The 115,343-nt window shown below is 53.2% G+C and carries 103 protein-coding genes, 5 tRNA genes and 2 pseudogenes (2 of these 110 running past the window's edge); 53 read left to right on the top strand and 57 right to left on the bottom strand.

Annotated elements, in window-relative coordinates; genetic code table 11:
- A protein-coding gene (srlA, locus tag V1566_RS21195; protein WP_395304539.1) for a PTS glucitol/sorbitol transporter subunit IIC crosses the window boundary here: on the bottom strand, window positions 1-452 show its 5' portion. The gene continues 112 nt to the left of window position 1, outside the view; the window shows 452 of its 564 coding nt (coding positions 1-452); it begins with the start codon at window positions 450-452; its stop codon lies beyond the left edge, outside the window.
- A 252-nt stretch (window positions 453-704) separates the two neighbouring features.
- Here srlA and mltB point away from each other — a divergent pair, with 252 nt between their 5' ends.
- The 19 genes from mltB to V1566_RS21100 all read left to right on the top strand — a co-directional run bounded on the left by mltB (window position 705) and on the right by V1566_RS21100 (window position 15,162).
- Window positions 705-1,805, top strand: coding sequence for a lytic murein transglycosylase B (gene mltB, locus V1566_RS21190; RefSeq protein WP_395304538.1), 1,101 nt, complete (start codon window positions 705-707; stop codon window positions 1,803-1,805).
- 313 nt (window positions 1,806-2,118) lie between these two features.
- A complete protein-coding gene (locus tag V1566_RS21185; protein WP_395304537.1) occupies window positions 2,119-2,772 on the top strand; it encodes a metal ABC transporter ATP-binding protein in 654 nt (217 codons plus the stop codon).
- Window positions 2,769-3,629 carry a metal ABC transporter permease gene (locus V1566_RS21180; RefSeq protein WP_039263400.1) on the top strand — a complete coding sequence of 287 codons (861 nt, stop codon included), beginning with the start codon at window positions 2,769-2,771 and terminating at the stop codon, window positions 3,627-3,629. The genes V1566_RS21185 and V1566_RS21180 overlap by 4 nt, the downstream gene beginning before the upstream one ends.
- Window positions 3,630-3,643: 14 nt before the next feature.
- Entirely contained in the window at window positions 3,644-4,522 is an 879-nt protein-coding gene (locus V1566_RS21175; RefSeq protein WP_395304536.1) for a metal ABC transporter substrate-binding protein, read from the top strand.
- Between the two features lie 129 nt (window positions 4,523-4,651).
- Window positions 4,652-5,149: a nicotinamide-nucleotide amidase gene (gene pncC, locus V1566_RS21170; RefSeq protein WP_023308944.1), complete on the top strand. Its 498-nt coding sequence runs from the start codon at window positions 4,652-4,654 to the stop codon at window positions 5,147-5,149.
- Window positions 5,150-5,238: 89 nt separating this feature from the next.
- Complete coding sequence (gene recA / locus V1566_RS21165; protein WP_023308943.1) at window positions 5,239-6,297, top strand: recombinase RecA; 1,059 nt, start codon at window positions 5,239-5,241, stop codon at window positions 6,295-6,297.
- Window positions 6,298-6,365: 68 nt separating this feature from the next.
- Complete coding sequence (recX, locus tag V1566_RS21160; protein ID WP_032660377.1) at window positions 6,366-6,866, top strand: recombination regulator RecX; 501 nt, start codon at window positions 6,366-6,368, stop codon at window positions 6,864-6,866.
- Window positions 6,867-6,997: 131 nt separating this feature from the next.
- Window positions 6,998-9,625, top strand: a complete 2,628-nt coding sequence (gene alaS, locus V1566_RS21155) for an alanine--tRNA ligase (RefSeq protein WP_395304535.1) — start codon at window positions 6,998-7,000, stop codon at window positions 9,623-9,625.
- A gap of 241 nt (window positions 9,626-9,866) precedes the next feature.
- Window positions 9,867-10,052, top strand: coding sequence for a carbon storage regulator CsrA (csrA, locus tag V1566_RS21150; protein ID WP_000906486.1), 186 nt, complete (start codon window positions 9,867-9,869; stop codon window positions 10,050-10,052).
- A 342-nt stretch (window positions 10,053-10,394) separates the two neighbouring features.
- Window positions 10,395-10,487: transfer RNA gene (locus V1566_RS21145), tRNA-Ser, on the top strand.
- Window positions 10,488-10,491: 4 nt separating this feature from the next.
- Window positions 10,492-10,568 (top strand) — tRNA-Arg (locus V1566_RS21140).
- A 64-nt stretch (window positions 10,569-10,632) separates the two neighbouring features.
- Window positions 10,633-10,709: transfer RNA gene (locus V1566_RS21135), tRNA-Arg, on the top strand.
- A 29-nt stretch (window positions 10,710-10,738) separates the two neighbouring features.
- Window positions 10,739-10,815: transfer RNA gene (locus tag V1566_RS21130), tRNA-Arg, on the top strand.
- A 28-nt stretch (window positions 10,816-10,843) separates the two neighbouring features.
- Window positions 10,844-10,920 (top strand) — tRNA-Arg (locus V1566_RS21125).
- Window positions 10,921-11,045: 125 nt separating this feature from the next.
- Window positions 11,046-11,612, top strand: coding sequence for a fructose-1-phosphate/6-phosphogluconate phosphatase (gene yqaB / locus V1566_RS21120; protein ID WP_023308940.1), 567 nt, complete (start codon window positions 11,046-11,048; stop codon window positions 11,610-11,612).
- Window positions 11,609-12,037, top strand: coding sequence for a YqaA family protein (locus V1566_RS21115; RefSeq protein WP_326431017.1), 429 nt, complete (start codon window positions 11,609-11,611; stop codon window positions 12,035-12,037). The genes yqaB and V1566_RS21115 overlap by 4 nt, the downstream gene beginning before the upstream one ends.
- An 83-nt stretch (window positions 12,038-12,120) precedes the next feature.
- A complete protein-coding gene (gene gshA, locus V1566_RS21110; RefSeq protein ID WP_395304534.1) occupies window positions 12,121-13,665 on the top strand; it encodes a glutamate--cysteine ligase in 1,545 nt (514 codons plus the stop codon).
- A gap of 152 nt (window positions 13,666-13,817) precedes the next feature.
- Window positions 13,818-14,333, top strand: a complete 516-nt coding sequence (gene luxS, locus V1566_RS21105; protein ID WP_008499539.1) for an S-ribosylhomocysteine lyase — start codon at window positions 13,818-13,820, stop codon at window positions 14,331-14,333.
- A 64-nt stretch (window positions 14,334-14,397) separates the two neighbouring features.
- The gene (locus tag V1566_RS21100; protein WP_395304533.1) at window positions 14,398-15,162 is read left to right on the top strand and encodes an AraC family transcriptional regulator; all 765 of its coding nucleotides are present in this window, start codon (window positions 14,398-14,400) and stop codon (window positions 15,160-15,162) included.
- Here the strand turns inward: V1566_RS21100 and leuA are convergent.
- The 13 genes from leuA to V1566_RS21035 form a co-directional block, all read right to left on the bottom strand.
- A complete protein-coding gene (gene leuA / locus V1566_RS21095; protein ID WP_395304532.1) occupies window positions 15,149-16,804 on the bottom strand; it encodes a 2-isopropylmalate synthase in 1,656 nt (551 codons plus the stop codon). The two genes, V1566_RS21100 and leuA, sit on opposite strands and share 14 nt — an antisense overlap.
- A 166-nt stretch (window positions 16,805-16,970) precedes the next feature.
- Window positions 16,971-18,518 (bottom strand): multidrug efflux MFS transporter permease subunit EmrB, encoded by a 1,548-nt coding sequence (emrB, locus tag V1566_RS21090; RefSeq protein ID WP_045357562.1) that lies wholly within the window; start codon window positions 18,516-18,518, stop codon window positions 16,971-16,973.
- A 16-nt stretch (window positions 18,519-18,534) separates the two neighbouring features.
- Window positions 18,535-19,707, bottom strand: a complete 1,173-nt coding sequence (gene emrA / locus V1566_RS21085) for a multidrug efflux MFS transporter periplasmic adaptor subunit EmrA (RefSeq protein WP_048979803.1) — start codon at window positions 19,705-19,707, stop codon at window positions 18,535-18,537.
- A gap of 126 nt (window positions 19,708-19,833) precedes the next feature.
- Window positions 19,834-20,364, bottom strand: a complete 531-nt coding sequence (mprA, locus tag V1566_RS21080; protein WP_023308933.1) for a transcriptional repressor MprA — start codon at window positions 20,362-20,364, stop codon at window positions 19,834-19,836.
- Window positions 20,365-20,677: 313 nt separating this feature from the next.
- Window positions 20,678-21,862 (bottom strand): MFS transporter, encoded by a 1,185-nt coding sequence (locus V1566_RS21075; RefSeq protein ID WP_395304531.1) that lies wholly within the window; start codon window positions 21,860-21,862, stop codon window positions 20,678-20,680.
- Window positions 21,863-22,037: 175 nt separating this feature from the next.
- A complete protein-coding gene (gene proX, locus V1566_RS21070) occupies window positions 22,038-23,033 on the bottom strand; it encodes a glycine betaine/L-proline ABC transporter substrate-binding protein ProX (protein ID WP_193805760.1) in 996 nt (331 codons plus the stop codon).
- Window positions 23,034-23,042: 9 nt separating this feature from the next.
- Window positions 23,043-24,113: a glycine betaine/L-proline ABC transporter permease ProW gene (gene proW, locus V1566_RS21065; RefSeq protein WP_395304530.1), complete on the bottom strand. Its 1,071-nt coding sequence runs from the start codon at window positions 24,111-24,113 to the stop codon at window positions 23,043-23,045.
- Entirely contained in the window at window positions 24,097-25,308 is a 1,212-nt protein-coding gene (gene proV, locus V1566_RS21060; RefSeq protein WP_395304529.1) for a glycine betaine/L-proline ABC transporter ATP-binding protein ProV, read from the bottom strand. Before proV ends, proW begins: the two co-directional genes overlap by 17 nt.
- Window positions 25,309-25,639: 331 nt before the next feature.
- The gene (gene nrdF / locus V1566_RS21055) at window positions 25,640-26,599 is read right to left on the bottom strand and encodes a class 1b ribonucleoside-diphosphate reductase subunit beta (protein WP_213328617.1); all 960 of its coding nucleotides are present in this window, start codon (window positions 26,597-26,599) and stop codon (window positions 25,640-25,642) included.
- A gap of 9 nt (window positions 26,600-26,608) precedes the next feature.
- Window positions 26,609-28,753, bottom strand: a complete 2,145-nt coding sequence (gene nrdE / locus V1566_RS21050) for a class 1b ribonucleoside-diphosphate reductase subunit alpha (RefSeq protein ID WP_395304528.1) — start codon at window positions 28,751-28,753, stop codon at window positions 26,609-26,611.
- Entirely contained in the window at window positions 28,726-29,136 is a 411-nt protein-coding gene (nrdI, locus tag V1566_RS21045) for a class Ib ribonucleoside-diphosphate reductase assembly flavoprotein NrdI (protein WP_021241965.1), read from the bottom strand. Before nrdI ends, nrdE begins: the two co-directional genes overlap by 28 nt.
- Window positions 29,133-29,372: a glutaredoxin-like protein NrdH gene (gene nrdH / locus V1566_RS21040; protein WP_159514764.1), complete on the bottom strand. Its 240-nt coding sequence runs from the start codon at window positions 29,370-29,372 to the stop codon at window positions 29,133-29,135. Before nrdH ends, nrdI begins: the two co-directional genes overlap by 4 nt.
- Window positions 29,373-29,623: 251 nt before the next feature.
- Window positions 29,624-29,950: a DUF883 domain-containing protein gene (locus V1566_RS21035; protein WP_023333166.1), complete on the bottom strand. Its 327-nt coding sequence runs from the start codon at window positions 29,948-29,950 to the stop codon at window positions 29,624-29,626.
- Between the two features lie 160 nt (window positions 29,951-30,110).
- On the opposite strand from V1566_RS21035, the gene V1566_RS21030 reads away from it, so the two are divergent.
- On the top strand, window positions 30,111-30,455 hold the full coding sequence (locus tag V1566_RS21030) for a DUF2002 family protein (RefSeq protein ID WP_023333165.1): 345 nt from the start codon (window positions 30,111-30,113) through the stop codon (window positions 30,453-30,455).
- A gap of 32 nt (window positions 30,456-30,487) precedes the next feature.
- Here the strand turns inward: V1566_RS21030 and alaE are convergent, their stop codons facing one another.
- Window positions 30,488-30,937 carry an L-alanine exporter AlaE gene (gene alaE, locus V1566_RS21025; protein WP_008502567.1) on the bottom strand — a complete coding sequence of 150 codons (450 nt, stop codon included), beginning with the start codon at window positions 30,935-30,937 and terminating at the stop codon, window positions 30,488-30,490.
- Window positions 30,938-31,431: 494 nt separating this feature from the next.
- On the opposite strand from alaE, the gene stpA reads away from it, so the two are divergent.
- A complete protein-coding gene (gene stpA, locus V1566_RS21020; RefSeq protein ID WP_395304527.1) occupies window positions 31,432-31,836 on the top strand; it encodes a DNA-binding protein StpA in 405 nt (134 codons plus the stop codon).
- Window positions 31,837-31,874: 38 nt separating this feature from the next.
- On the opposite strand, the gene V1566_RS21015 is transcribed toward stpA, so the two are convergent.
- The 4 genes from V1566_RS21015 to V1566_RS21000 all read right to left on the bottom strand — a co-directional run bounded on the left by V1566_RS21015 (window position 31,875) and on the right by V1566_RS21000 (window position 33,940).
- Window positions 31,875-32,054: a hypothetical protein gene (locus tag V1566_RS21015; RefSeq protein ID WP_063144169.1), complete on the bottom strand. Its 180-nt coding sequence runs from the start codon at window positions 32,052-32,054 to the stop codon at window positions 31,875-31,877.
- A 79-nt stretch (window positions 32,055-32,133) separates the two neighbouring features.
- Window positions 32,134-32,655, bottom strand: a complete 522-nt coding sequence (locus V1566_RS21010; protein ID WP_395304526.1) for a rhodanese family protein — start codon at window positions 32,653-32,655, stop codon at window positions 32,134-32,136.
- Between the two features lie 9 nt (window positions 32,656-32,664).
- A complete protein-coding gene (locus V1566_RS21005) occupies window positions 32,665-32,964 on the bottom strand; it encodes a helix-turn-helix transcriptional regulator (protein ID WP_063144167.1) in 300 nt (99 codons plus the stop codon).
- 37 nt (window positions 32,965-33,001) lie between these two features.
- On the bottom strand, window positions 33,002-33,940 hold the full coding sequence (locus tag V1566_RS21000; RefSeq protein WP_395304525.1) for a LysR substrate-binding domain-containing protein: 939 nt from the start codon (window positions 33,938-33,940) through the stop codon (window positions 33,002-33,004).
- Window positions 33,941-34,260: 320 nt separating this feature from the next.
- Between V1566_RS21000 and V1566_RS20995 the strand changes: the two genes are divergently transcribed.
- The 7 genes from V1566_RS20995 (at window position 34,261) to V1566_RS20965 (ending at window position 42,690) form a co-directional block, all read left to right on the top strand.
- Window positions 34,261-34,866: an ankyrin repeat domain-containing protein gene (locus V1566_RS20995; RefSeq protein ID WP_121424483.1), complete on the top strand. Its 606-nt coding sequence runs from the start codon at window positions 34,261-34,263 to the stop codon at window positions 34,864-34,866.
- A 107-nt stretch (window positions 34,867-34,973) separates the two neighbouring features.
- A complete protein-coding gene (gene fdrA / locus V1566_RS20990; RefSeq protein WP_395304524.1) occupies window positions 34,974-36,515 on the top strand; it encodes an acyl-CoA synthetase FdrA in 1,542 nt (513 codons plus the stop codon).
- Window positions 36,515-37,930 carry a DUF1116 domain-containing protein gene (locus V1566_RS20985; protein ID WP_395304523.1) on the top strand — a complete coding sequence of 472 codons (1,416 nt, stop codon included), beginning with the start codon at window positions 36,515-36,517 and terminating at the stop codon, window positions 37,928-37,930. Before fdrA ends, V1566_RS20985 begins: the two co-directional genes overlap by 1 nt.
- 11 nt (window positions 37,931-37,941) lie before the next feature.
- Window positions 37,942-39,495 (top strand): xanthine permease, encoded by a 1,554-nt coding sequence (locus tag V1566_RS20980; RefSeq protein WP_395304522.1) that lies wholly within the window; start codon window positions 37,942-37,944, stop codon window positions 39,493-39,495.
- On the top strand, window positions 39,492-40,448 hold the full coding sequence (locus tag V1566_RS20975) for a carbamate kinase family protein (protein WP_395304521.1): 957 nt from the start codon (window positions 39,492-39,494) through the stop codon (window positions 40,446-40,448). Before V1566_RS20980 ends, V1566_RS20975 begins: the two co-directional genes overlap by 4 nt.
- A 1-nt stretch (window position 40,449) precedes the next feature.
- Window positions 40,450-41,829 carry an amidohydrolase family protein gene (locus V1566_RS20970; protein WP_395304520.1) on the top strand — a complete coding sequence of 460 codons (1,380 nt, stop codon included), beginning with the start codon at window positions 40,450-40,452 and terminating at the stop codon, window positions 41,827-41,829.
- A 126-nt stretch (window positions 41,830-41,955) separates the two neighbouring features.
- A complete protein-coding gene (locus V1566_RS20965; protein ID WP_395304519.1) occupies window positions 41,956-42,690 on the top strand; it encodes a class I SAM-dependent methyltransferase in 735 nt (244 codons plus the stop codon).
- Here V1566_RS20965 and V1566_RS20960 read toward each other — a convergent pair.
- A complete protein-coding gene (locus tag V1566_RS20960; protein ID WP_252034167.1) occupies window positions 42,684-43,286 on the bottom strand; it encodes a short chain dehydrogenase in 603 nt (200 codons plus the stop codon). The two genes, V1566_RS20965 and V1566_RS20960, sit on opposite strands and share 7 nt — an antisense overlap.
- Window positions 43,287-43,383: 97 nt before the next feature.
- Between V1566_RS20960 and V1566_RS20955 the strand changes: the two genes are divergently transcribed.
- From V1566_RS20955 to V1566_RS20945, 3 genes are all read left to right on the top strand, one after another.
- The gene (locus tag V1566_RS20955; RefSeq protein WP_395304518.1) at window positions 43,384-44,271 is read left to right on the top strand and encodes a LysR substrate-binding domain-containing protein; all 888 of its coding nucleotides are present in this window, start codon (window positions 43,384-43,386) and stop codon (window positions 44,269-44,271) included.
- Window positions 44,272-44,291: 20 nt separating this feature from the next.
- A complete protein-coding gene (locus tag V1566_RS20950; RefSeq protein WP_395304517.1) occupies window positions 44,292-45,473 on the top strand; it encodes a PLP-dependent aminotransferase family protein in 1,182 nt (393 codons plus the stop codon).
- An 85-nt stretch (window positions 45,474-45,558) separates the two neighbouring features.
- Window positions 45,559-46,077, top strand: a complete 519-nt coding sequence (locus V1566_RS20945) for a DUF6622 family protein (RefSeq protein WP_395304516.1) — start codon at window positions 45,559-45,561, stop codon at window positions 46,075-46,077.
- Between the two features lie 20 nt (window positions 46,078-46,097).
- Here the strand turns inward: V1566_RS20945 and V1566_RS20940 are convergent, their stop codons facing one another.
- The 6 genes from V1566_RS20940 to V1566_RS20915 form a co-directional block, all read right to left on the bottom strand.
- On the bottom strand, window positions 46,098-46,445 hold the full coding sequence (locus V1566_RS20940; protein WP_290098848.1) for a HigA family addiction module antitoxin: 348 nt from the start codon (window positions 46,443-46,445) through the stop codon (window positions 46,098-46,100).
- A gap of 10 nt (window positions 46,446-46,455) precedes the next feature.
- Window positions 46,456-46,755 carry a type II toxin-antitoxin system RelE/ParE family toxin gene (locus V1566_RS20935; RefSeq protein WP_395304515.1) on the bottom strand — a complete coding sequence of 100 codons (300 nt, stop codon included), beginning with the start codon at window positions 46,753-46,755 and terminating at the stop codon, window positions 46,456-46,458.
- 251 nt (window positions 46,756-47,006) lie between these two features.
- Window positions 47,007-48,176, bottom strand: coding sequence for an HlyD family efflux transporter periplasmic adaptor subunit (locus V1566_RS20930; protein ID WP_395306024.1), 1,170 nt, complete (start codon window positions 48,174-48,176; stop codon window positions 47,007-47,009).
- A gap of 10 nt (window positions 48,177-48,186) precedes the next feature.
- A complete protein-coding gene (locus tag V1566_RS20925) occupies window positions 48,187-50,382 on the bottom strand; it encodes a type I secretion system permease/ATPase (RefSeq protein ID WP_395304514.1) in 2,196 nt (731 codons plus the stop codon).
- Window positions 50,379-51,782 carry a TolC family outer membrane protein gene (locus V1566_RS20920; protein ID WP_395304513.1) on the bottom strand — a complete coding sequence of 468 codons (1,404 nt, stop codon included), beginning with the start codon at window positions 51,780-51,782 and terminating at the stop codon, window positions 50,379-50,381. The genes V1566_RS20925 and V1566_RS20920 overlap by 4 nt, the downstream gene beginning before the upstream one ends.
- Before the next feature lie 80 nt (window positions 51,783-51,862).
- Window positions 51,863-61,969: a BapA/Bap/LapF family large adhesin gene (locus V1566_RS20915; RefSeq protein ID WP_395304512.1), complete on the bottom strand. Its 10,107-nt coding sequence runs from the start codon at window positions 61,967-61,969 to the stop codon at window positions 51,863-51,865.
- A 763-nt stretch (window positions 61,970-62,732) separates the two neighbouring features.
- Here V1566_RS20915 and V1566_RS20910 point away from each other — a divergent pair.
- The 3 genes from V1566_RS20910 to V1566_RS20900 are packed head-to-tail and all read left to right on the top strand — an operon-like array spanning window position 62,733 to window position 64,586.
- On the top strand, window positions 62,733-63,260 hold the full coding sequence (locus V1566_RS20910) for a tetratricopeptide repeat protein (protein WP_395304511.1): 528 nt from the start codon (window positions 62,733-62,735) through the stop codon (window positions 63,258-63,260).
- Window positions 63,261-63,267: 7 nt separating this feature from the next.
- A complete protein-coding gene (locus V1566_RS20905) occupies window positions 63,268-63,798 on the top strand; it encodes a sigma-70 family RNA polymerase sigma factor (protein WP_395304510.1) in 531 nt (176 codons plus the stop codon).
- Window positions 63,795-64,586: an anti-sigma factor family protein gene (locus V1566_RS20900; RefSeq protein WP_395304509.1), complete on the top strand. Its 792-nt coding sequence runs from the start codon at window positions 63,795-63,797 to the stop codon at window positions 64,584-64,586. The genes V1566_RS20905 and V1566_RS20900 overlap by 4 nt, the downstream gene beginning before the upstream one ends.
- Here V1566_RS20900 and V1566_RS20895 read toward each other — a convergent pair.
- Complete coding sequence (locus V1566_RS20895; protein WP_395304508.1) at window positions 64,578-65,135, bottom strand: YceI family protein; 558 nt, start codon at window positions 65,133-65,135, stop codon at window positions 64,578-64,580. The two genes, V1566_RS20900 and V1566_RS20895, sit on opposite strands and share 9 nt — an antisense overlap.
- A 174-nt stretch (window positions 65,136-65,309) precedes the next feature.
- A complete protein-coding gene (locus tag V1566_RS20890) occupies window positions 65,310-65,666 on the bottom strand; it encodes a hypothetical protein (RefSeq protein WP_029740047.1) in 357 nt (118 codons plus the stop codon).
- Window positions 65,667-66,449: 783 nt separating this feature from the next.
- Here V1566_RS20890 and V1566_RS20885 point away from each other — a divergent pair.
- Window positions 66,450-66,590, top strand: a complete 141-nt coding sequence (locus V1566_RS20885) for a tail fiber assembly protein (RefSeq protein ID WP_395304507.1) — start codon at window positions 66,450-66,452, stop codon at window positions 66,588-66,590.
- A 44-nt stretch (window positions 66,591-66,634) separates the two neighbouring features.
- Here V1566_RS20885 and V1566_RS20880 read toward each other — a convergent pair whose 3' ends face one another.
- A complete protein-coding gene (locus V1566_RS20880) occupies window positions 66,635-67,741 on the bottom strand; it encodes an acyltransferase family protein (RefSeq protein WP_395304506.1) in 1,107 nt (368 codons plus the stop codon).
- 726 nt (window positions 67,742-68,467) lie between these two features.
- Here V1566_RS20880 and V1566_RS20875 point away from each other — a divergent pair.
- The 4 genes from V1566_RS20875 to V1566_RS20860 all read left to right on the top strand — a co-directional run bounded on the left by V1566_RS20875 (window position 68,468) and on the right by V1566_RS20860 (window position 71,692).
- Window positions 68,468-68,695 carry a DUF1272 domain-containing protein gene (locus V1566_RS20875; RefSeq protein WP_095123811.1) on the top strand — a complete coding sequence of 76 codons (228 nt, stop codon included), beginning with the start codon at window positions 68,468-68,470 and terminating at the stop codon, window positions 68,693-68,695.
- Window positions 68,696-68,906: 211 nt separating this feature from the next.
- On the top strand, window positions 68,907-69,650 hold the full coding sequence (locus V1566_RS20870; protein WP_039274301.1) for a hypothetical protein: 744 nt from the start codon (window positions 68,907-68,909) through the stop codon (window positions 69,648-69,650).
- A 487-nt stretch (window positions 69,651-70,137) separates the two neighbouring features.
- Window positions 70,138-71,160 carry a hypothetical protein gene (locus V1566_RS20865; protein WP_063135096.1) on the top strand — a complete coding sequence of 341 codons (1,023 nt, stop codon included), beginning with the start codon at window positions 70,138-70,140 and terminating at the stop codon, window positions 71,158-71,160.
- A gap of 307 nt (window positions 71,161-71,467) precedes the next feature.
- Window positions 71,468-71,692 carry a hypothetical protein gene (locus V1566_RS20860; protein WP_074133796.1) on the top strand — a complete coding sequence of 75 codons (225 nt, stop codon included), beginning with the start codon at window positions 71,468-71,470 and terminating at the stop codon, window positions 71,690-71,692.
- Window positions 71,693-71,895: 203 nt separating this feature from the next.
- Here V1566_RS20860 and V1566_RS20855 read toward each other — a convergent pair whose 3' ends face one another.
- The 4 genes from V1566_RS20855 to V1566_RS20840 all read right to left on the bottom strand — a co-directional run bounded on the left by V1566_RS20855 (window position 71,896) and on the right by V1566_RS20840 (window position 78,596).
- A complete protein-coding gene (locus V1566_RS20855) occupies window positions 71,896-72,465 on the bottom strand; it encodes a hypothetical protein (protein WP_063135094.1) in 570 nt (189 codons plus the stop codon).
- 411 nt (window positions 72,466-72,876) lie between these two features.
- The gene (locus V1566_RS20850) at window positions 72,877-74,184 is read right to left on the bottom strand and encodes an McrC family protein (RefSeq protein WP_095123812.1); all 1,308 of its coding nucleotides are present in this window, start codon (window positions 74,182-74,184) and stop codon (window positions 72,877-72,879) included.
- Window positions 74,181-76,337 (bottom strand): AAA family ATPase, encoded by a 2,157-nt coding sequence (locus V1566_RS20845; RefSeq protein WP_095123813.1) that lies wholly within the window; start codon window positions 76,335-76,337, stop codon window positions 74,181-74,183. Before V1566_RS20845 ends, V1566_RS20850 begins: the two co-directional genes overlap by 4 nt.
- A 579-nt stretch (window positions 76,338-76,916) precedes the next feature.
- The gene (locus V1566_RS20840) at window positions 76,917-78,596 is read right to left on the bottom strand and encodes an SgrR family transcriptional regulator (RefSeq protein ID WP_395304505.1); all 1,680 of its coding nucleotides are present in this window, start codon (window positions 78,594-78,596) and stop codon (window positions 76,917-76,919) included.
- 222 nt (window positions 78,597-78,818) lie between these two features.
- On the opposite strand from V1566_RS20840, the gene ptsG reads away from it, so the two are divergent.
- The 7 genes from ptsG (at window position 78,819) to V1566_RS20805 (ending at window position 85,316) form a co-directional block, all read left to right on the top strand.
- The gene (gene ptsG / locus V1566_RS20835) at window positions 78,819-80,345 is read left to right on the top strand and encodes a glucose-specific PTS transporter subunit IIBC (protein ID WP_395304504.1); all 1,527 of its coding nucleotides are present in this window, start codon (window positions 78,819-78,821) and stop codon (window positions 80,343-80,345) included.
- Window positions 80,342-81,184, top strand: a complete 843-nt coding sequence (locus V1566_RS20830) for a glucose-6-phosphate isomerase family protein (protein ID WP_395304503.1) — start codon at window positions 80,342-80,344, stop codon at window positions 81,182-81,184. The genes ptsG and V1566_RS20830 overlap by 4 nt, the downstream gene beginning before the upstream one ends.
- Window positions 81,184-81,747, top strand: a complete 564-nt coding sequence (hxlB, locus tag V1566_RS20825; RefSeq protein WP_395306023.1) for a 6-phospho-3-hexuloisomerase — start codon at window positions 81,184-81,186, stop codon at window positions 81,745-81,747. Before V1566_RS20830 ends, hxlB begins: the two co-directional genes overlap by 1 nt.
- A 23-nt stretch (window positions 81,748-81,770) precedes the next feature.
- Window positions 81,771-82,406, top strand: coding sequence for a 3-hexulose-6-phosphate synthase (hxlA, locus tag V1566_RS20820; RefSeq protein ID WP_395304502.1), 636 nt, complete (start codon window positions 81,771-81,773; stop codon window positions 82,404-82,406).
- A 179-nt stretch (window positions 82,407-82,585) separates the two neighbouring features.
- The gene (locus V1566_RS20815) at window positions 82,586-83,383 is read left to right on the top strand and encodes a nucleotidyltransferase domain-containing protein (RefSeq protein WP_395304501.1); all 798 of its coding nucleotides are present in this window, start codon (window positions 82,586-82,588) and stop codon (window positions 83,381-83,383) included.
- Window positions 83,384-83,509: 126 nt separating this feature from the next.
- The gene (locus V1566_RS20810) at window positions 83,510-84,286 is read left to right on the top strand and encodes an isocitrate lyase/phosphoenolpyruvate mutase family protein (protein ID WP_395304500.1); all 777 of its coding nucleotides are present in this window, start codon (window positions 83,510-83,512) and stop codon (window positions 84,284-84,286) included.
- Window positions 84,270-85,316 carry a bifunctional transcriptional activator/DNA repair enzyme AdaA gene (locus V1566_RS20805; protein ID WP_395306022.1) on the top strand — a complete coding sequence of 349 codons (1,047 nt, stop codon included), beginning with the start codon at window positions 84,270-84,272 and terminating at the stop codon, window positions 85,314-85,316. Before V1566_RS20810 ends, V1566_RS20805 begins: the two co-directional genes overlap by 17 nt.
- Window positions 85,317-85,463: 147 nt before the next feature.
- On the opposite strand, the gene V1566_RS20800 is transcribed toward V1566_RS20805, so the two are convergent.
- The 16 genes and pseudogenes from V1566_RS20800 to V1566_RS20725 form a co-directional block, all read right to left on the bottom strand.
- Window positions 85,464-85,931, bottom strand: a complete 468-nt coding sequence (locus tag V1566_RS20800; protein WP_395304499.1) for a hypothetical protein — start codon at window positions 85,929-85,931, stop codon at window positions 85,464-85,466.
- Between the two features lie 2 nt (window positions 85,932-85,933).
- A complete protein-coding gene (locus V1566_RS20795) occupies window positions 85,934-86,170 on the bottom strand; it encodes a hypothetical protein (protein ID WP_395304498.1) in 237 nt (78 codons plus the stop codon).
- 11 nt (window positions 86,171-86,181) lie between these two features.
- Window positions 86,182-86,805 (bottom strand): hypothetical protein, encoded by a 624-nt coding sequence (locus V1566_RS20790; RefSeq protein WP_395304497.1) that lies wholly within the window; start codon window positions 86,803-86,805, stop codon window positions 86,182-86,184.
- Between the two features lie 52 nt (window positions 86,806-86,857).
- Window positions 86,858-87,119 (bottom strand): annotated as a pseudogene (locus tag V1566_RS20785) (integrase arm-type DNA-binding domain-containing protein); the annotation flags it as partial.
- A gap of 412 nt (window positions 87,120-87,531) precedes the next feature.
- On the bottom strand, window positions 87,532-87,861 hold the full coding sequence (locus tag V1566_RS20780) for a TA system toxin CbtA family protein (protein ID WP_116548309.1): 330 nt from the start codon (window positions 87,859-87,861) through the stop codon (window positions 87,532-87,534).
- Window positions 87,862-87,898: 37 nt separating this feature from the next.
- On the bottom strand, window positions 87,899-88,264 hold the full coding sequence (locus tag V1566_RS20775) for a type IV toxin-antitoxin system YeeU family antitoxin (RefSeq protein WP_045413287.1): 366 nt from the start codon (window positions 88,262-88,264) through the stop codon (window positions 87,899-87,901).
- Between the two features lie 25 nt (window positions 88,265-88,289).
- Window positions 88,290-88,511: a DUF987 family protein gene (locus V1566_RS20770; protein WP_395304496.1), complete on the bottom strand. Its 222-nt coding sequence runs from the start codon at window positions 88,509-88,511 to the stop codon at window positions 88,290-88,292.
- 11 nt (window positions 88,512-88,522) lie between these two features.
- A complete protein-coding gene (radC, locus tag V1566_RS20765; RefSeq protein WP_395304495.1) occupies window positions 88,523-89,002 on the bottom strand; it encodes a DNA repair protein RadC in 480 nt (159 codons plus the stop codon).
- 10 nt (window positions 89,003-89,012) lie between these two features.
- The gene (locus V1566_RS20760; RefSeq protein WP_395304494.1) at window positions 89,013-89,495 is read right to left on the bottom strand and encodes an antirestriction protein; all 483 of its coding nucleotides are present in this window, start codon (window positions 89,493-89,495) and stop codon (window positions 89,013-89,015) included.
- 259 nt (window positions 89,496-89,754) lie between these two features.
- A complete protein-coding gene (locus V1566_RS20755) occupies window positions 89,755-90,573 on the bottom strand; it encodes a DUF932 domain-containing protein (protein ID WP_395304493.1) in 819 nt (272 codons plus the stop codon).
- A 97-nt stretch (window positions 90,574-90,670) separates the two neighbouring features.
- Window positions 90,671-90,904: a DUF905 domain-containing protein gene (locus V1566_RS20750; RefSeq protein WP_395304492.1), complete on the bottom strand. Its 234-nt coding sequence runs from the start codon at window positions 90,902-90,904 to the stop codon at window positions 90,671-90,673.
- Between the two features lie 93 nt (window positions 90,905-90,997).
- Window positions 90,998-91,834, bottom strand: a complete 837-nt coding sequence (locus V1566_RS20745; protein ID WP_395304491.1) for a hypothetical protein — start codon at window positions 91,832-91,834, stop codon at window positions 90,998-91,000.
- A 57-nt stretch (window positions 91,835-91,891) separates the two neighbouring features.
- Entirely contained in the window at window positions 91,892-92,137 is a 246-nt protein-coding gene (locus V1566_RS20740; RefSeq protein ID WP_395304490.1) for a hypothetical protein, read from the bottom strand.
- The gene (locus V1566_RS20735; protein ID WP_059356349.1) at window positions 92,137-92,364 is read right to left on the bottom strand and encodes a hypothetical protein; all 228 of its coding nucleotides are present in this window, start codon (window positions 92,362-92,364) and stop codon (window positions 92,137-92,139) included. The genes V1566_RS20740 and V1566_RS20735 overlap by 1 nt, the downstream gene beginning before the upstream one ends.
- A 71-nt stretch (window positions 92,365-92,435) precedes the next feature.
- On the bottom strand, window positions 92,436-92,843 hold the full coding sequence (locus V1566_RS20730) for a hypothetical protein (RefSeq protein WP_032233521.1): 408 nt from the start codon (window positions 92,841-92,843) through the stop codon (window positions 92,436-92,438).
- A 212-nt stretch (window positions 92,844-93,055) separates the two neighbouring features.
- Complete coding sequence (locus tag V1566_RS20725) at window positions 93,056-93,943, bottom strand: GTPase family protein (protein ID WP_395304489.1); 888 nt, start codon at window positions 93,941-93,943, stop codon at window positions 93,056-93,058.
- A 335-nt stretch (window positions 93,944-94,278) separates the two neighbouring features.
- On the opposite strand from V1566_RS20725, the gene V1566_RS20720 reads away from it, so the two are divergent.
- Window positions 94,279-95,736: a YfjI family protein gene (locus V1566_RS20720; RefSeq protein WP_116548315.1), complete on the top strand. Its 1,458-nt coding sequence runs from the start codon at window positions 94,279-94,281 to the stop codon at window positions 95,734-95,736.
- A 437-nt stretch (window positions 95,737-96,173) separates the two neighbouring features.
- Window positions 96,174-96,758, top strand: coding sequence for an inovirus Gp2 family protein (locus tag V1566_RS20715; RefSeq protein ID WP_072050101.1), 585 nt, complete (start codon window positions 96,174-96,176; stop codon window positions 96,756-96,758).
- Window positions 96,759-96,828: 70 nt separating this feature from the next.
- Here the strand turns inward: V1566_RS20715 and V1566_RS20710 are convergent, their stop codons facing one another.
- The gene (locus tag V1566_RS20710) at window positions 96,829-97,554 is read right to left on the bottom strand and encodes a hypothetical protein (RefSeq protein ID WP_395304488.1); all 726 of its coding nucleotides are present in this window, start codon (window positions 97,552-97,554) and stop codon (window positions 96,829-96,831) included.
- Window positions 97,555-97,668: 114 nt separating this feature from the next.
- On the opposite strand from V1566_RS20710, the gene V1566_RS20705 reads away from it, so the two are divergent.
- Window positions 97,669-97,890 (top strand): AlpA family transcriptional regulator, encoded by a 222-nt coding sequence (locus V1566_RS20705; protein ID WP_072050102.1) that lies wholly within the window; start codon window positions 97,669-97,671, stop codon window positions 97,888-97,890.
- Between the two features lie 403 nt (window positions 97,891-98,293).
- Here V1566_RS20705 and V1566_RS20700 read toward each other — a convergent pair.
- Window positions 98,294-98,539: pseudogene (locus tag V1566_RS20700) on the bottom strand (tyrosine-type recombinase/integrase); the annotation flags it as partial.
- A gap of 317 nt (window positions 98,540-98,856) precedes the next feature.
- Here V1566_RS20700 and V1566_RS20695 point away from each other — a divergent pair.
- From V1566_RS20695 to V1566_RS20680, 4 genes are all read left to right on the top strand, one after another.
- Entirely contained in the window at window positions 98,857-102,639 is a 3,783-nt protein-coding gene (locus tag V1566_RS20695; RefSeq protein WP_274350593.1) for a hypothetical protein, read from the top strand.
- 4 nt (window positions 102,640-102,643) lie between these two features.
- Window positions 102,644-107,071 carry an NACHT domain-containing protein gene (locus V1566_RS20690; RefSeq protein ID WP_395304487.1) on the top strand — a complete coding sequence of 1,476 codons (4,428 nt, stop codon included), beginning with the start codon at window positions 102,644-102,646 and terminating at the stop codon, window positions 107,069-107,071.
- Window positions 107,068-108,516, top strand: a complete 1,449-nt coding sequence (locus tag V1566_RS20685; RefSeq protein WP_395304486.1) for a multidrug DMT transporter permease — start codon at window positions 107,068-107,070, stop codon at window positions 108,514-108,516. Before V1566_RS20690 ends, V1566_RS20685 begins: the two co-directional genes overlap by 4 nt.
- Before the next feature lie 112 nt (window positions 108,517-108,628).
- On the top strand, window positions 108,629-110,326 hold the full coding sequence (locus V1566_RS20680) for a hypothetical protein (protein ID WP_395304485.1): 1,698 nt from the start codon (window positions 108,629-108,631) through the stop codon (window positions 110,324-110,326).
- Window positions 110,327-110,479: 153 nt separating this feature from the next.
- Here V1566_RS20680 and V1566_RS20675 read toward each other — a convergent pair whose 3' ends face one another.
- The 6 genes from V1566_RS20675 to V1566_RS20650 form a co-directional block, all read right to left on the bottom strand.
- On the bottom strand, window positions 110,480-111,556 hold the full coding sequence (locus V1566_RS20675) for a hypothetical protein (RefSeq protein WP_228157409.1): 1,077 nt from the start codon (window positions 111,554-111,556) through the stop codon (window positions 110,480-110,482).
- 269 nt (window positions 111,557-111,825) lie between these two features.
- Window positions 111,826-113,067, bottom strand: a complete 1,242-nt coding sequence (locus V1566_RS20670) for an integrase (RefSeq protein ID WP_395304484.1) — start codon at window positions 113,065-113,067, stop codon at window positions 111,826-111,828.
- A gap of 362 nt (window positions 113,068-113,429) precedes the next feature.
- Window positions 113,430-114,602, bottom strand: coding sequence for an Arm DNA-binding domain-containing protein (locus V1566_RS20665; RefSeq protein WP_395304483.1), 1,173 nt, complete (start codon window positions 114,600-114,602; stop codon window positions 113,430-113,432).
- A complete protein-coding gene (locus V1566_RS20660; RefSeq protein ID WP_000050710.1) occupies window positions 114,557-114,766 on the bottom strand; it encodes a hypothetical protein in 210 nt (69 codons plus the stop codon). The genes V1566_RS20665 and V1566_RS20660 overlap by 46 nt, the downstream gene beginning before the upstream one ends.
- Window positions 114,756-115,064 carry a hypothetical protein gene (locus tag V1566_RS20655; protein ID WP_370967652.1) on the bottom strand — a complete coding sequence of 103 codons (309 nt, stop codon included), beginning with the start codon at window positions 115,062-115,064 and terminating at the stop codon, window positions 114,756-114,758. The genes V1566_RS20660 and V1566_RS20655 overlap by 11 nt, the downstream gene beginning before the upstream one ends.
- Window positions 115,061-115,343, bottom strand: partial view of a hypothetical protein gene (locus V1566_RS20650; protein WP_395304482.1) — the 3' portion only. It continues 140 nt past the right edge of the window; the window shows 283 of its 423 coding nt (coding positions 141-423); the start codon falls outside the window, past its right edge; the stop codon is at window positions 115,061-115,063. The genes V1566_RS20655 and V1566_RS20650 overlap by 4 nt, the downstream gene beginning before the upstream one ends.

Here is a 115,343-nt window from a genome sequence, read left to right as displayed (position 1 = left end):
AGGCCGACCAGCATGTAGCTCACCGCCAGCGGGCCGAGCGGCAGGCCAAGGGTGGTGAGGCCGCTGGCGATCCCGAGATAGACAAACAGCTCGCCGGGGTTGATGTGCGGAAACAGGCCGTTCATGGAATGGCAGCTGTAGGAGGCGGCGGCGTAGTAGCTCGGCTTGTACTTTTCCGGCATGAAGCGACCGAGGCTTAAGGTCATCGGGTTACAGAACACGAAGGTACCGATGAACGGCAGTACCAGGTAGCGGGACAGCGGATTCCCGGCACAGCGCTGGGCGAAGCGTTCAATTCGCTGCTGGCCGATAAAGTTGATCAGCGCGTTCATGATCACCAGCAGGCTGATCAGCAGGGGCAGGATCCCGGTCACCATGCCGGTGAACACTTCTCCGCCTTTTTGAAACAGCCCGATGAACCACTCGGCGCCGTGGGTGATGGTTTCTATCATTCTTCTCTCCTGTGGGGCTTTTTTGTTTTTGTCTGACTGGGCTAATAATAATCACTTTGAAAGGTTTTAAAGTGTTAGTTAGATCTCACAATGAAAGAAAAATGGATTATTTTGAAAGTTTATTGATGTGGTGAATGATTTTTGGTGGAAAAAAGCGCGGATTTGCGTGGGGGAGGTGCGTACCGCTTCCTTGAGGTGTTGCGGATGCTTTACCATACTGGGTTCTTATCGAACCCGTTAAATGGATGTCTCATGTTCAAGCGTCGTTATGCAGCGCTGTTGCCTGCGCTTATTCTGCTGTCTGCCTGTAGTAGCAAACCTAAGACCGAAGCCGTTCAGCAAACGGCAGGCGCGCCTTCCGGAGGATTCCTGCTGGAGCCGCAGCACAATATGATGCAGATGGGCGGCGACTTCGCGAATAACCCGGCGGCCGAGCAGTTCATCGATAAAATGGTGAGCAAACACGGCTTTGACAGACAGCAGCTGCACGAAATTTTGTCTCAGGCCAAGCGTCTGGACTACGTGCTTCGCCTGATGGACCGTCAGGCGCCGACGGCCCAGGTGCCGAGCGGGCCGAACGGCGCGTGGCTGCGCTATCGCAAACAGTTTATTACCCCGGACAACGTGCAAAACGGCGTGGTGTTCTGGAATCAGTATGAAGATGCGCTCAACCGAGCGTGGCAGACCTACGGCGTACCGCCTGAAATCATCGTTGGGATCATCGGCGTGGAAACCCGCTGGGGCCGCGTGATGGGTAAAACCCGCATCCTGGATGCGCTGGCGACGCTCTCCTTTAACTACCCGCGCCGCGCGGAGTATTTCTCTTCCGAGCTGGAAACCTTCCTGCTGATGGCGCGCAGCGAGCAGGACGATCCGCTCGATCTGAAAGGGTCGTTTGCCGGCGCGATGGGCTACGGCCAGTTTATGCCGTCCTCCTATAAAGAATATGCCGTCGACTTTAACGGGGATGGTCACATCAACCTGTGGGATCCGGTGGATGCCATCGGCAGCGTGGCGAACTACTTCAAAGCGCACGGCTGGGTGCCGGGCGGCCAGGTGGCGGTGCAGGCTAACGGCGAAGCGTTTGGTCTGGAAAACGGATTCAAAACCAAATACAGCGTTGCGCAGCTGACGGCGGCAGGCTTAACGCCAACCCAGCCGCTGGGCAATGTCGATCAGGTGAGCCTGCTGCGTTTGGATGTGGGAACCGGTTATCAGTACTGGTACGGCATGCCGAACTTCTACGCCATCACCCGCTATAACCACAGCACTCACTATGCAATGGCGGTATGGCAACTGGGGCTGGCGGTTTCGCAGGCGCGCGTTCCGGCGGCGTCACCGTTTAGTCAGTAAGCCGCTCCAACGGGTAGGCCGGGTAAGGCAACGCCGCCACCCGGCATGGCTGCGCGCACGGTGCGGCCTGATGCCCTCACCCTGACCCTCTCCCACGGGAGAGGGAAGTTTTGCAGAAACATTTCGCCACACTCCCTTTTCAAACCCGCCATTTACATCTTATCCGTATTTTATTATTGTTATGTTATAACATTTAATGCGGTGTCGACATGTCAACGTCCCTTTTTTCTCTGTCTGCGCTGGTTCGGCTTTTGCTGGCGCTGGTGCTGGTTGTCTTTATCGGGCTGGCCGTGCGCTGGGCTGTGGCATTGCCATGATTGTGATGAATGAACTGGTTGCGGGTTATGAACGCCAGCCCGTTACGCGGCCCCTCTCGGGCACCATTGAACGCGGAAGCATGACCGCCATTATCGGCGCTAACGGCTGCGGGAAATCCACGCTGCTAAAAACGCTGGCGGGGTTTATTCCTCCCGTCAGCGGCGGCTTCCGCTGGCAGGGTAAGCGTCCGGTCATCGGCTGGCTGGCACAGCGTCACGCGCTGGAGGCGCAGTTTCCGCTGACCGTACAGGATGTGGTAAGCATGGGCTGCTGGCCGGGCATTTCGCTTTTTTCCGGGTTTCGTCGAGAAACGCGGCTGCGCATTGCCAGCGCGCTTGAGCGCGTTGGGCTTGAGTTCATGGCGTTATCCACTATCGATGAACTCTCCGGCGGCCAGTTTCAGCGCATGCTCTTTGCCCGCGTCCTGGTGCAGCAGGCGCCGCTGGTGATGCTGGATGAACCCTTTACCGGGGTCGATGAAGCCACCTGCAGCGTGCTGATGGATGTGATGCTGGAGATGTATATGCAGGGGCAAACGCTGCTCGCGGTACTGCACGACAGCGAGCGTGTGTCGCGCCATTTCCCACAGACGCTGCGGCTGGACGCTGACGTTCCCCAGTGGAAAACCGAGCGGGTGAGGGTGGCATGATCTGGCATCTCTTTTTTCAGCCGTTTATTGAGTACGGCTTTATGCGTCGCGCGCTGGTGGTTTGCCTGGCGCTTTCCGTCAGCACGACCGCGCTCGGCGTGTTTCTTCAGCTGCGTCGGATGAGCCTGATGGGCGACGCCCTTTCTCACGCCATTTTGCCGGGTGTCGCCGTGGGGTATTTGCTCAGCGGGATGTCGCTGCTGGCGATGAGTATTGGCGGTTTTATCGCGGGAATTACCGTGGCGCTGCTGGCCGGTCTGGTCAGTCGACGCACGCCGCTGAAAGAAGATGCGAGCTTTGCCGGGTTTTATCTTGGCTCGCTGGCGCTGGGGGTCACGCTGGTGTCGCTGCGCGGGTCAAATGTCGATCTGCTGCATCTGCTGTTTGGCTCCATCCTCGCCGTGGACAACGACGCCGCGCTGTTTGTCACGGGCGTTTGTATGTTCACCCTTATTACGCTGGCGCTGTTTTATCGCGGGCTGGTTACAGAAGCGTTTGATACCGCCTGGCTACAGGTGAACGCCCGCTGGCTGCCCGGCCTGCTGCACGGACTGTTTCTGGCGCTGCTGGTGCTTAACCTGGTGGCCGGTTTTCAGGTGCTCGGCACGCTGATGGCCGTCGGGCTGATGATGCTTCCGGCCGTGGCGGCACGCTGCTGGGTGCGCACGTTACCTGCCTTACTCCTGATGGCGGGTATCAGCGGTATTTTCTGCGCATGGCTGGGGTTGAGCCTCTCCTGGGCGATGAGTCTACCGGCCGGGCCATCCATCGTGCTCACCGCCAGCGCGCTGTTCTTTATTTCCATTTTATTGGGTACGCGAAGCAGGCTCGCTGGCAGTCTGCGGGCGTATTTTTAACGCAAGGGGAAACGATGAAACGTACAGGATTGGTAGTGGCGCTCGCGCTGGGGATGATGTCGCACGGCGTGATGGCGAAAACGCTGAATGTGGTCACCAGCTTTTCGATACTGGGGGATATCACGCAGGAGGTAGGCGGTGACCATGTGAAGGTGACGACGCTGGTCGGGCCGGACGGCGATCCGCATACCTTCGAACCGTCGCCGAAAGACAGCGCGGCCCTGAGCAGGGCTGATGTGGTGGTGGTGAACGGCCTGGGGCTGGAAGGCTGGCTTGACCGTCTGGTAAAAGCCTCCGGATTTAAGGGGCAGCTGGTGGTGGCTTCAGCGGGGGTGAAAACCCACACCCTGGAAGAGGACGGCAAAACCGTCGCCGATCCGCACGCGTGGAACAGCGCGGCGAACGGGGCGCTCTATGCACAAAATATCCTGAACGGGCTGGTGAAAGCCGATCCGGATGACAAAGCCGCGCTGGAAGCCTCCGGTAAACCGTATATCGCGCAGCTTAGCCAGCTGGATAACTGGGCCAAAACGCGCTTTAGCCAGATCCCGTCGGCGAAGCGTAAAGTGCTGACCAGCCATGACGCGTTCGGCTATTTCAGCCGCGCCTACGGCGTGACGTTTATGGCGCCGCAGGGGCTCTCATCTGAGAGCGAAGCCAGCGCGGCGCAGGTCGCTGAGATTATCAATCAGATTAAAGCCGACGGCGTGAAAACCTGGTTTATGGAAAATCAGCTCGATCCGCGTCTGGTTAAGCAGATTGCGTCGGCGACGGGCGCGCAGCCTGGGGGCGAGCTTTACCCCGAAGCTTTGTCGGCAAAAGGTGGGGTGGCAGACACCTACGTTAAGGCGTTTCGCCACAATGTGAACACCCTCGCTGAGAGCATGAAATAACCTTTCCACCGCCGGTGCGTCCGTACCGGCTTTTTTCTGAAGCCCCCTCGTAAAACCTGAAGTGCATCCCCACATCTGACGAGAAAGTGCTATCTTGTGCAGCACGTTTTTCTGATGCCTGGAGCGAGAATGACTGACCATGAATTGATGCAGCTTAGCGAGATCGTTGGCCTTGCGCTGAAGCAGCGTGGCGCGACAATCACCACTGCGGAATCCTGCACCGGCGGCTGGGTGGCGAAAGCGATTACCGATATTGCCGGCAGTTCCGCCTGGTTTGAACGCGGCTTTGTGACCTACAGTAACGAAGCTAAAGCACAGATGATTGGCGTGCGTGAATCCACGCTTGAACAGCATGGTGCGGTCAGCGAACCGGTGGTGATCGAGATGGCCATTGGTGCGCTCAAAGAGGCGCGGGCAGATTACGCGATTTCCATTAGCGGCATTGCGGGCCCGGACGGCGGCAGCGACGTGAAGCCTGTCGGCACCGTCTGGTTTGGGTTCGCCACCTCCAAAGGGGAAGGGATCACCCGCCGGGAGTGCTTCAGCGGCGATCGCGAAAGCGTGCGTCGTCAGGCAACCGTTTATGCGTTAAAAACGCTCTGGCAACAATTTCTACAAAACACTTGATACTGTATGACCATACAGTATAATTGCACCAACAGAACAGAAATCCACGGTGAAGCACAGTCGCTTCTCCCGGCATGACAGGAGTAATAATGGCTATCGACGAAAACAAACAGAAAGCGTTGGCGGCAGCACTGGGCCAGATCGAAAAGCAATTCGGTAAAGGCTCCATCATGCGCCTGGGTGAAGACCGTTCCATGGATGTGGAAACCATCTCCACCGGTTCGCTTTCTCTGGATATCGCGCTTGGCGCTGGCGGTCTGCCTATGGGCCGTATCGTAGAAATCTACGGGCCAGAGTCCTCCGGTAAAACCACCCTGACGCTGCAGGTGATTGCCGCGGCACAGCGCGAAGGTAAAACCTGTGCGTTTATCGATGCCGAGCACGCGCTGGACCCTGTTTATGCCCGCAAGCTGGGCGTGGATATCGACAACCTGCTGTGTTCTCAGCCGGACACCGGTGAGCAGGCGCTGGAAATTTGTGACGCGCTGGCGCGTTCTGGTGCCGTTGACGTTATCGTGGTCGACTCCGTTGCCGCACTGACGCCAAAAGCCGAAATCGAAGGTGAAATCGGCGACTCTCACATGGGCCTCGCGGCACGTATGATGAGCCAGGCGATGCGTAAGCTGGCGGGTAACCTGAAGCAGTCCAACACGCTGCTGATCTTCATCAACCAGATCCGTATGAAAATTGGTGTGATGTTCGGTAACCCGGAAACCACTACCGGCGGTAACGCATTGAAATTCTACGCCTCTGTCCGTCTGGATATCCGCCGTATCGGCGCGGTGAAAGAGGGCGAGAACGTGGTGGGTAGCGAGACCCGCGTGAAGGTTGTGAAGAACAAAATCGCCGCGCCGTTCAAACAGGCTGAGTTCCAGATCCTCTACGGCGAAGGGATCAACTTCCTCGGCGAGCTGGTTGATCTGGGCGTGAAAGAGAAGCTGATTGAAAAAGCGGGCGCCTGGTACAGCTACAACGGTGACAAGATTGGTCAGGGTAAAGCGAACGCGATCTCCTGGCTGAAAGAGAACCCGGCTGCGGCGAAAGAGATTGAGAAGAAGGTACGTGAGCTTCTGCTGAACAACCAGGACTCCAAACCTGATTTCGTGGTGGATGCCGCGGATGCTGAAGAAACTAACGAAGACTTTTAATTCTTTCGTTTAAAAATGAAGGGCTGCTGATGCGGCCCTTTTTGCATTTCTGAATCAGCAGGTTTTTTATGAGTGAACCGACAACACGTCGACCCGCGTATGCACGCTTACTGGACCGCGCGGTGCGCATCCTGGCCGTTCGTGACCACAGTGAACAGGAGCTGCGGCGAAAACTGTCGGCTCCGGTGATGAGTAAAAACGGGCCGGAAGAGATTGATGCCACGGCGGAAGATTATGATCGCGTGATTGCCTGGTGCTATGAGCATCGTTATCTTGATGACGAGCGTTTTGCCTCACGATTTCTCGCCAGCCGCGGCCGCAAAGGATATGGGCCCGCACGCATCCGGCAGGAGCTGAATCAGAAAGGGGTGGCCCGGGAATCCATCGAAAAAGCGATGCGCGAATGCGATATTGACTGGTGCGAGCTGGCCAGAGAACAGGCGATTCGAAAATACGGCGAACCGCTGCCGCGTGAGTTTTCAGAAAAAGTCAAAATCCAGCGCTTTTTGCTCTACCGCGGCTTTCTGATGGAAGATATTCAGGATATCTGGCGTAATTTTGCCGATTGAACGCATGCGGGATTTTACTTCCCACCCAAGAAAACTTATCTTATTCCCACTTTTTCCAGTAGCTGGTCTGTCCAACGGTTTACCGATACCGGCTGGCTACGACATTTCGTTAGCTTGATTTCAGGATAATTATGAGCAAGAGCACCGCTGAGATCCGTCAGGCGTTTCTCGATTTTTTCCATAGTAAGGGACACCAGGTTGTTGCCAGCAGCTCCCTGGTACCGAACAACGATCCGACTCTGCTGTTTACCAACGCCGGGATGAACCAGTTCAAGGATGTGTTCCTTGGTCTCGACAAGCGTAATTATTCCCGCGCCACAACCTCACAGCGTTGCGTGCGTGCGGGCGGTAAACACAACGACCTGGAAAACGTCGGTTACACCGCGCGTCACCATACGTTCTTCGAAATGCTGGGTAACTTCAGCTTCGGCGACTACTTCAAACACGATGCCATTCAATATGCGTGGGAACTGCTGACCGGTGAAAACTGGTTCAACCTGCCGAAAGAGCGTCTGTGGGTTACCGTCTATGAAACCGATGACGAAGCCTACGAAATCTGGGAAAAAGAAGTCGGGATCCCGCGCGAGCGTATTATTCGCATCGGTGATAACAAAGGCGCGCCATACGCGTCTGATAACTTCTGGCAGATGGGTGATACCGGCCCTTGCGGTCCGTGCACCGAGATCTTCTACGATCACGGCGACCACATCTGGGGAGGCCCTCCAGGCAGCCCGGAAGAAGACGGCGATCGCTACATTGAGATCTGGAACATTGTGTTCATGCAGTTCAACCGTCAGGCTGACGGTACGATGGAGCCGCTGCCGAAGCCTTCCGTTGATACCGGTATGGGCCTGGAGCGTATTGCCGCGGTTCTGCAGCACGTTAACTCCAACTACGAGATTGACCTGTTCAGCACCCTCATCAAAGCCGTTGCGAACGTTACCGGCGCGACCGACCTGAACAACAAATCGCTGCGCGTTATCGCGGACCACATTCGTTCCTGTGCGTTCCTGATTGCCGACGGCGTTATCCCGTCAAATGAAAACCGTGGCTACGTGTTGCGTCGTATCATTCGTCGTGCCATTCGTCACGGCAACATGCTGGGCGCGAAGGACACTTTCTTCTATAAACTCGTTGGGCCACTGATTGGCGTGATGGGTGCTGCCGGTGACGAGCTGAAACGCCAGCAGGCGCAGGTAGAGCAGGTTCTGAAAACCGAAGAAGAGCAGTTTGCGCGTACGCTGGAGCGTGGTCTGGCGCTGCTGGACGAAGAGCTGGCGAAACTTAAGGGCGACACGCTGGATGGCGAAACCGCTTTCCGCCTGTACGACACCTACGGCTTCCCGGTTGACCTGACTGCGGACGTTTGCCGCGAGCGCAACATCAAAGTTGACGAAGCGGGCTTCGAAGCCGCGATGGAAGAGCAGCGTCGTCGCGCGCGTGAATCCAGCGGTTTCGGTGCCGACTACAACGCGATGATCCGCGTTGATAGCGCGTCAGAATTCAAAGGTTATGACGCGCTGGAACTGACCGGCAAAGTGACCGCCCTGTTTGTTGACGGTAAAGCCGTGGACAGCATTAGCGCGGGTCAGGATGCGGTTGTCATTCTGGACAAAACGCCGTTCTATGCGGAATCCGGCGGCCAGGTTGGCGATAAGGGCGAACTGAAAGGCAACGGTTTCAGCTTCAGCGTCAGGGATACCCAGAAATACGGTCAGGCGATTGGTCACCAGGGCAAACTGGTTTCCGGTTCTCTGAAAGTGGGCGAGGGCGTACAGGCTAACGTGGATGAAGCTCGCCGCGCGCGCATTCGTCTGAACCACTCTGCAACCCACCTGATGCACGCTGCCCTGCGCGACGTACTCGGTACCCACGTTGCACAGAAAGGTTCTCTGGTTAACGACAAAGTGCTGCGCTTCGACTTCTCGCATTTTGAAGCGATGAAACCGTCTGAAATCCGCGCGGTGGAAGATCTGGTGAACGCGCAGATCCGTCGTAACCTGCCAATCGAGACTCACATCATGGAGCTCGAGGACGCGAAGAAAAAAGGTGCGATGGCGCTGTTTGGTGAGAAATATGACGACCGCGTTCGCGTGCTGAGCATGGGCGACTTCTCTACCGAGCTGTGCGGCGGTACGCACGCATCGCGCACCGGTGACATCGGCCTGTTCCGCATTGTTTCCGAATCAGGTACGGCGGCAGGCGTGCGTCGTATTGAAGCGGTGACCGGTGAAGGCGCAATCGCCAGCCTGCATGCGCAGAGCGATCAGCTGCACGACATCGCGCAGCTGCTGAAAGGCGATAGCCAGAACCTGGGCGAGAAAGTGCGCGTTGCGCTGGATCGCACGCGTCAGCTGGAAAAAGAGCTGCAGCAGCTGAAAGAGCAGGCTGCGGCGCAGGAGAGTGCAAACCTCTCCAGCAAGGCTGTAGACATTAAGGGCGTCAAACTGCTTGTCAGCGATCTGGCGGGCGTTGAGCCTAAGATGCTGCGTACTATGGTCGACGATCTCAAGAACCAGCTTGGTTCTACCGTTATCGTGCTGGCGACAGTGGCAGAAGGTAAGGTTTCTCTGATTGCGGGCGTCTCTAAGGATGTGACCGACCGCGTAAAAGCAGGGGAACTGATTGGTATGGTCGCTCAGCAGGTGGGCGGCAAGGGTGGCGGTCGTCCGGACATGGCGCAAGCCGGTGGTACGGATGCGGCGGCACTTCCGCAAGCTTTGGCCAGCGTTGAAAGCTGGGTAAGCGCGAAACTGTAATAACTACAAAGCACAAGCAGACGCCATAGCGGTAACGTTATGGCGTCTTGTTCACTGTGCTATCGATAACGATAAAGTCAGGTTGAGTTTGTGTATATCGGCTAAACTTACGTTTAACAGAATGTGATGCCGTGACTGCTTACACTTTACGTGTTTGTCATCGCTTACTTTTTGGCGTTATATGATGGATAATGCCGGGATACAAGAGACCCGACTCTTTTAATCTTTCAAGGAGCAAAGAATGCTGATTCTGACTCGTCGAGTTGGTGAGACCCTCATGATTGGGGATGAGGTCACCGTGACAGTTTTAGGGGTAAAGGGTAACCAGGTACGTATTGGTGTTAACGCTCCTAAAGAAGTATCTGTCCACCGTGAAGAGATCTACCAGCGTATCCAGGCTGAAAAATCCCAGCAGTCCAGTTACTGATATTGTCGCGTCTCGCTGTCGGGCGAGACGCAACCCTCCTGTCATTTTTCCTGCTCAACGTTACCGTTTAATTTCAAACGCTCTCTTTTTAACCACTCTGTTACCCTAAACTCGCCCTTACGCCGCCATTTCTGCAAAGGTTTTCTGTGAAGATGCCTGCAAAATCCGCTTATAAAACACCCTCTTTGCGGCTTTTACATGCGAATTGCGTGTGATTTGTGCAAACGATAAAAGCTTTTGGAAAATTGTTTGACTTATAAGTCCCAGAAAGTAATATATGCGCCACGCAGCGACGAGAAGCTCTTAACGAGTCACTCGAAGCACTCGAAAGAGGCGTTGTGTGGTGAGGTGGCCGAGAGGCTGAAGGCGCTCCCCTGCTAAGGGAGTATGCGGTAAAAAGCTGCATCCGGGGTTCGAATCCCCGCCTCACCGCCATTTTGCATCCGTAGCTCAGCTGGATAGAGTACTCGGCTACGAACCGAGCGGTCGGAGGTTCGAATCCTCCCGGATGCACCATCTATTACTTCATATTGCTTTAGAAGTGATATGAATATCGAGCAGTACAGTAGTAAATCCCGATGCATCCGTAGCTCAGCTGGATAGAGTACTCGGCTACGAACCGAGCGGTCGGAGGTTCGAATCCTCCCGGATGCACCATTTACTATTTCTGAAAGCAGTACCCTGATGCATCCGTAGCTCAGCTGGATAGAGTACTCGGCTACGAACCGAGCGGTCGGAGGTTCGAATCCTCCCGGATGCACCATTATTATTTCTGAAAGTAGTTCCCTGATGCATCCGTAGCTCAGCTGGATAGAGTACTCGGCTACGAACCGAGCGGTCGGAGGTTCGAATCCTCCCGGATGCACCATCTCTTCTATTATTCCCTTCGATGTTTAGTTCTTAATCACTCTCATAGTTATCACTTCGCAATCAGCGACAAAAATCACCATTTACGATAAAGTAATGCTTTGTTAATCGTTTAGCGAGAGCACGATGTACGCACAGTATGACGGTTTGATCTTCGATATGGACGGCACTCTCCTGGATACCGAACCCACGCATCGTCAAGCCTGGACTGACGTCCTGGGCCGCTACGGTATGCGTTTCGATCTTCAGGCGATGATTGCCCTCAACGGATCCCCCACCTGGCGTATTGCACAGGCCGTGATTGAACTGAATCAGGCCGATCTCGACCCGCACCTGCTCGCGCGCGAAAAAACCGATGCGGTAAAAGCCATGCTTTTAGATACCGTTCGCCCTCTGCCGCTGATTGATGTGGTAAAAGAGTGGCACGGGCGCCGCCCGATGTCGGTCGGAACGGGCAGTGAAAGCTCGATTGCAGAAGCTTTGCTCAATCATCTTGGCCTGCGCCACTATTTTTCTGCCGTGGTCGCCGCCGATCATGTTAAACATCACAAGCCCGCACCGGACACCTTCCTGCTTTGCGCAGAGTTAATGGGCGTCCCGGCGGCAAAATGTGTCGTGTTTGAAGATGCCGATTTTGGTATCCAGGCCGCGCGTGATGCCGGAATGGATGCGGTGGATGTGCGCTTACTGTGAGTGACGCGCTGTCACTCGCCTCATTATTCGCCAGCAGTTTTTTAAGCGCCACGCTGTTACCGGGAAATTCGGAAGTGGTGCTAGTGGCGATGCTGTTGTCCGGCGTGAGTCAGCCCTGGCTGCTTGTATTAATAGCAACAATGGGTAATAGCCTTGGAGGGCTGACTAACGTTATTCTTGGGCGTTTCTTTCCGTTGCGCGAAAATTCGCGCTGGCAGGAAAAGGCAGTCGGCTGGCTAAAACGCTATGGCGCTGCCACGCTGTTATTAAGCTGGATGCCTGTTATAGGCGATTTACTGTGTCTGCTGGCGGGATGGATGCGCATCTCCTGGGGACCGGTGCTCTTTTTTTTGTGCCTTGGCAAAGCGTTGCGCTATGTTCTCGTGGCGTGGGCAACACTACAGGGTATGACGTGGTGGCACTAATTGGTGGAATGAATACGCGACCTTCAATCGTCAACCATTACAATTATGCTGAGTAACATTACTTTGACAGGCGGGAGGTCAATTTGATCCCGGACGTATCTCAGGCGCTGGCCTGGCTGGAAAACCACCCTCAGGCATTGAAGGGTATTCAGCGTGGTCTTGAGCGTGAAACGCTGCGCGTTAACGCGGACGGTAGCTTAGCGACGACGGGTCACCCGAAGGCGTTAGGCTCGGCGCTGACACATAAATGGATCACAACCGATTTCGCTGAAGCACTGCTGGAGTTCATCACGCCAGTAGAGGGTGATATTGATCATATGCTGACGATTATGCGCGATATCCATCGCTACACCGCGCGCAACATGGGCGACGAACGTATGTGGCCCCTCAGCATGCCGTGCTATATCGAGCAGGGCCAGGAGATTGAGCTGGCGCAGTACGGCACGTCAAATATCGGACGGCTAAAAACGCTCTATCGCGAAGGGCTGAAAAACCGCTACGGCGCGTTGATGCAGACGATCTCGGGCGTGCATTACAACTTCTCGCTGCCAATGGCGTTCTGGCAGGCGAAATGCGGTGAAACGGATAAAGACGCGATCTCTGAAGGCTATTTCCGCCTGATCCGCAACTATTACCGTTTCGGCTGGGTGATCCCGTATCTGTTTGGTGCCTCCCCGGCGATTTGTTCTTCGTTCCTGCAGGGGAAACCGACCACGCTGCCGTTCGAGAAGACCGAGTGCGGAATGTACTATCTTCCGTACGCCACCTCTCTGCGCCTGAGCGATCTCGGTTATACCAATAAATCGCAAAGCAATCTCGGTATTACGTTTAACGAATTGCACGAATATGTGGCAGGATTGAAGCGGGCGATCAAAACCCCGTCGGAAGAGTACGAGAAAATCGGCCTCGAAAAAGACGGTAAGCGCCTGCAAATCAACAGCAATGTGCTGCAGATTGAAAACGAGCTGTATGCGCCTATTCGTCCTAAGCGCGTAACGCGTAGCGGTGAAACCCCGTCGGATGCGCTTCAGCGCGGCGGGATTGAATACATTGAAGTACGCTCGCTGGATATCAACCCGTTCTCACCGATTGGCGTTGATGAACAGCAGATTCGCTTCCTGGATCTGTTTATGGTCTGGTGCGTGCTGGCGGATGCGCCGGAAATGAGTTCAGACGAACTGCTCTGCACCCGCACAAACTGGAACCGCGTGATTCTGGAAGGGCGTAAACCGGGTCTGACGCTGGGTATCGGCTGTGAAACGGCACAGTTCCCGCTGACCAAAGTCGGCAAAGATCTATTCCGTGACCTGAAGCGTGTTGCCCGGACAATGGACAGCATCGACGGCGGCGACGCGTATCAACAGATCTGCGATCAGCTGGTGGAAAGTTTTGATAATCCGGAACTGACGTTCTCAGCACGCATTCTGCGTTCTATGATCGATCAGGGCATTGGCGGCACCGGGCGTTCACTCTCAGCGGAGTACCGTGAGATGCTGATGCAGGAGCCGTTAGAAGTGCTGAGCGAAGCGGATTTTGTAGCGGAACGTGACGCGTCCGTTATGCGTCAGAAAGAGGTTGAAGCGGCGGATACCGAGTCGTTTGAGGCGTTTCTGGCGAAGCAGGCTTAAGCAGAAAAGAAAAAGGCCACATCGCTGTGGCCAAAATATACATCTCTGAATTCAGGGATGATGATAACAAATGCGCGTCTTTCATATACTCAGACGCGCATTCTGTAGAAGAGTTCAGTTTATTTTAAAAAAATCACTATCGGAGGTGACGTATGCCGTTATTAGATAGCTTTACTGTCGACCATACCCGTATGGAAGCACCTGCAGTTCGCGTGGCGAAGACCATGCACACCCCGCACGGCGACACGATCACCGTCTTCGATCTGCGTTTCTGCGTGCCAAATAAAGAAGTGATGCCGGAGAAAGGCATTCATACCCTGGAGCACCTGTTCGCCGGTTTCATGCGTGACCATCTGAACGGCAATGGCGTTGAGATTATCGATATCTCCCCGATGGGCTGCCGTACCGGTTTCTACATGAGCCTGATTGGCCAGCCAGAAGAGAAACGCGTCGCAGATGCGTGGAAAGCGGCGATGGAAGACGTGCTGAAGGTGAAAGAACAAAACCAGATCCCTGAGCTGAACGTTTACCAGTGCGGCACTTACCAGATGCACTCTCTGGAAGAAGCGCAGGAAATCGCGCGTCACATCATCGAGCGTGATGTTCGCGTGAACAGCAACGAAGAGCTGGCCCTGCCAAAAGAAAAACTGCAGGAACTGCACATCTAGTATTGTGCCTGTGGATGCCCGGTGGCGCTTCGCTTACCGGGCCTACATTGTGTTGGTGCCTCCTTTGACCACAACCTCAACCTTCTCCTTTACCCATCGTCCCCTCGTTCCGTTTGCCCATGATTACGTTCATGGCGACAGCGAGCCGTGGCATGAGCACGACTGTGCGCAGCTGTTGCACACCCTGAGCGGCGTGGTACGGGTAGATACCGCATCGGGCTGCTGGGTAGTTCCTCCCGGTCGCGGCGTCTGGCTGCCGGCGGGGACACAGCACTCGCTTCGCATCACCGGCAATGTGGCGGCGCGAACGCTGTTTATCGATCCGCTGGCGCGGGCCGATCTGCCCGCCACCTGCCAGATCGTGCAGATCGCGCCGCTGTTGCGCGAGCTGATCCTCGTCTCCCTTGCTTTACCTGAATCGTACTCACCCGGAAGCCGGGATGAGCGCGTCTATGAGCTCATTCTCGATGAAATCCGCACTATGCCTGTGCTGCCGTTTCATCTGCCGGAGCCGGAAAGTGAGGCGTTACGTCACCTGTGTCTGCAAATTCGGCAAAACGCGGGGGAAAGCTGGAGCAGCGGGCAGGCCGCGAGCATGATGAACATGAGCGAGCGCACCCTGAATCGCCATTTTCAGCAGCAGACGGGATTAAGCTACGGCGAGTGGTTGAGAAGGGCGCGCCTGCTGGAAGCCTTAGTCCGGCTGGCACAGGGCCAGCCGGTATTGCGCGTGGCGCTGGAGCTGGGTTACGGCAGCCACAGCGCCTTTACGGCGATGTTTCGCCGGGTGATGGGCGTCTCCCCCAGCGATTACTTTAAGAACGACTGACGGCGTTAAGCAGCGCCTGAAGCGACGCGCGCGCCACGTCGCTGTCAATGCCCACGCCCCAGCGGCTGCTGCCGTCCTGAAACAGGCAGCGGATGTAGGCCACCGAGCGGCTGTCGCTGCGTTCGCCTAACGTATGCTCGTGATAATCCTTAATCACGAACGGGGCGTTGACCCAGCGGCTTAAGCCCTGAGCGGCGGCGGAGAGCAGACCGTTACCCTGGCCTTCCAACTGACGCGTTCCCCCCTGCGTATAGATGCTTGCCGTCAAACGCAGCTGGCCGTCCTGCTGGCTGTCACTGCGGTAGGATTGCAGCGCAAACTGCGGGGTGGCTACCAGGCCGTAGCGGGTGCGGAACAGCTGCCACAGCGCATTCTGCGTCATCTCTTTTCCGTGGCGATCGGTTTCCTGCTGCACGTGCTGGCTGAAATCCTGCTGCAGGGCGCGGGGTAATTTCAGACCATGATTCTGTTCGATGAGCCACGCGCTGCCGCTTTTCCCTGACTGGCTGTTTACGCGGATCACCGCTTCGTAGGTGCAGCCGATATCCTGCGGATCGACGGGCAGATAGGGCATCTCCCAGCGCTCGCCCGGCCTGCGGGCATCAAAGCCTTTTTTGATCGCGTCCTGGTGCGAGCCGGAGAAGGCGGTATAGGCCAGCCGACCCGCCCACGGATGGCGCGGATGCACCGGCAGCTGGTTGCAGGCCTCCACCACTTCCACCACCCGGTTCATATCGCTAAAGTCCAGATTCGGGCTGACGCCCTGGCTGTAGAGATTCATTGCCAGCGTCACCAGGCAGACGTTGCCCGTGCGCTCCCCGTTGCCAAACAGGCAGCCCTCCACGCGGTCTGCGCCCGCCATCACGGCCAGCTCGGCGCTGGCGACGCCGGTACCGCGGTCGTTATGCGGGTGGACGCTAATGCAGACGTCGCGGCGGCGGCTGAAGTGGCGGCAGAAATACTCGATCTGATCGGCATAGACGTTTGGTGTGCTCACTTCGACGGTGGCCGGTAAGTTGATCACCATCGGCCGTTCGTCGCACGGCTGCCAGATCTCCGCCACGGCTTCACAAATCTCCAGCGCAAATTCCGGTTCGGTAAAGCAGAAGGTTTCCGGGGAATACTCATACTGCCAGCGGGTGTCCGGGTTCTCTTCACACAGCTGACGAATAAGCCGCGTGGAGCGCGTCGCCAGCTCGACGACCTGCGCTTTCTCCATGCCGAATACCAGGCGGCGGAAAAGCGGGGCGGTGGCGTTGTAGAGATGGACGGTGGCCTGTTTCGCACCGCGCAGGGATTCGAAAGTGCGATGAATGAGATCTTCCCGCGCCTGGGTTAACACCTGAATCGTGACGTCATCCGGGATGCGGTTTTCTTCAATCAGCTGGCGAACAAAGTTGAAATCCGTCTGCGAGGCGGAAGGAAAAGCGACCTCGATCTCTTTGAATCCGCAGCCCAGCAGCAGGTCCCAGAACTGCAGCTTTCGCGTGCTGTCCATCGGCTCGGCAAGGGCCTGGTTGCCGTCGCGCAGGTCGGTTGAGAGCCAGCGCGGCGCGCGGGTGATGCGTTGCTCCGGCCAGCGGCGGTCGGGCAGGGAAAGGGTCGGATAGGGTTGGTACTTGTCGGCGGGTGTGTTCAGCATGATGCGCTCCTGTTGTCTTTTCACTATCGTGAATTGATTTCAGGCGCGCTGCTTTATCGGAACTGACAATGGCTATCGCGTTCTGGACAACCGGGCCTACGGATGGTGGCCCGGTAAGCGTAGGCCGGGTAAGGCGTAGCCGCCACCCGGCAACCCGTGCACAGAACTAGTGCGCGCCACCGCCGCCGCTACCGGCGCCAAACGGCGGTTTAGCAAACCACACCAGCCCCAGCAGGACGATAAAGATCCCTGCCGATATCCAGAAAATCTCGTTGGCCGAGATAATCAACCCCTGGTTGGTGATCTGCTGGGCAATCCACCCTGACGCCTGCTGCTCCGTCATACCCATTCCCTGAAGCTGGTTGTACATCTCCCGGGAGTTAGGGTTGAACGGATTCACCGCTTCGGTCAGCTGCGCATGGTGCATCGATTCACGGTTCGTCCACAGGGTGGTGGTGATCGACGTACCAATCGAGCCCGCCAGCGTTCGCGTAAAGTTCGACAGGCTCGATGCCGCCGCCATGCGCTCAGGCGGTAAACCGGAAAGCGTGATGGTGGTCAGTGGCATAAAGAAACACGCCACGGCAAAGCCCTGAATAAACTGCGGCCACGCGGACGCGCCAAAGTCCATTCCCGGTTCGAACGTATACGCGCGCCAGTAGAAGCACACGGCGTACATGATAAAGCTGAACGTCACCAGCCTGCGCATGTCGAGCTTGTGGGCGAAGCGGCCAATAATCGGCGACAGCAGAACCGGAATCAATCCAACCGGCGCCGAGGCTAAACCTGCCCAGGTTGCGGTGTAACCGTATACCTCCTGCAACAGCTGCGGCAGCAGTACAATCGCGCCGAAGTAGAGCATGTAGGCGAGGCTGATACACAGACAGCCTATGGTGAAGTTTCGCGACTTAAACAGCGACAGGTCGACTATCGGGTTATCGTCCGTCAACTCCCAGACAATCAGGAAGCTCAGCGACACCACCGCGACAATCGTCAGGATGATGATCTCCCGGGAGTTGAACCAGTCCAGCTCTTTGCCCTGGTCGAGCATGACCTGCAGGCTACCGATGCCGACAACCAGCAGTGCCAGGCCAATGGCGTCGATACGCCGCTGTTCCGTCCGGGTTTCTCTGCCGCGCAGCGACTGGAGCGTCAGCATTACCACGATGGCGCCAATCGGTACGTTGATGAAGAAGATCCAGCCCCAGTGATAGTTGTCGCTGATATAGCCGCCTAAGATAGGCCCGCAAATCGGCGCGACAATCACGGTCATCGACCACAGCGCCAGCGCGATGGAGCGCTTGGCGGGCGGGTAGTTGTTCAGCAGTAAACTCTGCGACAGCGGAATCAGCGGCCCGGCGACAATCCCCTGAATAACGCGGAAGAAGATCAGCATTGTCAGGCTGCTGGACATGCCGCACGCCCAGGAGGCAAGAACGAACAATACCGTCGACCAGAGGAATAGCTTCACTTCACCGACGCGCTTTGCCAGCCAGCCGGTAATCGGAATGGAGATGGCGTTTGCCACCCCAAACGAGGTAATGACCCAGGTCCCCTGGCTCAGCGACGAGCCAAGGTTACCGGCGATGGTCGGGATCGCCACGTTTGCGATGGTGGAGTCCAGCACCTGCATGAATGTCGCCAGAGACAGCGCGATGGTCATAATGACCAGCTGCGCGCCTTCCAGCGGTTTTTGCGGCTTTTGCTGTTGCATAACGCTCACCTTCGGATTAACCGGCGTTTGCCTTCACGATGTCATCGATCAGCTTGTTGACCGGATCGAGGCTAATTTCACGGGCGTTACTTTCATAAGCCGGGCTGCTGCGAACCTGGCTTGCCAGGATCTGACCGTCGCGGTTGGCGGTGTCGACCGTCACCAGCGTAGAGAGGCCGATACGCAGCGGGTGATCCGCCAGCTGTTTGGCATCCAGCTCAATACGCACAGGCAGACGCTGAACCACTTTGATCCAGTTACCGGTGGCGTTTTGCGCAGGCAACAGGGAGAAGGCGCTGCCGGTCCCCATATCCAGGCCGACGACTTTACCGGTGTACTTCACGTCGTCGCCGTAGATGTCGCTGACAACCGTCGCGGTCTGGCCGATACGCATATGGGCAAGCTGCGTCTCTTTAAAGTTGGCGTCTACCCACAGATTGTCTGCCGGCACGACCGCCATCAGCGGCGTGGTTGGGCTAATCTGCGCTCCTGGCTGGACGGAACGACGGGAGACGTAGCCGGTCATCGGGCTGACGATTTTGGTACGCTGCAGGGCAAGCCACGCGTTGCGCACTTCGGTTGCCGACTGCTGTACGGCGGGCTGGTTTTCCAGGCTGGTGCCCAGCACCATCGCCTGGTTGGCGTTGTACTGTTGAATAGCCACGTCCAGCTGTGCCTGAGCGCTGGCAACGGCATCGCGGGCGTGCTGCAGCTCTTCACGGCCAATCAGGTTAGCCGTGCCGAGCGGAACGCGGCGGTTCAGGTCGCTCTGCGCCTGCGCCAGCGCCGTTTTCTGCACGTCGATGTTGGCCTGCAGCTGTTTGCTGTTGATCATCAGCTGGCGGGTCTGACGGACGCTGGAGGCCAGCGCGGTCTGTGCTTTTTCAAACGCCTGCTGGGCGTCGGTTGGATCGAGGGTCACCAACACATCGCCTTTTTGCACAAAGTCGGTATTGTCAGCCCAGACTTTCGTCACGCTGCCCGACACCTGCGCCATAATTTGTACCTGGTTCCCTGCCACATACGCGTCGTCAGTTTCTTCAGCATGACGCAGTACTAAAAACCAATAGATCCCATATGCCACGGCAATAATGATAAAGAGCAAGGTCAACAGAAGAAGGGCGCTCTTACGTTTGCCTTTCTTGTTGGCCGGTTGCTGCGGGGTAGTGCTCTCCGCATTTGCGCTCATTGTAGTTCTCCACGATCTTCTTATTTTCACATCGGCTGAGCCGACCTGTTGTCAGAAAGGCCAGCAGTGTGACGTGCTGGCCTGTCGGTTTTCTTATGAATCTGGAATGGTGAGCGTGTCGTCGCGTTAGCGCAGCGCCTCAAGAACGGCGCCGTCTTCATCCATCTGGTCCAGACGGGTGAGCAGCTTGCGAGTAATGTGCTCAAGCTGGTCGCGCTCGGCGGTGCTGAGGGCAGACCAGAGTTTGTGCAGGCAATTGTGCTGAGGTGGCAGCACCTCGCGCAGGAACTGGTGACCTTTATCGGTCAGTTGCAGATGCAGGCAGCGGCGATCGTTATCGCTTTCACGGCGCTCAATCCAGCCACGCTTCTCGAGTTCATCGGCAATACGGGTCGCATTGGTACGGGAGGAGCCCAGCGCGCAGCTCAGTTCGGAAGGCTGAATGCTGTGATTTTCCTGAGACTCCAGCGTAATCAACGCCATAAACAACGTCTCGTTAATCCCTTGAGCTTTCAGCATTTTATTACGGTTTTCCAGCAGCTTACCCTGCATGTGCATGCACAAGCGGGTCAGCAGGATTTCCTGATACGGGAAGTCCTCATGGCGACTGGCGCGGAATTTAAGCATTTGTTCAATGGGCGTAAACGAACTATCCATTTGGGCATAACCTCATTAATTACAGCCGATATAGTAACGATAGTGACAAATAATGTAAATGAATTATTTGTGCGGTTATATCCGCCAAACTTATGTCACCATCAGAAAGCGCCGGGTAAGTCCGTGACCCGGTGAGCACAGAAAGCGTAGGGTGTGAACCCGCTGAAGAGAGGATGTGAGGACGGGGGTCTGAACTATTCATGCCGATTGTAAATATGTCACCCACATTAAAATTTCTGGGATAAATGATTGCGTTTACATTAACAGAGTGAAGGGCCTCTTAACACCCTAAGAGGCCAACGCAATGTAAAACTTAGTGAATTGCATCATGACGATGGTAGCCGCGCCACCATACTAGCAGGTTAAGGGTGGCGACGATGGCTCCAATCACACATACCCCCGACCAGCCTGCATGCTGCCACGCCGACGCTGAAATTAGCGAACCCGCAGCGCCGCCAATGAAGTAGCTGGTCATGTATCCGGCTGTCAGGCGGTTACGCGCCTCTGGCTTCACGCGATAGATGACAGTCTGATTGGTAATGTGAACGCCCTGTACGGTGAGATCGAGCACCAGGATACCGACGATCAGCGCCAGCACCGAGATGTGTCCGTACCAGATCGCTGCCCAGGAGAGCAAAAGTAAAACCAGCCCTGCGGAGGTGGTCAGGTGGGATTTGCCCTTGTCGGCCAGCCCGCCTGCGGGACGCGCGCCCAGTGCGCCAGCGGCGCCAGCCAGACCGAACAGGCCAATCACCCCTTCGGAATAATTGAACGGCGGGGCGGCAAGGAGAAACGCCATCGATGTCCACAGGATGCTGAAGTTAGCGAAGGTGAAACAACCCAGCAGCGCGCGGGTGCGCAGAAGCTTATCCTGCGTGAACAGGCTGAACACGGAGGCCAGAAGCTGCGGATAGTTCAGGTGGTTTTCCTGCTTCACCTTCGGCAGGCCGCGCCACAGCGCCAGGGCCATAACAACCATCAATACACTTGCCACCCAGTAAACGGTGCGCCAGCCACCGAGGCTTGCCAGAAGCCCCGCAACGGTACGCGCCAGCAAAATCCCCAGCAGCAGGCCGCTCATGATGGTGCCCACCACCTTGCCGCGTTTTTCCGGGGAGGCGAGGGTCGCGGCGAGCGGAACCAGAATTTGCGCCACCACGGAGAACAGCCCCGTTAGCGCGGTACCGACGATCATCATCGTCAGCGACTGGCTGCTGGCGGTGATCAGCATCCCACCGGCGGCCAGCAGGGTCATGGAGACGATCAGCATTCGGCGTTCAAACATATCGCCGAGCGGCACCAGGAACAGCAGCCCGGCGGCATAGCCAAGCTGAGCGGCGGTAACGATAAAGCCTGCGGAGCTGGCGGAGAGATTGAACGCGCGGGCGATGGTGTCGAGAAGAGGTTGCGCGTAATAGTTGCTGGCGACTGCCAGACCCGTTGCCACGGACATTAAAAGGATAAGTGCGGGGCTAAGCCCTTGAGTTGCTTTTGTCATTAGTTTCAGGAATCGTTAGTTAAGTGATTATTTTTCCGGAAACCATAATAGCTAATGATTGTGAATGTTGGGGGATTGTTGGGTGATGTATTGTGCGGTTTAGGTTGGGTGCGGTCTGGTGCCCCCTCACCCCGGCCCTCTCCCAGGGGAGAGGGTTAGGGGGAGGGAAAATGTTTTACTTCTGCGCCGCAAGCGCCTCTTTCACCCAGCCGTCAAACTGCTGCTGGTGGGCTTTGATCCAGCCGTCTACGTGGCCTTTCACATCCGCTTCAGACGATTTGCCCGCATGCATCATTGCGTTCTGGGCATTGATGTCCGCCAGCGGCAGCTTCATCACCGAGAACAGCTTCGCCGCCGCCGGGTTTTTCTCCGCCCAGGCTTTGTTGGCCACGATATGCATGGTATTCACCGGGAAGCCGTAGTTCATGCCGTTCGGCAGTTTGGTGTCGATATCTTTCTGCTCGCCCGGCAGAGAAGAGAACGGCACCTGCAGCCACACCACGTCTTTACCCGGCTTCAGCACGTCGCTCACCCAGTACGGCGTCCAGGTGTAGTAGATCACCGGTTTCCCCTCTTTGAAGCGGGCAATGGTGTCGGCCATCATCGCTGAATAGTTGCCGTGGCTCACGTCGACCGTTTTCGCCAGATCGAACGCTTTGTTCTGGTGGTTAATCACCGCTTCACAGCCCCAGCCCGGCGAGCAGCCCATCATGTCGGCCTTGCCGTCGCCGTTGGTGTCGAACAGTTTGGCGATCTTCGGATCTTTCAGCTGTTCAATGTTGGTGATGTGGTACTTATCGGCGGTTTTCTTGTCGATCAGATAACCCTGCGCCGCACCCGTCACGAAGGTGCCTTCTCGGTAGAATTTCTTGTCGCCACCGGCGGCGGCATACATATCGTCGTGCAGCGGCTGCCAGTTCACCGCGGTAAAGGTGGCGTCACCGGAGGCAATCGACGTGTAGCCCACGTTGTAATCCACTTCGCTCGGCGTGTTGACCGTATAGCCCAGCTTCTCCAGCGCGCGGCTGACGATCAGAGTCTGGAAGCTCTCTTCCGATATGGTGCTCTGCACCGGCTGCACGGTAATGCCTTTGCCCGGCAGGTCTGCCGCAAACGCGCTGGTGGAGACAAGGGTGGCAAACGCGGTAGCAAAAAGTACGTTATGTCGCATCGTTGTTCCTTATTTTGATTTTGTGAAAGGGCGGGTGAGTAACCCGACAGGGCCGGTGGTATACCAGCGACGGTTGCCGCGACTGCGTGAATCACGACCGACGGCCTGGGTCAGGCGGTCAAGAATAATGGCGAGGATCACAATGCCGACGCCCCCGACGGTAGCCAGCCCCATATCGAGACGGCCAATGCCGCGCAGCACCATCTGACCCAGACCGCCAACGGCAATCATCGAGGCGATCACCACCATCGACAGGGCCAGCATCAGCGTCTGGTTAACGCCCGCCATGATGGTCGGCATCGCCAGCGGGAGCTGAACTTTAAACAGCATCTGACGCGGGCTGGCGCCGAACGAGCGTGACGCTTCGATCAGGTCAGCAGGCACCTGGTTGATCCCCAGAATGGTCAGACGAATAATCGGCGGCAGGGCGAAGATAATGGTCACCACCACGCCCGGCACGTTACCGATGCCGAACAGCATCACGATAGGCACCAGATAGACGAACGCCGGGGTGGTCTGCATCGCATCCAGCAACGGACGAATAATCTTCGCCGCCCGCGGGCTGCGAGCCAGCCAGATCCCCATCGGTAAGCCGATGACAACGCAGAAGAGCAGGGCGGTCAGCACCAGCGCCAGGGTGATCATCGCCTGCGACCACGCGCCAATCGCTCCAATGGCAATCAGCGAAATCAGCGTAGCGATCCCCATCCCTGCGCTACCGAACTGCCAGGCGATCAGGGAGAACAGGATAATCGCTACCGGTGCCGGCATGCCCAGCATCAGCTGCTGGAAGCCGTTCAGGATGTAATCCACCGGGACGCGGATCCCCTGGAAGACCGGACGGAAGTGCGTGACCACCCAGTCGATCCCCTCTGTAACCCAGCTGTCCAGCGGGATCAGCGTTTTATGGAACGGATCCATGATGTTGAAGTGTTCTGGCGCAGGCGCGGGTGCGCTGTTCAACCAGTCTGCCGCGCCGCCGCCATCGGCAGGAGCGGGCGTGGAACCCCACGCATCGGCAGATTGCGCAGCGCTGTCCGCTGCCTCAGTGGTGCCCCACGGGTTAGATTGATCGGTCATTGTTTGCCCCCTCGCGATCTAAAGCCTGCAGCAGCATCCGTTTTGAGATGATGCCGACGTACTGTTGTTCCTCACCGACGACCGGTACGGCGCACGGCGCCTGGCCCACGTGGGAGAGCAGCTCGCTGAGCGGCGTTTCGGCGTCCACGGCAAGCGGAGCGTCAATTAACGCCGCATCGATCCCCTGGTTCTCAGTGAGAGCCGTTTTCAGGGAGTCGATGGAGACAATGCCAACAAATTTATTGCCGCGTTCAACCAGATAACCGTATTCACGGTCTTCGTCCTGCAGCAGCTTCAGCGCCGAGCGCGGGCCGAAACCTGGTGTTTTACGGATAATGCCGTTTGGCGTTCGACGGGCAATATCTTTGGCGCTAAAGACCTGGCTAATATCCACGCCGCGGAAGAAGGTGCGGACATAATCGTTCGCCGGATTATTGAGAATTTCATCCGGCGTGCCGACCTGCACCACTTCACCGTTTTGCATAATGGCAATACGGTCGCCAATGCGCATGGCTTCATCCAGATCGTGGGAAATAAAGACAATAGTTCGCTGATGTTGAGCCTGTAATTTTACCAGCTCATCCTGCATCTCGGTGCGAATTAACGGATCGAGGGCGGAGAAGGCTTCGTCCATTAATAATATGTCTGGATTAATGGCTAATGCGCGGGCTAATCCCACGCGCTGACGCATACCGCCGGAAAGCTCATCCGGGTACGCATGGGCATAATTCTCCAGCCCAACCTGACGCAGTGCATCAAGGGCCTTTTCCTGACGTTCCTGAGCCGGCGTGCCGGCTAATTCCATGCCGAAAGCGGTATTATCCAGCACCGTCATGTGCGGCATTAGCGCGAATGACTGGAACACCATTGCGATCTTCTTTCTGCGCACCTCGCGAAGCTCTGCGTCTGATATTCTGGCGATATCGACGCCGTCAATCAGTACCTGCCCGCGGGTGGGTTCAATCAGGCGATTGAGAAGGCGAACCATAGTGGATTTACCCGAACCGGATAATCCCATGATGACAAAAATCTCGCCTTCTTCAATGGCCAGACTGGCGTCTTTAACGCCAAGCGATAGCCCGGTTTTTTCCAGAATTTGCTCTTTCGTAAGGCCTTTCTCAATATATTTGAATGCGCGCTGCGGATGCTCGCCAAATACTTTATAAAGATTTTTCACTTCTAATTTAATTGCCATGCAATAGAGAGTGTCCTGTTATTTGTTTATGCCGATATGATTACCATGGTAAATTGTTAACGGGCATAACCCTAACATACTGAGAATCTGAGACAACCCTGAGTCGAGCTGAGGGAGGAATTTTGACGCAAGCGAAACGGCTGAATTTCCCATGAATAAAGGGCTGAGGGCGGTTTGAATTTTTCTCAATTTTTTGCTGCTGCATGGGGGAATTTCGCCTGAATTGGAATGATTCAGGCGAATATGACGGGGAAATTACAGTGTAGTTGTTTTGTAAATATTAGAGAGGGAATTGTTGGGTTTATATTAAATTAACGAACGTTAGCGTTCATTAAAAATCCCAGTCTTCATCCTCGGTTTCCACCGCTTTGCCCATCACATACGATGAGCCGGATCCCGAGAAGAAATCGTGGTTTTCGTCGGCATTGGGCGACAGCGCGGCCAGAATAGCCGGGTTCACCTCCGCCATCTCCGGCGGGAACAGCGCGTCGTAACCCAGGTTCATCAGCGCCTTGTTGGCGTTGTAGCAAAGGAAGGCCTTCACGTCGTCCTCCCAGCCGGTGCCGGCGTAGAGTTCTTCGGTATAGCTCAGCTCGTTGTCGTACAGATCCATCAGCAAATCGAGCGCAAAGCCTTTAAGCTCCTCGCGCTTTGCCTCGCTGACTTTCTCCAGCCCTTTCTGATACTTATAGCCGATGTAATACCCGTGCACCGCTTCATCACGAATGATGAGCCGAATCAAATCGGCGGTGTTGGTGAGCTTGCCCCGGCTCGACCAGTACATGGGCAGCCAGAAGCCGGAATAGAAGAGGAAGGATTCCAGGAACACGCTGGCGATCTTCTTCTTCAGCGGCTCATCTGCCCGGTAATACGCCAGCACCAGCTCCGCCTTACGCTGTAATGACTCGCTCTCTTCACTCCAGGTGTAGGCCGCGTCCACGTCTTTGGTCTGGCACAGGGTGGAGAAAATCGAGCTGTAGGAGCGGGCATGCACCGCCTCCATAAAGCTGATGTTCGACATCACCGCCTCTTCGTGCGGCGTTAGCGCGTCGCTCATCAGCGCGGGGGCGCCGACGGTATTTTGAATGGTGTCCAGCAGCGTCAGGCCGGTAAAGACGCGGATCGTCAGCTGCTGTTCGGCGTGGCCGAGCGTTTGCCAGGCCGGAATATCGTTGGAGAGCGGGACTTTTTCCGGCAGCCAGAAGTTGCTGGTCAGGCGGTTCCACACCTCCAGGTCTTTGTCGTCCTGGATTTTGTTCCAGTTAACGGCACTCACGCGTGACAGTTTCATCCTTTCTCCTTACAGCGCGCAGGACACGCAGCCTTCGATTTCGGTGCCTTCCAGCGCAAGCTGGCGCAGGCGAATGTAGTAGAGCGTTTTGATGCCTTTCTTCCAGGCGTAGATCTGCGCTCTGTTGATATCCCGCGTGGTGGCGGTGTCCGGGAAGAACAGCGTCAGCGACAGCCCCTGATCCACGTGTTTTGTCGCCTCCGCGTAGGTATCGATGATTTTTTCCGGGCCGATCTCATACGCATCCTGATAGAGCGCCAGGTTCTCATTGGTCATAAACGGGGCAGGGTAGTAAACGCGCCCGGTTTTGCCTTCCTTACGAATTTCAATTTTCGACACGATCGGGTGAATGCTCGACGTGGCGTGGTTGATGTAGGAAATCGATCCGGTCGGCGGTACGGCCTGCAGGTTCTGGTTATAAATGCCGTAGCGCATCACGTCGTCACGCAGCTGCTGCCACATCTCGCGCGTCGGCAGGGTAATCCCCGCGCGGGCAAACAGTTCGCGCACTTTTTCGGTTTGCGGCTGCCAGTCGGCTTCCAGATACTGGCTGAAATATTCCCCGCTGGCGTAGCGGGACTGCTCAAAGCCCGCGAACCGCTGGTTGCGCTCGCGCGCCAGCATCATCGAGGTGTGCAGCGCGTGCCAGGTAATGGTGTAGAAATAGAGGTTGGTGAAATCCAGCCCTTCCGGACTGCCGTAGGCGATGCCTTCCCGCGCCAGATAGCCGTGCAGGTTCATCTGCCCCAGCCCGATGGCGTGCGACGCGGCGTTACCCGCTTCAATAGACGGCACGCTGCGGATATGGCTCATGTCCGATACCGCCGTTAGCCCGCGAATGGCGGTCTCCACCGTGCGGCCAAAGTCGGGGGAATCCATGGTGTGGGCAATATTCAGCGACCCGAGGTTGCAGGAGATATCCTTGCCGATGTCCGCGTAGTCCAGGTTCTCGTCGTAGGCTGACGCGCTGTTGACCTGCAAAATCTCCGAGCACAGGTTGCTCATATTGATGCGCCCGGCAATCGGATTCGCGCGGTTCACCGTATCTTCATACATGATGTACGGATAGCCGGACTCAAACTGGATCTCCGCAAGCCGCTGGAAGAAATCGCGGGCGTTGATGGTTTTTTTGCGAATGCGATCGTCGACCAACAGCTCGTCGTATAGCTCGCTGATGGCCACATCGCCAAACGCTTTGCCATAAATACGCTCAATATCGTACGGCGAGAAGAGCGCCATGTCGGCATTGTCCCTGGCCAGCTTAAAGGTGATATCCGGGATCACCACGCCGAGCGACAGGGTTTTGATGCGGATTTTTTCGTCGGCGTTTTCGCGCTTGGTATCCAGAAAGCGCAGAATATCCGGGTGGTGCGCGTGCAGGTAAACCGCCCCCGCGCCCTGGCGTGCGCCAAGCTGGTTAGCATACGAAAACGCATCCTCCAGCATCTTCATCACCGGGATCACGCCGGAGGACTGGTTTTCGATGCGCTTGATCGGCGCGCCCGCTTCACGCAGGTTAGAGAGCAGAAACGCCACGCCGCCGCCGCGCTTGGAAAGCTGTAGCGCCGAGTTCACCGCGCGGCCAATCGACTCCATATTGTCTTCGATACGCAGCAGGAAGCAGGAAACCAGCTCGCCGCGCTGGGCTTTGCCGCAGTTGAGAAAGGTCGGCGTGGCGGGCTGGAAGCGTCCGGAGAGGATCTCGTCGGTTAGCTGCTCCGCCAACGCTTCATCACCCTGCGCCAGCGTCAGGGCCACCATCACGGTGCGATCTTCAAAGCTCTCTAAGTAGCGTTTGCCGTCAAAGGTCTTGAGGGTGTAGCTGGTGTAGTACTTCCACGCGCCGAGAAACGTCTGAAAGCGAAAGCCGCTGGCATGAGCGCGTTCAAACAGCGTCACCACAAAGGCGCGGTCGTAGCGGGTCAGCACGCGTTCTTCGTAGTAGCCTTCTTTAATCAGATAGTCGAGACGTTCATTCTGGCTTGCAAACGTCACGCTGTTAGGCCGCACGTGGGCAGCAAAAAAGGCGTCCACCGCCTCACGGTCTTTATCAAACTGAATGCGTCCCTCGCGGTCATAGAGGTTAAGCATGGCGTTTAATGCGTGGTAATCCGGTGACGCCTGAATCACCCGTTCTGCGGTTGTCGTTGCCAAAATTCGTTCACTCCTTTACGCACGTTTTCGACGTCCTGCTGTGTCCCCATCAGCTCAAAACGATAGAGATACGGCACGCCGCATTTTTGAGAGATGACATCCCCGGCGCGGCCAAAGGCATCGCCGAAATTGCGATTCCCCGCCGCGATAACGCCGCGGATTAGCCCGCGGTTATGAGGGTCATTGAGAAAGCGGATCACCTGACGAGGCACTGCTCCCGCCGTGCCGCCGCCGCCATAGCTGGGCACCACCAGAATGTACGGTTCCTCTACCCGGATCCGCTCCCGCTCGTTCAGCGGAATGCGCACCGCAGGCAGCCCGACGCGCTCAATAAAGCGGAGCGTGTTTTCCGAGCTGCTGGAGAAGAAAACCAGCCCACTCATGCCCGGGCAGCCTGCGCGCTCAGGCGGTTAATCATGTCCGGGCGGAAGCCGGACCAGCTTGTCTCCCCGGCGATTACCACCGGAAGCTGACGAAAACCCTGCTTGCGCAGGGTATCTGCGGCCTCGGGGACCTGGTCAATATTCACCATCTCAAACGCTACGCCACGGCTTTCCATCGCGCGTTTTGTGGCGTGGCACTGAACACAATCGTTACGAGTGTAAATAATAATGCTCATGATTCGTATTTCCATTTAAAATAAGGGCGCGGCGCGAATCGTCGCGTCGGGTTGTGTATGTCTTGCTAAAAGGAATACTAGATGTAGTTGTCTTTAGTTTCAACCATACAAGATATGGGAAATTTAGATTGATGTTGCCCCTATGATGAGCACAGCGGGGCAGGGCAGGCTATGCGGGTTTTTCAGGCGAGAAGGCAAAGAAAAGCCCCGGCAACCATTGGCTACCGGGGCTGGGAAACGAGCGCGAGGGGTTATTTACGCAGGCTAAGCAGGGCACCCACGAAGATACCGACGGCCGCGACCGTGCCCAGCGTGCAGAGCGGTTTTTCGCGCACGAAGGTCGTTGCGCAGCTGACCGCATCGCAGGCAGCCTGAGTCGTTCGCGTACGCCCGTTCAAGCGCGCGCGGGTTTCACGGAGCAGAGACTGAGCCTTACGTTTTGCGGCATCCGCTTCGTCCTTCGCGTCAGTTCCCCAGGACTTCAGCACCTCTTCCAGCGTGTCCGCTAATTGGCTGACATCATTACGAATATCCTGAGCGTCGTCATTAATATCGTTTCGGTTCGGTCTGTTAAACATACGATCCTCCGTAATTTTGTGTTCCCGTTCAGTTTAGTTCAGAAATTTAATATCTGAAGCGCGTCACGCGTTATCCGGCAGTTTATGGATTATTCTGAAAGCCCTGCTAATGCTGAATACTGTAAGGTTGCCGGGCAGGAAAAGATAACGAGGAAGAGATATGTATTTACGACCTGATGAGGTGGCGCGCGTTCTTGAAAAAGAGGGATTCACCATGGATGAGGTGACATCAAAAGCGTATGGATATCGCCGTGGCGAGAATTATGTTTATGTTAATCGCGAAGCAAGAATGGGGCGTACCGCTCTCATTATTCACCCGACGCTGAAAGACAGAAGTCTGTCATTTGCTGAGCCTGCCTCGGATATTAAAACCTGCGATCATTATCAGCAATTCCCGCTCTATTTAGGCGGCGAACGGCATGAGCATTATGGTATTCCGCATGGCTTCAGCTCACGCATGGCGCTGGAGCGGTTTTTGAAGGGACTGTTTGGCGACGTACAGTAAATTCGCGACTGGCGTGCGCCAGTCGCTTCACATCACGCTTTTGCCTGGCTGTACTGGCTGACCTTAAACAGGCGGCGGCAGTAGTCGAGGAAATAGCCGTATACCGCACCCATCAGCATTGAAATCACAATATTCGAACTGACGGCCGCTGCGATCTGGTGCCAGTCTGCACCCACTGTCAGCAGAATAGCCACGTAAACCGGCGACTGGAACGTCACATACGCCAGAACGTCCGCCAGGTTTTTCACCCAGCCTGCGGGGCTGATACGACGCGCGAAACGCATTACCGCATCGCGGTATAATCCGTAAGGCCATGCAATAATAATATTGACCGGGATCGCCACCAGACGGGAAGAAAGTGACTGCTCGAAGGACATTCCGGAGAGGAATATTTCGATCAGCATGTTCACAACGGAACAGTAGACAACCATCGCGAAAGTATCCGCCACGGCATGGCGAAGGCGTGATTGCGGTGAGAACATGTCTGAACTCCTTGAGAAGAACACAAAAGAAACGATTTTCCCGAAGCGATTAGTGCTTTAGGTTGGTTTGTTTGACGTGTATAGCGTATATCTCTGGGTTTGAACTAACAACTAGTGATTAATTTTTATTTAATCGCCTTTTGTCCACAAAATTCTCTAAAGTTGGTTGTTTTTTGTTCGGTTCGTTATAATCTGTCTCGATTGATAATTTTTTCATGTAAATCATATTGTTGATGTTTATGGTGTCGAGATGGGATTTGCTCCTGTTGCGCGTAGCGTAGGATGCTGAAATTTGGATTAAAGTTGACCATTTATATTGATGTGATGATTGAATCTGTGCGTATCCCCTCTGCGTCATAAGATAATATTAACGGTGATATTTAAACATATTTACGCGACTGGCCGGACGACCTCGCGGGTAGATATTTCTATAAAAATGAATTATTCTGTTGATGATTTATCTATTTACCCTAAAGAGAAGGTTTTCAAATAATATGTCTTTGACGTTACAGAATCTTAATAATATCCGAACTCTGCGCGCTATGGCGCGTGAATTAACCCTGGACGTTCTTGAGGAAACGCTGGAAAAGGTCAGGGTCGTTACTGAAGAGAAACGGAGTGAGCTGGCGGAATTAGAGCAGCAGCGCGCTGAGCAGCAGGAAAAAATTAATGCCCTGCTGGAGCTGATGAAAGCCGATGGTATTTCCCCGTCTGACCTGCTGGGCTCTGAACTGGCGCAGGCGGGTAAGCCAGCGAAAAAGCGCAAGCCGCGTGAAGCAAAATATCGTTTTATTGACCAGAACGGTGAAGAGAAAACGTGGACCGGCCAGGGCCGCACGCCGAAGCCTATTGCCAGCGCGCTGGCAAACGGTAAATCACTGGATGATTTTCTGATCTGACAGGTGAGCCGGGCGGAAAAAGCCGCCCGGCTGGTTGTTCAGCAGACGCCGAAATCGCCTTCTTCGGTATACGGCGCCAGATCGGCGGCTTTCAGAGTATATTTCTCGCCTTGCTCATTGCTGGCCTGAACCGCCACAATGCTGTCACCGTTCACTTCGAGCACTTTCAGTTTCGGGCCGCCTTTACGCGGTTGCACATAATCACCGACAGAAAACATATTACCTCCTCATCGTTTTAGCGATCTTCACCTTAGCCCACGCGTGACGCCGGGTACAGCGTATTTCACCGATTACTGCTTATGAGGTACGCCGGTTCCAGGGCATCACCTTGAGCAGTCTCGCCATGCCGCAAAAGCCCGTCACACCGGCGAACAGCAGCCCGGCTCCGACAAAACCGCTGAGCAGGAAAAAGCCGCTGGAGACGCTATAGCCCAGGACTACGCCGCAGAGTATCAACAGCCCGGCGGCAATTTGCACCTGACGCATCAGCGGCAGCGGCTGGGATTTGTCTTCGACGGTCGGCAGCCCGGCCTGCTTCCAGCCCTGAATGCCCCCCTCGACCACAAAGGCCTGCGCGGGCGCGGCGGCCTGAGCAAGGCGGTCGGCATTCCCCGACGTCCGGGCACCGGACTGGCAGTGGAAAATCACCGTATCCCCCGCCTGCGCGTTAAGACCGCCGGGTAAGGTATCCAGCGGCACGGACCGCGCGGCGGGAATATGCTCGCGGGCATACTCATCGGCATCACGAATATCAATCAGTTTTGCGCCTTCAGCGACACGGGCACTGGCCTGGTGCGGGGAAAGAAGAGGAAGGGACATGGCAACTCCTTACGGGCAATAAAGGGTTTTCAGGGTGCTGATCAGCTGATGTACCGCATCGTTTTTAATGAAATAGAGAATGCGCTGCGCGTCGCGGGTGCTGTCGATAAGCCCTTCCTCACGCATGCGCGCCAGATGCTGCGACGTGGCGGAAGGACTTAACCCCGTGGCACGCGCCAGTTCTCCCGCGCTGGTGCCGGGCGCTCCGCACAGGGTGCAGAGGATCAGCAGGCGACGCGGGTTGCTCATCGCTTTTAAGAGTGTGGCGGCCTGCCCGGCGCTGGCCTGAAGCTGTTCAAGTTCGGTCATAATAGTTTAGCATTTCCTTAATTAAGTAAATGCTAAACTATTTTATGGCCTCGCGCCAGAGGAGATCGCTATAGATGTGGGTCAGCACCCCCGCAGGGCCAAACTGCTGTTTGATCCACCGCGTGACCTGGCCGGTTGCGGCATGTTGCGTGGCGAGCAGCATACGCGAGTCCTGACGCGGGTTATTAATACGTCGGGTAACCAGCAGCCCCGCGTCTACCGCCTCGCGGGTCATATATTCCGGTAAAAAGCCTATCCCTTCGCCCAGGATCTGACACTGACATTTGGTGTTAAAGTCCGGCACCAGAATGGCCTCCTGCCCGTGCAGCAGCCAGCCGACCTTTTTGTTAATGGTGTGCGCGGTATCTTCCACCATGATGTTGGGATACAGGCGCAGCTGGCTTTCCGCTATCGGCTCCGGGGTGAACGCCAGCGGGTGTTCCGGCGCGATGGCAAAGACCCAGCGGATGGCGCCGATCTCGGTGTAATCAATCCCGCCGCCGTCGAGCAGCGTGTCCGGCGCGCCAATCGCGATATTGGCCTGGTTGTTGATGATGGAGTCCCAGACGCCGTTGTAGACCTCGGTAGTGACGGTAATTTGACAGGTCGGAAACTGTTTTTTCAGCACCTGCAGCAGCCTGGCGGTGTGGCGCGGCGTGTATAAAAGCTGATTAATACAGATGCGCACCCGCGCCTCGATGCCCTGCGAAATGGTATCTATCCCGCGCTTGATGGCGTGGAAGTCGTTTAGCAGGTCGGTGGCCTTACGGTAAAAGTAAAACCCGGGCTCGGTCAGCTCAATGCTGCGCGTGCTGCGGACAAACAGCACCACGTCCAGCCCTGTCTCCATACGCTTAATGGTGTAACTGATGGCGGAGGTCGTCACGCCCAGCTCGGCGGCGGCTTTGCTGAAGCTGCCGAAGCGTGCGGCGGTAGTAAAGGCCAGCAGGTTCTCTTCGGTAAAGATGGAATTCATATCTCACTCCCTTCAGCCATCAGTTTTGAACATATTTTAACAGCGCTGTTACAACACATTTGAAGCCGATCACAGTTCTGACTATTTGCCAAAAGCCGCACGCAGTAAGGCTTCGTCAGACATAAGCATAATGCAGTCTCGAGCGCTAAAACGTGGGGAAACATAAGAAAAAGGTTGCACAGACGCACGTTTTGACCGGTTTGTTGAATTTACCTCAACAATGAATTGACTGTCGATGAATCATTTTTAAGCGGATTCTTTTATGACCAGGCTGTTGCTATTCTCAGGTCAACAGAAATAAAAACATCGGGAGTCTGAATATGTCTGCGAACGAACTCGTTACTGAATTTCTGCTGGCGGCAGAAGAGGGCAATAGCGATGCGCTAAAAGCCTGCCTGGAGAAAGGCGTGGATATTAACGCCACCAATCGACAGAAAAGAACCGCCGTTATTATTGCCAGCCTGAAAAAACATTATGCCTGCGTGGAGTTATTAATTGCCGCCGGGGCGGATATTGATAAACAGGATCAGACCTGCTTTAACCCCTTCCTGATTAGCTGCCTGACCAACGATATTACCCTGCTGCGCATTGTTCTTCCGGCAAATCCGGATCTCGACCGCCTGACGCGTTTTGGCGGCGTGGGCATTACGCCAGCCAGTGAAAAAGGGCACGTGGAGATCGTGCGCGAGCTGCTGGAAAAAACCGATATCAACGTCAACCACACCAACTTTGTCGGCTGGACGCCGCTGCTGGAAGCGATCGTGCTCAACGACGGCGGCGCGAAGCAGCAGGAGATCGTCAAGCTCTTGCTGGATCACGGCGCGAACCCGCACATGACCGATAAATATGGCAAAACCCCGCTCGAACTGGCGCGGGAAAAAGGTTTCGATGCAATAGCCGACCTGCTGCTGGCGGCGGGTGCATAACGCATTCGGCCAGCCTTTCCCGGCTGGCCGTTAATTCAAAAGTATTTTTAACCGACGTGCATTTTGCACGACGGCGGCCCCCTTTTATCCGCTTTCAGGAGAAAATAATGCCAACGAAAATCGTCATAAAAAAGAACACCTATTTTGACTCCGTATCATTAATGTCCGTTTCCACCAAAGCCAATAAATTGCCGGGCGTCGATCAGGCGTTTGTGGCCATGGCAACGGAAATGAACAAAGGCGTATTAAAAAACCTCGGGCTATTAACGCCTGAATTAGCCGAAGCCAAAAACGGCGACCTGATGATCGTTATTAAAGGCGACGCGGCGAATGATGAAACGCTGGCGGCTATTGAAGCGCTGTTCACCCGTAAAGAGAGTGCAGGCTCCCATGAAGCGCGCTACGCCACGATTGCCAGCGCCAAAACCCATCGCCCGGACAGCAACCTCGCGGTCATTTCCGTCAACGGTACCTTCGCCGCCCGCGAAGCGCGCCAGGCGCTGGAAAACGATCTTAACGTGATGCTCTTCTCCGATAACGTATCGCTCGACGACGAGCTGGCGCTGAAGCAGCTCGCGCACCGGAAAGGGCTGCTGATGATGGGGCCGGACTGCGGCACCGCCATCATCAACGGCGCGGGACTGTGCTTTGCCAACGCGGTGCGCCGCGGCTCGATTGGCATCGTCGGCGCATCCGGTACCGGCAGCCAGGAGCTGAGCGTGCGCATTCATGAATTCGGCGGCGGCGTGTCGCAGCTGATTGGCACCGGCGGGCGCGATCTCAGCGAGAAGATCGGTGGCCTGATGATGCTTGACGCCATCGACATGCTCGAAGCCGACGAGGGCACCCAGGTTATCGCACTGATCTCCAAACCAGCGGCTCCTGCCGTGGCAGAAAAGGTGCTGGCCCGCGCGCGCGCCTGCCGCAAGCCGGTGGTTGTTTGCTTCCTCGGCCGCAGCGAACCACCTGCCGATGAAGACGGCCTGCAGTTTGCGCGAGGCACCAAAGAGGCGGCTCTGAAGGCAGTCCTGCTTACCGGCATCAAAAAAGAGTCCCTGGACCTGCATCCGCTCAACTGGCCTTTGATTGAAGAGGTGCGCACCCGCCTGACCCCGCAGCAGAAGTACATTCGCGGCCTGTTCTGCGGCGGCACCCTGTGTGACGAAGCGATGTTTGCGGCGCTTGCGAAATTCGACGACGTCTACAGTAACATCCAGCCGGATCCGTCTAAGCGCCTGAGCGACATCAGCGTCAGTAAAGCCCACACCTTCCTCGACTTTGGCGACGACGACTTCACCAACGGCAAGCCGCACCCGATGATCGACCCGACCAACCGCATCAGCCGCCTGCTGCAGGAGGCGCGCGATCCGGAGGTGGGCGTCATCGTGATGGACTTCGTGCTGGGCTTCGGCGCGCATGAGGATCCGGTCGGCGTGATGATCGACGCCATCAAAGAGGCACAGGCCATCGCGAAGGCCGATCGCCGTCCGCTTGAGATCCTCGGCTACGTGCTCGGCACCGACCAGGATCCGCAGTCGCTGGCGCAGCAGTGTCAGCTGCTGACCGACGCAGGCGTCATCTGGGCCAGCAGCAGTACCAACACCGGATTACTGGCACGCGAATTTGTTTGCAAAGGGGAGAAAGCATAATGACGACCTTATTCAACCAGCCGCTGAACGTCATTAACGTCGGTATTGCGATGTTCAGCGACGATCTCAAAAAACAGCACGTTCCCGTCACCCAGCTCGACTGGACGCCGCCGGGACAGGGCAATATGCAGGTCGTGGAGGCGCTTGACCAGCTGGCGGAAAAACCGCTGGCGGAGAAAATCGCCGCCGCTAACCACATCGCCCTTGAGCGCATTATTCAGTCCCATCCGGTGCTGGTGGGCTATGACCAGGCCATTAACGTGGTGCCGGGCATGACCCGCACCACCATTCTGCACGCCGGTCCGCCCGTCTCCTGGGAAAACATGTGCGGGGCGATGAAGGGCGCGGTCACCGGGGCGCTGGTGTTTGAAGGGCTGGCGAAAGATCTGGACGACGCGGCAAGGCTTGCCGCCTCCGGGGAGATTGCCTTCTCGCCCTGCCACGAGCACGACTGCGTGGGCTCCATGGCGGGCGTCACCTCCGCGTCGATGTTTATGCACATCGTTGAAAACAAAACCTACGGCAACCGCGCGTTCACCAACCTCAGCGAGCAGATGGCGAAGATCCTGCGCATGGGGGCCAACGACCAGAGCGTGATCGACCGCCTGAACTGGATGCGCGACGTGCTCGGCCCAATGCTGCGCGACGCCATGAAGATTATCGGCGAAATCGACCTGCGCCTGATGCTGGCCCAGGCGCTGCACATGGGCGACGAGTGCCACAACCGCAACAACGCGGGCACCACGCTGCTTATTCAGGCGCTGACGCCGGGGCTGATCCAGGCGGGCTATCCGGTGGAGCAGCAGCGCGAGGTGTTCGAGTTCGTCGCCAGCAGCGACTACTTCTCCGGCCCGACGTGGATGGCGATGTGTAAAGCCGCTCTGGACGCCGCGCACGGCATTGAGTACAGCACCGTCGTCACCACCATGGCGCGCAACGGCTACGAGTTTGGCCTGCGTATTTCCGGCCTGCCGGGGCAGTGGTTCACCGGCCCGGCGCAGCAGGTGATTGGCCCGATGTTCGCAGGCTATAAGCCGGAAGACTCCGGGCTGGATATCGGCGACAGCGCCATCACCGAAACCTACGGCATCGGCGGCTTTGCGATGGCGACGGCCCCGGCGATTGTTGCGCTGGTGGGCGGGACGGTGGATGAAGCCATCGACTTCTCCCGTCAGATGCGCGAAATCACCCTCGGCGAAAACCCGAACGTCACCATTCCGCTGCTCTCGTTTATGGGCATCCCAACCGCCATCGACATTACCAAAGTCGCGGGCAGCGGCATTCTGCCGGTGATTAACACCGCCATTGCCCATAAAGATGCGGGCATCGGCATGATTGGGGCGGGCATCGTTCACCCGCCGTTTAGCTGTTTTGAAAAGGCGCTGTTGACCTTCCGCGAGCGCTACTTTTTATAAGGCAAGCATCCATGAAAAACATGAAACTGGAGTGGAAAAGAGGTGACTGGGCGGCCTATTTCGGGTTGATGACCAACAACCTGACCAATTTGCTGACCATGATGGGGCTGCTCATTTTTGTCGTCGGCATCCCGAAGGAGATTGTTTATGGACGCATCGCGCCGGCCTTCGGGCTGGCGGTGCTGGTGGCGAGTATTTGCTACGCGTGGTTCGGCATGCAGATGGCGCGCCAGACCGGGCGAGCGGACGTCACCGCGCTGCCGTCCGGCCCCAGCGCGCCGTCAATTTTTACCGTGACCTTCCTGGTGCTGATGCCGGTGTATCAGCAAACGGGCGATGCGGAGTTCGCCATTCAGATTGGCCTGGTGTGGTGCTTTGTTGAGGCGATGATCCTGGCGGGCGGTTCGTTCCTGGGTGAGACCATCCGCAAGATGATCCCGCGTACCGTGCTGCTGTCGTGCCTCTCCGGTTTGGGCCTGCTGCTGCTGGCGATGAACCCGATGCTGCAGGCGTTCGAAGCGCCGACCGTGTCGTTTATCGTATTGCTGCTGATCTTCATTAACTGGTTTGGCAAAAAGCCGATTTTCGCCCGTATTCCGACCGGCCTGCTGCTGCTGATAGCCGGTACCGCACTGGCGTGGATCTCCGGCCTGCAAAGCCCGGAAGCGATTAAAGCGTCCATGTCATCCTTCGGCTTTAACCCGCCGCAGGTGCACGTAGAAGGCTTCCTGCAGGGCCTGCCGCACGCGCTGCCGTATCTTGCCTCTGCCGTGCCGCTGGGGCTGGCAAACTACATCTTTGACCTGGAGAACATTGAAAGCGCCCACGCGGCGGGGGATGCGTATCCGACGCGCAAGGTGATGCTGGCGAACGGTCTGGCCTCCATGCTCGGCTGCCTGATGGGCAACCCGTTCCCGGTGACGGTCTACGTCGGCCATCCCGGCTGGAAAGCGATGGGGGCCAGCATCGGCTACACGCTGGCCTCGGGCGTGACCATGTTCATCGTGCCGCTGTTCGGGCTGGGGGCGTTTATGCTCGCCATCATTCCGATGACCGCCATCGTGCCGATTCTGGTGTTTATCGGCGTCGTGACGGCCAACCAGGTGGTAAGGGAAACGCCCAAAGTGGAGGTGCCCGTTATCTTCATCTGCCTGTTCCCGTGGATCGCCAACTGGGCGTTGACCATGATGAACAGCGTGATGGGGGCGGCAGGCACCAGCGCGGCCAAAATCGGCACCGACGTGCTGCACAGCAAGGGGATCTACTACGAGGGATTAGTCCATCTGGGGAACGGCGCACCGCTCGCCAGCATGCTGTGGGGCTGTATCGCCATCTTCGCCATCATCAACAAGCCGCTGCGCGGGGCCGTTGCGGCTGCGGGTGGGGCGCTGCTGGCGCTGTTTGGGGTGATCCATGCACCGGTGGTGGGATTTGCCGAAGGCAGTTCGCTGATGTTCGTCACCGCGTATCTGATGATGGGCGGCATGTTTGTGGTGAAGCATGTGCTGGATAGCCGCGAAGCGGCGAGCGCAGCCCCTGGTACCGTTGCGAAGGAAAATGTATGAAAGAGCTTATGGTCGTCGCCATCGGCGGCAACAGCATTATCAAAGACAACGCCAGCCAGTCGGTTGAACATCAGGCGCAGGCGGTGAAAGCGGTGGCAGAGTCGGTGCTGGAAATGCTGGCCTCCGACTATGACATCGTGCTCACCCACGGCAACGGCCCCCAGGTGGGGCTGGATCTGCGCCGCGCCGAAATCGCCCACGAGCGGGAAGGACTGCCGCTGACCCCGCTGGCAAACTGCGTGGCGGATACCCAGGGCGGCATCGGCTACCTGATCCAGCAGGCGCTCAACAATTGCCTGGCCGCACGCGGGGAGCAAAAAGCGGTCACGGTCGTCACGCAAGTGGAGGTGGATAAAAACGATCCCGGCTTTACGCGCCCGACGAAACCTATTGGTGCCTTCTTCAGCGAGGCGCAGCGCGACGAGCTGCAGCGCACGCACCCGGACTGGCGTTTTGTTGAGGACTCCGGCCGTGGCTATCGCCGCGTGGTGGCATCACCCCAGCCGCTGCGGATTGTCGAGGCGGATGCCATTAAGACGCTCACCCAAAAAGGATACGTGGTGATCGGCGCGGGCGGCGGCGGGATCCCGGTCGTGCGCAGCGAACAAGGGGATTACCAGAGCGTCGATGCGGTAATTGATAAAGATCTCTCCACCGCGCTGCTGGCGCGGGAGATCGGCGCCGACGTGCTGGTGATTACCACCGGCGTGGAAAAGGTGTGCGTCAACTTTGGCAAGCCAAACCAGCAGGCGCTGGACACCGTTAACGTGGTGCAGATGATGCGTTATATGGAAGAAGGCCACTTTCCGGCAGGCAGCATGCTGCCCAAAATCGTCGCCTCGCTGGAATTCTTAAACCACGGCGGCAAGCGGGTGATCGTCACCTCGCCGGACTGCCTGCCCGCCGCGCTGCGCGGAGAAACTGGTACCCATATTGTTAATGAAGGAAGATAAGATGAGTGAAAATAAAAGCCGCCGCGAGTTTATCAGCCAGAGCGGCAAAATGGTCACCGCCTGTGCGCTGTTTGGCGCGACCGGATCCGTCGCGTATGCTGCTGACTCCGCAAAGCCAAACTGCGAGACGGGTAAACCGATGAACATTACCGCGAAGTATTACTATCTGGACAACGTGCTGCTCGAAGCCGGGTTTAACGTTGATGGCAGCGTGGCGACAGGCACCCGCACCGAGCTGAAAACACTGGAGATTAAAGACGGGAAGATCGTCGCCCTGCGCGATAACAAGAGCCACGCCGACGCAACCCGGCCGCACTATGACGCGGGCGGCAAGCTGATGCTCCCGGCGATGCGCGACATGCACATTCACCTGGATAAAACCTTCTACGGTGGCCCGTGGCGCTCGCTGAACCGTCCGGCGGGCACCACAATTCAGGACATGATCCGCCTTGAGCAGAAGCTGCTGCCGGAGCTGCAGCCCTACACCCAGGAACGCGCGGAAAAGCTGATCGATCTGATCCAGTCGAAAGGCTCCACCATCGCCCGCAGCCACTGCAACATTGAGCCGGTTTCCGGCCTGAAAAACCTGGAAAATTTGCAGGCGGTGCTGGCGCGCCGCAAAGCGGGTTTTGACTGCGAAATCGTCGCCTTCCCGCAGCACGGCCTGCTGCTGTCGAATTCTGAAAAGCTGATGCGCGAGGCGATGCAGGCCGGGGCGCACTACGTGGGCGGGCTGGACCCAACCAACGTCGACGGCGCGATGGAGAAATCCCTCGATCTGATGTTCCAGATTGCGCTGGACTACGACAAAGGGGTGGACATTCACCTGCACGAAACCAGCCCGGCGGGCGTGGCGGCGGTGAACTACATGGTCGAAACCGTGGAGAAAACGCCGGAGCTGAAGGGCAGGCTGACCATCAGCCACGCCTTCGCGCTGGCGACGCTCAACGAGCAGCAGGTGGATGAGATCGCCACCCGCATGGCGGCGCAGCAGGTGACCATCGCCTCCACGGTGCCGATTGGCACCCTGCATATGCCGCTGAAGCAGCTGCGTGAGAAGGGCGTGTTCGTGATGACGGGGACCGACAGCGTGATCGACCACTGGTCGCCGTACGGTCTGGGGGACATGCTGGAAAAAGCGAATCTTTATGCGCAGCTCTACATCCGCCCCAATGAGCAGACGCTCTCCCGCGCGCTCGGTATCGCCACCGGCGACGTGCTGCCGCTGAACGACAAAGGCGAACGCGTGTGGCCAAAAGCGCAGGACGACGCCAGCTTTGTGCTGGTGGATGCTTCCTGCTCCGCCGAGGCCGTGGCGCGCATTTCACCCCGTACCGCGACGTTCCATAAGGGCAACCTTGTCTGGGGTGTCGTAGGCTAAAAGCGAGCCGGGTGGCGGCTTCGCCTTACCCGGCCTACTGAAACCCTCAAATCGTAGGCCGGGTAAGCGCAGCGTCACCCGGCAATGTTTTATACTGGGAGTCACATTCTTAAAGAGGGATCTGCCATGGCACAAAACATCTACGACAACCCGGCGTTTTTCGAAGGCTACGCCCAGCTTCCGCGCTCGGTTCAGGGGCTGGAAGGCGCGCCGGAGTGGCCCGCGCTTAAGGCCATGCTGCCGGATTTAACCGGCAAATCGGTTGTCGATCTCGGGTGCGGCTACGGCTGGTTCTGCCGCGCAGCGCGTGAGCTGGGCGCAGCTGACGTCACGGGGGTTGATATCTCAGAAAAGATGCTCGCCCGCGCAGCGGAGCTTACCGCTGATCCACAGGTCCACTATCAGCGTAGCGATCTGGAATCTCTCACGCTCAACGAGAACAGCCTCGATCTGGTCTACAGCTCGCTGGCGCTGCACTACCTGCCGGAGCTGGACACGCTGTTCGCCAGGGTTCAGCGCGCGCTCAAGCCCGGCGGCAGCCTGGTCTTTTCGATGGAGCACCCGATTTACACCTGCGCCTCCCGTCAGGGCTGGCTGACCGACGATAGCGGCGAGCGGTTCTGGGGCGTGAACCATTATCAGGAAGAAGGCAAGCGCGTCAGCAACTGGCTGGCGGACGGTGTTATCAAGTATCACCGCACGCTGGGCACCACGCTTAACGCGCTGATCGGGGCCGGGTTAACGATAAGCGAGGTCAACGAGTGGGGGCCAACGCAGGCGCAGATTGACGCCTGGCCCGCGCTGGCCGAAGAGGCGGAGCGCCCGATGCTGGTGCTGATCGCCGCCCGTAAGGCTCAGTAACCCACCTTATACACCCGCCCGCTCTGCACGCCTTCCACGCTGCGGCGGTAGGCCTGCGCCACGGTCGCGGCGGGAACGCTTTCAAAGCCCGGGAAGAATCCGTCGTACGCTTCGGCGGATTCGGTGAGTACCGTCGGGCTAATCAGGTTGATGCGGATCCCGCGCGGCAGCTCGCAGGCGGCAGCGCGGACAAACCCTTCCAGCGCCGCATTTACCGTGGTGGCATTTACGCCCTGCGCAATCGGCTCGTGCGCCACAATTCCGCTTATCAGCGTAATCGAGCCGCCTTCGTTCAGATAGTGCTGGCCGGTCAGCGCCAGTCGCACCTGCCCGAGCAGTTTATCCTGCAGGCCCTGGTTGAAGTCACTGTCCTTCATGGTCGCGAGCGGGCCAAAGTAAAGGCCACCGCTGGCGGACACAATCGCATCCACCGGGCCGATTTTCTCAAACAGCGCCTGGACGCTCGCCTGCGAGGTGATATCCACCTGCTCGTCGCCCTGCGTGCGGCCCACGCGGATGACTTCGTGACGACGACTCAGCTCTTCCGTTACCGCACGACCGACCGTACCGCTGGCACCAATAATGACGATTTTCATAGCTGACTCCTTATGTTGTGAGCCTTCATTCTTTAATAAATAAAAATGCAGATAAACTGGGCTAGAGTTAGAGGATTGCTAACCAGGAGTTTGGAATATGGATAAGCTTCGCGGTATGGAGACGTTTATTGCGGTGGTGGAAAGCGGCAGCTTTACCGGCGCGGCGTCACGTCTGGAGATGTCGGCGGTGATGGTGGGGAAGTATATTGCCCTGCTGGAGTCCCAGCTCGGCACCCGCCTGCTGGAGCGTAACACGCGCCGTCAGAGCCTGACGGATGCCGGACGAGTCTATTTCGACGAGGCGAAGCGGGTGCTGGAGCAGGTCGTGATTGCCGAAAGCGCGGTGGAACGCCTGCGTGCCGCGCCGTCTGGCACCCTGCGCGTCACGGCGCCCACGTCGTTTGGCGGCTGCGTGATTGCCCCGTTGACGGCAACCTTTTTACAGCGCTACCCGGAGGTACGCATCGAGCTGGATCTCACCAACCGGATGGTCGATCTGGTGGAGGAGGGCGTCGATCTGGCCATTCGCATTGGTGACGTTCGTAATGACGATCTGGTGGCGAAATACCTGTGCCCCTACAACATGGTGATCTGCGCAGCGCCGGATTATTTAGCGCGACACGGCACGCCGCAAACGCCAGACGATCTGGTGGATCATCTGTGTCTTTCGCACACGGTGTGGACGGCACGTAACGAGTGGCGGCTGCCGGGCGTGGAAGGGGAGGTACGCTGGAAGCGGGATGCGATCTTAAGATGTAACGACGGCTACGGCTTGCGCATGGCGGCGCGAGCCGGGGCGGGGTTATTGCTGCAACCGGAGGTGCTGGTGGCGGAAGAGCTGGCAAGCGGCAGGCTGGTGCGTGTGCTGGAGCCGTTCACACCCGCGCCGAGGCCGGTGCATTTATTGTGGCGTCAGGATTTACGTCAACTGCCTAAGCTTACGGAATTTATCGCCCATATTCTGCTAAGATTGGGCACAATATAAAAAAAGAAGGTAATCAAAGAATGTCTGCAAATAAACTCGCCAGCAGCGCGCAGGGCCTGCAATCCTCTGCCATCCGTGAATTATTAAAACATAGCAAAATGGCCGGAGTGATTTCGCTGGGCGGGGGTATTCCTAATCCCGATCTGTTCGATCACGAAGGGCTTAAAATTGCCGCTGATGCCGTCTTATCACAGCATTTTGGCGAGGCGTTCCAGTACGGCCTGACGGAAGGCGTCCCGGGGCTGCGCGAAGAAATTAAACGCATCTGCGAGGGGCGCGGTATCGCCTGTAAGTCCGATGATGTGGTCGTGACCTCCGGTTCACAGCAATCGCTTGACGTGCTGGCGCGTGCGTTAATCAACCCGGGTGACACCGTTGTGGTTGAGCGTCCAACCTATCTTGCCGCGTTGCAGGTCTTCGGTCTGGCGCAGGCGAATTTTGAATCCGTTGGCACCGACGGCGACGGCATGAAGGTGGATGAGCTTGAAGCGCTGGCGGCGAAGAAAACCATCAAAGCGGTCTATATTGTTCCGACGTTTGGCAACCCTGGCGGGGTAACCCTTTCTGAAGCGCGTCGCAAACAGCTGGTGGAATTATCAAAGCGTTATGATTTCGTGATTATCGAAGACGACCCGTACAGCGAAATTAATTACACCGATGAAGTCTTCCGCCCGTTGATTGCTCATGCCAAAGATATCGGCAATGAAGAGAACGTGGTGTATACCTCAACCTTCTCTAAAATCCTCGCGCCGGGGACTCGCGTAGGCTGGGTGCTGGTGCCGGAATGGCTGAAGCGCGCGGTAGTGAACCTTAAGCAAACCACCGATCTGCACACCAGCACGCTGTCGCAGCTGATGACGTATGAGTACCTGAAAACCGGTCGTCTAGCGGGGCAGATTAAAACGATCCGTGAAGCCTATCGCCAGAAATACCAGACGTTCGCCACCGAGCTGGAGTCCGAGCTGGGCGATGTGATGTCGTTCCACAAGCCGAAGGGCGGTATGTTCCTGTGGGCGAAGATGAATAATGGTAGTAACACCACCCGCTGGCTTGAAAAAACGTTAAGCAACGGCGTAGTATTTGTGCCCGGCGAGTTTTTCTACTGCAATGAGCCAGACCCAACGACGCTGCGCATGTCATTTGTGACGCCAACGGATGAAGATCTGAAAGAGGCGGTTCAACGCCTGAAAAAATCGCTCTAAAAGAGCTGCGCATAATGGCTTTCCTGCCGTTATGCGCAATACGCGTTCAGGGCGGCACGGGCCGCTATCGTTCATGGTGAGTTCCATGTTTGAATTTCTGATCGGTGTCGTTACCCACACGCCCGTCTGGGTGTGGGTGCTGTTTATCTTCCTCATCTCTCGCGGCATTAAAGCCCGCAGGCCTGCCACCGTTACGCTGGAAAGGCTTGCCATCATTCCGGCGATTTTTCTTATCTGGGATATTTACGATCTGGTGGTCTACCGCACGTTAACCCCCGGGACTGTCGCATTGTGGACGGCGGGGATCCTCGCCGGGGCCGCGCTGGGGTATTTCCTGATTAAGCAGGCTGGTATTACCCGTGCAGAGGCGCCGCGCACCCTTTTCCGCCAGGCAGACTACACCGCGCTGCCGTTTATGATGCTGGCGTTTGGGGTCAAGTATGTGCTGGGCGTGATGAGCGCGGTCTCTCCCCAGACGATGCAGCAGCCCAGCATGAGCGCGCTGGCGATCGTCTCCGGCGGCGTATTTGCCGGCGTGTTTCTCGGGAAATTTGCGCGTTATATTGGGGTGTATAACAGCGCCGCACCGCGCCCGGCGGAGTGATATCTCCGCGCCTGTCCGAATCAGGCTACATCCGGCTGGCCTGATTTTCGCTTAGCTATGACGTCCGCAACGGTCTTTATACGGCTTAGCTCCTCCTGCGTCCTGGAGTTAGATTGGGCTTCCCAGATATCGACGTTCAGCTGTAAGTTAAGCCAAAATTCAATCGTGGTATCAAACGCTTTTGCCAGTTTTATCGCCATATCGGCAGTAAGCTTGCGATTGTTATTGACCAGCGCGCTGATGGTGTTGCGGTGAACATTGAGCATCTCCGCCAGATCGCTGATTTTCAGATTGAGCGGTTCAAGATACTCATACTGCAACACGTCGCCCGGCGTGGTAGGTTTGCGGAGTGCCTGTTGAAGTGTCATGGGTGATGCCTCACTTGTGTTGCGCGTACCTGTGTGGAGAGAGGTAGAGATCGTCTGCTTTACCCTCTGTCCAGAGAAATACGAGCCTGTATTGCCTGTTTACCCGGATTGAGGAATATCCCTTCAGCGGAGGATTTAATGCTTCATACATATTGCCCGGTGGCGATCGTAAATCCCGGTGCGAGGTAGCTGCATTGATTATGTCGAGCTTTCTCGCAAGCGCTGTTTCCAGATTTGAAGGAATAACATTGCTCGATTTACCGTAAAGAAAAAAATCCTCAAGCCATTGATCCCGAAAATAACTAATCATAATGCTGGCGAGCTCCACTCCATGAAGCTGATTGAATAGTAATGCACTCCCGCACTGTGCGCAAGTGCGTTTTTGTCTGCGGTTAATATTACCTGGGCGATGGCTGAAGGGAAGTGGGATGCATGACTAAAGGTTAATACTCCGAGGTAGGTTCTAGTTCTGGCATGCGGTTTAATGCCCGGTGGCGCTGCGCTTGCAAGGGCCTACGGATATGTAGGCCGGGTAAGGCGAAGCCGCCACCCGGCGATTGACTACCGCTCCCTCAGCGCCTCTTTTGCCCGGTTAAACGGCTTGATCAGATAATCCAGCACCGTTTTCTCTCCGGTCTTAATGTCCACCGTCGCAATCATCCCGGGCACAATCGAGAAGTGCCTGCCCGCCTTATTCACCAGGTAATCCTGGCTGGTGCGGATAAACACCCGGTAATAGAACACTTCCGGCTTGGCCTCGTCCTGGATGGTATCCGGAGAAATCGTCTCCACCACCCCGTGCAGCCCGCCGTAAATGGCGTAATCGTAGGCGGTGATTTTGACCAGCGCCTCCTGGTTCGGGTGGATAAAGGCGATATCGCGCGGCGACAGGCGGGTTTCAATCAGCAGGTGATCGTCCACCGGCACAATCTCCATCAGCTCGCCGTTGGGTGGGATCACGCCGCCGATGGTGGTGACCTTGATGTTTTTTACGATCCCGCGCACCGGGGATTTTACGGTCAGACGGGTGACGGAATCCTGGCGGCCCTTGAGGATGGCCGAAACCATATCCACCTCCGCGTTGGCTTTGGAGAGCGCCTCGCGCGCCTGAACGTAATACTGCGAGCGTACGTCGGTGAGCTTCAGCTCCAGGTCGCTTTTCTGCCGCTGCAGGCGAAGCACCTCCACGTGGCTGGCGGCGCCGGTTTTGACCAGCCGCTGGGTGATGGCCAGCTCCTTATTGGCGAGATCTAACGCGGCGCGCAGCTCCCGCTGCGTATCCTCCAGCTGCGCGCGGCGGGAGTTGTAGAGCCGCGTTTCGTCAGCCATCAGATCCGGCCATTGTGCCAGCGAAGGGGGAAACTTCAGCGGGAGATCGTTCACCTCGGCGTACAGGCGGGCGCTGGAGGCCAGTGAAGCCCGGTAGCGCGCTGCACTTTCGCCGACGTTCGATTCGGAACGCGTCGGATCGAGCCGCGCCAAAACCTGTCCGGCCTGCACCTGATCGCCCTCGTGAACGTTCAGCTCGGTGAGGATCCCGCCGTCCAGCGACTGTAACACCTGCTCGCGCGAGCTGGGGATCACTTTACCCGAGCCGGTTGATACCTCATCCAGCATGCCAAACCATGCCCAGACGCCCAGCACCACAAACATCAGCAGCGAGAAGATCACGATCCGACGCGCGCCGGTGTAGCCGCTTTCGGAGTCGAGGGCATTATCCAGATCGTCCATCGCCGCCACATCACGCTGACTGATTTTCATTTTTCCACTCCCGTCCGGTTGCTGCCTGCTGCTGTTGCTGCATACGGCTGTTGTTCAGCGCCTGGGCTTTTGGCGCGTCCATCACCAGCATCCCCTCTTTCAACACCACGACACGCTCCACCAGTTCCAGAACCGGTACGCGATGCGTGGCGACAATCAGGGTGCGATGCCCGAGCCAGTCGCCCAGGCGCTGGATGAATTCCCGCTCGGTGTGCTCGTCCAGCGATGCGGTGGGTTCATCCATCAGCACGATATTCGGATCGCGCAGCAGCATTCGCGCCAGCAGAATCGACTGGCGCTGCCCGCCGGATAACCCCACGCCGTTTTCCATGATCGGGTAGTCCAGCCCTTTGGGCAGCTTCTGCACAAAGCCCGCCGCGCCGGTCAGCTCCAGCGCCTCGAAAATCTCTTCGTCGGTGGCGCGCGGCATGCCGAGGGTGATGTTTTCGCGCAGAGTGCCGTAAAACAACCGGGCGTTCTGGGTCATAAAGCCGACGTTGCGCCGTACGTCGGCGACGTCGAGATGCGGCAGACTGAAGTTATCAAGCCGCAGCTCGCCGGCCGCCAGATCCATCCCACCCGCCATGGCCTGCAGCAGGGTTGATTTGCCCGCGCCGTTGCGCCCCAGAATTGCCACTTTCTCACCCGGTCGGATCTCCAGCCGGTTAATGCGCAGCGCCATGCGCGGATCGTCCGGCTGATAGCGGAACTGCGCCTGCTCGAAAAGATAGTGTCCGCGCAGTACGTCCTGGCGAATTGGCGTCTCCTCGCGCTGGTTTTCGGTGGGAAGCTGCATGATGCTGTCCAGCCCCTCTTTTGCCGCTTTGACCTGCTGCCAGCGCGCCAGCACGCCGCACAGCGTCGCCATCGGGGCGATCATGCGGGAGGCCAGCATCGACGCGGCGACCACCGAGCCGGTAGTTAATGTCCCGTCGATCACCATCGGGGCGCCGACCACAATTACCCCGGCGTAGACCAGGCTCTGAATGGTCATCCCCCAGCTGATCAGGTTCTGCGTCAGCTCACGGGTGCGCAGGCCGGATTCGGCGGTGATCTGGATATAGCTGTTCCACTGCTGCAAAAAGCGGTTTTCCGCCTGCATCAGCTTGATGTCCTCCAGCCCCTGCACGCTCTCCACCAGCACCGCATTGCGCAGGGTTGATTCATGCGCCGACTGCTTTGCCAGCTCCGCCAGCTTTTTCTGCAGCAGCAGGCCGGGCAGGACCATGATCACCGCCGCGACCGGGGCGATCCACGCCAGCTGTGGGGCGATGATCGCCAGCACCACCACGAACAGTAAAAAGAAGGGCAGGTCGACAATCGTCGAGATGGTGGACGATGTCACCATCTCGCGGATCTGCTCCAGCTCGCGCAGCTGAGAGATAAAGCTGCCGGTGGAGCGGGGGATCGCGCTGTTGCGCAGCCGCAGCGCGTGGCCGAATACGCGATCCGAAACGCGCATATCCGAGCGCTTGCCCAGCAGATCCATAATGTGCCCGCGCGCCACGCGCAGCACAAAACCAAACAGGGTGGCGATCAGCACCCCGATGGTCAGGACGTAAAGCGTCGGGTAGGACTGGGCGGGGATCACCCGGTCATAGACCTGCATGGAAAAGACGATCCCGGAGAGCGACAGCACGTTGATAAAGAGGGCTGCCAGCATAACCCAGCTGTAGGGACGCAGATCGCGCATCACCAGCCGGTAGAGCCAGTCCGGACGGTATTTTGAGATATAGGCGTCCACGCGGCTGTCCTTCAGCGCGGCGAGTGGACGCAGGGCAATAACGTGGCGGATTGCGGGCAGCATTGCCGTCATCGACAGTCGGTTGGTGTAGGTCTCATCGCCGAAAAAGCTGACCTCCAGCGTATCGTCCCCGTCGAAATGCTCAATCACGCCGATCCTGCCGTCATGCATCGCCACCACTACCGGCAGACGCCAGCTGTTGATCGCCTGCCGATCGTCGGTAAGGAGCTGAAACGACAGCCCCGCTTCGCGGGCCAGATGGGTGAGGGCGGGTACCATCGGTTTGCCTTTCAGCCACGGCGCACCCGCCAGCAGCGCGCCGGGAGAACAGGCGACGCGGTAGCGCGTGGCGACAAAACCAAAGGCCTGCGCCCACTGCGCCAGCGCCTCATCCGTCATGTTTTCACCTTGCGGGATATCACGCTGCTTCATGGCTGGATCTCCACTGTCTGGATGGTGCGGTTATCAAGATCGAACGCATGACGCAACTGGCCGGTGTTATACAGGCAGTTGAGCTGCAGCTGGTGCAGCTGACCGAGGGTCTGCTGCTGGGTGAAGCGCGCCTGATAAACCTCCTGCTCGGCGTTGAGCACATCGAGCAGCGGGCGCGAGCCGAGATCGAGATACTGCTGCTGGTACAGCTCGCGGGTGCGGGCGCTGAGGGCTTCCTGGCGGCCCTGGATTTGCAGCGTGCTTTGCAGGCTCATCACCTGGCTGCGGGCTTCCATCAGCTTCTGGCGGACATCAAGACGCGTACGCTGAATAGTGGACTGCGCCGCCTCCACCGCGTGTCCGGCAGCGTTACGCCGGGCGGTGAGGCCACCACCCTGGTAGAGCGGCATCTGCACTTTCACCCAGGCGGAATACTGGGTGCGATCCCGCGTTTCGCTCCCCGCATAGCGATCGTTCATGTAGTGACGCACCTCCGGCTCCAGCGAGACGGTTGGCGTCATCTGCGCGTCGGCGTAGTCGAGGTTAGCCTGGGCGACGTTGGCCTGCGCCCAGGCGGCAAGTACCGCGGGCACCAGGCGATCGTCCGGCTCGGCGATGTCGCAGCTCTTGCCCAGCTTTTGCGGAAAGTCATTGCTGATTGCGTTCAGGCTGTTCCAGCCGAGAAAGCTCATCAGCGTGGCGCGGGCGCTGTCCAGGCTGGCCTGGTACTGCATCAGCTGGGCGCGCGCGCCTTCGATACGGGCATCGGTCTGCACCACGTCAGAGAGCGACGTGGCCCCTTCGTCGTTACGCTGGCGGGTCAGCGTGCCAATAGAGGAGAGGGCGCCGAGCTGTTCTTTAGCGGTGTCGACCATCTGCTGCAAGGTTTGCACCTGCACCATGGCGATGGCGGTATCGTGAGCAATGGTATCGATACTCACCAGCACGTTGGCCTGCTGCTGGGCAACGCCGGCGCTCTCGGCGCGCACCTGGCTGGCCACTTTGCCAAAGTCGTAGAGCATCTGTGAGAGAGAGAGCACCAGCGACGGCGTAAAGCCGTTCTGGTCGCCGTCATGGGAATAACCACTGTCCACGCCGGCATTAATCTGGGGATAGTATTTTGATTTAGCGACATCCACCTCTTCGCTCTGTTCATAGAGTTTCCCCACGGCTTCGCTGATGGCCGGGTGCCAGGTGACGGCGCGGTTGACGGCCTCGCCAAGCTGCAATGAACCGGGGGCGGCTTTGCCAGCCGCAGGGGCGACGCGGCCATTGAGCGAGGGGAGTTCCTGCGTTTCACGGAGCTGTCCGGTATTGATGATTGCCGCCGGGTTCGCGCAGAGAGCGGGCACAGATATCAGGCAGCACGAGAGCCACCAGTAAGGCATCTTCATTCCCATGTCATATCCCTATTAAAAAAGTACGGCTTTATTATTTATGCCCGGGCGCTGTGCGCCCGGGTCATCTCTTGCAGTTGCTATCAGGTAATGATGTGTTGCTGGTTAACAAGCTCGTCGTAGGTGGTCTGAACGCCATCAAGCGTAACGAGCGTGGTATTAGTGTAGGTGCCTCCCGCACCGTCACGGTCGATGGAGATCACGGTATTGCCATTACTATTAGTGACATGGAGATAATTCCCCAGCGTCGAGGCGCTACCGTTCCAGCCCACCAGCAGATCGCCGATGTCGATCTTGTCCCCCTGCGCCAGCGAGAAGCCGGTCCAGTGATCGCCCGCGGTGCTGCTGACGTTACCCGCCGTGGCATTTCCCACCGTACTGTTCAGCACCTGGTAAATCAGCGTATCGCCGTAGGCCGTACCGGTGATGGCATCGTTATGTTCCGAGCTGATGAACTGCGGCGCCATATTGATGGTCAACGTGGCGCTGTCCGTTCTTCCGGCAGAGTCGGTCAGGGTGTAGTTGAAGGTCTCCTTCGACGTCATGGCTGAAAGTGATACCCCGCTGTTGAGGGTATAGGTGTAATGACCGTCTGCGCCGATCGCCAGGATGCCGTAATGGCCGGTGATGTTCACCGTTGCGCTGCCGGTATACGGATCCAGCGTGGTGGCCACGCCGTTGTAGCCGGTCACGCTCAGACGGGTATCCACCGAGTGCAGCTGATCCAGCACGCCGCCAGAGTCGGTACCGTCAAAGATATTGCCGTTGACGGTGTGGCTGCCGGTGACGTCGAAATCACTCAGCGAGTAGGTAGTGCCGTTCACGCTTGGCGTGATGGTGATGTTCCCGACGCTGAGCCCCGGTACGCTACCGGTAAAGTTCAGCGTATAGGTCCCGGCGTTGAGATCCAGCCCGGTCAGCAGGACGTCGATGCTGCCGCCCAGCAGCGAACCGCCGCTGAAGGAGCCGCTGCGGATCACGCCCGAGCCGTCGCTGATGGACCAGGTCACCGTCAGCCCGCCCAACGACAGCAGCGAGGCCACGTTAAAGTGCAGCGACGCGTTGTGCAGCGCGGTGTTCGGGTCGACCACGAAGGTTCCGCTGCCGGAGCCCTGGGTTGATGAAAATACGGCTGTCGTCCAGGTGACGGTGCCGACAGTGGTATCGGAGTAGGTCGACGTGTGGTGCACCGAGGTGAGGTCCATCGTGGTGCTGACATCGTTCACCGCATCCATCGCCCGCGCGGTTGGGGTGATGTTAAGCGATGCCGTATCCTTCGAGCCGTCTAGCGCGGTAACGGTGTAGACGAAGGTGTCCGGCGTGCTGATATGGTCCGCCCCCACGCCGCTTCTCAGGGTATAGGTGTACTGGCCGGACGAATTGATGGTCAGCGTGCCGTATTCGCCCTGAATATCGGTTGTTCCACTGCTGTTGACCGTCACGCCGTTCACTTCCGTGACCACGGTGCCTGCCGGAACAGGGTCATTCGCCAGCACGTCGCCCGTGGTGGTTTCGCTGATGCTCGCCACGCTGTAGACATGATCCTGCAGGACGCTCAGCGTGTAGCCCGTCAGGACGGCGATCCCCGATGCGGTATTGAGTAAGAACAGGTACTCCCCGGCAGGCAGATTCAGCGTCAGCTGGGATGACGTGCCCCCCAGCAGCGGGGCGCGCAGCCAGCCCGACTCGACGCGAACCTGCTCGAAGGTCTGGGTGGCGTTGTTGAACTTATAGACATACAGATCGAATACCGACGCCAGCGCCACGCCGCCCACGGAGGCCTGGATGGTCATGGTGCGGGTCGTGCCTTCCTCCACGTTATAGATTATCGGGTTGGTCATGTCATCGAGCAGGTTAAGCCCCAGCGTGCTGCCGAGATTAATGCCCACCAGGGTAAAACCGCCCTGAGACGAGGTGCCGTTATTGATTTCGTGCACGCTGGTGTCGAAGGTCAGCGAGGCCGTGTCGTCCACCGCCACAATGCCGTTGATTACCGTACCGGCACCCAGAGACAGCACCAGTTGCGCCGACGCGCTGACGCCGTTATGGGTGATGGTGTAGGTGAAGCTCTCCGTCCGACCAATGACCGCGGCGCTGGTGTCGGTCAGGTTGTAGGTGTAGCTGCCGTCGCGGTTAATGGTCAATGTACCGTACTGACCCTGGATCACCGTGCCGTCGGCGTTCACGCTGGTGGTGACGCCCTGGGCGTTAGTGACTGCGGAGATAGTGGTTCCGGCCGGCGCGTTGTCGCTGCCGGCGGTCGGGTCCGTATCGAGGATTACGTTACCGTTGAGACTGGTATCGCCCGTGACCGTACCCGGACCGGTCTCTTTGACCGCTACGTCGAGGCTGGTGTAGGAGCCGGTCGCCAGCAGGTTGGTGTTGTAGCTGAGCACGCGATAGTCGCCGTCAGCCAGCCCGGTCAGGTTCAGCGAGACGCCGGTTGCACCGAGGGTCAGGAGATCGGCAAACTGCGGTTGGCCGGTATCCACCACGGTGGTCCAGGCGCCGTTGACGTAATGCTGAACCACCAGCTCCAGGGTATTGAGCAGTGAGAGCACTGCCCCCGTAGCGTTGGCGTTCACCACGATATCCGCGCTGCCGCCGCTGCCCACCGTGAAGTTCACCTGGGCGGTATCATTGCCCAGCAGCGTCAGGACGTTGCCCACGGCGCCGACCAGCAGGAAGCCGTAATCGCTGTATTGACTGTTGATCACGGTCGCCGTGGTGCTGAGGTTCAGCTCTTCGACGTTATTGCTGGCGGAGAGCGGCACCACCGGTGCCAGGGCGGAGCCCGGCAGCGAGGTGTTGCCTGCGACGTCGGTGGCGGTGATCTGCAGCGTCTGGCCTTCGGTCTGTTTGTTAATGAAGGTGTAGCTGTAGGTGCCGTTGCTGCCCGCAATGGCGGTCACCGTCGAGCCGTCCGCAAGGCGGATAGCGACGGTGCTGCCAGCTTCCGCAGTCCCGGTCAGGACGCTACCGTCGGCGTTGAAGGTCCCGGTCGGCGCCGTTGGGGCGGTCGTATCGACGATAATCGTCGTCACGGCTGACGCCACGCTGGTGTTGCCCGCCGCATCGGTGGCCGTGGCGGTGAAGTTATGCGTGCCTTGCGTCAGCGTGGTGGTGGTTTGCGGCAGGGTCCAGTTGCCGCTGCCGTCGGCGGTCACCGTGCCCACCAGCGTGACGCCATCGTAGATCCGCACCGTAGCATTCGCTTCGGCTGTCCCGTTGAGTGTTGGGCGCGTGTCGTTGGTCGGATTCGTTCCGGTCACCGGCCCGGTGACGCTGCCGACATCATCAATGACCGAGCTGATGACCGGTGCGCCCGGCGCGAGGGTATCGACGTTAATCACATACCCGGCGGTAGGTGCGCTGGCGTTGCCCACCGCATCGGTGGCGGTAAAGGTCAACGTGTGAGGACCGTTGCTCAGCGCCGGGGATGGGGTAAAGCTCCACGCCCCACCGGTCGCCGTCACGCTGCCGATTTGTACGCCGTTATCAAAGATTTTCACCGTCGATCCGGCTTCCGCCGTACCGCTGAGGGTTGGCTGCGCGTCGTTGGTGAACCCGCCGTTCGCAACCGGCGTTGCCGCATTGCCCACGTCATCAAGAATGCTGGTCAGTACCGGCAGCGCAGGCGGCGTGGTGTCGACGGTAAGGCTGAAGCTGGTGGAGGACACGCTGGTATTGCCTGCCGCATCCGTCGCCTGCGCGGTGAAGCTGTGCGCGCCCGCCGTCAGCGTGGTGGTGAGCAAGATATTCCAGCTCCCGCTGCCGTCCGCGGTGCCCGTTCCGACAAGCGTTGTTCCCTCATAGATCTTCACGGTGGCAAACGGTTCGCTGGTGCCGACAAGGCGCGGTACCGTATCGTCGGTTGTTTGCCCGGATGTGAGCGGGCCGGTGACGCTGCCCACGTCGTCTATCGCCTGGCTGATAACCGGCGCGTTCGGTGCCGAGGTATCAATAATCAGGGTAAAGTTCGGCGAGGTCGGGCTGACGTTGCCCGCAGCATCGGTGACCGTGGCGGTCCAGGTATGGCTGCCACTGGCCAGCGGCGTCGACGGCGTAAAGCTCCATGCGCCGGTACCGTCCGCCTGAACGGTGCCGACCGGCTGCCCGTTCTCATAAACGGTGACCGTGGCATTGGCGGTCGCGGTGCCGTTCAGCGTTGGCGTGGTGTCGTCGGTGCTCTGCCCGGAAGAGAGCGGGTTTTGAATGCTGCCCGCGTTATCACCCGCGGTCGAAATGACCGGCGCCGACGGCACGCCCGTATCCACCGTCAGGTTAAACGGTGTCGTCGTGCTGCCGGTATTGCCAGCCGCGTCGGTGGCGTTGAAGGTGATGGCGTGTGGCCCGTCGCCCAGATCGGTACCCGGGGTGAAGGTCCAACTGCCCTGGGCATTGACCACCGCAGTGCCAATTTCGGTGCCATCAACGATCACGTGAACTGTAGAACCTACGTCGCCCGTGCCGTTGAAGGTTGGACGCGCGTCGTTGGTGCTGTTGCCTGTCGTGAGCGTCCCGGTGACCGGACCGACATCGTCAATCACGCTGGTCACCGCCGGTACGCCAGGGGCCGCGGTATCAATGGTGAAGGCAAAGACCGACGAGTTCGCCGAGGCGTTGCCTGCCGCATCCGTTGCATACGCGCGCAGGGAGTAGCTGCCGTCCCCCAGCGGCGCGGTCGGCGTAAAGGTCCAGTTGCCGCTTCCGTCAACAACCGCAGTACCAATCTGCGTGCCGTTGTTCATGATGTGAATCGTGCTGCCCGCCAGCCCGGTGCCGCTGATGGTTGGGGTGCTGTCGTTAGTCACCTGGCCGCTGGTGAGGTTGCCCGTGACGCCGCCAGGGACGTTGTCATTCACCGTATCAAGCGTAGGAACCGTCGGTGCCGTCAGGTCAACCACCACGCTCCAGGGAGCTGAGACCGCGCTGACGTTGCCCTGTGGATCGGTCGCCCGAACGGTGAAACTGTGCGAGCCTTCGCCGAGCGCGGTGTCAGGGGTAAACGTCCATGCGCCGGTGCTGTCAGCCGTCACCACGGCAATCTGCGTGCCGCCGTCGAAAATGGTCACCACGCTGTTTGCGTCCGCTGTCCCTGTAAGGGTTGGCGTGGCGTCGTTCGTTTCGCTGCCGCTGACCACCGTGGTGGCGGCGTTACCGACGTTATCCGTGACGTTGGTGATGACCGGCGTGGCGGAAATGGAGTCCACCACGACGGTAAAGCCCGCCGAAGGACCGCTCTGATTCCCCGCCGGGTCTGTCTCGCGGATGGTCAGGACGTTATTACCCTCTGCCAGGGCCGGCGTGGTGTAGCTCCAGGTGCCGGTATTACCGACCTCCACGGTGCCCAGCAGCACGCCGTTGTTGTAGATGGAGATGATATCGCCCACCGCGCCGGTGCCGGTAAGAGTCGGCTGGTTGTCGTTGGTGGTCTGGCCGCTGGTCAGCGGGCCGGTGCCCGGACCGACGTCGTCAATCACCGCGCCGATAGTTGGCGTGCCAGGTGCGGTAAGGTCGACGGTGACGCTGGCCGCCGGAGAGCGGCCGCTGGTCAGGTTATTGAGGGTCGCGGTCACCTCAAAGGTGTGCAGCCCCTCGCCAAGCGCGGCTGGCGTATAGCTCCAGTTGCCGCTGCCGTCGGCGGTTACCGTCGTTAATGGCGTCGCGCTATCGTCCAGATAGATGGTGATCAGGCTGCCCGCCTGAGCCGTACCGGTGAGGGTTGGGGTGGTGTCGTTGGTGGTTTTGTCTTTCACGTCGCCGACGATCGGGGCGACGTCATCGACGATCGCCGTGATGACGGGCACCTGCGGCAGGTCGAGCGGTGAATCGGTAACGATAAAGGACGCGCCAGGGCTGACATTTCCTGCGGCATCGGTGGCTGTCACGGTCAGCGTGGTGGGATCCAGCTGCGCCGGACTCAGCGCAATGGAGAAGCTGCCATCGCTGGCGGCAATGCCGCTACCAATGACGGTACCACCGCTGTCTTTCACGGTAATGATACTTCCTGCCTCGGCGTTACCTGTCAGCGGTGTCCCCTCCTGAGTCAGGGCCATGTTGATTGGGTCGGCAGGTGCGGCGGTATCCACCGTCACGCTCAGCGGTACTGAACTCCCTGACGTGTTACCCGCCGGATCGGCGGAAGAGACGGTGAAGGTATGAGGGCCATCCTGCAGCGTTGTACCGGCGGTCCAGCTCCAGCTGCCGTCCGGCTGTATCGTCACCGGCACGCCCGACGGGTTACCGTCGACGGAGACGATAACGGTGGTGCCGGGTTCGCTGGTCCCGGTGAGCGTCGGTGTGCCGTCTTTCGTGTAGAGCACGTTATTGGACAGCTGGCTGTCAGCTACGGCGCTAATGACGGGGATCTCTGGCGCTACGGTATCGAGGGTGACGGTAAAGACCGAACTCGGGGCGCTGAGGTTGCCAGCCGCATCCACACCGGCCACGGTGATATTCAGCGGACCATCCGTTTGCGTTGGAAGCGTCAGGCTCCATTCTCCGTTCGCCACCACGACACGGCCCAGCTCGACGCCGTTGTTGTAGACGATCACCGTCTCACCGTTAACGCCGGTTCCGCCCACTGTCGGTGTGGTATCCGTGATGTAGCCCCCGTTCGGCTCACCGCCGACGGCGCTAATCACCGGCGTATCCGGTGCTACGGTATCCACGGTAATCGTAATCGCTGGCGACGGGTCAGAGACGTTGCCCGCCTCATCGGTGGCGGTGGCGGTATAAACGTGGCTGCCCTCAGCAATGTCGCTGGCAGGGCGCCAGCTCCAGTTGCCGTTGCTGTCTATCGTGACGGTGCCCACGACGGACGGTGTACCGCCGTTGACCGTGTCAGTGATGTTGATGACGTCGTTCGGCGTCCCGGTGCCGCTCAGGACCGGGCGCGGATCGTTGGTGGTTCCGCCATCGGGAACGGGGCCGGTGATCTGGGTAACGCTGTCGGTGACGGTCGGTGCCGCAGGCGTAGCCGGCGCGTCGGTATCAATGGTGATGGTGACCGGCTGCGACGGGGCGCTTTCGTTGCCCGTGCCGTCCATGTTGGTGACGGTCAGGGTAATGTCATAGGTGCCGTTAGGCAGCGGGGTTGATGGCGTCCAGGTCCAGTTGCCGGTACCGTCCACGGTGACATCATCAAGTTTGACACCGCCGTTGTAGATCGTCACGGTATCGCCCGCCGTGCCGGTGCCGCTCAGGGTTGGCGTAGTGTCGCGGGTGATTTCGCCCGGGTTCAGCGGCGTTTGTGTTGCGCCGCCGTCAGGGTTGACGGTAATTGCCGGGATATCCGGCGTAACAGGCGCGACGGTATCTATCGTCAATACAAACGGGCTGGAGATGGTGGTATTGCCTGCGGCATCCGTGGCGTGAACCGTCAGGGAATGCGGGCCATCGGTGAGCGGGGTAACGGGCGTAAAGCTCCAGCCACCGCTGCCGTCGAGGGTGGCGGTGCCGAGCAGGGTGGCACCGTCATAAACGGTGATCAACGCATCAGCCGGGGCGGAGCCCTGCAGCAGCGGTTTGGTGTCATCCGTGGTATCGCCGCTGCTGAGCGTGCCCTGAACGCCGCCGACGTCATCGGTCACGGTGGCGATAGAGGCTGCTGTTGGCGGCGTGGTATCGACGGTCAGGGTGAAGCTGTTTGACGGCTGGCTGGTGTTACCCGCCGTATCGGTGGCGACAACGGTAAAGGTATGAGGCCCGCTGCCAAGAGGCGTGGTGAGGGTATAGGTCCACACGCCGTTGTTGTCGACCGGAACCGTAACAAGACTGGTGCCATCCAGGCGGATGGTGACGCTTGAGCCAGGCTCAGCCGTGCCGTTGAGCGTCGGCGTAGTGTCGTTGGTGCTGTCGTTGGGGTTGAGCGCACCGAGGCGCACCGGCACATCATCCACCACCTGGGTAATGACCGGGGCAGCAGGCGCGACGCTGTCAATTGTCAGACTCCAGGTGTTGGAGACGCCGCTGGTGTTACCTGCCGCGTCGGTCGCGACGGCGGTCAGGGCGTGGGGCCCCTCACCGATCGGTGAGGAAGGCGTAAAGATCCACACGCCAAGGCCATTGGCGACGGTCGTACCAATAGCAACACCGTCCACGCGGAGGGTGACCGTCGCGTTTGGCTCGGCGGTACCGCTGAGCGTCGGGGTGGCGTCGTTGGTGGTCTCATTAATATCGAGCGAGCCGGTGCGACCGGGGACATCGTCCACGACTTGTGAAATCACCGGGGCGCCCGGTGCCGTCCCGTCGACGTTAATTGTCCACGTATCTGATATCCCGCTCGGGTTACCGGCGGGATCCATCGCCGTTGCCGTCAGCACGTACGTGCCATCGGTCAGCGGTGTGGGCGGCGTAAAGCTCCACAGGCCGGAGGAGGGGACAACCACCGTACCGAGGACATCACTGCCGTTATAAATCGTGATGGTCGAACCCGCCTCGCCCGTTCCGTTCACGGTCGGTGCCCGGTCATTGGTAAGCCCGTTCGGGCCCACGGGGCCGGTGGTGGCCTGCACGTCATCAATCACAGACACGATAATTGGTGTCTGCGGTGGGGTAATATCCGGTGACGCCGCGGCGGTTGCTGGCCCGGTGTTGCCTGCCGTGTCGGTGGCGTCAGCGGTCAGGATTTCGCCGTTGATTTTCGGCGGGCTCAGCGTCAGGCTGAAGTTCCCCAGGCTATCGACAACAGCTGTGCCAAGGATGACGTCACCTTCACGGATGGTCACCGTGCTGCCTGCCTCCGCGATACCGCTGATGGTACCACCATCATTTGAAACGACGAGGTTTCCAGGGGCTAATGGCGGCGTGGTGTCCACGGTGAAGATGACAGGCTCTGAGGCCGTGCTCTGGTTTCCGGCGGCATCGGTTTCAGTGACGGTTATAGCGTGTGTTCCGTCCGGGAGCTGGCCGTCTGGCGTAATGCTCCAGGTGCCGTTCGGCAGCACCGTTGTGGTTCCAACCGCGACGCCGTTATCGTAGATAGTGATGGTTCCACCGGGTTCGCCCGTTCCCGCCAGGATCGGCCGTGAAGCATCGGTAGGCACGCCCGACGTGATGGTCCCCCTGATAAGGCCCGTATCGTCGGTCAGCACAATCGCGGTCGGTGCGTCCGGCGGGGTAAGATCCACCGTCAGGGTAAACACCGGTGAGGCTGACCCGGTGTTGCCGGCGGCGTCGGTTGCCCGCACGGTAATCTGGTGAGTGCTTTCACTCAGGTCAACCGACGGGGTAAAGGTCCAGGTGCCGTTGCTGGCGACAACCGCTGTGCCAATCGCGACTCCGCCGTCATAAATCGTCACGGTCGAGCCCGCTTCGCCGGTGCCGGTAAGCTGCGGGCGCTGATCGTTGGTGCTGGCGCCGTTGCTGACTGACCCCGTCTGCGGGGCAATATCGTCCGTTACGCTGGTGATTGCTGGCGCATCGGGCGCGGTGATGTCTGGCGCGTTGAGCGTTGTGCCCGGGCTGGTATTCCCGGCGTTATCCGTGGCGGTGGCAGTCACCTGCTCGCCGTTGGTCAACGGTGTGCCGAGAGAGACGGTAAAGTTGCCGTCGTTGCCCGTTTTTCCTGTGCCAATAACATTACCGTTCGCGTCTTTCAGCGTGACGGTACTGCCGGGTTCGGCGGTACCGGTGACGGTTTTGCCATCTGAAGAGAACTTAATACCGGAAGGTGCATTCGGCGGCGTTGTATCCGGATCGGCAGGATCAACGGGGGTGTTGGGGTTGGTGCTATTGTTATTACCGCCATCGCCACCGCCTCCACCACCACCAGTGCTTGCCGCCGCAGCGATGCCGCCCGCTGCGACAATGCCGCCCAGTGCCCATGGCCAGATGGCAGCGCCGCCGGCATCACTCCCGGAGGCTGCAAGCAGCACGTCCGTAGACGCGATGGATTCGTACGTCGCGGCTCCGGCTGGATCTTCAATCCACCATAATGCGCCGTTGCTGTCCTGCAGTACCAGCTGGCTCACGCCCTGCGCGTCCGTGACGTAGAAATTTTTAAGGGTGATCACCTCGCCGGAGTGCAGCGTAACCAGCAGATCGTTACCACTTCGCGCGAAGTGGGAGACGCTCGCTCGCTCGACATGAAGCTCAACGATTGAGGAATGGCTCAGCGTAACCTGCGTGCCTTCCGTGGTCGTTTCCACGCCAGTAAGTTTCGATATAACAGAGATTTGGCTCATTTAGGTATTACTCCAGCAGATGTGTCATGAACGGCGAGCAAGACGAGCCATCTCTGCAGAAGGTAAAGGGCGCCCCCGGCGCAGTCGCTGTTATCACGTAGCACTGACCGTTGTTTTTAGCGCGCACGATGCCCGCCAGGATTCAGAGTGGCAACATCAGAGCGAATCTAATTTCTTATGAAAGAGAACAGTTTTTATTCGTGTTTTATGTCTTCTAAAACCCTGTAATTAATGAAGGAATTTATTTTTGAGGATATAAAAATGATATAGACAGAAAACGCAGGTTGTGCAAATTAAGCTTCAGTTAATAAGTGCGAAAACAGTGAAGAGGGCATTGAGATATTTGCGTTGCTAATAATTATAATGGTGTAACCATTTGTTTTGTATTGTTTTTATTTGATGTTGTGATATTGATTGTTAATGTGGTTTACGCAGTATGATAATTGGTAGGGGGTGTTTTTAATATAAAATAAAACGTTATTGTTTAAGCGCGCTTAATATACATTTAAGTTAGGGTAACGTTTTTGATATAAGATATATTATGTTACTTGTGAAATAAAATATATTCTCACATGGAGTTAAAACTCTGCTATCGCGCGAAATAATAGCGTTAAAACAAGGATAAAATAACCTGATTCATTTTCTTTGGGGCTACGACGTCAGCATGATTTTGCGACAGTAAAAAAAAAGTATGGGGAGAATGAATAAAACTCGTCAGTCGGGCGTTTACTGACGTCACTCCCTTCTTACCCTGGAGCTTTATATGAACACGACTTCGTTTCGTTTGATCCCGGTACTGATTTTTTCCCTGCTGTCCCCCCTGGCGCTGGCAATGGGCAATAATAGTACCGAGAGCAAAACGCCCGACTGTCCTTCCGGACAGGTGTATGACAGCGCCACCCAGAAATGCGTGCCGGACAAGAGCAGCAGCCTCAGCGACCAGGACAAAACCAACTATGCGTACCATCTCGCGAAGAAAGGAGAGTACCAGGCGGCGCTGAATCTGCTTGATTCGCTGAAAAATGGCAATACGGCTGAAGCGTGGAACTATCGCGGCTTCGCCACGCGCAAACTTGGCCGCACGGACGAAGGCATTGGTTACTACCAGCGCGCGCTGGCTATCGCACCGGATTATGCCAAAGCCCGGGAATATCTTGGTGAAGCGTGGATGGTAAAAGGACGTCCTGACCTCGCGATAGAACAGCTGAAGGTGATTGCCGGTATTTGTGGCCAGTCCTGCGAAGAGTACCGCGATCTGCAGGCCGCCATCAACGGACATCCGGAATCCTGATTTTCTCGTGGAGGGAAAACACATCGCTACCAGTGAGGTTCGTCAACAGTTAGCGACACACCTGTCGCGTCTCTGGCGCTATGGGCTGGTGCTGTCGCGAAACAGGGATATCGCCGAAGAGCTGGTTCAGTCCACCTGCGTGCGTGCGCTTGAAAGGAGCAGCCAGTATACGCCGGGCACACGCATCGACAGGTGGCTGTTCGCGATACTGCACTCCATCTGGATCTCTGAGCTTCGGGCACGACAGGTTCGTCAGGGGCAGGGATTTGTGGCCAGCGACGAGCTCATGGCGCCGGACACCCGCGAACAGGATGAGACGCGCCTGCATTACCTCAAGGTGATGCAGCGCGTTAGCGCGCTGCCTGAAGCCCAGCGCAACGCGGTATTTTTGGTTTATGTCGAAGGTTTTACCTACCAGGAGGCGGCGGAGACCCTGGCGGTGCCAATCGGTACCGTGATGAGCCGGCTGGCAACGGCACGGGCTCGGCTTGCCAGGTCCGCTGACGCACTGCCTCCGGTAAAGGAGAAACGCTCTTGAACTCGCACCGTTTTGCACCGCCCTATAACGACGACGCTATCGTGGCATGGATAGATGGCGAGATGTGCCGCGCCGACGCGCAGCAATTTGAAGAACAGATGAAAAGTGACGAACGCCTCTCCGGGCGAACCGCCGAACTGATGAAAAGCGGCCAGGATTTCGCCGGGGCGTTTGCCTCCCTGCTGGATGACGCACCTCTTCAGACAATGCAGTCGCGTCTGGCAGCGATTCCGGATCCACAATTCTCCACGCCGGCTGGCGTCAGCAGGCGGGCGCTGATTGCCGCGTCGGTCAGCTTTTTGATGGTCGGATCCGGGCTGGGCTACCTGCTGCGGCCCGCTTCTGCGCCTGTGGATGAGAACGCCCATATTCGCGACCTCGAAGCGCAATATATGTCCCTGTACAGCGTCGAGACGCTGCTGGATATGGACAGCGCAAAGCCGGCCTTGCAGCGCGGGCTGGAGCGGGCCGCGCAGGATATCGGCATAAAGCTGCACATGTCGCAGCTTGTCCTGCAGGGGGCAGAGCTGAAAATGGTGCGCATGCTACGCTATGAAACTACCTCGATCGCGCAGATTGCCTGGATCAACGCCGACTACGGCCCGATGGCGCTCTGTATCTCTCCTGTAGATGAGAAGACGACGGCCTCTCTGCGCCAGGAGCAGCGGCACAGCATGAACCTGGCGTGGTGGCAGGAGGCGGGCTACCAGTTTGTCCTGATTGGCCGCAATCCGCCGTCTCACCTGCGGGGAAACGCGGAGCAGCTACAGCGGCTCATCTCAGGATGACGGCACGTCGTTCGTCTTAATCGCAATGGCGATGGCAATACGATCCTCCACGACCAGCGCAAACTTATCCATCCCGTAGGCCGCGCGCGAGATCGCCGTCGTGGCATCCAGCGTGAGGGATTGCGCGTGCGGGTCTTTCACGATGGCCACCAGGATCACCGGGCGGGCAATGTTTCGCACGGTCAGCGTGCCGAACACCCTGAATCGCCCGTCACCCTGAGCGACCACGCGAGAGCTGATGAACTCGATAGTCGGGTAGCGCTCTGATTCAAAAAACATATCGCTTTTCAGCTGCCAGGTGAGCAGCTTGTTTGACGCCACGAGAGTCGCTACGGGAATAGTGACGTGAATATGGTCGTCGACGTCGTTTTCCGGGTTGAGCGTCACGGCACCCGTCACGCCGCTGAACGTCGCCCAGGAGAGGATGCCGCCGAAGGCATGCCACGATAGCCGAATGGCGGTGTTATCGGTATCGATAATGTAGCTCTTCGGGGCAGCTATCGCCCACGGACAAACCAAAACAAGCACTATCACCAGGCGTCGCAGCATCTCAGGATATCTATTAGGGGGGCAGGGGGTAAACGCGTTACCTCCGGGATCTATTCGGCTTTGTTGACATTATTTCAACCGGAGCGCGATAACCGGACCTGGTGACAAGTGTAGCCTTGAGAACTCAGAGCTGTGGGGAATAAAAAAGGCCGCGTATGCGGCCTTTCGAAGGGATTACTCAGTGACTTTCTTTTCCAGCTCGCTGGCACCTTCTTTGGTTTTATTCCAGCCTTTCTCAGCGCCTTCTTTGGTGGCATCCCACCCTTTCTCGGTGCCTTGTTTGGTTTTATGCCAGGCTTTCTGGGAATCTTCGCTGACCTTGCTGCCCAGGCTTTCACTCTTACCTTCCGCAGCGTGTTTCTGTTTCAGCTTCAGTTCTTCACCTTTGTTCTGCTCTTCGTGCAGTTTTTGCTTCGCCTCGTTGGCGTTTGCGTTCGCCGCGGCGACGGTATCGTCAGTTGCATGTGTGGTCGCAGCAAATACTGGGGAAGCCAGCAGAACGGCAGATAATGCGATAATTGTTTTTTTCATAATATCCTCATTTAACGTTATCGGTTATGAGCGTGATTCAGCATGGCACAGGCGAAACGGGATGGCTTTAGGAAAAAACTGTAATGAGATCAATGTGCCCTGATGAGGGATATTTCGCCTGAGGATTATCCAAGGGATAAAAAGCCTATTTCAGCAAGGGCGGCGAGGGTCAGGAGAATGAAGATTATGACGGTTATGGGTTTGTACATGTTGGGGTTCCTTCCGGGTTGGGGCGGCTAATCCGTAGCGCTGGGTGGTGTTTTTTTATTCTGCCTGGGGGGAGGGGCGGTGTCGTTGATGTTTGTCAAAGGGAAAGGGGAACGGTGGGGTGATGGTACTGAAAAGCCCGCAGAGGTTGGACCGTGTGGGCTTCCAGGATTTCATCAGATGAATAGGGTTATTACCGATGGAGATTCTGGTTGGCTATCCTGGTCTGCATAATTCGCAGGAGCATTTATCCAGCTCAGCGGAAAACCTTTTTTCTTCTGTTAAATAATGACTTCAGTTTACGTTTTCCAACGCAGGTGTGGCAGAAATCGTTATGTACTTTTCAGACCAGACTCGCGTTTAACACCTTTGGGATCTGAAACAAAAGGAAGCCGCAGGAGAGGTGAATCTGATACTTTCAGTTTCCAGATATTATCTTCCCGGAGGAACTCAAAGCAGCATATCTGAATGCCGGAACGTTTTTAGACAATTGTGGTAAAATAAATGATAATTTTGCAAAAATAATTACACCCGACCCAGCGACACGCAGGGAAATTTTGGGGTGAGGTAAACGGCATGCCAGCCTGGGTTGATGTTGGAATAGCGACGGATGCCGAAACTGCATCATTAACTGAATGGAAGAAATGCCGAGTGATGTTGATACGCGTAGATACCTTATACACATCTGGCATCATCTGGCCTTTTGCACCTGAGTGAAAATATTTTTGATGCCATAGAGATATAATTCTCTATGGCATTAATTACTCACTACGTTCAATTATCTTCTTAGAAATTATTCTCCCTTTGTTTCTTATTGGGGATTCTATAAATCTAAAACTAAATTCTGAAAGAGCAATGGTAATGAGTGCACCAAAGAATAATATTCTGAATGTATCTTTGCCACTTAAGGTTTCGTTTATAACCAGTGTTGTGTGGTGGGCTATATAGAACCCCAGCGTGTGAGTTAAATATATTGAATATGATCTGGACCCAACCCATAGAAGCGTTTTGCTGTTTCTGATGTGTTTGAAGATCAGACCTTCATTGTAAGAAGACAACCACACCATTATCGCGCAAGGAATGGCCATCATGCCTATATAGAATGGCAAAACCTCTCCTCTGGCAAAAACTGAGAGTCCAGCGAGCATTGCAAAACTCACGCAGGAACGGAACCACCATTTATTCAGAAGTTGCGGTTTTATCAGTTTGTATATATTAGTCTGGGATGCGATTGCAATCAAACAACCCCATGCAATTGCATCGCTACGGAAAACCCACCCAATAGAAAACATTGGTCTTTCAATCGGGAATTGAATTATTATCATCGCTAAAAGTAAATAAATGACATTTTTTCTAAGCAAGAAGATGGCAATTGGCAGAAATATATAGAATTGTTCTTCGAGAGAAAGCGACCAATATATGGAATTGGCTCCGCATTCCGATAGCCCCTTGACGCAATAATAGTATCTAAGGTTGGAAATGTGAAATATTTGGGAGATTAAGTCCAAAACATTTGGAGCAAAATTGCCAAAATACTTTGTATTGATGATGAAAAAAGATATGAATATCTTAACTATGATGAAAAAAAGTGCTGCTGGTACTAATCTGTAAAATCTACGAACCCAAAAAGCAAACACATTATTCCAGTATGTGTTGTTATTGTTTTCATTAAAAAAGTTCAATATGCTCTTTGTTATTACAAACCCAGAGACGCAGAAGAACAGATCCACACCGCCCCAGAAATAAGTATGAGCATAGAGGGCGGAAAGCCATTCGGGGCTCCATGTTATAAAACCATTTAAATGAGCCATAATCACAAAAATAATGCCTATAGCCCTTAGTACCTCAATCTCATTGTTTTTATTCATGATGTTAAAAATTAAATCAATAACAAAAAGTTAGCCAAATCATAGCATGCCTGCCATGACCGCGCAGCATGGCTTTCACACTATACGCAACTTGATCTGTGAAATAGTATGTTTGAAATCTGGATGTGTATACAGTGCTTTGCTGCAAAAATAAACAGTGTCAAGGTGAGCGGAGCGCGAGAGTGGGATGTGTTTTTTTCCAAGTTACAAATAGAAAAAACCCAGACCGTGAGATCTGGGGTTCTTTTAAAGTGCACGTGCATTTCACGTGCATGTTTTTATCTTTTCTCGGTCTGCCTGCTGTCTGGTCAGTGTCCGTAAATGGCTGTTTTTATTGCCACTGTGCGGTTGCAGTCCTGTCAAATTGGCTGGCGTCCTTGTAATTGGTGGGGGAGATGGTTGAGTTTGTTGGGGATTTTGATTTTTTGCGGGGAAGGGAAGGCGCAAAAAGAGTGGCGATGATGTTGATATGGAAGGGGTTTTTGTATCTGATTGATTTTAAATGTGATTGTGGGGGCGAGAGTTTGCGTGTTGGTTGAGGCTCTGGTGGAAGTTGTAGGTTGGTCGTTCTTTCCAAAAAATGAGCGTTTCTGTCGAATAATTCATTCTCTTGATTTTTCCTGACTGTAGATCATGCTCATCTAATACACACAAACAACCGAAGGCGATACAGGTAGTTGGCCTTTGGTATATCCAATGATGTCCCTTTAACAATAAGAGAGCACCATGCTTGAACTCCGTCCTAATTGCGAATGCTGTGATAAAGATCTGCCACCTGAATCAAAAGAGGCATACATCTGTTCATTCGAATGCACGTTTTGCGTAGATTGCGTGACCCAACGAATTAATGGCCTGTGCCCGAACTGCGGAGGGGAGCTGGTGCGACGTCCAATACGCCCCGAAGCATCCCTCCTGCGACACCCTGCATCCAGTCAGCGTCGCTATAAACAGTAGAGATGAAAACTATGTTCGCTCCTTGCTTATAACGCTCTTCATGATCTTGCTAGCCGTCCGTTGAATGCCACACGCGGACGTTGCTAACTTTGGCCCTTATTTATCAATGGGGGCAGATCAGTCAATCTATATGCTATTTGTTTTGCTCTTAAGTTCTGAACTATAGTGCCGATAGGGAAATTAAGTACTTTTGTCCTAAGGAAGCAAGGTTGTGAAAGATTTTTCAAAATACTCGAAAGCGTTAGGGATGGCTAAGTTCTATGTTTATGCATTTTATGACACTGAAGATGTATCAAAAAAACCGTTTTATATAGGCAAAGGCAAGTCAGAACGCTGTCTTGATCATATAAAGTGTAATGATGGCTCTCCGAAATCAGAACGAATTAATCATCTGTTAAAAACAGGAAATCTGGGAATCGACATACTACGCCATGGCATGGATGAGGCAACCGCGAAGCTTGTTGAAGCAACATGTATTGATCTCTTAGGTGTTGGAGAACTGACCAACAAAGTACGAGGAAGCAGCTCACTTATGGGGCGAATCACGCTGGATGAGCTCAACCATCTCCTTCTTAAGCAAGAGACGGAAATTGCACCTGAACATGCAGGGCTCGCTTTTTTGCTAAACAGCACCTACAAGTCTGGCATGAGTGCACTTGCATTATATGAAGCTACGCGTGGCGTCTGGGCAAAGGTACCAAAAGATGAAAACCTGCAATTTGCATACGCAACCTACGGCGGTTTGGTGATGGAAGTCTACGAGATACAGTGCTGGCTAAAGGCAGGTTCTCAACAGTACTTTACTCGGGAACTGATTATCCCCCCCGAAACCAACCGTTCAGAGTTTGTTGGGCGAATTGCATCACCAGAAGTCAGAGAATTATACGTAGGCAAGCTAATCAAAAAATCGCGCAGTCACGGTAGCCCTTTCGTAAAAGTTGGGCTGGCACAATAAACCGACTTGCTTTCCATCCATTGGTTAATACACCTTAATGCTTCTCATGTTGTTGAGGCTGCCAATGTCCGCTTCGTGCCAGGAGCGGACATAGCATCCGCTAAAGTAAAAGCAGGAGTTAATACCTGTGAGGGGTAAAAACGCCTATCGATTAACAAGAGTTACTGTAGTGATTCACAATCATGAAAAAATTTTCTTTATACAGAGTAAGAAGCCATTTAATATGGTTAGAAGATTTAATTTAACAGTAAAGGATATATACTATATGGCTAATCAACTTATGTTAATGGAGCTATAAAATGAAAACTACAATGAGTTAATCGGTGGATTAAACAAATATATCGCCCCTGGACTTCAGAGAGATAAGACTAATGATTTTCAAAAATAGATTTCTGAACAAGCAGTGAAAGTGTGGGGTGTTAGCTAATACATCAAGATATACTTGAAACGGATAATATATAAAGTCACAATCAAAGGTAGATGAAAAATGTTAGACTTAGAATATGCTGTAACTGAGCCTTTTTTAAATTACCATTTATTTCATGAAGGATTAAATACGAAGGTTAAGGTTTTAACCTCATCACTTAATCATGTGATTGAATATTTATTGACGCCAGGCAATGAAAATAAAATGAATGAGCTCATTAAGAAAACTGATAAATCTTGGCAATTTCCGCCGAATTTTTCACTTCCAAACCCTCCAGTCGATGAATCAAGTTTAAAAAGTAAAATATCATCAAAAAGACCAGATAAGGTAGATGATAATAATGAATTGGATTATCAATTAAAGAAAAAAGAATTAGCGCAAGAGATGCTGTATTGGTATGTAAGTGAAATGGCTATATTTGGCAGTTTTTCTGCTTTGGATGATTGTATTGTCGATATTGATTCTTGGTTTTCAAGTTGGGCGATGTTTAATAACACTCAAGATAAAAAATCGGAATCAACCAGTAGTAACAAAATTGAAAGGTTATATGACTCACACGAATGGGACATGAAAAACATAAAGACATTCCTTCCGATTTATGAGTATTTTTCAGCAGTTAGAAATTCAATAGCTCATAGGCAATCCAAAGCATCTCATAAGCTATCAGAGATATCAAAATCCCAAGAATTAAAAGAGTCAGTAGAGAGAAACTTCCCAAAAGGTAAACCATTAAGTGAATTTGAATATAATGAAGATATATTCATCTCTCCAAAAACGTCGTTGCTTTGTTCTCACATAATAAGATTAATTTTCGAAGACATCAATAAATACATCATAAAAAAAATGGGTATTGAAGGTATCATCTACATGTCATGCAAACTTGCATTTGAACCATCATCTTATAATGAAAATAAAGTTGTTAACTTAGCTAAAAATAGATTAAACGAAATCGTTAGTGGTCGATATCATGTTATTATAAAAGGTGAAGATGAAGCCGTTAAGGTTGCTGAGTCACTTGGTATTTGGCGTGATTGCGCTAAATTTCATGCGAACAATATGAGGAAATTAGATCCTAAATTCTAACCTTATCGCGAAATAATTTATGTGCCAGAGTTTCCCCGGCGCTATTGCGATAATGTTTTATTGGCTATGCCTCGCAGATTAACACAGGGCGATGTTAAAAGTCGCCCTTTATAGTCAGAACAGTTTCCTACTTCCGCTCCTCTCTCATCGCTGTCGGTCAGATAGCAGGGGAGCAAATTGCCATGGACAGAATCACCGCAAAATCCACCAGAACGAAAACGAATATCACCCCTACATTTAGTGGTGGCTACATGAAGGTGGTTCATCTATTCTTCTTGTATCAGCGGGCAGGTCGGAGTCACTCTTTGTGGATAATCTCATCCTTCAGAAAACCATTATTATCTTTATTCTCATCCTGTGGGTAATCGATGAATTCAGGGCCAGGAAAAGAAAATATTCTGACCCCGCTATTGAAGCAGCTGATGCCAGAGAACGCCATGAATGGCGCTATCTCAGATGGGGGTTCCGGACTATACAAGTGGCAGCGACAGTGTATATCTTCGTTCAGCTGATTCAGGTATTACTGAGATAAATACCACAGGCAGGTATAACTGGACAAAACATCTTACTGTCCAGTTGAGCCTCGGTGATCGCCGTTATGTAGGTCACCTGAGTGCCAAGAGCGGACATTGCAGAAGCTATGTCTCGTGAGGTCAAATATCAAAAAGCGTATTGTCTGCTGTCATTAAGTTTTATGCCTTTTTTGACCTCATGTTTTTTAACGTTTTATATGCCTTACCTACGAAGTATCATCCTGATGAATTTATTTTTTTCTTGCAGCGTGAACTTTGGATTAAACTCACAATCAAGAAACTCGCCCTCATCATCTCCAAACTCGTTCTCAAACCCGCAGACTATAAATTTATTGCTAAATTGTTCAAAAAGATAATCATGATAGCTAATGAAGAAGTTTGTAAAGTTAATGTTATAAAAACATTCAGACAAACGACCAGATTCCGCGTGACTCGCTCGGTTTGAAGTACCATCTTCATTAGCAAATACGCGTTCTAGATATTCCAGTGTGCTTCGTTCAATCTTTTCAACCTCGGTTTTCGTAAGATCATCTCGACATTTAAAAGCACAAAACAAATAATAGTTAGGATTGGCAGAACTATATGATCGACTTGAAAGGTCATCCATGGTCAAACCTACCTTAGCAAATCCGCTGTCTTTAATATCAGCTCCAAGATATAACCATTTTGTTAATGACTCGAAATCTTTTTTATTTCTTTCATGAAGCCACGCCATCTTATAATCTGCATTTGGATCAAGTTCTAAACCATATTCAACCTTTTGTTTTTTCATATTTTCCTCTGAAAATTGATATAGAATCGGTATCAATAGGTGGTAAAATAGCTTGAGGCTGAGATTTTCAAGGCTACCCGACTAGTTACGATGCAACAGAACGACATCGACTGCAATTCAATTTTGAAAATATCCGGTCTGGCTGAAGTCGAGTTGGTCAGATCCGCTGATCTGCTTCAATTAATTAACACGCGGAAATGTTAGTAATGCCCCTTGGTGGTGAGAACAACAATTTCGTACTTCAGCTTCTCGCTCATAGCGGACATGTCCTACTGTCTATTCTCTACGTACCAAGAGTATAAGCCCAGTATATTAAATGCATTAAATGATCATGTAAGTTTGAGCATAAATCATGGATTGAGATTATTGAGAGTGCCGAGCCTCAAGGTGCACCGGCCTTGCCTTTTCACCTCACTGCGTGTTGATGCCGAGAAGGTTAATTAACTGCTCGACAATCTTGTCCTCATCGAGAACCAGATCCACACTAGCCACCTGTAATTGTTCCTTGCCTGCTAGAATCCTATAGCCTGCATTCAGAGGTTGCGTTCCCAGACCTGCATGATGTGGATAGAGAAGCATAACTTGTGGGCAGTGATAAATCCGTGCATAGGCCATCATCTGGTAGACATCAGCCTGCGATATGCCATGCCTGGCATCTTCGGGATGACGACCAATACGCTTCCATTTAGTGTCTATGATCATAACAATCTGATGGTCCCGCTCGATAAGCAGATCCGGTCGGGTCTGGAAGCGTGGTTTGCCTTCTTTTACGTCCTCGATCAGACAGTATAACCTGCCTGCCTGTGCACGAACCGTCCATTCCGTACCGCGTACAGCACGCTTCGCCAGCGCCGCTATATATGCCTCGAACAGGTCGTTCATTGGGAAAAGCAGTGTAATCCCGTTCAGCGCTCGTTTATCGTGGTGTGTAGCTTGCCAGTCGCGTCGCAGGAGAAGACGTGCCAGATTGTAGAGGGCTTCCCAGCGATGATTGGTTCGGTCGATCCGTACCTGTGACCACGGCAGATGACTGAAAGGGACGTCGCTAACACCCGCTAACAGGATGCGCAATTCATTCAGACGACGGAGCGTATCAGCAGCGCGGGCATAATGGTGAAGCAGAACTACACACGCCTTCATAATTCGAAGTAGGGCGGTATCAGCCGACAGTTCGTCGTAACGACAGGCGAGACGGTCGGGGCGGACGGCAAGCGTAGTGAATTGTCGTTTGATATTGAGCCTTCCGCGCAATGAGGGCAAATCGTCTTCCTGTGCCAAATAGGTGCGCGGTAATCCCCGATGTACTTCAGATAAGAGTCGCTCGGCGAACAAGCGGATGAGTATCTCTAGCAAGCTTTCAGCTTGTCTCGCCATTGTTGCAGCCTGTCCATTGCCGAGTTTAAGGCCGAGGGCGACATCAAGCATACGTATCAGGCGATTGCGTATTGTGGCGTCCGGTTCTATCGTCTCGTCGTCGAATTTGGGCAGGATCTCAAGGCTACATCCCGGAGCGGCAATGACCCCAACTATTTGCCCGGCAATAATTTTGTTATGGCGATCGATTAAGATATTAGTACCGTGCTTATTTGCCAGCGGATGCTCGCGCGCCGCCGTAAGCAGCGCGTTAGCCTGAGGGCGGGTAAAAGCATGAGGAGCGTTTATGCTGCTTTCAGTGTTCACACAAACACCACCCCATTCGCGAACCGTGAGGTGCGTCATTCTTTCGATTCACCAGCCACCTCAAGATCGGTGACATTTAACGTTCTGGTTTTGCCTATCAGTCGATCAAAGGCGTCATTTCTGAACGGTGCACGTACCGACCAGCTTGATAATGGTTCCCCCTCTATTCCGGGTGGCGGTAAAATCTGCTCTTCCTGCATAAAACCATCGCCCAGCACTGTCGCGATTCGGCTCCAGTCCTCGAAGAAATACTCTTGTAACAGCGGTATGACCTTATTGCGCACTGCATCTTCAACTTGTGCCCTGGATTCACAATTGATAAAGAAGGCGTGTCCAATGCGATATTCCCGGCCTATAAGATATTCAATACGCTGGTTGATGGTGGTAAGAACGGCTTTGAGATCGATCCCCTCTACTTCACTTAGCAAGGTCGCGTCGGGAGCCATTTCCCGGAAGTTGAATCGCCGCCTTAATGCTGTGTCGAGCAATGCGATGGATCGATCGGCGGTATTCATGGTGCCTATGATATGAAGGTTGGCGGGGATGCCAAAATCTTTCTTTTTCGAATAAGGCAGAGTTACGGTGAGTGCATCAGGCATTCCAAGACGTTTATCCGGCTCAATTAACGTAATCAGTTCACCGAACACTTTCGAGATATTTGCCCGGTTGATCTCATCAATAATGAGGACGAATTGTTCTGGTTGTCCTTTAACATCGGAACTATTATCTATGTTCTCTGTACTTGAGAGCAGTCTGCCTAGCGCCGGGATATTCACACGACTGGTGGCAATGGAATAGAGCGTCCGCATGGTGAAGTTACCATCGATAATTGTATCGAGTGGCAGTGGTTCATCAAGGGTCAGTAGCCAGCGAACTGGGCGGCGGTGGGCATAGTAACCTTCGGCTTCAGGAACGAAATAGTAATCACCAGTTATTTCAGCGATAGCGCGAAACGCAGTGTTCCCGTAAGGGACAATCACGATATCACCAGGCTTCATTTCGCAACGGAAGGGATAGGTTTGCGTCCAGTTACTAGGCGTCAGATTCCCTGGATTTTGCTTGATCCATTCATCATGAATCGCGTTGAACGATGAGAATCTATCCGCGCTCCAGTCTATGGTCCCACCCCAACCCAGAGCGATATACCCATTGTCGCGGGCATCTTCATACACATCGTCTTCGGTGCCAATTGTCCCTTGCCCCATTTTCCAGAAGCGTTTTTGGGATAGTTGCAGTGCCGAGGCATCTGTCTGTGCACGGGGTTGTGTTCTGGCCTGATCGGCAAGGGCACAAATTTCTCTGAAGAGCCCCGGCGTAGGCATGAGTCTGAATCCAGCAGACGAAGACTCATCTTCACCGATTTCTGGACGAAGGCCCTCAACGAAGGTTTCGTAGTCATAGCTCTGGTGGAATGTGACGAAAGAGATCCTCTTTTCTGCCATCAGTTCGTTATAGCGCGCCATCAGGGCCGCACGCCCATCTTTTGAGTTCGGATAGGCATCTTTGCCATCGCAGAGCGCTACGGCTTCCCTCGCCGTGTGATAGGTCTTTCCGGTACCTGGAGGACCGTAAAAAATAAGGTTAGTCGGAGTTGGTTTAGTCTGGGCCACCAGTTCGCTTCCTTCCGTAAGGATGAACGTATATTTCCGGGTTGTGCTCTTTTTAGGCCCTTCCGTCACCGGAGGGGGAACATCCGCTAGTTCCTGAAATTTTTGACCATCAAGAGCCTGACAGATGTTCGGCCATCCCTTGTCGAGACCCATTTCAGTATTCAGAGGACCAACTACCAGGGTGACACTTGCGTCACCTCGCTCTCTGGCTGGGGTGATGTAGTTTTCAAGGACATAATCCCGAATTTCGTCGGCCTGAGAGTCATCACCGCTCAGAAAACGTCCATATTGTCCGAGCCAGCTATTCCAGTTGGACAATCGGTTAAGCGGTTGCTCTGATTCAGGCATTAGTAACCGATAGTCATTGCCGTTGTCTTTGGCATCACGGCGAATCTCTTTGATCCGCTGCCGCAATTGCGCAAATCCATCCGCCTGGTAGGCTGCATCCAGATCTGCATGAGGAGAACCAAGTGCTGCGAGATTTTTTTCTATAGTTTTGACAGCATAAATACGGGAATTGAGGCCTGCTTGCGTTTTGGCGCCTCTGCTCTTCAACCATTCCTGAAATTCAACTTCGAGCATTTCCGATGCCCTCTCATTTTCGTTAACTTACTGATAGCTATCATTGTGGATGATGGAAGGGGCAGTACTGCAACTCTTCGCTACAGATTGCCAATACTATTAATCTTCCTTGCTGATTGTCTCGCTTGCGGGGCGAAGGGTTTGACCAACCTGACATAGCAGACAGGCATCATCCTCGAATGTCATGGTCCCTCAGGAGTGCAGCCCAAGCGCTGTGTCGCTTACCGTAAACATAGCACTATGGATGCCTCGGTCAAGGTATGTTTTTCCATAATTTATTGATAAGAAACAATAATAGTTATTATGTAATGATTTGAACCTTTATGAGCCTTTTAATAAATCGTCATGTCCAAAACTATGTAGCAGCTGAAGGTATAGGCATTGAGAATGGGCATTTTAGCTTCGTCTACCGGACGTTCTGAATGTAGGTATCGGTAGACCGTAAAGGGTGCTGCGGATGGATTTGATGGAATCGCCCATACGGATGGCCAAACGTTCCCCCACCCCAAATCCCGCACTTCTCTCCCTTACCCTTAAAGGCCTTTAAAGGCCCTTTAGCGAGCTTTTGCGGGCGTAGCATTATTCGAGCCAAAGTTGGCTGAAATCCGGCCATCCCAGCGTATTTAAATCCCGCCAGGTAAATGACTTCTCAGTCGCAAATTCCATCCAGTGATGCAGCAAAGGAATGACATATCGCTGGTGGGTCATCTCATGGAAAAAGGCGGCAATGGTGGCGAATGCCTGTTCATCGTCGCTGTTCAGAATCGTCGGCAACAGCGCGTTCAGGTTTTGTCGCTGGGCTTCAGGCAGCCGCGTAAACAGCGTGGTGGACGCCAGCCATTCCAGAAATGCCGGAACCGAAAGGGTATCGAGCATAAAGTTGCTGAGCCAGATATCCGCAGGGGGAAGCGGCTGGTTGTTAAAGTTGTCAAATTCGTCGATCCGTATTTCGGCGCGAATATGCCAGCGCTCAAGCAGGATGCGAATCGCCCCGGCAAGCTCCACCAGTTCCGGCTGCTGAAAGGTGCTGATGATAACCGGCTGACGCAGGTTAAACGGCGCGGTGACCCCGCCGAAATCCACCGGGCGGTGGTTCCACTGCGGCAGCATGCCCTGAGCCACGGAGAGGATGCGTGCATATTCGTCGGGAAGCTGCGTCTGGCTGAGGAGTTCGACAGGTTGCAGCAGGTAATTAATAAACCGCCTTCCGGTATCTTCTGCAAAGGCCCCGTCACCGTCGAGCAGCACAAAGCAGCAGCCCTGCTCCAGACTACGCTCATTGAGCGGGCGGTCATCCTGCGCCTCCTCGCCACGCAGTAGGGGAATAAAGCTCATGCTGATATGCTCCGGAGCCCAGGTGAAAATGGTGATCTCATCCAGTCCGGGCCTTGCCTGGTGCCAGTGTTGATTGCGCCGCAGAACCATAAAGTTGTCGCTGTGCTCCTGCAGGTGGAAAGCGCCGGTACAGCGGATGTGTCCGTGCTGGTAATCGAACAGCATCGTCGGCTGGGTGGCGAGCAGGCAGTCGAGTCGTTTGACCGGATTATGCGTTTCAATCGCCAGATGCCAGGGGGCGTCAGCAGTGATGCTTTTGATTGAGCTGAAAAGCGGGGCGAACTGCGGGCTCTGGCTGGCGGCAAGCAGGCAGCGTTCAACGGTGCAGGCATCCAGTTCGCTGCCATCGGCAAAGCGGGCGATGGATTTCAGCCAGAACTCCCAGCGGGTAAAGTCCTCGTTGTGGGTCCAGTAGTGGGCGATATCGGGGACGATCCTGTCCTGAACGGCGTCATAGCGCGTCAGCCCGCTCAGGCACTGGTGCAGGAGATGGCGTTCGGTCCGCCGCAGGGGGACGAGCGGGTTAAGCGGATCCAGATTGCGGTAGTAGGGGATGCGCACCCGCGTTTCGCTGCTTTTATCCTGTACCCCAAAGCGCCACAGGCTCAGGCGATCCAGCAGATACTTGTCGTTGCCAATAAACCGCAGCACGTTGCCGTAATCCTGCTTCTCCAGCAGCTTATTGACGTTCTGGCTGAACAGCTTTTCCGGTGAGGTTAACAGGTGGAGCCGTGAGCGTTTGCCACGTCCGCGCTGCGGCTGCCAGTCGAGCCATTTTTCCTGATGCATCTTTTTCAGCGCAATACGGCAGTTACGCACCGAACAGCCGAAGATGGCGGCGATCTCCTGCATCTGTAATTCGTGCGTCTGACCTGCGCCGTAGCGGGCGTGCAGCCTGCGAAAATGCGCCTCGAAGATACTCATATGATGGCCTCCCGCCGAACGCGATTTCCTCTTTTATCCCTTTCTGACGGCTTCTGGCGTGATTGTCCTCATAAATTTTCCGGTTTTAAGCAAAAACCGGAAATAACTTTCGTCTTCGGTTGCTGTTTTTTAAATCATCTCAGGTTCGGATACTGAAGGCGTTCGGAGCAGAAAATGCTGTTGTGCGAATCCCTGTCATAAAGACGCGCTCAGGAGATCGAGATGAAAAGATTCAACCTTCTGCAAATGTTACAAAGCATCGGGCGATCGTTAATGATCCCCATTGCCATGCTGCCTGCCGCCGGTATTTTGCTGGCCTTCGGCGTTAGCTTTCAGGATCCCAATATTGTCGCCAGCCTGCCGTTTCTCGGCGCTGACTGGCTGGTTCACGTGCTGAAGCTGATGGCGGAAGCGGGCAGTGCGATTTTCGCTAACCTGCCGCTGCTGTTTGCGGTCGGCGTGGCGGTAGGGCTTAGTGACGATCAGGGGATTGCCGGGTTGTCGGCGATCGCCGGTTTTCTGATTATGAACGTCACCATCGGCCAGTTTCTTGGGATCACGCCCGAATCGGTGGCGCAGGTGCGTGACTACACGATGGTGCTGGGCATCCCTTCGCTCCAGACCGGCGTGTTTGGCGGCATCATTATCGGGATTATCGCCGCCTGGTTGTATAAACGGTATTACCGCATCCAGCTTCCTTCGTGGCTGGAGTTCTTTTCCGGCAAGCGCTTCGTGCCGATAGTGACCTCCTTCGCCGCGCTGTTTGTCGGGCTGGTGATGGCGGTGGTCTGGCCGCCGGTTCAGCATTTGATTAATGGCCTGTCGAACACCATGACGGTGCAGGGGCCGGGCGTGTCCGCCTTCCTGTTCGGTTTTGTCGAGCGGCTGCTGATCCCGTTTGGTCTTAACCATGTCTGGTGGCCGACGTTCTGGCTGCAGTTTGGCGAGTACGTGAACAAGGCCGGGCAGGTAGTGCATGGCGACCAGCTCATCTTTTTCGCCCAGTTGAAAGACCAGGTGCCGATTACCGCCGGAACCTTCATGGCCGGGCTGACGCCGATCAAGATGTTCTGCATTCCCGCGATTGCGCTGGCGATCTACCGCAGCGCTTGCCCGGAAAACAAAGCGCGGGTGAAGGGCATCATGCTCTCTGGCGCGATCACTTCCATCGTCTGCGGCATCACCGAGCCGATTGAGTTCTCCTTCCTGTTTGTTGCGCCCGTGCTGTATGGCATTCACGCCGTCCTGGCGGGGCTGGTGTTCCTGCTGATGGAGTGGTTCAGCGTGCACATCGGGCTCTCTTTCTCCGGCGGGCTTATCGACTATCTGTTCTTTGGCGTCCTGCCGCGCGCGCCTCACTGGTACATGGTGTTCCCGGTCGGGCTGGTGATGGGCGCGGTGTACTACGCCCTGTTTACCTTTGCCATCCGCCGCTGGAATTTGCTGACGCCGGGCCGTGAAGTCGAAGAAACAGCTGTGACTCAGGAAAGCGAACAGAACGACCTGGTGAGCGGCATCATTCTGGCCTATGGCGGGCTGGGGAATATGACCAGTATCGAGGCCTGCATGTCACGTCTGCGCATTGACGTGACGGATAAGACGCTGGTGGACAAAGCGCTGCTGAAACAGCTTGGCGCGGCGGGCGTCGTCGAGGTCGGGAACAATATTCAGAGCGTATTCGGCATGAAATCCGATCGGCTGAAAGAGGCAATCCGCGCAGCTAACGCTTATACACAGGAGGCAAAATGAAACAGCTACACCACAGCGGCCTGCCGCTGTATCTCGATGATGATGGCGTAATGGCGCTGAAACCGCCGCTAAACTATCTCGGCTTTGGCCGCAAAAGCGCCGGGCAGATGGCGGTGGTCTTACCGGAGTTCACCGAAGCGCAGCGTGATGAATCGACTTACGATGTCTATCGCGGGCTCAGCTTTGCGGAGGATCAGGAACGGCTTGCTGCCGACCAGTACCAGTATGACATCACCATCATCATGCCGGGAACGATCGGCAAGGAGCGCAAGAAAACCAGCGGTCACTATCACGGCTATAACGACACGCGGCGCAACACCCATCCGGAAGTGTATGAGGTGATTAAGGGCACTGCGGCGTATATCCTGCAAAAGTCGCCGGATTTTGCCGTCGCGCCAAAAGATCTGCTGGTGGACGATCTTATCGTGGCGGTCGTGAAGGAGGGCCAGAGCATTATCGTGCCGCCGAATTACGGCCACTGCTCCATCAATATTGGCGACGGGCCGCTGGTGTTCAGCAACCTGGCGTATAAACCCTGCGCGGTTCACTACGACACGGTGCAGTTTTACCACGGTATGGCCTGCTACATCGTGGAGGAGAACGGGCAGCTCTGCGTGCGCAAGAATCACTACTACCCGCATATTCCGCACATCAAATTCGCCACCGTCAAAGAGAATCCGCATCTTGGCATAACCTTCGATACACCGCTTTACCAGCGCTATCGCGCCGCGCCGGAACGTTTCCATTTTCTGGGGCATGTCGATAACTATGTCCGGGAAATCATGGGGATGCTCGAGTATCAGGATGATTTATTCCCGCTCAGTCAGGAGGACGCATGATGGAAACGCAATCTGTTGCAGGCGTCGCCTGTACTGACCTGCATCAGGCGATGTCGCGGATTGATGGCGCTGCGCTGGCGCGTCTGGAGCAGGCCATTGCTGAAGCGAACGCGATATTTGTTTTTGGCGCAGGGCGTTCGCTGTTGATGCTGAAAGCTTTTGCGATGCGCCTGATGCATATCGGCCTGAAGGTGCATGTTGTCGGCGATGTGGTCACGCCTGCGCTGCAAAAAGGCGACCTGCTGTTGCTGGCCAGCGCATCGGGCGAAACGGCTTCGCTGGTGAATGTTGCTACAAAAGCGAAGCAACTGGGCGGCACAGTGGCCCTGCTGACCATTTTCCCCGAGTCCACGTTAGGAAAACTGGCGGAGGTGGTGGTCAGGATCCCGGCCTATACCGACAAACTGCCGGATGGACCCGATAACGTGAAAGGCATTCTGCCCGGCGGCAGCCTGTTCGAAGAGGCGGTCATGGTGCTGGGGGATGCCATGATTGTGAATCTGGCGCAGTCGACGGGATATCGCTTAACCAAAGGTTTTGCGCTGCACGCCAACCTCGAATAGTCATTCGACACAAGGAAACCAACATGAAATTACAGCTTGCCCTGGACGAGTTAACCCTGCCTGAAGCGCTGGCATTTATTGATAAGGTGGTTGATGACGTTGATATTATTGAAGTGGGCACGCCTTTTCTTATTCGGGAAGGCGTGAAGGCTATTAAAGCCATTAAAGAAAAATATCCACACAAGGAAGTGCTGGCGGATGCGAAAATTATGGATGGTGGCCATTTTGAGTCGCAGATGCTTTTCGACGCCGGGGCAGATTATGTCACGGTGTTAGGCGTGACCGATGTGCTGACAATCCAGTCCTGCATCCTCGCGGCAAAAGAGGCCGGAAAGCAGGTGGTGGTGGATATGATCTGCGTCGACGATCTGCCCGCACGGGTTCGCATGCTGGAAGAGGCGGGGGCGGATATGCTGGCGGTACACACTGGCACCGATCAGCAGGCGGCAGGGCGCAAGCCGATTGATGATTTGATAACGATGCTGAAGGCGCGCCGGAAAGCCCGGATTGCCGTGGCAGGCGGTATCAGCAGCCAGACGGTGAAGGACTATGCGCTGTTAGGCCCGGATGTGGTGATTGTGGGATCAGCGATCACGCATGCAGCGGATCCGGCTGTTGAGGCAAGGAAGATATCACAGGTGTTGTTGCAGCATCACTGAGATTAGTCGAACACAACGACATCTGGCGCGACTGTGTGCCAGATGTCGACCAATAGTGGACATACGGCTAAGTGAGTAAACTTTCTAAGGACATAACTGTTCCTGCAAAAATATCTGGCCTGAATATAAACAACTCGATACTCTGAAATGCTTTGTATTTTTTGTGAACAGGAAAAAGTATGCTGAGTACGTTACCCGATTTACACAGAAGTTTTGCAGAGCAACTCAAGCTTAAATTCCAGTCTGATTCGCGGATTCACTCCCTTCTTGCTGGTGGTTCGATTATTCATGGAGGATTTGATAAATACTCCGATCTCGATTTTGTCGTTGTCGTAGATTCTCTCCACTATGACGAAATCATGGCGCAGCGTAGGGAACTTGCCGGGACATTAGGCCATCTGCTGCATGCTTTCACCGGGGAACATGTGGGAGAGCCTCGCCTGCTTATATGCCTGTATGGCCCTGAACTCCTTCACGTCGATCTGAAATTTGTCACCCTGGAAATGCTCACTCAGCGCGTTGAGGAGCCAGCGGTGTTATTTACCCGTGATAACACTGCTCTGAATCGACAACTGGCAAAATTTAGTGCTCACTGGCCCAACATGACGCCGGAGTGGTTTGAGTCCCGAGCCTGGATCTGGCTTCATTATGCGGTGGTGAAGCTGGGAAGGGGCGAACTCTTTGAAGCGATGGGTATGCTGGCATTCTTCCGGGAGCAGGTGCTGGGGCCAATGTTGTACCGTCGTGCCAATCTTCCGCAACGTGGGGTTCGCCGCATTGAATTCCTCAGTATTGATCCTGATGGTCTGCTGATTTCCACGCTGGCAACGCACGATCGTGACTCCGTCAGCATGGCCATCAGAAAGGCTGTTGACGCTTATATCACTCTGCGGGCTGATGCGCTGCCGGAAAATATCGCAGACGATGCGGCACATTGGGCGGTCCTTGCCATGCTGAAAGCTGGAACCCGACCCTGAAAGGTTTTGGTCTGCTCCGCCTCCGCGTTCAGACGACCTTTGCTAAAAAATGGTCGTCTGAATTTCGGTTGTGAGGTTCTTACTCAATGCTTAGATTCATTTTCAATCTATCGAAAGGATATGAATATGAACTTTGCAGAACTCCATTATCAGCATGAGCCTCTTCTTATCGCCAACGTCTGGGATGCCGCCAGTGCTGTCGCAGCGCAAAAAGCAGGCTATCAGGTACTGGGAACATCCAGTGCAGCTATAGCGTCCACACTGGGATACGAAGACGGGCAGGGAGTGCCGTTTGATGAGTTATTTTATACGGTCACTCGGATTCGGGCTGTCAGCAACCTGCCATTGAGCGTTGACATGGAAGCAGGATATGGTGATTCAGCCGAAGAGATAACAGCCAATTTGAGGCGCCTTGCTCAGACAGGCGTCGCAGGCGTTAACCTCGAAGACAGCAGAGCCATAAACGGGGTGCGTCAGCTCGAAGATGTCTCTGATTTTTCCCGTAACCTGAGAACAGTATGCGATGCGCTGAGAAGCGAAAATTACCGCCTGTTTCTGAACATCCGGACTGACACGTACCTTCTCGGACATGAAGATGCGTTGCAGGAGACGATATTTCGGGGTCAAAGATATAAAGCTGCAGGTGCTGACGGCCTTTTTGTTCCTTGCCTGACGTCAGAGAGAGACATCAGCCTCATTGCAGAGGCAACGGGTCTGCCTCTGAATGTCATGTGTATGCCTAATCTTCCGTCATTCAGCAGGCTGAAATTGGCCGGGGCAAGCCGCATTTCAATGGGCAATTTTGTTCATTCAGCGATGCAGTCAACGTTGACTGATGTCATGCATGCGATCCGATCTCGTCAGACGTTTGAAGGACTTTTTGGTGATGAAAATAACCGATAAGAATTTGTGTGATATCTGGTATCAGGCATTACTTGAACGTGCTTCAGAATATACTGGCGTGTTTTTTGTAGGCGTCAAAACCACTGGCGTATTCTGCATTTCGGTATGCCGGGCGCGAAAGCCCAAACGCGAAAATGTCGAATTTTATAGAGATGCCAAATCTGCCCTGGCGGACGGCTTTCGTCCCTGTAAGGTTTGCAGACCTGCGGAAAATGCGCACAGCGCGCCATTATTCGTTGAGCAGGCGCTTGCGCTTGTCAGGCGCGATATCAAATCCCGTGTTGCAGACGCGGAGCTTCGTCAGCATGGAATCAGCCCGGAGCGGGTAAGGCGCTGGTTCCTGCGACATCATGGCATCACTTTTCAGGCTTTCCAGCGAATGCAGCGGGTGAACGTTGCCCTGCAGGAGTTGAAAAGCGGACGAGCGGCGACTGACGTTGCGCTGGACAATGGCTATGAATCCCTGAGCGGATTTGGTTACACCTACAAGCGGCTTACTGGCGCAGCGCCGACTCAGGCAACGCAGGTGATAGTCATTCACCGGTTTACCACGACGCTTGGGCCTATGTTTGTCTGCGCGACAGAGCGGGGAGTCTGTCTGCTGGAGTTTACCGATCGCCGGATGTTAGAAACAGAATTTCGCGATATCCAGCGTTTATTTAACGCCAGAATTGTCACCGGAGAAAACAGCCATACCCGACAGACAGTAAAAGAGATCAGCGAGTATTTTGCCGGAACACGCCGACAGTTCGATCTCTCTTTAGATGCTCCGGGCAGTGATTTTCAACAATCCGTCTGGCATGAGCTGCGTGCCGTTCCCTATGGACAAACTTCACACTATCAGGCCATTTCGTTACGGATGAATAAGCCAAATGCTGTACGCGCCGTCGCTGCTGCTAATGGTGCAAACCGGATTGCGATTGTGATCCCCTGTCACAGGATAATTGGAAAAGATGGCGCGATGACAGGCTACGGTGGTGGCATTTCGCGCAAAGAATGGCTCATTGAGCATGAGAGAAATAATGTTTAATGGCGTGACATGTTGAGGGTACTAAAAAGCCCGCAGGGCTTGCACCATGCGGGCTTTCAGGACTTCATCAGACGCGGAGTATGGATACTTCTCAGGAGCATTTATCCAGCTCAGCGGAAAGCCTTTTCATTCTGATAAATAGTGACTTCAGCTTACGTTTTCCGACGCTGGTGCGGCAGATATCGTTATGTACTTTTTCATACCTGACTCCCGTTTAACCCCTTTGGGATCGGAAACAAAAGGAAGCCGCAGGCGAGGTGAATCGGATACTTTCAGTGTCCAGATATAATCCCCAATAAACCTGAAATCCACGCTATCGTCAGTGACCTGGAGATCCGCAAAAGTTCCTGTCGAGTACTCATTGCCCAAACGAACAATTTCTTTAAGCCCGTCATGAACGTCAATAAGGGCAATTGTCAGGGATTCTTCAAAAATAATGTCATCCGTCAGAAACAGGATGTAACGCTGCTCATTAACCTGGACCGCTGCTTCAAGCACTTGTCCCGGTACAATAATGCCGGTGCTTTTACCATCGAGCATAACGTCAGATTGAGACTGGGATACATCGGTAGCTTCGCGAACCTTAACCAATGATATTGAATTAACCTGTTTCATAATCAATTCCACAAACGTCCCATTTCCCATGCGGCAAGAGCGCCGCCGACGAAGCCACCGATGAGCACGCAAACAGGTGCGCCTGGTCCACACATTAATCCCGCTATGGCGCCGCCTGCAGCAGCACCGGCAATACCTGCACTATTAATCTCTATCTGTCTGCCTGATTCTGAAACCTTATCATCCGTTTTACGCATTTTTAATGCTCTGCCGCCATTTCGTCGCCAGGTTTCTGACACGCTATCAGGCATCATCGGTTAGATTTGATGGTCTTTTCTGCGATGTTTATGGTCGAAAGTTTATGTAAGAAAAACAGCCCGGTACTGATTCCCATTAACACACAGTATGCAGCCAAACCAAATTTAAGCATAGCTGATGACTTGTTTATTTTTTCAACCAAACCACTGCTGAACATAGTGCTATACATGAACGGCATTGCAACTACAAAGCCACTCATAAAATAAATGATGAGACTAACTATTTCTACGGATTTTCTCCAAATCCAAAATCGATATCTTTTTTTAGCCCACTGAAATATTGTTGAGTTATCACTAATGTACAAAAGTTTTTGACACTTACTGTAATTATCAATATCTCTTACTGGATCTTTGGAACGCAAAAGTATTCTCCTCTGTTCTGGTGTCAGGTTTGAGTCTTTTGTTAATGCCGAAATGCCGTATTCTTCAGCGATTCGCTTATAATTTTCATCGTTTGTGTTTTTATAGAGGTTGTACGAAAACTCGCTAATCGCTTTTCTGGAGTTAAAGACTTTGTCCCTTTTATATATCCATCCCGCTCTCAATCCAATGATTGATACTATCACTGGAAGCAAGGGGGATAAGTTTTTTAATACTTCCATAATGATTAGAGCCATCCTAACTACTCCTAGTATAATTTAAATTAGCTAAGGGATTTTTAGTTACGGCATCTTCCTGTTTCGCCAGGAGAGAGCGGGAATCTGCCCGGTAGTTTCTGGCATCGGAAAGCGTAACTGACGGGTAAGGACCTATGCTCTTCTTCGCACGTTTCTTGGTGACAGGGCGAATGTAGCGAAACTGCAATATTTTTACTCCCGCTGGATTTGATGAGTAGCTCAAGGCCATCGCCATCATAGAGAAGGTAATCCGCTTCCTTGGGTTTAGCAGATCCGATTTCTTTAACGGATAGAGGTTTGGTTTGTCTTGCCATTGCCGGGTTTCCATAGTTTTAGGCACCCAAAAACAATAAAGTTTTATGAGGTGCCTAACAAGGTGCCTAAAAGGTTCGGATTTAATTAGTTGGCATCAGACTTCGCGGGACATATTGAGGGCACAAAAAAGCCCGCAGGGCTTGCGCCGTGCGGGCTCTTAGGACTTCATCGGATGACTCTGGTAATCACCGATGGAGAATTTTGGTGGGCTGGCGGAGTCTGAATTGGTTGCGTAACTTGTTGTTTAATAGTTTGTAATCTTTAATTCAATTTTCAACTTGGTCCCATTGTTGGTCCTAAAAGAAAATGTCAGGTTTTTTGCAGGGGAGGGGAGGGGAGGTTACAGTAGAAGTCTCTTCGTCTGTGAGATTAGCATTTTGCTTTCCTTTAGTCTGCTCTGTATTTAAGCGTTTATTTCACATTAGTTTTTAGCAAGCCGGTAGAGCGCCTTGCTTGCAGAATATCCACTATGGAAATATACGGGGTTTGTTCTTGCCACGAAAATCCCTTTCGGTCGATACGGACAAGCCCGTATTTTTCGACAAGAAAGTTCACCGCATCGCTGAGCGATACTCCAGCATCAATATGTTCTCGTATGGCGGTTTCATTACTGAACGGTGTGTCATTCAACGTCAGGCCATAGTGCTGCGATAAAAGATGAGTCAGCAGCCGTTGCCAGGTTTCAACGGGTGACAGATTGGGCTGAGTCGCCCGTGTCGGGTGTGATGATAAGGTTTGCATGATGTTTGCTCTATGAGTTTAAGAGATAAGCTTAGAGTTAATGGGGTTCAGGCTGGCCGGGATAAATAGCGATGTAGACATAGCCACAGGAGCCGAGTGTGTCAGCTTCGCAAGTCAGTCCATTGTGGTATAGCGTGATGCAGTGCTGATGCAGGTGAGAGAGTTCTCCGCTGGTGAGCATCAACTCCAGTTGTTTGAGTATCAACGGAAAGGCCTGGTCGAGGCGCAATGCATCGTTGTCGCTGAAAGTACCGTTGAATCCGGCCCTGTCAGCGAGAAAATGCACCCGGTTGCCTTCCTGCACCAGACGAGCGCCAAAACAGGGTGTGATTGTGCGCTTTAGTCCCCACTGCTGGCAGGCGGGATTCTCCGGCCTGGTGCCGGATTTGGAGTGATTGTTCATTATTGTTCCTGATTAAAGGGAAAGATTAATTGAGAGTGACACTTCGAAGAATGACATAGGGACCATTGCGGCCCTGACGGCGTTCAGCAAATACGGCCAGAACGCCGCGTATATCTTCCACCTCGCGGCCAGCATAATGGCAGATACTGCCTGACCATTTATTTTTTCCTGTACTGAAGCGAAACAGCCGGGAGCCAGGATGTTGCCGGTATAGGGTCATTGCCTGACGTTTGCTGATGATTTTCATCGCTATTCCCCTTACAGCCAGCCGCGTTCGGCAAAAGAGACAATATCTATCCCCCCGACCACCAGATGGTCCAGCAGACGGATATCAACCAGGTCCAGCGCCTGTTTCAGGCGTTCGGTGATTCGTCTGTCTGCGTCGCTGGGTTCAGCGAGACCCGACGGGTGGCAGTGCGCCACGAGAATGGCGGCAGCGTTATATTTCAGCGCAGCCTTCACCACCTCTCGTGGGTGTACCTGCGTATGGTTGATGGTGCCGGTGAATAACGTGTCGTGCGCAATCAGCCGGTGCTGGTTATCAAGGAAGAGTGCGGTAAATTCTTCGCGCTCCAGTGTGGTAAGCTGCAGGCGCAGCCAGTCACGGACGGCATGGCTGGAGGTAAATGATGCGCCGGGTTCGCGTAACTGTCGCTCCAGCAGGGGCAGTGCCATCCTGACCGTCTGCTGTTCTGTGGGGGCCAGTTCACGGGCAAACAGCGGAAGTTGTTGTTCCATAATTTTGACCTCAGTCGATGATGTGCATAATGGCGTTACACTCCGCGTGGCTCAGCGCGTAGTCCCGCAGGCGGTAATAGTGCTCCGTCATGGCGTCGCACTCCGTACGACAGGCATGGTGACTGTACGCTATCAGACAGACGGCTATTCCGGCGGCCTCACTGCTGAGTTCGCCACCATTGCCGTTCATACTGTTGAACATCGACCATTTTTCATCGGCATCCTCATGCGCTTCCGGAGCCATAAACACACCGCCGTTGCTGAGGGTGTAAAAATTCCAGATACCACCGCGGTAATCTGTGCAGAAACGGTCCATCCACGCGAAGACTGTCGGTTCGAGGATTATCCACTGCGGGATGCTGCTGAAGTGTTTTGGCCAGAAGACAACACGTTGCTCATCGGGCACCGGCGTGCAAACGATGTGCTCTTCGTCAGCGTGTGGTGAAGTGGGGCATTCAATCACCGTACTGGTCAGGTTAAGAGTATTGCTCATGTGATTTCCTTTGTATTTTCATATGGGATGTTGAGACGAAGTGACGGGCAGGATTGCGCATAGCCATCCTCATCACAGCGTGACGGCCAGTGGCCCTGAGGGAGACTTAAGCAACACAGGCTGCGTTCACCGGGACGATAAAGAAGGTGAGAGCACCGGGCGCAGAGGTCGTCGTCAGAGATGGAGCGGCTGCTGGGATTATTTTCCAGAGCGGTCGGATAAGGGGTGGCCTGGTGGGCGTTATCAGGCAGCGGTGGCATCAGCTCAGCGCCTGCTGCAGTTCTTCCGCCATTACCCAGAGCGCCCGGTTGAGCTTAACGTCACCGTCTATGCCTCTGACCGCGCGGGTATGGCTGCGTTTGCCTTTGGCAGTACGTCCTGGCAGACCCCCTTTCAGCAGATTCTCCTGGCAACGATTGAAAACTGACCACAGGTCGTCCTGACGGTCTTCATAGCGTCGGGGCGTCAGTATCTGGGCTTCCGTTACCGGCTGGTGCTCTTCACCAAAGCGGTACGTCAGGGCGGCTCTTGCAAACGCCTGCTGTGCCGGGGGCGGGAGTAAAAGCGACTCCATGGCACCACGTTTTTCTTCCACCTTGTCAAATATCCCCAGTACTTCATAAGCGCCTTCAATGACTTTCTCCACCACGTTACCCCGGTGCGGAACTCTGATTTCGCCAAACGACTGTCCGCAGACGAGCGAATTCGTGCAGACGCTTCGGAATATTCCTGGTAACAGCTGAAAACTGGATTCGCCACCGTGCGAATTGAGGATGATGATTTCCGGCACCTGCTGACCGTTTATCTGACCGGTGCGACGCAGGCGGAGCATATGCTTTGTGTGCTCCCGACGGTCCGGATCCCGAACGCGTGACTGGCAGGCAAAGAAGGGCTGGAACCCTTCACGCTGCAGGTTCTCCAGCAGGATGATGGTGGGAATAAACGTGTACTTTTCACTCCTGGAAGCATGTTTGTTCTCTCCGAAGACGCTGGGAACATGCTGCATGAGCTCTTCACGTGTTAAGGGACGATCGCGGCGTATCTGGTTTATCCGCCCGAAGCGGCTTGCTAAGCGCATGGTGAGTACCTCTGTAGTTAATGAAACGGCATAAACAAAAAAGCCATGTACCCCGAAGGGAACACGGCCGGTTAGTGTGGTCGGGGCCTGAGGTGAGTCAGGGTTGGGATATTCCGTGGCTGGCGATGTGGCGGTTAAGCCATTCCCCGGCGCTGACTTCAAAACTCCACGCCCGCCAGATCAACTGCCCCTCGCTGTCCCGAATCACCAGCCGAAAATGCGTACCCTGGTCGTCTTCGATAGCAACATTGAGGTAAACCGCCACCACAGCCTCCACCTGTTCACGGGTGAACGAACCGGGAGGTAACGGTGAGTCGTCAATGTTTTGCATGGTTAGTTCCTTAGCAGGCACAAAAACAAACGCCCTGCTCATTCGAGCGGGGCGTTTGCGGGTTTAATGAGAGTATCAGGAATAGTACGTGTATCAGTGATTTTCGATAGCCACGGTTTTCGCCTTACCATTGATATAGCGGATATTCAGCGTTGTGACGCCAGCTTTTATGGAGGGTTTCAGGTCTGCAATTTCATCGCATCCCACTCCGGTGATTTCACGGATTTCAGGGGTTTCACGGATTTTGCTGACGACATACCAGTTACCGGCAGGGCAGGCAGTGCCTCCGTCCTGCTTCAGCAGGGCGAGGAACGGCGAATCAATAAGCTGAGTATATAATCCGGCCTCGTCAGCACCGTTAATCAGCGTATCTTTCCCTTTACCGCCGCAGTTACGGCAAAAGAGCCTGTCGTCCTGTGAACGCAGAATCTGGGCTGTATAAGCCGGTGCTTCATTATCCAGCGAGAAGGTATTACGTTCTCCGTTCTTCCAGATAACGCTGAGCAGCGTGACGCCATTTTTCTCTGTTACCGATACACTTCTGGCGCTGCTCAGGTTTGAGCTGTCATTATCGAACTGAATGCTGCTGATGGCAGGCGTTGCCGCGAGTTTATCAATGTAGAAAAAATCAGGCGTCTGATTCGCCGCCGCTCCCGGGGCACTGTCAGACATCAGAATGGCATAGCGGCTCGTATCCTGGATTTTGCTGTAGCTGGCGGTCTTTACTTTATATCCCTGGGGGTAATCCGCCAGAAAATAACTGTCCTTTTTCTCCGGCCCGCAAAGGTGGCAGACCATATGCCCTTCGCTGTCGGTTGTCAGACGGGGGAGATTGTCAGCCGGAGCGGCGGCAGCCGGTTGGGTAAACATCAGGTACAGGGACGCTATCACCAGTCCGGTGACGCGGATGATTTTTTGTCTGTTAATCATAAAGTTGTCCGTAAATGTTTATAAAGAATAGCGTTGCATGGCGGAAAGAGAACCTTCTCATTCCGCCATGCATTCAGCAGCAGCCTGACCGGTGTAAGCAATAAAATCAGGCGAGGTAAAAATTGGGGGGGTATTCCCCCAGTCCTGACCGTAACGCTGAACGAGTTTCTCCCAGGCACAGTCACACAGGGCGGTATCACCCTGTGCGGTGCATTCGCGCATAAAGGCACGTTTTCCCCCGGGCTCATCACACGCGGTTAACAGCAGGAGGGAGGCAAGAAAAAGCCCTTTGTGTTTCATCATCACGATTTACGCATAAACAAACCGAGGATGAGCAGGAACACGATGATGATTATCCAGATGAGCCCGCCGATAATGCTGCCGAGTGAAGGGAACCAGACTGCGGGCCATACCAGCCCCTGTCCGATGGCATAAGCCAGGCCACGCCATGCCTGAGTCCCCCATACAGCCTGATAAATGGCCGTGATAAGAGCCAGCACACAATAGATACTGATAATAAAACGTTTCATTCATGACTCCATTTGAACAATAAATAGCGCTGGTGGCGGGAGAGGAAACGGCTGTCGATAAGGGGGCTGATTTAGTCACTGACGGTGAAGGTGCCCTGGTCTGTGAATATCCGGGCCTCCAGGAAATTACACGAGATACCGGTCTGCCAGAGTGGATTCCCGAAACGCCAGGTCAGACTCTCGGCAAACTGCATTTTGCGGGGGGTAAACGTACCTTTATTGGGCCACCATCCTTCCGGGGTGGTCTTCCCGTTATACGTTGTTTTTCCCTGCTTCAGTTGCGGGCAACGCCCCCGGTTAACATCAATTTTGTCTATCTGAATGTTGTCTGTTCTGGCGGTCACGGTGACATAAACGCAGTCATGGCATTCGTAGCCACTTTTCTCGATATTGACTTTTATAGCGTCCTCATCAGCCGCCTGAGCGGGCATCGCGGCCAGTACAGCCAGGGTGGCGAACGCGATAAGAACTGTTTTCATGGCACTTTCTCCGTACGTAACAAATCCTGCGATATATCGCATTGATTTTTAATGGATAAATAACATAACCCTATGATTCTCGGTTGATTATGTAATCACGGGATTCATCAGGTAAAACGATGAATTTCGATCGGCTCGATCGACAAAATCGATCGTCATTGAGCACAAAAACTTATCGATACACGTCTTCAGGTTTATCGAAAATGAAGAGGTTAACCGAAGAAAAATCCCCAGAGGGAGCCTGCTGCACGGGCGACGGTGTGGGTCACCGCATGCAGTGCTGTGCGGGCCACCTGCGGCAGCGGTGCGAGGTCAATGATGTTATCAATAACCTCTACCACGGCATCGCCAAAGCTGCTGCTGGCGGTATTGATAACGGTATCAGTGCGATACCGGTTCTGAAGATGAGGCACAAGTGGACTGCGGGCTTGCTTTGGGAGGCGGGTAATCATGGCCTCCACCAGGCGCGACAGCCGGTAATGCCCCCGGACAGAGACTGGCAGAATATCTATTTCTGCTATCTGCAACTGACGTGCCACAGCCTGCTGTTTCTGCGCAATACGCTCCGCCTGTAACGCCGAGGGCTGAGCCGACAACCAGCGCCACTGCTCGGCGGGTTCGGTTTTGTCCACCTGGTTGAGTATCCACAGTACTGGCGGCAGCGGTCCACTGAACTGCGCGAAGACGTCCTGATAAAACTGCTCTTCCACCGCAAATGCGCGGTCATCGGCCTTGAGCACCCACAGCACCATATCGAGCTGTGGCATGAGGTCACGATACAGCTCACGGTATTCACCGTCGCGGGTAACAGACTCGCCCACGCCGGGCAAGTCGACCAGCGTCAGATAATGGCTGCCGAAGCGCAGCCGGACACGCTGTGGCTGACGGGTGCAGGCTTCCACCGCGTTCACGGCGCAGACTTCGCTACGGAACAGTGCATTACACAAACTGCTCTTCCCGACACCGGTTTTGCCCATAATGCCAATCACGGGTTCATACGTGACGAGACGGTTAAGCTCCTGGATAAGGTGCTGGCGCAGCGCGTACGGATAACGCCGGAGATGACGACGGATAAGGGCATAGCCTGAGGGATGTTTCATATCAGCCTCTGAATGAAAAAAAGGCCATCCGGAGGGGATGGCCTGTTAGAAATAAAAGGGTGGGAATTCAGTAAGGTGATATATAACTGAGAATTATTTAAAATCACCCAACATCATATTAACTGGCAGGGTATAGCCAGACCGGCAGTATTCACCTGCTTTTTTGTTTTTCTACTAAAGAAAGTATCGATAAATGAAATTTCCGGAAACTGCCACTTAACTAATTTAGTCCAACGCTGTCGGATTGGACTAAATATCAGTTTTTCATATTGACTTGCGATCGCATTCCAGATTAGTTTTCAATTATCAAAACAACATTTTCTGGAGGTATTGTCATGCAGGAGTTTCCATTTAACGCTTTCCCCACGTCATTACGTGAAACTATTTTTGATATTGAGGAATGCACACAAGCCCCGGGGGAAATGATTGCATTAACATTGCTGAGTGGATTATCACTGGCGTGTCAGAGCCTGATTAATGTAAAAATAACAGACACCATGAAGTCTCCGGTGTCATTGTATTCATTCGTGATAGCAGATTCTGGCGAGAGAAAAACAGCGGTGGAAAAACTGCTATTAAAACCTTTTCATGAGCATGATCTGCGTGTATTACTCCAGTATGAAAAGCAGAAGAAAGAACATGAGGTCCAGTCTAAAATATGGAGCAAGAAAGAAAATGCACTTCTGAAATGCATTGATAAAGACACTATGAAAGGACTATGTACAGATAAACTTTCACGGCAGTTAGAAAAGTTATCTGCTGAAAAGCCAGTACAACCGAAAGCCAGAAGGTATATTTATAATAATGTCACCCCTGAAGCCCTGCAGTTTGAAATGTATACCCACTCGCCACAAACAGGACTAATAACTGATGAGGGGGCTAATATACTTAGCAGACGGACCATGAGTGATTTGGGATTTATGAACTCCATATGGGATGATGAAAGTTTTCATGTCAATCGGAAAACAGGGCCGAGTTTTACGATTAAGAATGGACGTATTACGTTGTTAGTCATGGTACAAAAAGCAATATTTTACGATTTTTTAAAACGCAAGGGCGAAAATGCACGCGGGAGTGGTTTGTTTGCACGCTGTTTTATCTTGTATATTGATACGAAATTATCGACACAGGGCCAGCGTTTTATTAGTCGTCTATCTTCCCCTCAGTCAGGTGAGCTGGAGAATCTTAATCACTTCTACCAGCGTATGAATGAACTGGTAGAAAAAAGTGCTTCTCAACACGGGACCGGGCATCAGACATGTTTATCATTCGAGCCCTCCGCCCTGGAGGCATGGAAAGAAATTCATGATGAAATAGAAAGCAGTATTGGTCCCGATAAGGAATATGCAAACATGAATGATTTTGCATCCAAACTTCCGAATAATGTTGCACGTCTGGCCGCGCTGCTGAGTTACTATACCGAAGGTGAATGCGCGATAAAAAAAGAATATGTTGAAAATGCCTGGTTGCTATGTGAATGGTACATGCAACAGGCAATAAAGGTCTTTGGGGCTCAGGAGGGCTACTATGAAGCGCTGCTATTATCATGGCTTCGTCGTGAGTACTATGAAACAGAGATGGATCATGTCAGATTTAATACAATACGAAATGCCGGGCCTAATGTATTACGTAAAGGCAAGTTACTGGAAAGAGTCATTGAGAGACTTGAAAAGGAAGGCGCGATAGACATCGTCCGCTCAAGACGCAAGGCACGAATGGTTTATGCAGGCCGTTATTTTCGCAACAATCCGTTTACAAAAAATGCAGCGTATAAGCACTACTGGCCGCGATAGTTGCGACTGATCGCAACTAATCGCGAGGTTTGCCGGTGGAAATGCCCAAAATTGTTGAAAACTAATATCAGAGTAAAATTATTATCTCACTTATCATTTTTCGTGAGATTTACTCAGGCGGAGGGGCTTATTGTTATATTTTCACTAATGAAATTACTGTCGGTATAGTAATATATGTTTATTGGTAATATATACCTGTTACTGGTGTGCATGTTGTTATTAACACATACACTATCTATCCAGATTAATTATTAAAATTCTAATGCACTATGCCCATATAACCCATTAATTATATTAATCATGTGAAATCATACGGTTAATGCTTACTACCCGATAATGTTCAGGTGCATATCTGCATGCTACATTATCATGATTATTAATCGTATGGTTATTTATTCTTACTCACCTCAATATTAATTATTTATTCAGGTATTAACATGCAACATAATTCCTTGAATGCTTACTACCAGCAGGCATTTTACGATGTTATTCGTAATGCAGTAGACGAGTTTCCACGTACGTTAGCACTACGTGTTGATTTACGTTTTCCCCGCCACTATCAGTATGGTGATTCGAACAAAGAGGTTACTCGTTTTATTGAATCACTGAAAGCTAAGTTGCTGGTCGATTGCCAACGTAAGAACCTACGATGGAAACGTAACCGATCTAATAGATTACGGTATGCATGGGTACGTGAAGTAGGTGAACTTAACCGCCGTAAACATTACCATGTATTACTGTTGTTGAATAAAGACTTCTATCACGGTGCCGGGAGTTATAATGCAGATGACAGTTTATACGCATTAATCCAGCAGGCATGGTGTAGTGCGTTAGGTCTGGATTCGGAACAATACTCAGGTTTAGCGAATATGACTGAGAACGGTTGTTTTTATTTAAACGGATATTCCGCTAATTATATGCAACGGATTAACGAATTGCTGAGACGTATGGATTACTTGGCGAAAGACCATACCAAGTGTTATGACGATGGATATCGTTCAATTGGAATGAGCCGCAGGTAACATGCGCGTAGTGAGATGGCAGTTTGGCTATTAAGGCTTAAACTGCCAGCATATTAGACCTCAAGTGCATCTATTTCTTTTTAGGCTTTACGACACTATCAAATGCAGCTTTGATTTTCTGATCCTGACTTGACCAGACCTCAACCTGGCGCATCTTCATTGCAAATATTTCACCTCCAGTTTTGTACAGATTGTTCTGATCGCGGGCAGATGGCCATTTCAGTTCGTTAATCCCATTCTCTATGCTCTTCAAAGCTTCTGATTTAGTATTCCATCCGTCTGAGGGGCAAGCTTCCTGCAAGAGACTGATAATTTTGGCTTTAATGGAATCAAAGCGAGCAGCTTTACTTCTGCCCCCCTGCGCCGAAACATCTAATTTTGTGGTCTGTTGCTGTTGCCACAATTCTTGATCTTCAAGACCACGACAGTAATCAAGGTATTCAATAGCTAGGAGTTGGCACTTTATCGCTTCATTTTTATTCGAGTTCATAAGCCCAAGCCCTAGGTGCCAGTTAACATCAGCCAGAAAAACAAGCCCACCTATAGTTTCGCTAACCGTGCCCGGTTCATCAAAAGACATCCTGTAGACTTGATCATCAAACCTACGGCGTACTACCGGGTTCGTAAGCATACTTTCAACCAGCGATAGTACAAACTCATGATATTCATTTGCACCTGAAACCACCTTTTCCTGCTCCCGGTCAGCCGCCTTGAGTCTATGGGATAAGCTTGCGCTCTTATTATTGAACGTGGTTTTCAAATCAACGATAAAATCATCAAAACTAAAATTATCCATTATTCAATCAGTTAAGTACCGTAAAAAATGAAGTATTGCAGCCGTATGTCGCACAGTTGCACCAGCAGATAGTCTGACTTCCATCCAAAGCAAACCAAGAGAGGAAGCATTTTAATGGAACCAAAGTCTGTAAAAATCCTGCGTGTATCTGCACTTGTCAAGAAGTTAGGCATTGGTCGTTCAACGGTATACGATTGGCTTGACCCTAATTCAGATCGTCATGATCCGACATTTCCCCAAAGGGTGAAACTGGGAGCAAAGACGGTAGGTTGGCTAGAATCCGAGATTGATGCCTGGATTTTGAACAAAGCAAAACAACCGCTAACACCTGTTTAGCCATAGTTTGGAATATTATATGGGAAAGAGTGAGGACCGCACTCTTCCCATTAGCTTTACAGACGTGAGCCCTGTAGGACTAAAACCAAGAGGCATCACCTCCGCCTGACGGCGAGTATCTTGAGCATTGCGGTAATCAATGTTCAGCCAAGGGTCTTGGTAAAGCGCTTCACTGACCGCGTCAAACATGCCTTCCTGGATCACCGGTGCTAGGAGCGGCTGACTGGCCGCGACCACCCGCACCTTCTGCGGCCATTCCCACTCTCTCAGCGCCCGTTTGCTGTGGCTAGGAAGTGTGTCCCGCTTGACTAAAAAACGGCGAAAATGAAGCCATCAGATGTGCGGGTAACAGATGTTTTAACTGCGCCTGCGCCACTTGCATCAGCAGTGATTCTGCTGGCGATAGCTGCGCCAAGCTCAGGCCTCGCGAACCTAGCGGAATCGTATGGTCCCGGTTCATCTTCATCCGAGCTGCTGGGATTTTCCATTCTTTAGCTTCAAAATCGATCTCATCCCAACAAGCTTCTGCCGCTTCTGGGGGTCGTGAGATAGTTAGAAGTTGCCACATGAACAAGCATCGAGTAGGCAAAATAATGTTGGCATTTCGCATTGTCTGCATTAGCTGTGGTAACTGATCAGGGCGGATAGCGGAGGATGAAAATGTGAAAGCCGCTTTTGAAGAAGTGATTATTGGCAAACAGTGATTTGCGCTAAAGTTATGTAAACCAATCTGAAGTATGACTAGTTGAAATAAGAAAAATTTATTATTTATCAATTTATTGGGTTTTATGGTTGCAATAACATAAATGTAACAATTTGTCGGATGTGTTTGATAGTTTGAGGCTATGCACTTTTGTGAGGGCGGTACAGTAAGTGACTCAAGATATTCATTATGATACGCATTAATAATTTCTATGCTTCGATACCGTATAGACTGTCAACGTATGCATACAGGGAGGATATGAAGTGGGTAGGAAGTCACGTGAAAAGCGGGAAAGAAAACTAACAGAGCAAAAGGTTGATTATGATTCTTTGATACACGATATGTCCAGATATCGTGAATTGTTTACGAATGGGGTAGGTGAAGACACATACTTTTGTAAGCATCTGGAAGCCACCCAGAATTTATTTCGCCGATACAAAACCCTCGACGTAGCAGTTGCATTATTTACTTCCGAACTCTGGCCAGCCAATACAGGTAGCCCCATAAAGCATATTTTTGCTTGGTGTGTCCTTTTAGAGCTGCCATTTGAGTCTCAGGTAGGTATATCGATTGATAGCTATGTAGATTTTAAAGTATTTACAAAAGAATTATACGCATCATGGCCTGAATTCCCAATGCTTGAGGATTTTTCCCCCGAGGCTGATTGGGGGCAAATCAAAGTACGGCTTGGTCAAGACTTCGTCCCTATGTTCTACGGGAGTTGCATTGAGAGAATGTCTGACTTCGTAGAAGCATTTCGCATTACCTATGCTCATATTCCAGAAGCACAAGCCCATATGGATCTTGCCATTGCGCTGCAAGCGCAGATCATCGAATCGATTCCTGAGTTGATGATCTCTGTCAACACCGAGGCCCAATGTGCTGATGTTGAACTAGCTACTGAAGACTTCTGGTTGACTTGCAAGTCTTTGCTTCAACAACTTGGCAATGAGCTAGCGAACCGCCGAAAGAAAGCAGGGTGTACGTTCGATACTCGTGTTGGCACTTTCAAAGCACCGCTGAAACCGGATGCGTTCGGAAATGCAGTGATGCAAGGCATGGCGCTACCTTTCCTTGCTGTCGAGATGGATAGGGTATGGATACCAATGTCAGTACGCAGTGCACCGGGTCTCATTATTGACCATTGGGCTAACAAAAATCTGAACGGGATTAGCCCCTCTACGCACAGGAAACTTGCAGAGTTTGTCGCTGAGCGATTCCAAAGAACCCTTATGGGGCCTTTGACTCTATATGTTGACGGCACCGCCTGCAAAGACCTGCCTATCAGTTGTATTATACGGGGTAATTCTGGGATATATCTCATTTGCACATGTGACCACACATCTAATGACCGCCTGTCAAACGCAGCGGAAAGCATATACGCCAAGGTGAGTCGTGGATCGCCGATTTTCTTCCGTCTTGATGATGGACGTTTCCTTTCTCTATCTAGAGATGGTGCAGAACCTAGCGTCGATGAGCTTCACATCGTTATTGTCGTTACACTCGCGGGTACTGCGTTTAATTCCATCAATCTCCCCTCAAAGCCAACTCGTTTGTTTCCATTAGCGGATTTCATCACGATTTTTGATAGTCTCAACGATCTGGAAGAATTAGAAAGTTATTGGAAATTTACAGATGCTCAAGAGGGGACGCTCAGCCCATTTTCCCGTGGAACAGTAGACCTGTTTGCATCATTCAAAGACATGCATGGTGTACTTGTCGAAGGTGCGATTGCACCTAACTTCATTGGGCTAGACCCTCACTGGGGGACTTCTTGGCGCTTCAAGATATTGACAGAATTCTGGTCTCGTGCACCCAAGGTATTTCCAGACAGCTCTATCGGATGGACGTTGAGTTCTTCAACTGAAGGTGTCGTTCGACTTGAATCGCGTCATCACAAAGCGATGGCATACTCAACATCGATTGGTTCCTGTACCGTTCAAACATTAATAGAAATAACCAAAGAATTACGCTTTGAAGATGGACGTCTGATAGACCTTTTTGCCCAACTTCTGGCCGACTGTAGCTATCGCTGCAGAAAAATGATGTCTGATATTTCTCTATTTAGGCAGCCGCATGTTTTGTTTTCGTGCTCCCCTGATCCATCTAGTCTGGTTAAAGCTGAAGAGAGTCCTTCTTCTTTAGACGAATTTAAACACGTGGTGACTTCAGTCATCCCGGATTCCCATAACTCCGATGTATTTCACGTTCAAGTTGATACACGTGCAGTGCTTGCTGGATTAAATCTTTCCAAGGATGGATCATTCGAGGTTCGTTGCTTACTGGAAACGCTCGAAAAATGTCATGCAGTACTTGGTTTGCAGATGCCTGATGAATTTGCTCAACGATTTACTCATATAGCGTCGCAAGCGGCTCGTTATCATTTAAAAGTCATGACCCGTAATATTGATGTCCCCGACTATGTATACCCTATAATTCCTTCGCCTACCGATTACAAGCTTGCCCGTAGAAAACTGGCCGCAGAAATCATGGGGCTTGGGTTTATTCCTGGCAGGTATGAACTGTCAGATGCCAAGGCCAGGATTGATCCTTCCAGTGCTCGCATGCGTCTTCACATTGAGAATCGACTTGCAGCATTTGATAGGCATCAGCTTCTGCAGGCATTCATCGAGCAACACGATGCCCTCCTTGTTACTGAGAGGACTAGAATCCAACGAGCCCGTTTGAGTCTTGCTCATGAAGTTGAGTATGACAGACTTGATGCGATAGAACATGCACGCAAAGAATTCGGTGATAAGGCCCGCCATTATCGATATCTACTAGAGAAGACCGTCAATTTATCTTCAAATGGTGTAGATAGAGTTACAGAGGATGTACTACGAGAATTAGTTGGCTTGGTTGATTGGTTCATGGTGCTGACTGGTGCCAGTGATACCCTTCACAATGGTATAGATGTGGGTGGTGTTGAGATCGACGACTCATATATTCCAGAAGTTTTCTATTCGACAGATTTTGGTGATCGTGAGGCTACCTTTGCAAAGGAGTATGCGAAGTCCAGGTTGGGGCTTGGCACAAATGACAAGGATGCGGTGGAAGGAGAGTCAGAGGGGTTGCTGGCTTCAGAGAAACTCAAAAAAGCTTTTATCACCGATTTGGGGTTCGAGCTTCAGAATATGCTCACTGTTCTCGCTGTGTTATCGCAAGCTCAACGATATGGATTCGGGAACGAACTTTCCTTGTCTTATGCTGCAGCACCTGATCGCCTTGCGCGAGGGTTGGCTGATAGCATTGATAGGCTTGACTATTCTGAGGCCCAAAAGATTGTTGCTTTTCTGACTCTTTCGGAAGTAGGAGTTCGCAGGCTCGTTGGAAGGGATATCGATGAAGGAGATATTCCATATTGGGAGCGGAATAAGCGAATCGATCGATACACTATCAAGCCGCTGGTAATTGATGGTGCCGATTTGCGTTGGGGGGCAGAGTCGGCAAGCCGGGCAATGTACATTTGGATGTCGGCGGTACGAGACGGTTATTTGCCTGCGGAATTTGATTGGCCTCATGTTAAGCCAGTCATTCGCGAGGTTAAGGAGAGTATTGAAAAGCGTCTCGAGCTTCGTACAGAGGAAATATTCCGCAGGCATACACCTTATGTTCAGCGAGGTATTGATTTCTTTAGAAGATTCCGGGAAGAGAAGTTTGATGACGTTGGTGATTTCGATGTTTTTGCATACTGGCCGGAAAGCAATTTGCTCGTGACAGTAGAGTGTAAGTACAACCAGCCGCCATTTACAATGAAAGATAGCCGTCGTCTTCGTGATCGGATATTTGGCAAGGCAGAGAATGACAGGGCAGGACAATTCAGTCGTATTTTAGACCGCAGAAAATTTCTCGAAACTCACCGTTCAAGGTTGCTTGAACTGCTCCAGTGGCCACAGCCAGAGAGTGTTCCTTTAAGGAATATTGAACTCTATGTAAGCCGCGATGTGTACTACTGGATGGTTCATCCGCCATATCCTGTTCCGACCCAGTTTGTACGTGTAGACACTTTGGACACTTGGATCAAAACCGAACTAAACATACCTTGATGCTATGAGTGAAGATATTAAGAAAACCGCCATCACTGCAGCTGGTTATATTTATCAAAATCGCCAGGGCCTTAAGGTCCTGTGCGATTGGCTTGATGCGCCGACGCGCTATAGCCGCGTGAAATTTGAATGTGATAATGAAAATGAAGCACCACAGGGACTAGATGATATCGTCATCGAACGAAGTGATGGCTTCGTTGACCTTCAGCAGATCAAGTTCACCCCAGATTCTGAGACGCATCTTCTATCTTGGGATTGGATGCTGGAGAAAACGGGCAAGACAGAGCGGTCGAGATCGATGCTACGCAAATGGTTCGATGCTTTCAAACAACTTGATCCAGTGCGTATTGGCGAAATTTCGCTCATAACGAATCGCCGACCAGATGCTGCTATTGAGGTTTGTCTGGAACGAGACCGGATTGATCCTTCTAAGATCCCAGAACCTCAGCGCACCTTGGTAGAAGTTGAACTCGGCGGCGTTGAGGAATGCAAACTTTTCTTCAGACAATTATGTATTCGACACAGCGATAAGGGCTATCTTGCATTGGAGCATGAAGTTGATGCTCGCCTTCGACTGCATGGTACGCCAGAGGGAATCGCTAATCTAAAATATGTGGCTCTGAATTGGGCAACGCAAAAAAATCTCCCTGCGCCGGATGGCTGGATCAAACTGGCAGAGGTTGGAACCATCTTGCGAGCTTCACCTCCAGCTCCTTTGCCAGAGGATTTTGTTGTTCCAGAAGGTTATGAGGTTCCTGATGAAATATTCCATCAAGAATTTGTCCAGAGCACAATTAATGCTACCGGAAAGGCAATTGTGCTGACTGGTCCACCAGGACGCGGAAAGAGTACTTACCTGAGCGCACTGTGCGACACGCTTGCAGAAAAAGGTATCCCAACGGTTCGCCATCACTATTTTCTGTCGACAACCGAGCGAGGCCGCGACCGGGTTAATAGCTACGTTGTCGAGCAATCCATTCTGGCGCAGATCCAACAGTTTCACGAGGATGTCCCGAAGACTGGTGGAGGCTTACATACACAATTGGAGGCATGTGCTGCCCACTACAAAGTACTGGGAAAGCCATTTGTGCTCATTCTTGATGGTTTGGATCATGTCTGGCGTATCAACGCTGAGGATAAACGGCCACTAGATGACCTTTTCTGTCAGGTAATTCCCTGCCCGGAAAATATGGTACTGCTCGTCGGCACTCAACCGGTAAATGACGAACAGTTGCCAGCGGATTTGCTCGCCTTTGCACCAAAATCTGAGTGGCATACATTGCCTGCAATGTCTGAGAGTGCAGTACTTTCTTATCTACGTAGAACAGTTCAGGAAGGCTGGCTTACAACTGGTTTTGAAAGTGAAGAACAAATTGAAGAACAACTGCAGAGTGCAGCATCCGCTCTTCGTAAGAAAACTAATGGCCATCCTCTTCACGTTATTTATGCTACATCAGAATTGAAACATTCGGGTCGCAGACTATCCAGTTGGGATATTGAGCAGTTGAAGGGAGACTTGAGCCAAGACGCCCGATTTTACTATGCATCTCTATGGGAACGTCTTGCTCCAAGCCAAAAGGATACGCTAAGGCTTATCTGTGCCTTTACTTTTTTCTGGCCTAAGACAGCCTTCTCAGAGATTGCTACCAAAATTAAGGCGGTGGAACCAGATGTGGATAAAGTAGAGCATTTGCTCCATTCGTCTGTGGCTGGTCTTAAAGTCTTCCATGAAAGTTTGGCTGTTTTCGTACGTGCAACTGATGACTATGAGAGTCGAATCAATGAATTAATGCCTGTTATTGCAGACTGGCTTGAACACCAGGCACCTACTTCACTACGAGTGAACTGGTTATGGACAGTTCAAGCGAAGCTTGGTAACCCCAACAATCTCATTACAGGTTTAACTCGTGACTGGATCATGAGTCGCTTAAAAGAAGGATATTCAGAAGCTTTATTTGAGATATTATTGTCAGAAGCCCTGAGCGCTGCGCTTGAAACTGCAAATTTTTCAGATGCCTACCGGTTGGCGCATCTGAAAGCTCGTATGGTTGATGGAAGTCAATTTCAGATGCAGGATAGCGATCTGGCTAGGCTCATATCTTTTACATTGACACTAACCTCAGAGGAAAGTGTGATACGTGAGTCTATAGCCTCCAGGCATGAAACGGATATTTTACACGTTGTTGCACTTGGTCTGGCCTTACTGTCTCGAGGGGATATTATTCAGGCAGAAATTTGCGGTGAAGAAGCCTTTTATCGGTTCAGAGCCCTATGCCAATTTTCCAATAAATATAATTCAAGGGCTGGTTCTGATGAACTCTCGTTTCTGGCCAGTGCATTTACACAGCTTGGCGTTATCGCTGATACATCTGAAAATCTCGCTTGGTTAGTCGACAAAAATAGCCCGGACATATGGTTACCTCGCGTTCAAATGCTGATTCAAAAAGGTAATTTGGATGATTTAATGTTGCTAGCAGCTTCTCTACCCGATGGACAGAAAAAGAACATAATTAGCGATGCTTGTATACGAGCGGCTGCGGTTGCAGGGGTAGTAGTGACCGAGCGAGAGGACTTCGACGAACTTGTCAGAACTCCATTTGTGGCTGCAATAGAGGTCGCGTTAATCAAAACCTCAACTCCTTCGAGCCAACCAATCCCGGTGAACTGGATAAGCGACAGCTATTACAAACACAAAGATAATTTGGCGACTCTCACGCACCACTGGCTGTTTGGTGCCGTACATCTGAATCTTTGTATGATTGCAGAAGGGCAAACAAACTTCGAGCACATCAAAGCCCCTATGTACGAAGATAGAGAAGATATTACTGATTATCTCAATGTACTGTCCGGAATTGGTGCACAAATAGCCCAACGATGGTGGTGTGGGGAATTCATCAACTTCCATGAGCTGTATGAATTACTCGAGCCTGTTGAATCGCGGCGATTTAGACAAAGTTATTTTAGAAAATCGGCAACAGCGGACTTTCAAGCGGCACTACACCGTATTGCTTGCGATATATATATTGGTAGTGTTCTGCTTTCGGGAACTAGTGCTGTGGTACTTTCCCAATCGACTATTGATGCTGCGTTGCAATGCGCTTGGTTCGATAGTGCGTCATTCCGCACTCAGTACGCATCTGGTTCATTGATCAGAATGGCCGACGAAGCGGCTATAACATTCATTGGCGCTCAACGTTTGTTACTTGATGCAGACATTCAAAATGAGACCAGTGTACATCTTCAAATACCATTACAACTCTGTGCGATAGCGATCTCCCATCAACTGAATTCGGAGGCTCGTGAGCTTTGCACGCAGACGTGGGAATTGACCACTGGATACGGACATCGTAAAGATCCGACACTGAGTAATACGGTTGATGCCATCGCTTATTTAGTTGATGTAGTGCCGAAAGAAGCTTGTCGGTTACTGGCTAAAATTGCGCCGCAAATACACCATGTTTTGGATTACACCGATGGTAAGGGTACGAGACATGTTCTTGCTGAAGCAGATCGGCTACTGGCAAAGCTGAAGCCTTCCGCATTGGTAATAAAATTTGAAGAGCATACATGTGTGGGTGACTGGGCTTTGGCCGAGAGCAGTATGCAGGCCTACATCAAACAGGGAATCATTGAAGAGTGGCCTCTGGATGCTCTAATGCGCACAGGCCTTCATCCCGAAATTCGGGATACACTTCAACAACTTGTAGAGGATGGTTGTACAACTGCTTCCGAGCGGCTTCGCATTCTTGAAGAGCATAATGGATGGGATATTGGTTGTTTACAGCGCCACGAAAATTCAAGTAGTGACGCTGACAATAAACCTTATGAAGGTGATGTGACGGTCTTTAGACCTGAACAATTGGAAGACTTGCTCAAAGTTCTGGAACCATATTACAAAGAGCGTCCAAAACTTCTCCGTACTTGGTATCAGCACTGGGAAAGCCAAAAGCAGGGGCGAAATTTACTCGTCGAACTGGATAAGATTCTATTTGCAAAAAACAACAAATGGCTGAGGGAAGCTCTACATCTTTCCGAGTTTGCATTTCAAACAAAACGTAGATTAAGTGGCTTAACTGCAGCTTGGAAGTATCTTGTTCATGCACAGATCCGTAATGGGGGATGGATTGGTTACATGGAGAACGTGGATGTGACTTGCAAAAGACTCGACCTGGTTGCCCAAAATTATCCGCAGCGCTGTGATGAATTTGTGGCCGTAACAACCTACAACATGTTTGATGAGCCAGTGTCGTCACGCCTAGCTCCATCGGAAGTTATGGTCTATTTCTACGTTAAGCAAAATCGCATTGATGAAGCTGTAAAGTTCACAGAGACGATGGTTAATTGTGTGATTGAGGATACTCGGACCTTGCCCTTAGAACCACCTTGCTGGATGTCAAAACTGCTCGAGCCAATCGCCCAGGAAGTGAAATGAACGATCTTCGCATTCTTATTGCCCGTCTTGGATGGCCTGCTACGTCTGCTCGGTGGTGGACTATCCAGGAGCTTGCCGCTCGACTGGGAAAGCCTGAGACGAAAGCTGAAACCGAATCATTGCTGCTTCAATTGCTGCGCTCGCGCAAACTTGAAGCCGAGGTTGTCGAAGTATTATGTATTTTCTGGATGGCAATTAAAGAGTTTAACTACTTTCCTACGACTTTGTTGGCAGAGAATATTCTTCTACCCTCACCACTTTCATCATTGTTGATGAAAGATTTTGGGTTATCGATTCTGCTCGTGAATACTGATTTGGAACTAGCTCCAGAAGACTTCATCATTCCCGATGACTTTGATAGTGTTCAAGGTACGGATTTGCCAAGAATCTTCCATATAACCATTAGCAAGTTGGAAACTTTTACCCGCTGTCCATTTATTCGACAAATGGCCTTCGAATGGACAAAAAACCGGACGGCATATCCAAATGCACCGTACCAAGGGGATGCAGGATATTTCATTCGGCCCTTGGGAGAGGGCTTTGCCCCTCATTTTTCCTCTCGAACAGCCCTTCGCGTAATTTCCGCTTATCTTCGCACGTTAGCTGTGGCTAGACACATCTGGAGGATACCAATGGAGTTGACCGAGCAACATTCTCTCTTGGCGTTGCCTATCCATCCAACTTTGGCTTTTCTTCGACCTTATCGTCCCGAATGGCTCTCAGTATCGACTGAATTCAAAAGTGATAGTAAGGCGATCGAGGCTTCATTGCGAACTTTCTTTGCTCAAGTAGAGGCGGCAAACCCAGGAGACGAGCTAATTGCATTTAGCTCGCCCATTTCAATGTCAATGGAACAGTGCGTAGAGTTGTCGATTGTTCGGTGGTCACAAACTGTAAGCAGTGATAAGGAAGGAGCGGACTCGTTGACATCCCATATTGAATCGTTCTGGACACGTGAACAAATGCTTTCCAGCCAAGCTCCGGATCCCCTCAGTACAACAACCTTAATAACTCCACCAACTTTTGAACAACTGGTGAATAAAACTTGTATGGCTTGGCCATTGGCGGGAACGCTCGATTTTGGTCGGATAGGATACCTACAACATGATTTGTATCCATCCCGGTTATTTTTACCGACGATGCCAGGCATAGAAAATTCTCTTGAAGTCATCCCGCATGATGGGCGTCTACAGGTTAAGTTAAAGGACCTAGTCGTCGCAGAGCTTCATTATTGGAATGCTGGATGGGGGCCAGCTAGGCTAGGGCAAATTCAAGGTAATTGTGGGACAGCCCTCATATCGCGAGGCACTACATATCGCGAGAGAAACATAACAAATACCGGGTCATTGCGCTCATTTTACTCTTGGCAAGTACGTAAATTCCATCGTAATGGAAGTTATGGCCGATTCAGTGAAAAAATTACGAGAGGGGTGGTATTTGTTTGATGTTATTTCTTAATTCATAAGGGGAACTTATAACTTATAACTTATAACTTATAACTTATAACTTATAAGTGATGTCAGTTATAGATAAAGTAAAAGGATATGAATGTTACTCATGAGCCAATTTAAATTCACAGAGCTTCATGCTATTTCGGAAAAGCCACAGAATGATGATGCCGCTTGGTTAATAGAGGCTGAAAGGTCAATTAAATTTCTGAAAGAAAATGCTCAAAATGATGAAGTGGTTATCTACGCGATTGGAAATAGTGTCCTAATTCATGGCGCGCTAGCTCTAGAGAAAAATGTTACTACAGCAGATAGATGGGCATTGCAGAATATGCGTATGGATGTTGAGTGTTGTTGGAAGATTCAAAAGTCATGGGGTGGAGGTCAAGGACATCGTATTTATCTTGAGCCACCTTTAGATGGGGTGTTCAAAGGGGGAGAGGCATTAATTTATCGTCGTAGGTTTCATGGCGTTGAAGAAGGACGTGCACCTATCGAATTAAGTCAGAAACTTGTGCACAGCCTTGGGTTATATTACTTGCCAGAAAGAAATGCATATTGTCGTCTCGATGAACGGGGTGATATTGAAGATGTAATCAGGATGATTAACAAAAATATTTCACCTCCTTTTAATTATCTGGATATAGTTACTATTAAGAGAAAGGATTTAGATACATTCATGGTTTTATCCAAAACATGTCTTGTTTTAAAGTTTGATTTTACACGTGTCAGATGGGGTAATTTTGCTGGCTGGGGGAATATCAACAGATATACTAAAGATGAAGGGGGGCTTTTTTATCATGGTGGTATTAACGGGGAAGCCAGTTACTGTAATGGTGTAATGATCATTCGCCCTCAAGTAACTGTGCGCGGTCTGTTAAAAGCATGGAAGGATGAAGATAATCCATCTAAAAGGAAATACGCAACCTTTAAAATATACGATCGTAAAAATAGCTGCAATGTTGAAACATCTTGCGGACCAGACTCACTATCTAACTATTTTCAAGAAAATAAATTACCGTGGGAAGTTTCACCTGCCTTTTTTAGAGCAGAAGTGTTACATCGTTTCAAGGCGGATCCAGAAAAATATACTTTAGATGAAAGAAGTATTGCTTGTCGAAATGCTTGGTATTTAAAATCCTATGATATTAATGAGGCCGGGCAAGTTCATGTATACATTGGTGATTTGGCTCATTTACCTTATGAAGAACAGCTCTATTGGCAAGCCTTCAATGAATGGCCAAAAGGAACAATTTCTAAGCGTGCATTTCAGACGGATATTGTTGGGGAATGGTATCTGTCCAATGAACCATTGTTGGCACTCAAACACAAAATTTCGCTAATGGACAAGAATCCTCCCATCTGGTGGAAGCCACGGGGTACAGTATTGAGTGACGCTGTTCAGTATCCTGCAACAGATTCAATCAAAGAGTGGGGTGATGAAATCCTTGCGCTTGATCAGTATTTAGTTGAGGGCTTTTTACCAAAGCCACTGAGTGAAATTGCTAAATATGAGGGCCGAATCATTGAACCCAAATGGGGATCCTTGCGCATACTACAAGAAGCTCTTATTGCTAAAAGTGCAACAGTAGATGAAGCGAAAATGTTAGTTCAGCCTATGCAAAAACTGCATGCTCTACGAACCGAAGTACGCGGACATGCTTCTACAGAAAAAAAGAAGAAAGCGATATTAGAAGCGCGTACCGATCATGAAAATCTACGTGCACACTTCACTAGCCTTGTGGGGCAATGTGAAGCATCATTTAATGATATTTTAAGGATTTTTGATTTTAAAATAGATGATTAGCTATTTTTGTAATAGATGATAATTGGGGGGTATAATACTTGCCAATCTTAGTCATAGTTGTGTGAGACTTATCGAGCGGGTGAGAGGTCAGCTTCAATTATGAAAATGACCTCTAAAGTTTATAGATTTAGTAATATGAAATATTCTTAATTTTTATATTTTACACATGTTAAGTATCTTGAGCCCTTCACTAGCTGATGACTCAACAGAGCATGAGAATAATTCTCTTAATCCCAAATGTTCTTGACTCACTAGAACTTTCAAAGGTTTTTCAGTCAAAAATAAATCACAATATCCTAAAGCTGCTTCGGCATGATGAAAATCTAAAAGATCATTACCATTGAGCTGGCGTTTCTGATCCCATCTTACTGCAGCATGACAAGTGGCACCAATATGTAAAGTACGGACTAATTGTGCAAATTGTTTAAGTTTTTCATTTTTTGATTTTTTCTTATTATTAATTTCATCATTGTTATATCCGGCCTTGTAAGCCTCTTTGAATATCTGGATTAATTGCTCGTTGAAAAGGCTTAACACTCCGTCGAACTCAATACGATATGCGTGTTGATAGCTTCTAAGCTCATTGGTATGCTCTTTATTAGCCAAGTTAAGCATTTCTGCTGTTTTCTGCCAATCAAATTGTTCCCAGCTTTCATAGTTGATATGGTTCATCATTTCAACGAGTGAAATATCCCACATATGATCAAAAAAAGATTTCTGAATGATCAGTTCTTCAGCTGCATCGAAAGATGTATCGTATGGATGGTAATCGCCGAAAATATAACTTAGTTTGGTCCATACTAATTGATCAATTGGAATGCTGTCCTTAGTTCCCAAAATCGAATACGTAGCATTACATAATTCTTGTTTGACTCTCTCATGACTAGCTATAAGTGTAACTCCAAAACTCAGATGATCAATAATTTTGGCTGTGGCCATCCTTGTTTCGATATCGTTCTGTTTCATTAGTTCTAAAAAAACAGTAGCAGATATAGGGCAAACTACCTTTCCATTATCAACCAAGTACTTTATTTTTTGTAGGAGATTAATTAAGTCTCGATCGTTATTATTCCCAAGCTCAATATCTCTAAAAAAAATCCAGAACCTTAAGTCGAGATAAATCTTGTATTTTTTGGAGATTTCTTTTCCAAGTTGTAGTCTTTTATTTTGTATGTGCTGGGCTAGAGTTATGTTTGGTTGTTTGCGGTGAATTTCTATTGTATTCATCATTTTTGCTTGCTTGTTATGAAAAAATAAAAGGTTAATGTAGTGTTTATAGCACGATAAATTTGGTATGTATTATGTCAACTTCTAAAATCTGATTGTTATCAGATTTCCTTTTTCGCGATTTTTTTAGAAAGTGTAACATATATCTATATAAATGCTATTTTAAACTATCTTAATTAATGTAGCATGGTTTTGCCTTAATCCAATAAAAAATTTCAATTATCTCAAGTGATTATCTTTTCTAAGGATAATCACTTGAGATTTTAAATCCACTACCCAACCAATCTAAGACCTGCTATTTCGTTACAAACGGTAGGAATACTATCTGCCGCTTTTATAAGGTTTGCCCACCACTGCATCATCGGGCGTCTCTGCTCAAGATAATCGCTGCGATTGTAAGCGCGACGTACTTCATTTTTGTCCACATGAGCCAGCGCCGCTTCAATAACATCAGGTGGGAAGCCTTGTTCATTAAGGGCGGTACTGGCGATAGAACGCAAGCCATGAGAAACGAGAACGCCTCCCAATCCAGCACGTTTGAGTGCTGCATTCACTGTTTGGCTATTCATCGGCTGGGTTGGTTTGATTCGACTAGGAAAGATAAATTCTCGGCCACCACTGAGTGACTTCATCATTGCCAGAATAGCGAGAGCTCCATCAGACAATGGAATCGTATGCTCCCGGTTCATCTTCATTCGAGCTGCAGGAATTTTCCATTCTTTAGCTTCAAAATCGATCTCATCCCATCGAGCTTCAGCGGCTTCGGCAGGACGGGTAATAGTAAGAAGCTGCCACATGAACAGGCATCGTGTTGACTGGCTGATGTTTGCTGTTCGCATCGTCTGCATCAGTTGAGGCAGTTGATCAGGCCGGATGCTCGGCATGTTCTTTTTCTGAGGCTTCTCGAACGCTTTTCCGATATTTACGCTGGGAACCGCATCAATCAGGCCCGTGTTCTGCGCATAAATCATGACTTCGTTAATACGCTGACAAAGACGGCGAACAGTTTCTAATGCACCTCTAGCCTGAACCGGCTGAACTGCTTTAACCAGAGTATGAGCCTTAATCTCAGTGACACTGATATCACCGATTGCTGGAAAAACATCTCTCTCAAGCGAGCGCCAGATATCGTCGGCATAGTCCTCTGTCACGCTGGCTTTCTTCATATTCCACCAACGCTCGGCAACTAACAAGAAGGTGTTGGTTTTGGCCTCTTGAGAATTCCTCACCTGTTCTTTCTGATGTTCCTGAGGATCAATATCTTTTGCCAATAAAACTCGAGATTCGGCTCTGAGTTTACGCGCATCAGAAAGTGAGACGGCAGGGTAGGCACCGAAGCTCTGCTTGGTTCGCTGCTTTGTCAGAGGTCGATAGTAACGGAACTGCCAGAGCTTACTACCACTGGACTTGATTAACAGAGTAAGCCCGTCACCATCATACAGCTGGTAATCGGCATCTTTAGGTTTGGCGGCTTTGATTTCCGTATCGGTTAACGGCTTGGTTTTTCTTGCCATGGGGAGTCTCCATGCATTTAGGCCCAACGAAAACAATAGAGCTTTTCGTTGGGCCTATCAATGGGCCTAAAAGGTTCGGATTTAATTAGTTCTCTTCGGACTTCGCGGGACAAATTGCAGATACAAAAAAGCCCGCAGGGCTTGCGCCGTGCGGGCTCTTAGGACTTCATCAGATGACTCTGGTAATCACCGATGGAGAATTTTGGTGGAGCTGGCGGGAGTTGAACTCGCGTCCGAAAGTTATTTAACTCATTGAAAATAAACAGTTCTGTCACTGTGACAGGCCTCAAGTGCATTTTACGTGCATATTGAGGTCTGCCTAACGTCCTGATTCTGTCCAACATTTTGAAAAATTTCCCCCGCTACAGCGCGGCTGAAATTGCGGTTTTACCGTCATATTCAGCCAGGTATTTACCGTAGTTGCGGAATATCATTTCCGGCCCTTTGTGGCCCATTTGTCCTGCAAGCCAGAAGAGGTTAACGCCGTGGCTAATATGCTTGGTGGCGAATGTGTGCCGCGTCTGGTACGGGTTACGATAGCGCACGCCAGCTTTTTTCAGGGTCGGCACCCATGCTTTTTTACGGATAGCGTCGGCGTTCGCCCAAGGTTCTCCCGTTTTCGGGTCGCTGAATATGAACTCACTTTTCATAAAGGTGTATTGCTTCTGCGCCTGCAGGGCCGCCAGCGCCTCACTGTTCAGCTCCACCTTACGGGTACCGGCTTTTGTCTTGGTGCCTTTAAGTACCCCTACGACACTGGCCGCTCGAACGTGGGCTGTGTTCGCGATGGTGTCGAGATCAGGCCAGCGCAGCGCGCACAGTTCGGAGCTCCGCAGACCGGTATTGAAAGCAAAGCGGAACAGGTTTTCCCATTCCGGGTACCTGCAGCTCTGGTAAATGGCGAGGGTTTCCGCTGGCGTGAACGGGTCAACCTCGTAATCGTCGGCGCTCGGGCTGCTGTCGATCACGTGGTACCGGCTGGCGCTGACGAGGGTTACCGGGTTAATGGTCAGCAGACCATCCGTAACAGCTTCATCGATGGCGCTGCGCAGAAACGAAAGGTTATTCCTGGTCGTTTTCAGCTTTGTTTTCCGGCTGGCTATCCAGTTTTTAAGGACCGCTGGCGTCAGTTCTGACACGTGGAGTTTATGCAGAGCTGACAGCGCCGACAGGCATTTTTCATAACCGTTGATAGTCGACGGGGACAGGTTGCGGTTCTGGCAGATTTTCAGGTACTCGTCCAGGTAGGACTTTATGTTTTTGGTTTTCTTCACCACCCCGAACAGCTCCAGCTTTTTGGAGTTGGGGAAATATTTCGCATATTCAAAGGTGCCACTGACGATCTGGTTTTGTATCTCCCCGAGCAGGCGCTCGGCGTACTTCACACCGCGCGCGTTTGCTTCCATTTTGGAGAGGGGCTCCCGGCACAGAACCCCTTTGTATGTGAAAGTGATAACCAGAGTGTCGCCAGTTTTATGCTGGCGGATGGTTACTCCTCTTGGGAGAGATAATGATCCTTGTTCTTTCTTGCCCACTTTGAAACCTCCGTTAAGTCAATCCAGCGTTCTTTAACGCCATCGACTTTTAATACATGTACTCCCTCCTTCCATAACCCCCTTTGTATCCGTTTGTTAACGGCTTCTACCGTTTCCCCCGCGTCCCTGCAGTACGTAGAAAGGGGTACACAGTCAAGACTCATGGCTGACCTCCTGCCCGAAAGCCTGGGCATTTTCCAGTTCATTAGCTGCATAAATGAGGGCGTTGTGATGCGCGCGAAAACCACCATCGAGTTCGCGAGCAGCTCTGTCTCGCAAGATGTCGATCGCAGCCTGATAGTCATTCTGGCAATCGGCTGACTTTTCAGCCGAACAGGCTGGCAGCTCCCCCAGTACCATCAACATGTTTTCCGGGTCGATGGGAATGGTGGCGAGCCCCAGCTCTTTGGCCTCCACCGCTAAACGGGTCCAGCGGTTAATAATGTCTTGGTGTTTACTCACGGCAAATCCTCCCATTTGAGGTTTTTACCTGTTCGGCGATGGATTTCATTCCTTTTCAAATGCAGCAGATGTCTACAGTAATCACAGCAATCCATGTTGTTCTTCGGATTTTTAATCGCCTTTGCTCTCCGATATGTGTATGTACCGCAGGCGCAACGAACCACGTAACGCATACTGTCGCCTTGCTTGATAGCGGCGATCCCAATTACGGTCATTCGCCCGAAAGTTCTCCCTCGGAATAAATCAAACTGTTCCCGCTGCGTTCGATCCATTTGATTT

Origin of the sequence: Enterobacter sp. ECC-019 (assembly GCF_043974075.1) — a bacterium.
In the GTDB taxonomy this organism is placed as follows: Bacteria; Pseudomonadota; Gammaproteobacteria; order Enterobacterales; family Enterobacteriaceae; genus Enterobacter; species Enterobacter asburiae_D.
This window is presented reverse-complemented; position numbering and strand designations above follow the sequence as displayed.

Bases quoted from the DNA above. Each gene is read 5' to 3' on its own strand.
- mltB (WP_395304538.1), top strand. From the start codon at position 705: ATGTTCAAGCGTCGTTATGCAGCGCTGTTGCCTGCGCTTATTCTGCTG.
- V1566_RS21185 (WP_395304537.1), top strand. From the start codon at position 2,119: ATGATTGTGATGAATGAACTGGTTGCGGGTTATGAACGCCAGCCCGTT.
- V1566_RS21180 (WP_039263400.1), top strand. From the start codon at position 2,769: ATGATCTGGCATCTCTTTTTTCAGCCGTTTATTGAGTACGGCTTTATG.
- V1566_RS21175 (WP_395304536.1), top strand. From the start codon at position 3,644: ATGAAACGTACAGGATTGGTAGTGGCGCTCGCGCTGGGGATGATGTCG.
- pncC (WP_023308944.1), top strand. From the start codon at position 4,652: ATGACTGACCATGAATTGATGCAGCTTAGCGAGATCGTTGGCCTTGCG.
- recA (WP_023308943.1), top strand. From the start codon at position 5,239: ATGGCTATCGACGAAAACAAACAGAAAGCGTTGGCGGCAGCACTGGGC.
- recX (WP_032660377.1), top strand. From the start codon at position 6,366: ATGAGTGAACCGACAACACGTCGACCCGCGTATGCACGCTTACTGGAC.
- alaS (WP_395304535.1), top strand. From the start codon at position 6,998: ATGAGCAAGAGCACCGCTGAGATCCGTCAGGCGTTTCTCGATTTTTTC.
- csrA (WP_000906486.1), top strand. From the start codon at position 9,867: ATGCTGATTCTGACTCGTCGAGTTGGTGAGACCCTCATGATTGGGGAT.
- yqaB (WP_023308940.1), top strand. From the start codon at position 11,046: ATGTACGCACAGTATGACGGTTTGATCTTCGATATGGACGGCACTCTC.
- luxS (WP_008499539.1), top strand. From the start codon at position 13,818: ATGCCGTTATTAGATAGCTTTACTGTCGACCATACCCGTATGGAAGCA.
- leuA (WP_395304532.1), bottom strand. From the start codon at position 16,804: ATGCTGAACACACCCGCCGACAAGTACCAACCCTATCCGACCCTTTCC.
- emrB (WP_045357562.1), bottom strand. From the start codon at position 18,518: ATGCAACAGCAAAAGCCGCAAAAACCGCTGGAAGGCGCGCAGCTGGTC.
- emrA (WP_048979803.1), bottom strand. From the start codon at position 19,707: ATGAGCGCAAATGCGGAGAGCACTACCCCGCAGCAACCGGCCAACAAG.
- mprA (WP_023308933.1), bottom strand. From the start codon at position 20,364: ATGGATAGTTCGTTTACGCCCATTGAACAAATGCTTAAATTCCGCGCC.
- V1566_RS21075 (WP_395304531.1), bottom strand. From the start codon at position 21,862: ATGACAAAAGCAACTCAAGGGCTTAGCCCCGCACTTATCCTTTTAATG.
- proX (WP_193805760.1), bottom strand. From the start codon at position 23,033: ATGCGACATAACGTACTTTTTGCTACCGCGTTTGCCACCCTTGTCTCC.
- proW (WP_395304530.1), bottom strand. From the start codon at position 24,113: ATGACCGATCAATCTAACCCGTGGGGCACCACTGAGGCAGCGGACAGC.
- proV (WP_395304529.1), bottom strand. From the start codon at position 25,308: ATGGCAATTAAATTAGAAGTGAAAAATCTTTATAAAGTATTTGGCGAG.
- nrdF (WP_213328617.1), bottom strand. From the start codon at position 26,599: ATGAAACTGTCACGCGTGAGTGCCGTTAACTGGAACAAAATCCAGGAC.
- nrdI (WP_021241965.1), bottom strand. From the start codon at position 29,136: ATGAGTGGGCTGGTTTTCTTCTCCAGCAGCTCGGAAAACACGCTCCGC.
- nrdH (WP_159514764.1), bottom strand. From the start codon at position 29,372: ATGAGCATTATTATTTACACTCGTAACGATTGTGTTCAGTGCCACGCC.
- V1566_RS21035 (WP_023333166.1), bottom strand. From the start codon at position 29,950: ATGTTTAACAGACCGAACCGAAACGATATTAATGACGACGCTCAGGAT.
- V1566_RS21030 (WP_023333165.1), top strand. From the start codon at position 30,111: ATGTATTTACGACCTGATGAGGTGGCGCGCGTTCTTGAAAAAGAGGGA.
- alaE (WP_008502567.1), bottom strand. From the start codon at position 30,937: ATGTTCTCACCGCAATCACGCCTTCGCCATGCCGTGGCGGATACTTTC.
- stpA (WP_395304527.1), top strand. From the start codon at position 31,432: ATGTCTTTGACGTTACAGAATCTTAATAATATCCGAACTCTGCGCGCT.
- V1566_RS21015 (WP_063144169.1), bottom strand. From the start codon at position 32,054: ATGTTTTCTGTCGGTGATTATGTGCAACCGCGTAAAGGCGGCCCGAAA.
- V1566_RS21010 (WP_395304526.1), bottom strand. From the start codon at position 32,655: ATGTCCCTTCCTCTTCTTTCCCCGCACCAGGCCAGTGCCCGTGTCGCT.
- V1566_RS21005 (WP_063144167.1), bottom strand. From the start codon at position 32,964: ATGACCGAACTTGAACAGCTTCAGGCCAGCGCCGGGCAGGCCGCCACA.
- V1566_RS21000 (WP_395304525.1), bottom strand. From the start codon at position 33,940: ATGAATTCCATCTTTACCGAAGAGAACCTGCTGGCCTTTACTACCGCC.
- V1566_RS20995 (WP_121424483.1), top strand. From the start codon at position 34,261: ATGTCTGCGAACGAACTCGTTACTGAATTTCTGCTGGCGGCAGAAGAG.
- fdrA (WP_395304524.1), top strand. From the start codon at position 34,974: ATGCCAACGAAAATCGTCATAAAAAAGAACACCTATTTTGACTCCGTA.
- V1566_RS20985 (WP_395304523.1), top strand. From the start codon at position 36,515: ATGACGACCTTATTCAACCAGCCGCTGAACGTCATTAACGTCGGTATT.
- V1566_RS20980 (WP_395304522.1), top strand. From the start codon at position 37,942: ATGAAAAACATGAAACTGGAGTGGAAAAGAGGTGACTGGGCGGCCTAT.
- V1566_RS20975 (WP_395304521.1), top strand. From the start codon at position 39,492: ATGAAAGAGCTTATGGTCGTCGCCATCGGCGGCAACAGCATTATCAAA.
- V1566_RS20970 (WP_395304520.1), top strand. From the start codon at position 40,450: ATGAGTGAAAATAAAAGCCGCCGCGAGTTTATCAGCCAGAGCGGCAAA.
- V1566_RS20965 (WP_395304519.1), top strand. From the start codon at position 41,956: ATGGCACAAAACATCTACGACAACCCGGCGTTTTTCGAAGGCTACGCC.
- V1566_RS20960 (WP_252034167.1), bottom strand. From the start codon at position 43,286: ATGAAAATCGTCATTATTGGTGCCAGCGGTACGGTCGGTCGTGCGGTA.
- V1566_RS20955 (WP_395304518.1), top strand. From the start codon at position 43,384: ATGGATAAGCTTCGCGGTATGGAGACGTTTATTGCGGTGGTGGAAAGC.
- V1566_RS20950 (WP_395304517.1), top strand. From the start codon at position 44,292: ATGTCTGCAAATAAACTCGCCAGCAGCGCGCAGGGCCTGCAATCCTCT.
- V1566_RS20945 (WP_395304516.1), top strand. From the start codon at position 45,559: ATGTTTGAATTTCTGATCGGTGTCGTTACCCACACGCCCGTCTGGGTG.
- V1566_RS20940 (WP_290098848.1), bottom strand. From the start codon at position 46,445: ATGACACTTCAACAGGCACTCCGCAAACCTACCACGCCGGGCGACGTG.
- V1566_RS20935 (WP_395304515.1), bottom strand. From the start codon at position 46,755: ATGATTAGTTATTTTCGGGATCAATGGCTTGAGGATTTTTTTCTTTAC.
- V1566_RS20930 (WP_395306024.1), bottom strand. From the start codon at position 48,176: ATGGACGATCTGGATAATGCCCTCGACTCCGAAAGCGGCTACACCGGC.
- V1566_RS20925 (WP_395304514.1), bottom strand. From the start codon at position 50,382: ATGAAGCAGCGTGATATCCCGCAAGGTGAAAACATGACGGATGAGGCG.
- V1566_RS20920 (WP_395304513.1), bottom strand. From the start codon at position 51,782: ATGGGAATGAAGATGCCTTACTGGTGGCTCTCGTGCTGCCTGATATCT.
- V1566_RS20915 (WP_395304512.1), bottom strand. From the start codon at position 61,969: ATGAGCCAAATCTCTGTTATATCGAAACTTACTGGCGTGGAAACGACC.
- V1566_RS20910 (WP_395304511.1), top strand. From the start codon at position 62,733: ATGAACACGACTTCGTTTCGTTTGATCCCGGTACTGATTTTTTCCCTG.
- V1566_RS20895 (WP_395304508.1), bottom strand. From the start codon at position 65,135: ATGCTGCGACGCCTGGTGATAGTGCTTGTTTTGGTTTGTCCGTGGGCG.
- V1566_RS20890 (WP_029740047.1), bottom strand. From the start codon at position 65,666: ATGAAAAAAACAATTATCGCATTATCTGCCGTTCTGCTGGCTTCCCCA.
- V1566_RS20885 (WP_395304507.1), top strand. From the start codon at position 66,450: ATGCCAGCCTGGGTTGATGTTGGAATAGCGACGGATGCCGAAACTGCA.
- V1566_RS20880 (WP_395304506.1), bottom strand. From the start codon at position 67,741: ATGAATAAAAACAATGAGATTGAGGTACTAAGGGCTATAGGCATTATT.
- V1566_RS20875 (WP_095123811.1), top strand. From the start codon at position 68,468: ATGCTTGAACTCCGTCCTAATTGCGAATGCTGTGATAAAGATCTGCCA.
- V1566_RS20865 (WP_063135096.1), top strand. From the start codon at position 70,138: ATGTTAGACTTAGAATATGCTGTAACTGAGCCTTTTTTAAATTACCAT.
- V1566_RS20855 (WP_063135094.1), bottom strand. From the start codon at position 72,465: ATGAAAAAACAAAAGGTTGAATATGGTTTAGAACTTGATCCAAATGCA.
- V1566_RS20850 (WP_095123812.1), bottom strand. From the start codon at position 74,184: ATGACGCACCTCACGGTTCGCGAATGGGGTGGTGTTTGTGTGAACACT.
- V1566_RS20845 (WP_095123813.1), bottom strand. From the start codon at position 76,337: ATGCTCGAAGTTGAATTTCAGGAATGGTTGAAGAGCAGAGGCGCCAAA.
- V1566_RS20840 (WP_395304505.1), bottom strand. From the start codon at position 78,596: ATGAGTATCTTCGAGGCGCATTTTCGCAGGCTGCACGCCCGCTACGGC.
- ptsG (WP_395304504.1), top strand. From the start codon at position 78,819: ATGAAAAGATTCAACCTTCTGCAAATGTTACAAAGCATCGGGCGATCG.
- V1566_RS20830 (WP_395304503.1), top strand. From the start codon at position 80,342: ATGAAACAGCTACACCACAGCGGCCTGCCGCTGTATCTCGATGATGAT.
- hxlB (WP_395306023.1), top strand. From the start codon at position 81,184: ATGGAAACGCAATCTGTTGCAGGCGTCGCCTGTACTGACCTGCATCAG.
- hxlA (WP_395304502.1), top strand. From the start codon at position 81,771: ATGAAATTACAGCTTGCCCTGGACGAGTTAACCCTGCCTGAAGCGCTG.
- V1566_RS20815 (WP_395304501.1), top strand. From the start codon at position 82,586: ATGCTGAGTACGTTACCCGATTTACACAGAAGTTTTGCAGAGCAACTC.
- V1566_RS20810 (WP_395304500.1), top strand. From the start codon at position 83,510: ATGAACTTTGCAGAACTCCATTATCAGCATGAGCCTCTTCTTATCGCC.
- V1566_RS20805 (WP_395306022.1), top strand. From the start codon at position 84,270: ATGAAAATAACCGATAAGAATTTGTGTGATATCTGGTATCAGGCATTA.
- V1566_RS20800 (WP_395304499.1), bottom strand. From the start codon at position 85,931: ATGAAACAGGTTAATTCAATATCATTGGTTAAGGTTCGCGAAGCTACC.
- V1566_RS20790 (WP_395304497.1), bottom strand. From the start codon at position 86,805: ATGGCTCTAATCATTATGGAAGTATTAAAAAACTTATCCCCCTTGCTT.
- V1566_RS20780 (WP_116548309.1), bottom strand. From the start codon at position 87,861: ATGCAAACCTTATCATCACACCCGACACGGGCGACTCAGCCCAATCTG.
- V1566_RS20775 (WP_045413287.1), bottom strand. From the start codon at position 88,264: ATGAACAATCACTCCAAATCCGGCACCAGGCCGGAGAATCCCGCCTGC.
- V1566_RS20770 (WP_395304496.1), bottom strand. From the start codon at position 88,511: ATGAAAATCATCAGCAAACGTCAGGCAATGACCCTATACCGGCAACAT.
- radC (WP_395304495.1), bottom strand. From the start codon at position 89,002: ATGGAACAACAACTTCCGCTGTTTGCCCGTGAACTGGCCCCCACAGAA.
- V1566_RS20760 (WP_395304494.1), bottom strand. From the start codon at position 89,495: ATGAGCAATACTCTTAACCTGACCAGTACGGTGATTGAATGCCCCACT.
- V1566_RS20755 (WP_395304493.1), bottom strand. From the start codon at position 90,573: ATGCGCTTAGCAAGCCGCTTCGGGCGGATAAACCAGATACGCCGCGAT.
- V1566_RS20750 (WP_395304492.1), bottom strand. From the start codon at position 90,904: ATGCAAAACATTGACGACTCACCGTTACCTCCCGGTTCGTTCACCCGT.
- V1566_RS20745 (WP_395304491.1), bottom strand. From the start codon at position 91,834: ATGATTAACAGACAAAAAATCATCCGCGTCACCGGACTGGTGATAGCG.
- V1566_RS20740 (WP_395304490.1), bottom strand. From the start codon at position 92,137: ATGATGAAACACAAAGGGCTTTTTCTTGCCTCCCTCCTGCTGTTAACC.
- V1566_RS20735 (WP_059356349.1), bottom strand. From the start codon at position 92,364: ATGAAACGTTTTATTATCAGTATCTATTGTGTGCTGGCTCTTATCACG.
- V1566_RS20730 (WP_032233521.1), bottom strand. From the start codon at position 92,843: ATGAAAACAGTTCTTATCGCGTTCGCCACCCTGGCTGTACTGGCCGCG.
- V1566_RS20725 (WP_395304489.1), bottom strand. From the start codon at position 93,943: ATGAAACATCCCTCAGGCTATGCCCTTATCCGTCGTCATCTCCGGCGT.
- V1566_RS20720 (WP_116548315.1), top strand. From the start codon at position 94,279: ATGCAGGAGTTTCCATTTAACGCTTTCCCCACGTCATTACGTGAAACT.
- V1566_RS20715 (WP_072050101.1), top strand. From the start codon at position 96,174: ATGCAACATAATTCCTTGAATGCTTACTACCAGCAGGCATTTTACGAT.
- V1566_RS20710 (WP_395304488.1), bottom strand. From the start codon at position 97,554: ATGGATAATTTTAGTTTTGATGATTTTATCGTTGATTTGAAAACCACG.
- V1566_RS20705 (WP_072050102.1), top strand. From the start codon at position 97,669: ATGGAACCAAAGTCTGTAAAAATCCTGCGTGTATCTGCACTTGTCAAG.
- V1566_RS20690 (WP_395304487.1), top strand. From the start codon at position 102,644: ATGAGTGAAGATATTAAGAAAACCGCCATCACTGCAGCTGGTTATATT.
- V1566_RS20685 (WP_395304486.1), top strand. From the start codon at position 107,068: ATGAACGATCTTCGCATTCTTATTGCCCGTCTTGGATGGCCTGCTACG.
- V1566_RS20680 (WP_395304485.1), top strand. From the start codon at position 108,629: ATGAGCCAATTTAAATTCACAGAGCTTCATGCTATTTCGGAAAAGCCA.
- V1566_RS20675 (WP_228157409.1), bottom strand. From the start codon at position 111,556: ATGATGAATACAATAGAAATTCACCGCAAACAACCAAACATAACTCTA.
- V1566_RS20670 (WP_395304484.1), bottom strand. From the start codon at position 113,067: ATGGCAAGAAAAACCAAGCCGTTAACCGATACGGAAATCAAAGCCGCC.
- V1566_RS20660 (WP_000050710.1), bottom strand. From the start codon at position 114,766: ATGAGTCTTGACTGTGTACCCCTTTCTACGTACTGCAGGGACGCGGGG.